This is a genomic window from Mucilaginibacter sp. CAU 1740, from assembly GCF_039839285.1.
Lineage (GTDB): Bacteria > Bacteroidota > Bacteroidia > Sphingobacteriales > Sphingobacteriaceae > Mucilaginibacter.
Genome location: NZ_JBDOQS010000006.1, coordinates 1 through 115,343, shown reverse-complemented (window position 1 = coordinate 115,343; position 115,343 = coordinate 1). Strand labels below are relative to the sequence as shown.

Here is a 115,343-nt window from a genome sequence, read left to right as displayed (position 1 = left end):
CAAATCCTAAAACAAAAATGCGTTGGCAAAGCCAACGCATTAAAAATATACTTTTCAAAAGTACCCTACTTAGGGGCATTTAAGCATTAAACAATCCATTCCTCTCCTGCTCCTGGTAATCTTGTACGGTTTCAATAGCGTTATCAATAACGTCGCTTAGCGCGGTAATGAATGTGCCGGGGCGGGCCAAGCTCATGGCATGTTTTATGGCGTCAACTTCTTTTGGTACTACCTCAACCTGTTTGTTCGTGTCAACCGAAGCGATACCTTCTTTCAATAGGCCGATAATATTTTCGGCAGTACGGCCGCGCAGGTGTTTTTCCTGGCGAAGGATGATATAATCAAACATCTCGGCCGAAAGCTTGCCCAGCTCGCGGATATCCTCATCGCGCCTGTCGCCTGTGCCGGCAATTATGCCTATTTTAAGCGGCGAATCGATATGCCTTAAAAATTCCTTGATGCCGGTATAGCCATCAGGATTGTGGGCAAAATCGATCATGAAACGGAAATCTTTAAACTCAAAGATATTCATACGGCCAGGGGTTTGCGATGCCGATGGGATGAATGTTTCGAGCGAGATCTTGATATCCTCGGTTTTAAATCCCCATAAAAAGGTAGCTAATGTTGCAGCCAGCACGTTCTCGATCATGAAAGGTACGGTACCACCAAAAGTAAGGGGGATCAGGATGGTACGCTGTACGCGGATCTTCCAGTCTCCTTTCTGTATGGTGATAAAGCCGTTTTCGCAAATGGCGGCGATGCCACCTTTTTTGCAATGCGCTTTAATTATCGGGTTATTTTCGTTACGGCTAAAGTAGGCGATGTTACATTCCGCCTTTTTGCCTATGCGTACGCAGTATTCATTATCAGCATTTAAAATACCCCAGCCATCTTTTTTCACCGAGTTGATCACTACGCTTTTAACACGCATCAAATCCTCAAGGGTATGGATATCTGCAAGGCCAAGGTGATCTTCCTGGATATTGGTAATAACGCCGATATCGCACTGGCCAAAACCTAAGCCTGAACGAAGCAATCCACCACGGGCAGTTTCTAATACGGCGAAATCAACAGTAGGGTCTTTTAAAATAAATTCGGAGCTTACCGGACCAGTGGTATCGCCCTTCAGCATCATGTTGTTTTGCACGTAAATACCATCTGATGTGGTAAAACCAACCCTATGGCCATTGTTTTTAACAATGTGGGCTATCAAACGTGTAGTAGTGGTTTTACCGTTGGTACCAGTAACGGCTATGATAGGAATACGGGCCGATTTACCGGCCGGGTAAAGCATATCTATCACATGCCCAGCTACGTTACGTGGTAAACCTTCGCTTGGGGCAATGTGCATCCTGAAGCCAGGTGCAGCGTTAACCTCTAATATCACGCCTCCGGTATCGGTAAGCGGTTCGGTAAGGTTTTCGGCCATAATATCGATACCGCAAATATCCAGACCGATAATTTTAGAGATCCGTTCGCAGATAAAAATATTTTGCGGGTGCACATGGTCGGTAACATCAACAGATGTACCGCCTGTACTAAGGTTGGCGGTCGATTTTACATAAACTACTTCATCTTTGGCAGGCACAGTTTCGAGGGTATAACCCTTTTTCTCTAACAGATCAAGCGTATCCCTATCTACCGAAATTTCGGTAAGCACATTCTCGTGGCCATAACCACGGCGTGGGTCGGTATTTTCAAGGTCGATGAGTTGTTGAATATTTAGTTGGCCATCGCCGGTAACGTGGGCCGGTTTGCGCAGGGCTGCGGCTACCATTTTATTATCAATTACCAACACCCTAAAATCGAAGCCGGTAACATAACGCTCTACAATTACGCGGCGAGATATACGCGCTGCATGCTCGTAAGCAGCAATTGCTTCTTCTTCAGTTTTTATATTGATAGAGATACCGCGGCCATGGTTCCCATCAAGTGGTTTAAACACCAAAGGGAAGCCTACTTTTTTAATAGCATCCGGCACAGCCGAAGCCGATGATATGGTAACGCCTTTAGCTACCGGGATAGCCTGCTCCTGTAGTAAACGTTTGGTTTCTTCCTTGTTACTGGCAATATCAACAGCGATGCTGCTGGTTTTCTCGGTCATGGTAGCGCGGAAACGTACCTGATTTTTACCGTAGCCTAATTGTACCAGCGATTGGTTATTGAGCCTGATCCATGGGATATCCCTCGAGATGGCTTCTTCAACTATCGATCCTGTACTTGGGCCCAAACGGGTATTCTCCCGTATCTCGCGCATTTGCTGGATATCAGCCTCAAGGTTATAATCCTCGCCGGCGATCAAAGCCTCGGCAATACGAACGGCCGATTCGGCTGCGAACACGCCAACCTTTTCTTCCAGGTAAGCGAACACCACATTATATACGCCTTTGGTTTTGGTTTCGCGGGTGCGGCCAAAACCGGTATCCATACCGGCCAGGGTTTGGATCTCCAGGGCTATGTGTTCAATTACGTGCCCCATCCATGTGCCTGCTATCACACGCTGAAAAAAACCTCCCGGTACTCCCGGCGAGCAGCGGTGGCTATAAAGCGAAGGCAATAATTTTTCAAGGCGCTCATAAAACCCGGGTATTTCATTGCTGGGGCGGTGTTCCATCTCCTGCAAGTCCAGGCGCATTTGAATTAATTTTTTGCGCCTGATGCTCCAGATGTTCGGTCCGCGTAGTACCTGTATATTTTCAATCTTCATGTGATGATGTATGCTGCTAATTTTTATGGGGAAATTTCCTTTAAAGCTATAAAAACATAACAGCCGAATAAAACTTTTGATGACGAAAAGCCATTATTTATTATTAAATCCTGTGTTTGTGCATGTTTTTTTCTTAATTTGTATTGGATGTATTAAGATATTGTAAAAAAACTATGATAGTTCCGAAAGGTAAGCTGATAATTATAGGTGGTGCGGTTGATATGGGGAGCAATGTAACCCTGCAGGAGCACATTTTACAGCCTGATTATATCAAATTTTTTGAACAAGGCATATTGCGCCGCATTATTAATGAATCGGCCAAACACGAAGGATCACAAATTGAAGTGATTACCACCGCTTCGCAAATTCCGGAGTTAGTTGGCGAGGAGTATATCAAAGCATTTGGGCAGTTGAATGTAACCAACGTAAATGTGCTACATATCCGTAATCGCGAAGACGCCGGTAATAAGGAATATTTAGATAGAGTACGCAAAGCCGATGTAGTAATGTTTAGCGGCGGCGACCAGCTCAGGCTCACTGCAATTTTCGGCGGTACCGAGTTTTTGCAGATCCTGAAACATCGTTATCAAAAAGAAAACTTTGTAATAGCCGGTACATCGGCAGGCGCGGCGGCGGCTTCAACTCATATGATCTACCGCGGGCAAAGCAACGCGGCTCTGGTTAAAGGAGAGGTACAAATTACAGCCGGTTTAGGTTTTATCGATTCTGTTATTGTTGATACGCACTTTGTACAACGCGGCCGCATAGGCAGGTTGATGTACGCGGTGGCTACTAACCCCGGTATTTTAGGGATTGGTTTGGGCGAGGATACTGGCTTGCTTATCACCGAAGGTTACATGATGGAAGCCATTGGCTCCGGATTGATCATTTTGGTTGATGGCCGTAGCATTGTTACCACCAATATATACGATGTGGAGTTAGGTTCGCCGGTATCAATCGAAAACCTAAAGGTGCACGTAATGTCGATATTTGATAAATACGACCTTGTACAGCACCGCCTCATTATTAAAAAGAATATGAAGGTTGAAGAAGGTACTTTTATTCATGTACCGGGCAGTAACCTTTTACAATAATTAATACTGCATAAAGTTCTTATAAAAATAGCCTGGCCTTATTTATGCAGGTACATCTACTTAAATTATAATTATGAAAATAATTATTCACGGCGGTTTTTTTAGCGAATCGCTCACCAACCAGGAAGTTAAGCTGGCCAAACAAGAGGCTTTGAGCGGCATAGTGCAGTTAGGTTACAAATACCTGCAAACCCATACTGCTGTAGAAACGGTAGTGTACACCGTGAGGCTGCTGGAAGATTGCGAACTTTTTAACGCCGGCACAGGCTCGCAAATTCAAAGCGACGGCAAAATTCGCCTTAGCGCAGCCTTGATGGATGGCAAAACCCAACGTTTTTCGGGTGTTATCAACATCGAAGATGTTAAAAACCCCATCTGCGTAGCTGAAAAACTGCAACAATATGATGATCGTGTGCTTAGCGGTAAAGGTGCATGCGATTTCGCTATAGAAAACGGCCATACCTATTATAATCCCGAAACCCCGCAACGCCGCCACGAATACGAACAAAAACTAAGCGACTCCATAAGGTTAGGCACCGTAGGTTGCGTAGCTTTAGATATTAGCGGCAACCTCGCAGCGGCAACCAGCACAGGTGGTAAAGGTTTTGAAATTCCAGGTCGTGTTAGCGATTCGGCTACTACGGCAGGTAATTATGCCAATGCTTTTGCCGGGATCTCGTGCACGGGTGTTGGTGAAGATATTGTGAGTGGATCTGTAGCTACAAAAATTGTTACCCGCGTAACAGATGGTACTCCATTAATGTTGGCTACCGAAAAAACGCTTGATGAAATGAAACCTTACGATGGCTTTGCAGGCATTATAGGTATTACTGCCGACGGGCAGATCTATCACTCGGATACGCATCCTTATATGGTTTGGGCATTGCACGATGGCGATGTAGAGGTTTTTAACTAAAACATAAATTTATTTTTTCCGTAGAAAGGTTAAAATTCAACCCCTGTAAAATAACCGTAGCATTTAGGCGTTTACGTTGATGTTACCACTTTATGGGTATTGTTTTCCCATTAACAAATAATTACATTTGTTAAGCTGATTAATTTAAAATTATACAGTTAAACCCAGGAAAAAGATTAGATGAGATATTTCCTACTAATTATTTTGTGCGCTGTTGGCCTGAATGCATCAGCACAGTGGTACAAATACAACCCTTTTAAAAAGCATACCCGTTACGCGCAGGTTGAAGCCCCGGTTAACCACTCGGTTAAACGCCTGCCTGTTATGGCTATTGCCAAGGTAAAGATCCCGCCAACCACTATTGAGCATACACCTTATGTACTGGCCATGATCGAGGCATCGGTTATGAAAACGGCACAGCATAATATGCGTTTCCATGTATATAACGCGGCAAGCTATAACTTTAGCGATCTGGCACAAATGTACATGAAACAAAACCGACTGGCCGAAGCTAAATGGTTCCTGCTGCAAAGCATCACCATATCGCGCCAGCAAAATGACGACAGGCACACCATTGCCAATCTGCTTGATCTGGCCTCGGTTAAAGCCGATTACGGAGACTATGAACAATCAAAAAAAGACCTTGCCGAAGCCCGTCAGCTGGCTGTTAGCAAAGGTTTGAGCTATGATCTGGGCCTGGTTGATAAAAAAACGCGCTATTTACAAGACACCAAGTTTAAACAACCACACGCAGCCCCCCGCTATCCCGAAACTGCCGATGCAGGTATAAAAACGGATAACAAATAATTTTTTTGTAACAAAAGCGTAAAATGGTGTTGCTTGCATACTATAAGTAAAACATAATCGTAATATTGTTATTAGTTATTAAGAGACAGCATTTTGACTGTCTCTTTTTTATTTTACATTAGCAAACTAAAAATAGGCACAAGTATTGATGTTTTACACCAACCCCGATTTAACCACTGTTAAAGATATGTTTAAGAAGCTATATTTATTATTGGTGCTTGCCACCGCCCTTGCATGTAAAGCATCGCCATCAAAGCCTGTTAAAGTAACAGGATCAAATGATCTGCAACCCGACGAGCAACAAAGTATTGTTTGTAAACAGGTTGCCTCGCTTATTGCCAACTACAACTATAAAAAGGTTGAGCTGAACGATTCTGTTTCGGCAATTATTTATGATCGTTATATCAAATCGTTAGATGAAAATCACAGCTATTTTTTAGCATCGGATATTAAAGATTTTGAAAAATATAAAACCGTACTGGATGATGATATTAAAGCTGGTAACCTTAACGATGCTTTTTATATTTTCAACGTTTTTCAAAAAAGATATATCGAGCACATAAAATATTCGATAGATCAGATCAACAAAAACTTCGACTTTAATAAAACCGAAACTTTTGTTTACGATCGTGATAAATTGCCATGGATAGCAACGCAAGGCGATATGGATGCCATGTGGACCCAGCGTGTAAAATACGACCTATTGAACCTTAAACTGGCCAAAGACGACATGGCCAAAAACAAGGAAACACTTAAAAAACGTTACGAAAACCTGTTGACCCAAACCAACAAGCTCTCTAACCAAGACGTTTTTCAGTACTTTATGGATGCCTTTACCGAGGCTATCGACCCGCACACCAACTACTTTAACCCATCAAACGCGGCTAATTTCAATATCGAAATGTCGCGCCAGGTTGAAGGTATAGGTGCTTCTTTACAGGTAGAGAACGAGTACGTAACCATTAAAACTATAGTACCGGGCGGCCCGGCTGATAAAAGCCACCAGATAAGTGTTGACGACCGCATTGTTGCCGTAGCACAAGGTAAAACCGGCGAGTTCCAAAATGTTGTAGGCTGGCGTGTAGATAATGCTATAGCTATTATCCGTGGTACTAAAGGCACAACTGTAAGGCTGGAAATTTTGCCTGCCGGTGTAAGCGCTTCAAGCAAACCGAAGATTGTTGAAATGGTTCGCGAAAAAATTATCCTGAAAGATCAATCGGCTAAAAAAGAGATCCGTACTTATAATAGCAACGGTAAAACCGTTAAAATTGGTGTGATCTCCATCCCGGCCTTCTATATCGATTTTAACGATTACAAAGCAGGCAACCCTAACTACAAGAGCACAACGCACGACGTTAAGGCCATTCTCGATTCGTTGAAAAAAGAAAACGTAGATGGTTTGGTGATCGACTTGCGTGAAAACGGTGGTGGTTCATTAATGGAAGCCATTGAGCTTACAGGTTTGTTCATTAAAACCGGCCCGGTAGTACAGGTACGTGACACTAAAGACCAGGTTGAGGTTGATAAGGACGAAGACCCTGCCGTTACTTATACAGGCCCGATGGCTGTTTTGGTTGACCGTTTCAGCGCTTCTGCTTCTGAAATTTTCTCTGGTGCGATCCAGGATTACGGTCGCGGTTTGATCTTAGGTACTCAAACTTACGGTAAAGGATCGGTGCAAAGCGCTATCGATCTGGATAGGGTGATAGGCTCATCATTGCGTAATAAAATTGCCAATGTTGTAGGTGGCGGCAAAAAAACTACGACCACCATGACCGGCAGCCAAAGCACTTACGGCCAGCTTAATCTAACTATCGCTAAGTTCTATCGTATCAGCGGTAATTCAACACAGCATAAAGGTGTAACACCGGATATTTCTTTCCCATCGGTTATTCCTTTGGATAAATATGGTGAGGATACCGAGCCATCGGCTATGCCATTTGATATCATCGCTAAATCCGACTTTACTAAAGTTGGCGATTTCAATCCGGTGTTGCCTCAGCTTAAAAAACTGCACGACCAGCGTATGGCCAGCAGTGACAGCTACAAGTATTTGTTAGAAGATATTGCTGAATTTAAAAAACGTGACGCTGATGATAGCATCTCGCTTAAAGAATCGGATCTGAAAAAACAACGCGACGAAGACGAGGAAAAAGCATTTCAACGTAACAACTTGCGTCGTGTAGCTTTAGGTTTACCAGCCCTTAAAAAAGGCCAAACTAAACCTAAAAACGAAGACCTGGATTTTGTAAAACGCGAAGCCGGTCAGATCATCACAGATTACATTAGCCTGGATAACAAGTTTACCAGCGTTGGTGGCCAGCCTGCTAATTAAGCGGCATCGATAAAATAATTTATAGCCCGGTGTGAAAACGCCGGGCTTTTTTGTTTTAGTTCCCTCCTTGGGGAGGGGCGCGAGGGGTTGTGTTGTGGCAGGGAGGGGTTTATGCGCCTTGCCAACGAATATGCAAGGTGACGAAACCCCTCCCTACACCCTCCCAAGGGAGGGAATCGCACAGGCCGCCGCTTTTTGTTTTATATTATCACTTAGCCCACGCTAATTCTACGGTTTTCTATCCCCAAAGTAAAAATCATCATCATTTATAAAACCCTATCAGCTAATACTGTAGCAATTCGTAAATTTATCCCCTCATACAAAAATTAATACTGCGTTGAAAAATAATATTCTGATTGTTGATGATGTGCATGCCATATTTATGGAAATGGCCGAAGCTAAAGGTTACACCTGCGATTACCGTCCGCTGATTAAGGTGGACGAAGCTATGCAGATCATAGGCGATTATGCCGGGTTGGTGATCCGTTCAAAATTCAGGGTTGATAAAGCTGTGCTTGATGCAGCTACCAATTTACAATTTATAGCCCGCGCCGGTGCCGGGATGGATAATATTGATGAAGCCTACGCGCTTGAAAAAGGCATTAACCTGATCAACGCGCCCGAAGGTAACTCGGACGCCGTGGGCGAACATGCTATTGGCCTGTTGCTATCACTGATGAATAATTTAAACCGTGGCGATGCCGAGATCCGCAATGGCGAATGGAAACGTGAAGCCAATCGTGGTTACGAATTGAAAGGCAAAACCATAGGTATTATTGGCTACGGCCACATGGGTAGCAGCTTTGCCCGCAAACTTTCGGGTTTCCAGGTAAATGTTATAGCTTACGATAAATATAAAACCGGCTTCAGCGATAAATATGCCCGCGAAGTGAGCATGGAAGAAATTGTGAAACATAGCGATGTGCTTAGCTTACATATCCCCCTAACCGCCGAAACCAACGGACTGGTTGATGATGAATACCTTTTCCACTTTAAAAAACCGATATTTTTCCTGAACACATCCCGCGGAAAAACCGCTAAAGTATCAGCGATATTAAACGCCATCCGCGAGGGCAAAATTTTAGGTGCCGGATTGGATGTGCTTGAAGTTGAAAAATTCCCATCGCTTTCCGAGCAAACTTGGTTTGATGAATTGAAACAAAGTGGTAAAGTGCTGTTAAGCCCGCACGTTGCCGGTTGGACTTTTGATTCGTATAGGAAAATTAGTGAGGTGATGGCTGAAAAGTTGGTTGATTTACAAGCTTAACATTGCTTTAAACAATTACTCCTCCGCGCGTCATTGCGAGTTACGAAGCAATCCCCAATATGAATAGAGGCCATACAAGTCGGCCCTGTAAAGTCGGGGATTGCTTCGTACCTCGCAATGACGTCTTTTTTGTACCTTGTCTAAAAGATAAAACCAGCCAATCAAAATCTTTCAACCCATTGTTAACAATCTTTTTTTGAATTGTAAGCCGATTGCCCCAACTTCGCAATCCGAATTTTGATTATGAGTATTCATTATAAAATAATTGCCGCGGAGCTTTCTGTGGCCGAGAAGCAGGTAACCGCCACGGTTGAGTTACTTGATGAAGGAGCAACGGTTCCGTTTATTTCCCGTTACCGTAAAGAGGTTACCGGCAGTTTGGACGAGGTACAGGTAACCACCATCCGCGATCGTGTACAACAACTGCGCGAGCTGGATAAACGCCGCGAGGCTATCCTGAAATCGCTTACTGATATGGGCAAGTTAACGCCCGAATTGGAAAAGCAGATCAACGAGGCCGAAACCATGGTTACGCTGGAAGATATCTATCTGCCATATCGCCCTAAGCGCAAAACCCGCGCTACAGCAGCCCGCGAAAAAGGCCTGCAACCGTTGGCCGATATTATCCTGGAACAACAAAATAAAGATCCAGAACTGATAGCTGCCGAATACATTAGCGATGAAAAAGGTGTAGCCAGCGTTGAAGAAGCTTTGGCCGGTGCAAGGGATATCATTGCCGAAACCATTGCCGAGAACGCAGAGGTGCGTACCCGCGTCCGTGAACTGTTTGTAGAAAAAGGAACATTTGCTTCGCGTGTGGTAGAGGGTAAAGAAGAAGCAGGTATTAAATATAAAGATTACTTTGAGTGGAGCGAGCCGGTTAAATCGGCACCTTCACACCGGGTGCTGGCTATGCGCCGCGGCGAAAAAGAGGAGATCTTATACCTCGATTTAAAACCTGAAGAAGATGACGCGCTTGAAATACTGGAAAGTAGCTTTGTAAAAGCGAACAATGCCGCTTCTGGGCAAGTGCGTTTAGCTATAACTGATGGTTACAAGCGTTTGCTAAAACCATCGATGGAAACAGAAGTACGTTTGCTTACCAAAAAGAAAGCCGATGAAGAGGCGATCCGGGTATTTGCCGAGAATGCACGTCAGCTTTTGCTAAGTGCGCCACTTGGGCAGAAAAGGGTAATGGCGCTCGATCCGGGTTTCCGTACCGGTTGTAAACTGGTTTGTCTGGATGAACAAGGTAAACTGTTGGAAAATACAGCCGTTTATCCGCATACCGGCGCAGGCCAGGCGCGTGAGGCCGAGAAAACTATTCAACACCTTTATCAAAAATATAATATCGAGGCTATTGCCATAGGCAATGGTACAGCAGGCCGCGAAACAGAAGTTTTTGTACGTAACCTGAATTTGCCGGGCGCTACCATTGTAATGGTGAACGAAAGCGGCGCATCTATCTATTCAGCATCAGAAGTGGCAAGGGAAGAGTTTCCTGATCATGACGTTACTGTGAGAGGTGCGGTATCAATCGGTCGCCGTTTGATGGATCCGTTGGCGGAATTGGTAAAGATCGACCCGAAATCAATTGGTGTAGGTCAGTACCAGCACGATGTTGATCAAAATAAACTGCAAACATCATTGGATGATACCGTGATCAGCGCAGTGAACGCGGTTGGTGTTGAGTTGAATACGGCATCTAAACAGATTTTGGCTTATGTATCGGGCCTCGGTCCGCAATTGGCACAGAATATTGTGGAATACCGTAATCAGAACGGTGCGTTTAAACGTAGGGACCAATTGAAAAAAGTTCCGCGTTTGGGTGATAAGGCATTTGAGCAGGCGGCAGGTTTCCTCCGCATCCACGATGCCGAAAATCCGTTGGATAGCAGCGCCGTACACCCGGAACGTTACGGCTTGCTGCAACAAATGGCTACCGATATGAAATGCTCGGTAAAAGATTTGATGAGCAACCCAACCCTCCGCAAAAGCATCCCGCTGCAAAAATACACTTCAGAAACTGTGGGGTTACCAACCCTTAACGATATCATGGCAGAGCTTGCCAAACCAGGCCGCGACCCACGTGAGCAGTTTGAAGCTTTCAGCTTTACCGATGGTGTAAATGCTATTGGCGATTTGAAAGTGGGCATGAAACTGCCGGGCATCGTTACCAATATTACAGCCTTTGGTGCCTTTGTTGATATCGGCGTTCACCAGGACGGCTTAGTGCACCTGAGCCAGATCACTAACCGTTATATTAAAGATCCTAACGAAGTGTTGAAGGTGCATCAAAAAGTAGAGGTGACAGTTACCGAAGTTGATGTGAACCGTAAGCGGATCGCTTTATCAATGAAAGAAAACGATAAGAACCCTTCGGATCAGCCCCGCCGTAATGACGATCGCAGGCCTCAAGGTGGTGGTAATAAACCAAACTTTAATAACAAGCGCCAGGAGCGTGAGCCGGAAACGGATATGGCTTTGAAACTGGCTGCTTTGAAAGGTAAGTTTAAGTTGTAAGCATAAGCAGTTGCTTGGCATAACATAATTTGTCATGTTGAGCGATAGCGAAGGATCTTCTTCGCCACGCAAAGCGGATTTGCAGGGCGAAGAAGATCCTTCGTACCTCAGGATGACAAATCGCTCGCGCCGTTGTTGGTGTTGTCACCAACAACATTAGTACCCTCGCCTTTTTTGCGAAGTACTATCGCAGTAATGCGTGGCGCAGAGTTGTTGGTGACAACACCAAAAACGGCAAAATCACTCTGTAGAGTATGCGATTGCTTCGTACCTCGCAATGACATGGTGGGTAAACGCCACCGCTTCCCACAACCATTATAAAAAAATAACGCCCCTATCCCGGTAAAACCAGGGTAGGGGCGTTTCAATAAGTGAGTAAAATTTTATTCCAGCGTTATCTGCCTCCTGATGCTTTCTTCGAGCGAAATGAAAGTTTCGGTGCGTTGAATGCCGCGTACACCCTGGATCTGCTCGTTCAAAACTTCGCGCAGGTGGGTGGTATCATGGCAAACAATTTTCGCGAAAATGCTCCATTCGCCGGTAGTGTAATGCAGCTCAACAATCTCTTTAATGGTTTTTAGTTGCTTTACAGCTTCATTGTACTGTGACCCTTTTTCAAGATAAATGCCGAGGAATGCGGTGATGTCATATCCTAACTTTTGTGGATCAACCTCAAGGCTGGCACCTTTTATTACACCCATCTCCTCCAACTTTTTCATTCGCACGTGTATGGTTCCGCCAGAAACAATCAACTCTTTAGCTATCTCGGTGTACGGAGTGGTAGCATTCTTCATCAATATTGATAAAATCTGGATGTCGAGATTATCAATTTCTAAATTTTGAGCTTTTCTGTGGGACATAAATTTGAATATCTATATTGAAATACAAGTTTAATTAAAATTCGATTAAAAATAAAATATTTTTATTGAAATATTTGCAAGAAACGGATAGTCCTATTAAATTTGTATCAAGCAAAAGGGAAATGCTTACTGTTCTTTAAAAGAAAAAACATTGTTGGGTGGTGAAATTTTTGGCAGACACACCTCCTTGTCCCGGTGGCGGAGATCATGGAAAACCCGTAAGGGCTAACCACTCTGTGAAGGTTCGAATCCTTCCCCAACAGCAAGTTTAAGTACGAAGTCAGAAGTCTTAAGTCAAAAGACTTATAACTCCAGACTAAATACTTAAGACTTACACACTGTAGGATGGTGAAATTTTTGGCAGACACACCTCCTTGTCGCGGTGGCGGAGAAATTGGGAAACTTTTAGCAATAGAAATAACCACTCCGTGAAGGTTCGACTCCTTCTCCTACAGCTCTTCTCATAATTTAGGTTTATAATTGGTTAGTAAAGGCCCCTGCCCATCAGGGGCTTTGCTGTTTTTATAGGTTTTTGTTTTTAGCTTATCTACTTTATCTTCCGCTATCCCCGATCATGAAATGTCATCCTAATGCCTGTTTTAAGCATTAATTGAGATTTTTTTAAACAAAGATTTTTTTCGACATGTTATAAAAGCATAACGCTGCCTGCGATGGCGGCTTTTAAAATACCTGATCCCCATGAAAATATTTGTTGCCAATTTACCGTACCATATTACCAACGAAGGCATCCGCCAGTTATTCGCCTTATTTGGCGTAGTGTTATCATCTAAAATTGTAATGGAAAACGGCAAAAGCAAAGGCTTTGGCTTTTTGGAAATGGCCGATCCGCAACGCGCCGAAATGGCTATTAAAGAATTGGATGGCGCACCAATAGACGACCGCAATATCGTAGTGCGCCCGGCCGATAGCCAGGAATCGGATACACAACCCGTACACAAGCGCCCACGCATCTCATTCCGGATCAGGTAACCAGAGCTAAACTTAGCTCCGGTTATAAAAGGTGGTCAACTTTTTAAGTTTTTTTATAGGTAGATCTTCCAGATCGGATGGGGTTAAACGCCATGCCCAGTTGCCATCTGTAGTAGATGGTTGGTTCATGCGGGCATCCCCATCCAAACCAAGCAAATCCTGAATGGGAACTATTGCGGTATTAGCCACCGATGCAAATGCCGTTTTTATAAATACCTCATTAATATTTTTGGCTTTTACTTTAACACCTGCATAACGTTCCAATTCTTTACGGGCTTTTTTACCGGCTTCATCATCAAACCAGCCACGTGTAGTGTTGTTATCATGTGTGCCGGTATAAGCTACATGGTTTGGTGTATAATTATGCGGCGTGTGGGTTGATACTGCTGCAGTGCCAAAAGCAAATTGCAATACCTTCATTCCCGGAAGTTCCCATTTATCGCGTAGCTGATAAACGGATTCGTCGATATCTCCCAGATCCTCGGCAATAAAAGGTAGCCGTCCAAGTTGTTTCTTCAATGCCCTGAACAGATCATCTCCCGGTGCTTTTTTCCATTGCCCGTTGATGGCAGTAGTTTCAATTGCCGGTACCGACCAATAGGAGGCAAATGCCCTAAAGTGGTCGAGCCTTACTATATCAAATAGCTCAATGTTTTTTTGGATGCGCTTAACCCACCAATCGTAACTTTGTTGTTTCAGCTTATCCCAATTAAAAACAGGCATGCCCCAAAGCTGCCCCTCAGCATTAAAATAATCTGGCGGAACACCGGCGACAGATTGCATCTCGCCGTTTTTATTGAGATCAAAAATTTCCGGGTTGGCCCAAACATCTACCGAATCGTAACCTACATAAAAAGGCAGGTCGCCAATAATATTTATGCCCAAATCATTGCAATGTTGTTTGAGTTTTTTCCATTGCCTTGCGAAGATGAATTGCTGCCATTTAACCTGTTCAATTTTCAGGTTGTTTTTCTGCGTGAGATCCTGCTGGGCTTTTTTATCGCGCATTTTGTATTTAGCCGACCACTGATGCCATGGTAAGCCTTTGTTTACTGATTTCAATACCGAATAGAGTGCAAAATCATTGAGCCAATCATCTTCTGTTTTACTAAAAGCAATGAACGGTTCTGTTAACCAGTTTGCACTACCGGCAACATAATTTTTCCATGCTTTATCAAGCAGGAGTTCTTTCACGCGGGCTGTAGCCGCCAGATCGGCCTTATCAGTACCTTCTTCTATATAAGGATCAAGATCGCCCTGATTTAACAAACCATCAACCACCAATAACTCCGGACTGATCAAGGAAATGTTTCCCCCCATAGCCGACCATGAGCTGTAAGGCGAAAACTGCGCTTTATCATTCACCGGGCTTAATGGCAATATCTGCCAGTATTTTTGCCCTGCCTCGTGCAATGCATCTGCGAAGTTTAAAGCCCCCGGCCCCATATCGCCAGCCCCGAATGGAGAAGGCAGTGAGGTAATGTGCACCAACACTCCCGCACCACGTTCATTTGGCTTGTCTTCAAATTTCAAAAAAGCAAAGAGGAACTGATCAAAAAGCCCCGAAGCCGCTAATCTACCGTTGGCTGTACCTGGTTTATTAAGCAGGATGTCTTGGTAATGTGTATCTAATCCATCAGGTAAAACTATCGCAGTATCGTCCCATTTAATGTTCAACTCCTCATCGCTAATACCAGCTAAACCCAACGGTATCGCTATGATATAGCAAGTGTTTTTATATTTCCGGGCGAAGGCAAGAAGGTTGGTTTTCAAACTTCCCTCAACTTGCAAAGGAATATATTCTCCCTCGGCAAATAATAAAGGATGTGTTTTGCGCTCATGTAGCAGCACGGTTAAAAGCCATTGTTTGATTTGCCCATTAAATTTATCCGCCCAAAGTTTAGAAACATCAGGTATTGCAGATAGCATTTCATTCCTGAGTTCATAATCAACAGCGCGACGGTTATCGGGGTCAACCATGCTCAAATCCCATAGTTCGCAGCCCTGGTAAATATCGGGCATGCCCGGCGTTGTTAATTTTAATAGCAGCTGCGATAGCGAATTAACCACACCAAACGTTGATGCCTTTTGATGGAAGGTTTTAAAGCTTTGCCAAAAATCGCCCCGGCGTTTTAATAGTTCTTTTACAAACTGCTTGGTGCCTTCTTCGTACTCCTCATTAGGCTCGGCCCAACCTGAATGTAGTTTGGCCTCACGCAAAGTTTTTTCGAGGTATTGCTCCATGCGTTCGGGATAATTGTCTTCGTCCTGACCGGGCATGGGGTAGGTGCCGAGGATCGTTTCGTAAATAAAATACTCGTCGTTAGCATCGGGCACATTATTCTGTTTCAGAGGTTGGTTAAGGCTTTGCCATTCGGTTACTTTTTGCAGCCACTCATCAGGGATATCGGTGATCACGTTTAACCGGGCGCGGGCATCTTCGCCGCGTTTGGTATCGTGGGTTGATGTGCCATTCATGGAAAGCGGCCAGTTTTTTTGCCGCTTTTTCATCGTTTTATGAAAAGTGTTTGCCGATAGCCCGAAAGTATCCGGCGTATCGCCAACCTCATTATGGGCAATAAAACGGTTGTAGGTGTACATCAGCGTATCCTCCACCCCTTTTGCCATCAACGGCCCGGTAAACTGCATACACCTCCTGAAAAAGCGGATCACCTTAGGGTTCTCTTTATCCTTCCATGCTTTTTTAAGCAAAGCTATCGCAGGCTTCAATTCGGGATTAATGCTGATAGCTTGTTTAAAAATCTCTTTTATCGGCGGATGATCTTGATAGTAACGATAAACCGGGCAGCAGATCAACAACTGTGCTATAGCCCGTTTAATTAAATCTTTCGGCACATCGGATCCTTTGGCAAACCCATATTCAATAAATAAGCTGGTAAGGTTTTCCAATTCACCGCCCATTTGCTTATGCAGGATGTAGGCTTTTTTTCGCCTGATCTGTTCCTGCACAGGGGTATTGTTGCCCGAAAGTTTTTGGTAGAAAGCGGTAAAAACAGGCTCGCTTTTACGGTTAGTAAGCAGGTTGTTCACTATCGCCAAAAAATCGTACCCTGTGTTGCCCTGTATGGGCCATGAGGGCATGGTCTCGCCGTGTTCCAGTATTTTTTCCACTATAATATAGGTGTCGTCGCCCACGAGGCGGCGCAGTTGGCGCAGATATTTTCCAGGATCGTATAGGCCGTCGATATGATCTATGCGCAAGCCTTGAAAAATCTCTTCCTGTATCAATGTTTTAATAAGCTGATGATACTGATCAAAAACCTCATTGTGCTGGATGTTGATACAGATCAAACTATTCACCGTAAAAAAACGCCTGAAGTTGATCTGCTGGTCGGTTTCCTTCCAACTGCAAAGCCGGTAATGTTGTTTGGCGGTTATTGATTTTAATAGCGCTTTATCTTTATTAACTGTAGCTAATGATTTATTTTTAGCCGGATATGATCCCGATTGAAGCGGCCAATGGCTCCCGCCGTAGCTAAAAAACAGTTTATCTTTTACCCGTACAATTGAAAGTTCGCCATTATCAATAACCGTATCCAAATCATCACCTAAAAAAGGCAACATGATGGGTCCTTTAAAAATCTTCGGATCATCAAGGCTTTGCTCAAAATAATGTTTGTATTTAGATTTCGGGCCATTTTCAAGCAGATCCATCAGCCATGTATTGTCCGGATGGTAGGCCAGGTGGTTGGGCACAATATCCTGGATCCAGTTTATGCCTTTGGCTTTCAGTTTCGCGCTGATCTTTTTTAGCTGCGCCAAGGTGCCTATTTCGGGGTTGATCTGTAGCGGATCGGTACCGTCATAACCGTGGGTACTACCGGGTACCGCTTTAAATATAGGCGAGGCGTAAACCGTGCGGATGCCCAGCTTAGCTAAATAAGGTATGATCTTTTCAAAATGTCGAAAAGTAAACTCTTTATGAAACTGGATGCGATATGTGCTTACCGGGTTAAACATTAGTGTTTTTATAGATGATGATAGATTGTGATCTGACAAGTCCGGAAGCAGCCGGGCCGGGACCGTTCCATTGTGTATCAGCAGAATTTAGCGCCACCTCCCATTGTTTATTTTCAGGGAGATTGACAGGCTGCTCCTCGTCCGAAAAATTCATGAGGCAACAAATAGATTGCGTGTCTGTCCACCGCTCCAGCAACAGGGTTTTATCGGCTTCGTTAACTGTGGTTTTTAAATTTTTCCGGTTGAGGGTGGCTAACGCGGGCAGTTGTTTCCGCAGGCTGATGAGTGCTTTGTAAAGAGCCAGCATTTGTTTATACCCGTCCTTTTCCAAAATTTCCCATTGCAATTTTGATTGCTCAAAAGTTTCTGTGGCTTGCGGGTCGGGAGCCTCGCCTTCGGCGTGGAAGGAGGCGAACTCGGCTTTGCGGCCTTTGCGTACGGCTTCAACCAATTCCGGTTCGGTATGGCTCACAAAATACAGGAATGGATTAGTTTCGGCCCATTCTTCGCCCATAAATAGCATCGGTATAAACGGACTAACCATTACCGCGCCTGCCATTAGCTTTTGCATTTCGAAACTGAAAAGCTGGCTGCTGCGTTCGCCAAGCATGCGGTTACCTACATGATCATGATTTTGCGAAAACACGATGAACTGGTTGCCCGGATTGTCATTGGCCTTAGCGCCAAAAGTTTTCAACCTTCCCGGCGAGTAAATGCCATCATACACATAAGCATCGTTATATGATTTGGCCAGCTGGACTATGCCCTCAAAATCAGAATAATAACCCTCTCGTTTCTCTCCGGCCGTTACACGCAGGGCATGGTGAAACTCATCTATCCATTGGGCATCCATACCATAACCTCTTTTTTGTATTGGGTCGATGTATAGCGGATCGTTCAGGTCAAACTCTATAATAAGGTGATGTTTCCTGCCTGTTTGGGCCATCAGCGCATCTACGTTTTCCTTTATTTCTTTCAGGATGTGTTTCGGGCTGAAATCTTTTATGGCATGCACGGCATCTAAGCGCAAGGCATCGATATGAAAATCCCTGAACCACATCAACACATTCTCAATAAAATAACGCCTAACCTCATCGCACCAGGCATCATCAAAATTTAGCGCATCTCCCCATGGGGTGTGGTATTTGCCGGTAAAGTAAGGGCCGTAGCTGCCAAAGTAATTTCCTTCCGGACCAAAGTGATTATAAACCACGTCCAATATCACAGCTATGCCCTGCTGGTGGCAGGCATCTACCAGTTTCGCTAATCCCTCGGCACCTCCATATGTATTTTGAACAGCATAGGTAAATACGCCATCATAACCCCAGTTTCTGCCGCCGGGGAATTGAGCAACCGGCATGATCTCGATAGCTGTTATACCCAGTTGTTTTAAGTGATCGAGTTTTTTGGTGATACCCTCAAATGTTCCGTCTGAACTAAATGTACCAGTGTGCAACTCATAAATGATATAATCATCCAAAGGTGGGTTTTGCCATTGGTTGTCCGTCCACTCAAAATCGCGGGTATCTATAGCCATCGACGAGCCATGCACCCCATCTGGTTGGGATAGGGATGCAGGGTCGGGCAATGGTTGTTTATCATCAAGCTTAAATTGATAGCGATGGCCGGGTTGCAGTTTGCCGGTAGTCAATGTCCAATAGCCAAAATCTGATCTGCTTAAATCAAGGCTGGCTTGATCATTTACAATAACCGCAGCTTTTTTTGCGTCAGGCGCCCATACCGCTATTTCGGCTTCGTTATCATTATTAAACCTAACCCCGGGCAATGGTTTATTATTCATGGGTTATAATAGGATGTTGCAGTAAAACCACCGAACGGCCTTGTACCGTTATTTTTTCATCGTTGTTCAGTACCTGCTCTTTGAAATTATCGTCGGCGGTATCCATGATCTTTTTCCAGTCGTCGCCATAGATCTTAGGAGGTAATACATACTCTAAAGGCTGATCGTGTGCGTTGAAGATGATATAGAAACTATCATCAATAACAGGTTCACCCTTTGGCCCCATATGGTGCAAGCCGCGGCCGTTCAGAAATACGCCTAATGATTTGGCAAAATCATGGTTCCAGTTCTCCTCGCTCATTTCATTGCCTTCGGGTAGAAACCAGGCAATATCCTCCAGGCCTTTGCCCATAATAGGCAAACCCTGAAACCATTTACGGCGGCGGAATATTGGATGCTTTTTACGGAGGGCTATCAACTTTTGGGTAAACGCTAACAGCTCCTTATCGGCCGTTTCCCAGTTAAGCCACGAGATCTCATTATCCTGGCAATAAGCGTTGTTATTACCGTTTTGTGTACGGCCAAACTCATCGCCCGCAACCAACATCGGTACACCCTGCGACAGGAACATGGTTGCCAGCAGGTTCCGTTTTTGCCTTGCACGGAGGGCGTTTATTGCCTCGTCTTCGGTAGGCCCCTCGGCTCCGCAATTCCATGAACGGTTGTGGCTTTCGCCGTCGTTATTATCCTCGCCGTTGGCATCGTTATGTTTGTCGTTGTAGGATACCAGGTCGTTCAGTGTAAAACCATCATGAGCGGTAATGAAGTTAACGCTGGCGGTTGGCTTGCGGTAATCATCCTGGTAAAGATCAGGGCTGCCGGTTAATCTCTGCGCGAATTCGCCAAGCATGCTGTCGGCACCTATCCAATAATCGCGGATCGAGTCGCGGTATTTGCCGTTCCACTCGGCCCATCCCGGTGGAAATTTACCTACCTGGTAACCGCCTTCGCCAACATCCCACGGCTCGGCAATGAGTTTAACCTGCGAGATCACCGGATCCTGGTGAATAATATCGAAAAAGGCGCTTAGGCGATTCACTTCGTGCAGTTCGCGGGCCAGGGTGGCGGCAAGGTCAAACCTGAAGCCATCTACGTGCATTTCCGTTATCCAGTAGCGCAGGCTATCCATAATAAAACGGAGTACGTTGGGCAGCATAGCATTCAGCGTGTTGCCGGTGCCGGTGTAATCCATGTAGTAGCGCTTGTTATCATCGGTTAGGCGATAGTAGGATGAATTATCGATGCCTTTAAAAGAAAGCGTTGGGCCAAGCTGATTGCCCTCAGCAGTGTGATTATAAACCACATCCAGTATTACCTCAATGCCTGCCTTGTGCAAGGCTTTCACCATTTCTTTAAACTCCTTCACCTGCTCGCCCAAAACACCCGAGCCAGAGTATTTCACATCTGGTGCGAAAAAGCCGATGGTGTTATAGCCCCAATAGTTGGTGAGCCCTTTATCAAGTAATCCTCTATCATTCACAAACTGGTGAACAGGCATTAGTTCTACCGCTGTGATGCCCAGATCTTTCAGGTATTTGATGGTTACGGGGTGCGCTAAAGCAGCGTACGTTCCCCTTATTTCTTCGGGGATCTCGGGATTTTGAATGGTGAACCCTTTAACATGTGTTTCGTAAATGATTGACTTATGATAGGGAATGCGCAACGGCTGATCATCTTCCCAATCAAACTGCGGATCGATCACTACAGATTTGGGGATGAACGGTGTGCTATCCAGTTCACTGAAACTTAGGTCGGTATTTTCATCTCCTATATTATAGGCAAAAAGTGCATCGTGCCAATCAATACGGCCTGCTATCGATTTTGCATATGGATCGATAAGTAGTTTATTGTTATTGAAACGATGTCCGTTTTCCGGCTCGAAAGGGCCGGATACTTTGTAGCCATATAGCAAACCGGGTTTTGCACCGGGGATATATACATGCCAGATCTGGTGGGTACGTTCGGCAATTTTAATTTTTTCGTATTCAACTTCGTCATCCTGGCCTTTAAAAAGGCAAAGCTCCACGCCTGTGGCGTAATCAGCAAAAAGGGCGAAGTTAACTCCTTCGCCATCCCAGGTGGCTCCGAGGGGGTAAGGTTTTCCGGGGTAAGTTTTTGTTGTCATAACAACATAATGAATATGCTGTTAAAATGTTTGGTCGCCGAGCGCACCAAAGGGCAGGAAAATCGGATTTTTTTTAACTATTGTGTGTAATTACTACACCATTGGCAATTTAAAAAAAGAGAGAGAATTAACAAGCCATGCGATATTTCCCTACGCCACGTTCGAAATATACTTTACCAAACTCCTTTTAGCCACCGGCAACAAAGTTTGCTCCAACGGAAATGTGATATCACTATGCACATAATAAACCGCCGGGTTAGGGATAAACTTATTCCGGTTGATCAAATGCAGCTTAATAGTTTCGGGGGTATTGGTGATGCTTTGCTCATAAGTATCCACAAAGTTTACGTTAATGCCACGGTACTTATCATCTTTGCCCTCAAAAATAGTGATCTGGTATTCGTAGATCCAGTTGGTACGTTCCTTACCATTTTTTAGGGAAAAATAGCCGTGATAAGGCAACAACGGCACGATGCCAACCGGGTCGATATTTAAACGGCTTTCTACAAAATCATAAATATCCTTACCTGTTTTAATAGCGGGGTCCATCTTACCCATGGCATAATTAATGATCTGCTCAATTTCCAGCATGCTTTGATCGTCAGTAACGATTTTTTGATACGTGAGTTTCACAGCCTCGATATCGGCCTGGGTGAGCCGTTGCGGAAAGGATTGTTGCAATAACGCTTTGTTCTTTTTAAAATCGATGAGGTTGTTATAGTGGAAAATCAGGTCGGCCAGGTTGGGGTATAGCCGCTTGTTGCCAAAGTGGCTGTTGATCTCCTGGAGGTAACTTAACAGGATGTATTTTTTGTATTCAAAGTCAATATGACCTTCAATAAACCAATTTGCACCTAATTGTCTCATTTTCCACCTCCTATTTGTTAGCTTAAATTAACCAAAAAACACCAACTTTGCAATATGCCTTATGGAACCCTTTATTTAATACCCGTACCGCTGGCCGATGAAGCGGCTGCCAAATCATTTACGCCCTACCTTGTTGATACCATTAACAGTATCAAAGAGTATATTGTAGAGAACGAAAAAACCGCTCGTCGCTTTTTAAAAGAGGCCGGTTTAAAAACCCCGCAAAGCGAATTGGTGATTCATGATTATGGTAAACACAACCGTGAAACCAGTAATGCCGAGTTTTTTAAAGGCCTGCAGGCTGGTAATGATGTTGGCCTGATGAGCGAAGCCGGTTGCCCCGGCGTTGCTGACCCGGGTGCCGATATTGTTGATAAAGCCCACCGCATGGGTATTAAAGTAGTACCACTGGTAGGCCCAAGTTCTATTTTGCTGGCGCTGATGGCTTCGGGCTTTAGTGGGCAGAGTTTTACTTTTCACGGTTATTTGCCTATTGATAAACTGCTCCGGGCTAAAAAGATCAAAGAGTTGGAAAGCCAGGCCATTAAGCTCGATCAAACGCAGATGTTTATTGAAACACCGTTCCGCAATAACCCGATGCTGGAGGAGATCCTGAAATCGGCTAATCCTAAAACAAAACTTTGTATAGCTACAGACTTAACCGCTGCAACCGAGTTTGTGCAAACCAAAACCATTGCCGACTGGCAAAAGAAGGTACCCGAACTGCACAAACGGCCAACTATATTTTTACTGTACCACGGCAATAAATGACCATTACCCAGCAGCATACCGATGTAGTAATTGTAGGCGCGGGACCATCAGGTTTAATGATGGCCGCCCAGCTTTTGCGCTACGGTGTGCAGCCGCTTATTATTGATAGCAGGCATGGGCCAACCAGTCATTCAAAAGCATTGGCGGTGCAGGCCCGCTCGCTGGAAATTTACCGGCAGATGGGGATAGTGGATAAAGTGTTAACCGAGGGCAAGCAAGCCGACGGTGCTAAATTTAATCAGGAAGGTAACGAAGTAGCCGAATTAACGCTGGCCAATGTTGGCGAAGGGCAAACGCCTTACCCCTTTATCCAGATGTACCCCCAAAGTAAAAACGAGCGTTTACTGCTTGATTTTTTAACCTTTAACTGCTGCCCGGTTTATTGGGATACATCTTTGGTATCGCTCCGCCAAAATAAAAACGAGGTTAACCTACAGTTGCAAAATGGAGGCGAACCTCAAAACATCACCTGCAAATGGCTTATTGGTGCCGATGGCGCGCATAGTACGGTACGCAAACAATTTGGCATACCATTTAATGGCGATACCTACCCGCACCAGTTTTATTTAGCTGATATTAAGATAGGGAATAAGTTAGGCAACTATGTTGATCTGTTCCTGTCAAAAAAAGGGTTTGCCGGATTTTTCCCGATGCCGGATGACCAGCACTACCGCGTAGTAGGTAACCTGCCAGAATCATTCGACCAAAAAGAAAACCTGCAAATTGATGATGTATTGCCGCACCTGGAAGCGGTGATGCACCAGCCCGTAATAGTTGATCAGGTTAATTGGTTCACCACTTACAAACTACACCACCGCAAAGCCGATAAATTCAGGGAGCAACGTTGTTTTTTAATTGGCGATGCGGCGCATATCCACTCGCCGGTTGGCGGGCAGGGCATGAATACCGGTTTGCAGGATGCCTATAACCTGGCCTGGAAAATGGCAGGTGTAGTTAACGGACAATATAATGATGCTATTTTAGAAAGCTACGCGGCCGAGCGGATGCCCGTAGCTAAAGAGCTGTTAGGTACTACAGACAGGCTTTTCAAGATCATCCTATCGCAAAACTGGTTCATCAACCTGTTAAAAAAATGGCTATTGCCAATTGCGCTGAAATGGGCCTGGTCAAAACCAAAGCTTCGTGATCTGTTTTTTAAACGGGTATCACAAACAGGCATTGGCTATCGCGATAGCCAAATTAACCTGCACCTCAGCCAATCCACCCAAATAAAAGCCGGCGACAGACTCCCCTATTTGAAAGTATTCGATGAGAAACGCCAGCAGGAAACCGACCTGCACGAGTGGTGCAGCAAACCGGGCTTTACGCTCATCTGCCTCGGCAAACTCAAAGAGTTGGATCTGTTCACCGTTGCCAAATGGATCACCCAGAATTACGGCGCTAACCTCAACTTTTTCTATTTGCCACCCTCAGCAAAAAACCAGCATATTTTCGATGCTTTTGATGTAAAGGAAAATCAAAAGAAAGCCCTCATCGTTCGCCCGGATATGCACATCGGCTTTTTGAATGATGTGGTTGATATTGATATGATGGATAACTATTTGCTGAATGTGGTGGGGTTCGTAAAGTCGGAAGTCTGAAGTTCAAAGTCGAAAGTTCGTAGCCTAAAATCAATTTTAAGTTCAATTGCGAGACTTAATACTTATAACTTTTGATTCAAGACTTAAAACTACCTCACCACCATCACCCACCCGCTCATCACCTTCCCATTCTTCAAATCAATCACATAATAATAAGTGCCCCCGGAGATAACTTGCCCGTTGCTGGTGCCATCCCAAGCCTTAGGATAGCCGGTGCTTTTATAAACCAATGTACCATAACGGTTAAATACCTGAGTGGTTGATGTTGGGTAGGTATCCAGCGCTTCGATGTTCCAGGTGTCGTTAGCACCATCGCCATTGGGTGTGAAAGTGTTGGGGACAGTTACTTTTTTGTAAACCCGCACAAAAACCTGGTCGATTGCTTCATCGCCGCAGCCCGAGTTGGATACTACGTGCAGGGTATAGGTAATATCTTCGGTTGGGGAAGCGGTGGGTCTTAGTTCGAGAGTACTGTTCAGGTTATCGCCGGGTGTCCAGTAATAACTTACATTGGTGCCTTTGGCGCTGCCGTTTAGAGTTGTTGTTTGGCCCTGGGTGATGTACCGATCCGGACCGGCATTGGCAACCGGCTGTTTGAGCACGTTCACTGTCACGTTTGCAGTTGATGTACAGGTACCATTACTTACAGTTACGGTATAAAGCGTAGTATCAGTAGGACTGGCAACCGGATTAGAGATATTTACATCCGACAAACCCTTTGCCGGCGACCATAAATAGGTTGAGCCGCCACTGGCATGCAGCGTAACCGAACTGCCCTCGCAAATAGGATCAACCGCATCGGCTACGGCCACTGGTTGAGCATTCACCACAACATCAACATGGGCAGTCACTTCGCAACCCGATGAGGCTTTTACTGTAACGTAATAAGTACCCGCGGCAGCTGTAGTAACATTATTGATTGTTGGGCTTTGCGATACCGATGTAAACCCATTCGGCCCAGTCCATTTATAGCTCACACCCGTTGACGCGCTAAGCGATAGCGTTGTTCCCGCACACACCGGCGTGCTTGCAGTAGCTGTTGATAATGGCGGCGACCCCACCGTTAATGTAAGCACGTTGGAAGCCGAACGGCAATAAGCCGAGTTAATATTACCCGATTGCCCGGTCACTACCCTATAATAATAAGTACCGGCCGTAGTTGGCGAAGTGATTTTATAGGTAGATGTGCTGGCGCTGGTTCCTGTTAAATCCGTCCAGGCACCGTTGCCGGTTTTGGTTTGCCACAACACACTATAACCACTGGGTATAGTGGTACTGAGCGTATAAGTTTGCGGCACATCCGCGCAAGCCGATTCGGTAATGGTTGAGCTGGCGCTGCTAAAGCTTGCTGATATATCAGGCCCGTATGGGCTAAAAGTAATATCATCGATAGCCAGGTCATTTGCCGGTGCGCCTCCGGCACTGTTGTTGGTCATTTTTATTACGATATCGCCGGCACCGGCAGGCACGGTGAAATTAAACGATTTTTGAATCCACTGATAGTTGCCACTGGTGCGGGGAATGGTACCGGAGGCGTAACTTTCAATAACGGTACCGTCCGGCTTTTCGATAGAGAAGGTGATATTTGGCGGACTAATATCATTACTCCGCAACAGGTTAACTATCCAGGCCGAAAACTGGTATTTAGTACCAGAGCAAAGTCCGCTAATGGTACGCTTATAAAAATAGTCGGTTTTGGATACGCTGGCGTTAACCACCATCATATAGCCACCAGTGTTATCGGTATGGTCTGTTGCCGACCACCAAACGTTGCCCGAACCGGCCGTAGTGTTTTCAATAGTATATGACCCATCCTGAGGGAAATCGGCATTGCTATAGGTATAACTTGTTGTTCCCGAATCGGCAGGTAAAGCACCCGAATGAGTTGAGCTGCCTGCGCCAAAAGTAATACTTACCACAGGATCACCAAGACTTTGCGCTTTTAAAACAAATGTTGATAATGTGAGTAGAAAGCTACCAAGTAGGGGGATCAGTGCTTTTGCGTTCAACGGTTTATACTTTTAAAAAAGCGCCTGCATGTACCACACATACAGACGCTACTATCGCAACTATTATGAAAAGGGGTATTAAAACAATCATCGGGGTTGATAATCGGTTTAATGATATAAAGATGCGTTTTGGCTTCTTGGCAGGCAATTATGTGTCGATAAACGGTGGGTTTGTATGGGTAAATGCGGGAAGAAAGGGGGATTGGGCGCCTACAAATAAAAAATGTCATTTCGATAGAGCAGCGGGGGAAAAACGCAGGGGCGAAAGAGAAATCTTCTGCGCCATACAAAGTCGGGATACAAGGTGTATAAGATTTCTCCTCACCGCTCCCGCACTAAGCCCTACCGGTTCGTTCGAAATGACAAATCGTAAATTAAAAAGTGGGCTACCGCTGCTTCCAGTTCCTCACAAAATCGAGGTAACTTTCACTAACGGGTAATTCAATTTCTGATAGCTGAACTTTACGGTTTTGGATAGAACGGATCTTGCCTACCGGCACAATGTAGCTGCGGTGGATACGCTGAAATTTGGTTGATGGCAATTTCTCCAATACCTTTTTCATAGGCATCAGCGTAAGGATGGTTTTATCGTTGGTGATGTGGATCTTGATGTAATCCTCCATACTTTCAATGTACTCGATGGTATTGAGGTCGATCTTCACCATGCGGTACTCCGAATACACATAAAGGCTTTCGTCGGTTTCTTCAACAGTGGGTTTATTTTTATAATTAAAGTAATCAACAGCTTTTTCCACAGCTTTGGTAAAGCGCTTAATATCTATCGGCTTTAAAATATAATCCAACGCTTCCAGCTCAAAACCCTCGTAAGCGAAGTTTTTATAGGCCGTGGTGAATATTACCATAGGCTTGTCTTTCAACGAGCGCACCAGATCGATCCCTGTAATATCGGGCATGTTGATATCCACAAAAAGCAGGTCGACCTGTACTGTTTTCAGATATTCGGCACCGGATATGGCATCCTCAAAAGTTTTAACCAATTGCAGGGAAGGAAAGCGGGACACGTACTCGCTGATCAATCGCAGGGCCAGCGGTTCATCGTCTATAGCTATGCATTTAAGCGCCATAATTTATGTTTGTAAGGTTAACTGAACGATATACTCGTTGTTTGGACTGCTGATATTTAGCATATGCCTGTCGGGATATAAATGCTCCAAACGTTGTTTCGTATTTTTTATGCCGATGCCGGTACGCTGGTACTCGCTGTTTTGTACAGCAAATACCCGGTTTTTGCAGTAAAACGAAATGTTAGTTGTGTTTACCTGGATGTTAATATCAATGGCCGATGATTCGTGTTTGCTTACGCCGTACTTGAACACGTTCTCCACAAAGGTCATCATTACAAGGGGTGCAATTCTCTTCACTCCTATCTCGCCTTCAACCTCAAAATTAACAGTGGTGTTTTTGCCAATTCGCAGGCGCTGCAATTCAATATAATCGCTTATGCAATCTATCTCGCTTTGTAGGGGCACAAAATCTTCGGTAACATCATCGGTAACGTAACGCATTATGTTTGATAGTTTCATAATACTATCGGCAGCGTTATCATCTTTAATAGCTGCCAGCGTATAAATATTATTGAGCGTATTGAACAGAAAATGCGGATTGATCTGCGCTTTTAAAAACGAGAGTTCGGCACTTGTTTTATCGGCCTCGGCACGGGCGGCGCGCTGCTCTGTTTCCTGCCATTGCTGTACGGTTATAATGGCTGTGCTCAATGCCATAATCATCAGGAATATGAACAGACTGGTACTATCCAATGGCTTAGTATGCTTAAAACCCGGGCGGAAAAATCGGGCAGCACTATCCGGCGGAAAAGGGGGTGGATTAAAACGGTCCGATTTAAAAAAGGTACTATCTCCAAATTTGGATTTGCCAAACTTCGCTTGTTCCATTTCAAGGCGGAAGTGACGCCATGGGCCATTATCTGTGCTTCGCATCAATTTTTCGAAAGGGCGAAGAAAGAACACGCAAATTAATAACACCAGTACTATGCCACTGTAAACCCAATAGCGTTTGGTAAGGAAAAACTTAGGGATAAACAGGTACGCGTTGGTGTAAAAAAGGATAATGTATGTTGAACAGAAAATCCAATAAGCAGGCTCCTTCAAAAAAGTAAGGATAGTGGTGTTTTGCCCCCGGCTATTTAAAAACACCAACGGAAAAGCCATGAACAACAGCCAGCCCGCAATATGTATAATAACCGAAAATGCTTTAAAACGCGACATTATGTAAAATAACGCATTATGTTACAGCAATAAAAGGGGGTATCGGTAATTTAAGGTTTTGTATGGACGAGTTTTAAGTCGGGAGTCAGAAGTTAGGAGTCGGAAGTCAAAAATAACATTCGCGACTTAAGACTTTCGACTAAGAACTTAAGACTTTAAATTACCCATGTATCGTCTCCCCTTTACCATAGTTCTGGATCACCATGGCTTCGTATTCTAAAAACTGCTTCCACCTTGCATCAACGTCAATTCCTTCGGCATATTTTTTTGCCAGGCGGATGAACATCGAATAGTGTGTGGCCTCGCTAATCATCAGTTCGTGATAAAATTCGGCCAGTTTTGTATCGTTAATATTTTCTGAAAGTACTTTAAAACGCTCGCAGCTACGGGCTTCTATCATGGCCGAAAACAGCAACCTGTCAATCAGCTGCGCCTCACGGCCTCCGCCTATAATAATAAACTTACGGAGCTCGTTCACGTAATTGTCCTTACGTTCCTTACCCAAAATATAGCCGCGCTCCAGTATAATATCGTGTACGCGTTTAAAGTGGTCCATTTCCTCCTGCACCAATAAAGCCATTTCCTGCACCAACTCGCTCAGGTTTGGGTTTTGAACAATGAGGGTAATGGCATTGCTGGCGGCTTTTTGTTCACAAAAAGCATGGTCGGTCAATATTTCTTCAATATTGCTTTCTACCACATTTTTAACCCAAAGAGGATCGGTAGGTAGTTGCAGTTTAAGGATGGTTTTCTCGCTCACATTGCAAAGATACTTTATGGAGGCGAAAGCTGAAAGGTTAAAGGCGAAAGGTATTTTTTGGAGCGGGTATTTAATAACAAAGGCCATCTTTTTGGGATGGCCTTTGTTTTATTGTTCTATTTTTTTGAGCTTGATATCAAATATCACCGTTGAGTTCGGTGGCACCTGGCTGGTGCCAGCTTGCCCGTAGGCATAACGTGATGGTGCAATAATTAAGATCTCCCCACCAGCAGCTATCAGCGGGATGCCGATTTGCCAGCTCTTCAATAGCTCGGATAATTTACCTTTATAATCAGGCTGGCCAAAAGTAACGCCGCTAAACAACTGCCCCGTATAATCGATAGTCACGGTAGCATTAGGGCCAGAATGCGTGCCCGAACCGGCAGCAATGATCTGGTAATAAACACCCGATGTATCTTTGGTAGCCGTAATTTCGGGATGGGCAGCCAGATAGTTTTTGATATTGCCGTCTTCATTTAAAACCACCTGTTGCGGATCGGCAGCTTTATCTTTAAAGCACGACGATAGCATTAGCAATGGAGCAAACAGCAATAACAAAAGGTTTCTTTTCATTTTTAGGGTTAATTGGCGGTGTCAGTAAAACTAAGCAGATCAATTGTAAATACCAAAACCGAATTTTTAGGGATGCCATTTTGCGCCACGTTACCGTATCCCTCCCTTGACGGAATTACCAGAATAATACGACCGCCAGTTTTGATATATGGTAAGCCCGATTTCCAACCTGCTATAAGTCCGCTAAGGGGTTTTGTAATAGTTCCTGAATCAAAAGAAGTACCATCAAGTAATTTTCCTGTGTAGGTTACTTTAACGGTTGATGTAATAGCTGGGTTTGCGCCTGTACCTTGTGTTACTATTTTGTAATAAACACCCGAGCCGTCGGCAGTGGCGTGATACGCGGCATCAGTACCGATGTAGGCTTTGATTGCGGCATCATCTGCAGCTGCCTGCTTTTCGGCATCAAACTTGTCTTTTGAACATGAAGTGAGGAGCACCAGCGGTGCGAAAACGAATAATAAGAATTTCTTCATTTAGTTAATAGTTATGTATGCTAATCAACCTGACGGTTAAAAGCAGGTAAACGCTACAAACAATGTATTGTTTTGATGATTTTATTTAAAATCTGTTAAATCGATAGTAAATACCAAAACCGAATTTGCAGGCACACGATCGGGGCCGCTGGCACCGTATGCCAGTGCCGATGGTACGATAAGCAATATCGTTCCACCCTGTTTTACCAGCGGAACTCCTATCTGCCAGCCTTTTATGAGGCTGTTTAACGCGGTTGAGTAGCCCTCGCCTTTATCAACAACCATATCATTTAACAGTGCCGCGCTGTAGTTTACAGTCACTATCGAGTTTTCGGTTGGATGCCCACCTTTGCCTTCAGATAAAATTTGGTAATAAATACCCGATGGATGTTTTTGTGCTTTAATCCGCGGATTGGCCTTAAGGTAAACGCGGATCAATGAATCGTCAATTCCGGCTTGCTTTTCATGGTTTAGCTTAGCGGCATTGTTGCATGCCGTTAAAGCGATAACAGCCATAGCTAATAATAAAAGATACTTTTTCATGATGGGTATCCAAATAAAAGCCCCCTTTAAAAATAAAGAGGGCTCAGTTTATTTTATGGTTTAAATTTAAACCGTTGTTTTAATTTTCAACTCGGTCATCTGTGCTTCGGCAATGGTTGACGGTGAATCGATCATCACATCGCGGCCCGAATTGTTTTTAGGGAAAGCGATCACATCACGGATAGAATCCAGACCGGCAAAGATTGATGCCAAACGATCGAAACCGAAAGCGATACCACCATGTGGAGGTGCGCCATACTCGAATGCATCCATCAGGAAGCCAAATTGTTTTTGTGCTTCCTCTGGCGAGAAACCAAGGTGCTTGAACATCAACGCCTGCAAAGCACGGTCATGGATCCGGATTGAACCACCACCAATTTCGGTACCGTTGATCACCAAATCATAAGCATTGGCGCGTACAGCTCCCGGTTCGGTATCTAACAGGGCAATATCTTCAGGTTTTGGAGAAGTGAATGGATGGTGCATGGCATGGTAACGGCTGCTTTCTTCATCCCACTCTAATAATGGGAAGTCAACCACCCAAAGTGGAGCGAAAGTATCTTTATCGCGCAGGCCTAAACGGTTACCCATTTCCAGGCGCAGCTCGTTCAGTTGTTTACGTACTTTATCTGTACCACCAGCCAAAATCAGCATCAAATCGCCTTTTTCGGCGTTGAATGCAGCTGCCCAGTTGGTTAGTTCATCTTCATTATAAAATTTATCTACCGATGATTTCAGCGTACCATCCTCGTTGTAACGGCAGTAGATCATGCCGGTTACATCAATTTGCGGGCGTTTTAACCACACGACAAGCTCATCAATTTGCTTGCGGGTATAGCTTGCGCAGCCTTTTGCATTGATACCAACTACCAATTCGGCATCATCAAAAATGCTGAAACCTTTACCTTTAACAATGTCATTCAGTTCAACAAACTCCATCCCGAAACGCAGATCAGGTTTGTCTGATCCGTATAAACGCGCCGCATCAGCGTACAGCATGCGCGGCAACTCACCCAGGTCAATACCTTTTACGGTTTTGAACAGGTGGCGGGTAAGGCCTTCAAAAATGTTCAGAATATCTTCCTGCTCAACAAATGATAGCTCGCAGTCAATCTGGGTAAACTCCGGCTGACGGTCAGCACGTAAGTCCTCATCCCTAAAACATTTAACGATCTGGAAGTAACGGTCGAAACCGCTCACCATCAGTAATTGTTTAAATGTTTGGGGCGATTGCGGCAGGGCGTAAAACTCGCCCGCGTTCATGCGGCTTGGCACCACAAAGTCGCGCGCGCCTTCGGGAGTTGATTTGATCAGTACCGGGGTTTCAACCTCGATAAAGTTCAGGGCATCTAAATATTTACGCACCTCCTGCGCCATTTTGTGGCGAAGAACCAGGTTGCTGCGGATAGGGTTACGACGTAGGTCGAGGTAACGGTATTTGGCACGAAGTTCTTCGCCACCATCGGTTTCATCCTCGATCAGGAACGGAGGCAATTTAGCCGCGTTCAATACATCTATCTCGGTAACAACAATCTCAATCTCGCCGGTAGGGATCTTAGTGTTTTTACTGGTACGCTCAATTACATTACCGGTTACCTTGATCACAAACTCACGACCAAGCTCGCGGCTTTTTTCGCGCAGCTGGGCATCAGTATCGGTGTTAAATATCAATTGGGTTAAACCATAACGGTCGCGCACGTCGATAAATGTAGTACCGCCCAAATCGCGCGATTTTTGTACCCAACCGCATAAAGTAACGGTTTGGCCTAAATGGCTGATATTTAATTCGCCGCAGGTATGAGTTCTAAGCATAACAATGTTTTATAAAAAAGTTTGCTAAAGTAAGTTTTTGATTTCGGATTTCGGATTTTCGATTTCGAATTTAGTAACATGTTAATTTAAAAGCCAATAGAGAGCGTAAAAAGCGCTTTTTTCATTGATGGATTAGAAATATTTCAATTGGACTATTTCGTGCAAAGATTCTGAAGTGCTAAGTTTTTTTGTGGTTGGGTGAAGAGGTTTAAGACGCGAATGCACCAAAAAAGAAAGACAAGCTTTGCGTCTTAGCGACTTTGCGAGCATAACAATCTTATACGTGTTTTAATAGCAAATTAATCAAAAACAGCATTATTTCTTATAAATCCCAAATCAAAACCTATATTTGCCCTCAATACAATTCTCAAGGGGTGCCTTGCTTTGGTTGCAAAACAAACTGCAGGTTGTTTTACCAAACTGAAAGACAGGCTGAGATCATACCCATATCACCAGGTTCGCTAAAAAGAACCGGGTGGTTGCACCTGATCCGGATAATGCCGGCGTAGGGATAAAGGTAAATAAGTTAAGTGTACTGTCGCTTTACCCTGGCGTACAGATGGTTTAACTCAATTTTGTTTTAACGCATTTTGAAAAATTTATTTGTGGCCGTAATGGCCCTGCTGTTGCCTGTTATGGCATCGGCCCAACTTTCCATTTCGGGAAAGGTTACCAACCAAGCCGGCGAAGCACTGCCCGGCGCTACCATCACTATTTTAAATCCGCAACAAAACACGGTTACCGATGCTGCCGGTAAGTACATTTTCAGCAATTTAAAAAACGGTAACTATACGCTAAGGGTTAGTTACATCGGTTATCAATCTTTAACCAAAACCACTGCTTTAGGTGCCGATCAAACACTCAACTTTACCTTAAGCCCCGGCGCTTTAACTACCGATGAGGTTACCATCACCGCCACCCGTGCAGGTAAAAACTCACCAACAGCCTTTACCAACCTCAGCAAAAAAGACCTGGAGAAAAACAACTTCGGCCAGGACCTGCCTTATTTGCTAAACCAAACACCATCGGTTGTGATCAGCTCTGATGGTGGTACAGGTATTGGCTATACAGGGATCCGCATCCGCGGATCTGACGCGTCGAGGATCAACGTTACGGTTAACGGTATCCCGCTAAATGATGCCGAAAGTCAGGGCGCGTTCTTTGTCGATCTGCCCGATTTTGCATCATCTATCAATAACCTTCAAATTCAGCGAGGTGTGGGTACTTCAACCAATGGCGCTGGTGCCTTTGGCGGTAGTATCAACGTGCAAACCGCTACGCGCAGGGATACGGCTTATACGCAATTGGATAACTCGGCAGGCTCATATGGTTCATTAAAAAATACTGTAAGTGCAGGTACAGGTTTGCTTGGCGGCAGGTTTAGTTTAGATGGCCGTTTGTCGAGGATCCGTTCTGATGGGTATATCGCCCGTGCATCATCACGCCTGAAATCATTTTTTGTGAGCGGCGCTTATTATGGCGATAACAGTACTTTAAGAGTAAACATATTTTCGGGGCACGAACGTACCTACCAGGCCTGGAATGGCGTTGCCGATTATGTAATTGGCGATGACACCCGCCCGGATAACCGCACCTATAACGAACTGGGCGATATGGGCAACAACGCCTATTACAAAGACCAGGTTGATGATTACCTGCAAAACCACTATCAATTACTATACGACAAAAAGTTTTCAGATAAACTATCCTTTAGCGGAGCCTTACATTACACCCATGGCGAAGGTTATTATGAAGAATACGTTAAAAGTGACAGCGTAAGCAATTATGGCTTAAGTCCGGTTATTTATGGCAAAGATACCCTATCAACCTCTAACATCGTACGTCGCCAATGGCTTAACAACAATTTTTATGGCGTTACTTATGCCTTAAAATATCAGCCAACCAATAAACTGAATTTTAATTTAGGCGGTGCATACAACGAATACAGGGGCGGGCACTATGGCAACATCATTTACAGCGAAAACAGTATTGGCGTAGGCCCTAACTATGAGTATTATAATAATGATGCTAAAAAGAAGGATTTTAACATTTTTGCCCGTGCGGAGTGGCACTTAGATAAATTTTTGCTTTATGCCGATATGCAGTACCGCCATATTAATTATACGTTTTATGGTATCGACCAATATCTGCAAGATGCGCAGCAAAAGGCACAGTTAAATTTCTTCAATCCCAAAGCCGGTGTTACCTATCAATTTAACGATCATAGCAATGTGTATGCTTCGTTCGCGGTAGGCAACCATGAGCCTAATCGCGACGACTATGTGCAGTCGCCGCCGCAAAACCGCCCTAAGGCCGAAAATCTAAAAGATTTTGAAGCGGGCTATCGCTTTAACTCATCTGTTTTCAGCGGAGAGTTGAACGCCTTTTATATGCTGTATAAAAACCAGCTGGTATTAACCGGCGCGTTGAATGATGTTGGCAGCGCCGTGCGCACCAACGTTAAGGATAGCTACCGCGCAGGTTTGGAGTTTAGCGGAAAGGTAAAGATCACCAGTCAGCTAAACTGGGGATTAACCGCTACCTGGAGCACCAACAAGATTAAGGACTATCACCAATTTTTCAAGAACGGTGACGAAAAACGAGTTGAAGAGGTGTTAGCTAAAACCGATATTGCTTATTCACCATCACTAACAGGCTCAAGTACCATCAGCTATAGCCCTATCAAAGGCGGCGAGATCGCTTTCCTGAGCAAATATGTTAGTAAGCAATACCTGGATAACACCATGAACCGTAACCCTGCAGGCTTTAACGTTACTCCCGAAAGCGCCGCTAACCCTTATGCTGCTAACCGCATGCTGAACAGCTTTTTTGTAAACGATGTAAGGTTGAGGTATAGCTTCAGCGTTCGTTCGGTTAAAAACATAACTGTTGGCTTGCAGGTTAATAATATCTTCAGCGAGAAGTATGAAAGCAATGGCGCTACCTATCCGGATATTGAAGGTGGAAGCATTGTTAACTATAACTACTACTTCCCGCAGGCACCACGCAACTTTATGGCCTCGTTAAGTTTAGGATTTTAATGAGCACTAATTTTTACGAATTGGATCGAATTTCACGAATTTAAATTTTGATATGCAACACTGGCTCGACCTGTTCTTAGAACAAATAAAGGAAACTACCTGGGTACAATGGCTTGCCGTTGCACTGGGTGTTACCGAAGTACTGTTGGCCCGCGTTAATAATATATTGCTGTACCCGGCAGGAATACTGGGTACCGCAATATCCATATTCCTGCTGATGGAAGTTCATCTGTATGCCGAATCGGTACTGAACGGCTACTACATTGTAATGAGCTTTTACGGCTGGATCTATTGGATAAAAAAACGTAATGAGCCTCCGGTAAAAATCAGCTACTCTACCAAAAATGAGTGGATCATCAGTTTAACCATAAGTATTGTAGGTTGGGTGGTATTTTACTTCCTCATCAAAAACCTGCCTGCTAAATATTTCACCCCATCAAATGTTCCGGGCTGGGATGCTTTGGTATCATCAACCGCCTGGGCAGGTATGTGGCTGCTGGCCCGCCGCAAAATGGAGAACTGGATCTTTCTGAATATTTCTAACTTTTTCAACGTACCGTTGATGTTTTACAAAAAGCTGCCTCTGTTTGCTATGCTGACTGTTTTCCTTTTCATTGTGGCGATATGGGGGTATTTTGAGTGGAAGAAACAGGTTGAGCGAGAGAGGTTAGTAGTTAGAGAAACGTAACAACAATCAGGAGGCACCTACGGATCCAAAAGCCTGTTTAACATTTTCTATAAACATGGTACTCCTACGGAGTTTAGAATTTTATAATATGCAAAACTCCGTAGGAGTACCATGTTTGTAGCAGTAAAACGTATCGGGGTCCTGGCTCCGTAGGTGCCTCCTTTCAATTAAGCGATGTTTTTACTATCAGGTGTTCAATTTTTAAAAGTGTAAACACCCTGCATTTTTTGAAAAATGAACACTACTAATAATCAACATTTTACAAAACCATCAAAATTTAATTTAGATCATTTTGAACAGGTGTGTATTGATAATCAATAGATTGCAATATGGGAGATCAAAACAATGAACACCCATTTTTCAAAAATTGAACACTGACAAAATACTGTCAGCATTACCAACAACCGAAGCGATGCAGAAAAGCTTTAAGCCTTCGGCTTTTCGCTTTCAGCTCAAATAATTTGTAACATATTTTCATAACTGATACCTATTGTATGTTAAGCAACCAATAACACAATTAAGGTGAATACCAACGAGAGCCATTTCATGCAGCTGATCAACCAGAACAAAGGGATCCTGTTCAAGATCTGCCGCATTTATATGGACAATCCGGCAGACCGCGATGACCTGCTGCAGGAAATGATACTTCAGCTTTGGCGGGGCTTCGGTTCGTTTAAGGGCGAAAGTAAATTCAGCTCGTGGATGTACCGCGTGGCGTTAAATACGGCCATTGTGTTTTTCAAAAAACAAAAACGCAGGCCCGACAGTGAGCAGATGCCCGAAGGCTTTGAACATCCCGATGAACCTGGCAATGCCAATGAAAAAGAAGAGCAACTGGCCCTGTTTTACCGGGCGGTACAGCAGCTCAACAAAGTTGAAAAGGCGTTAATTTTCCTCTACATGGAAAACCAGCCGTATGACGATATCGCTGCCAACCTGGGTATTTCGCCTGTAAATGTGCGTGTGAGGCTTAACCGTGTTAAAACAAAATTGAAAGAAATTGTAAATACATTAAGTTATGAACATTGACGATTTAAAAGATGCCTGGAACAGCGATGAGCCGCAAGGCATGCACCTTCCCGATAACACTCAAGTCTTAGGTAAAACCAATTCGGTGATTGATAAAGTGCGGAAAAACATGAAGTCCGAATTTATTGCCAGTATCCTCGCTTACCCGGTTTTGCTATGGTATCTGATAGCCCACCAACAATCATCGTTCTTTTTTAATATAGCGGTGATCCTCTTTTTTACCATATTTACGCTTAATACTTATTATTACATCCGCTTTTATGCTTTTTACAGATCGATAGCGAGGTACGATTTTAACATCCGCGAAAGCATCCGCAAAATAACCTACGAGCTGGAACTCAATTCCGAGATCTACAAAACCTATAACTTTTGCGTAACGCCGTTGGCCATACTACTTATAGGTGCGTTGTTTTGCAGTCGCGATTTTTCGAAGTACGTTTTGCAGGTACTTACTTCTGATGCTTTCCTGTCGCAGGGAGGATTATGGTGGATGATCTTCACATCCATCGCTACCATAGGGTTAACTTATGGTATCCATGAATATTATATCCGCTCGCTTTATGGTAAACATATTGATGAGCTTAAAATGATCATTAACGATCTGGGCGATGAAAGCTGAGACCGTTTTTAACTACACAAATGATGCATCCATCACAAAACTTAAAATCCGAATGGGTTGATACTATACGCAAAGTCGTCCCCGAAGCTGAAAAGGCAGGGAAGCTGCAGCCGTCTCAACTGGAACTCATTTACGAGCAAGGCTGGTTCAAATTCTTAGTGCCAAAGGCGTATTCGGGCTTACAACTTGATCTGCCACAAATGGTGCGGTTGGAAGAAAGCCTGGCCTGGGCCAACGGTAGCCTTGGTTGGGTAGTAACCCTTTGCGCAGGTGCTGCCTGGTTTGGTGGATTTTTAAATGCCGGATTTGCCGCGGAGATCATGACCAACCCGCAATTATGTTTTGCGGGAAGTGGAGCCTCAACAGGTACAGCAACCATTACCGGCGATGGCTACACTATTAATGGTACCTGGAAATATGCCAGCGGTGCGCATCACGCCACACATATCACCGCAAATTGCATCATCAAAAACGGCGATGAAACAGTATTGAACGATGCTGGTGAGCCATTGATATTGCCCTTCGTTTTCGACAGGAAAGATGTAACACTGTTCTCTGCCTGGAAATATGTAGGCATGATGGCAACGGGCAGCGATGCGTACGAAGTTAAAGACCTCTATGTAGATAAAAATCGTTGCTTCAAAATAGATCCGGAATACACCGTGGTAAACGAACCACTATATCGCTATCCCTTTTTACAACTGGCCGAAGCAACATTAGCCGCGAACCTATCCGGCCTTGCCGTGCATTTTCTTGACCTATGCGGACCAGCTTTTGAAGAGCGGATGAGCAACCCGAGATTAACCGATCCGCAGAAAAAATTCATTAAACAGTTATTAGCCGAGCAGACTGTTTTATTGAATGAGGTGCGGGCTGAGTTTTATAAGGCTGTGGATAATAGCTGGGCGAAATTTGAATCGACTGATGATAACGGATTGGATCAGGTGAGTGTAACGAGCCGCAAACTGGCCAAAGTATCCCGCGATAGTGTAGATAAGCTTTATACGTATTGCGGTTTATCGGCAGCTAATCCGGATACGGAAATCAACCAGGTTTGGAGGGATATGCATACGGCCGGGCAGCATTCGTTGCTTACGTTTTAGCGTCTCTAAAAATTAACTACCGCGGGTTTAGCGATAGCGTAACCCGTGGGAAAAACAGGTTAAGTCTCTGACTTAACCCCAATCGATCCATTTGCAACGGACTTAACGATAGCTTGACCAATGGCGAGTAGTTCATCCGATCTGGTGTTGCTTTTGGTTACTTAAGTCAGAGACTTAAGTAATTTTAAACCACGGGTTACGCTATCGCTAAACCCGCGGCAGATTAATCTGCCGCCCTTTGTAACAATCCCCATAGTTAACAAAAACATCATATTGCATCTTAATTGATTTGCTGATATTTGCCGGATCAAAAACTATTTTTCGCGATGAAGTTTAAACATCTGCTGTTCGTTTCCCTCTCCCTGGCTACCGTTTCGGTATCGGCACAAAAAAAGAAAACTGTAACACCTGCCGCCCCGGCATCAGCATCAGTACCACGCCCTAAACTGGTTGTTGGTTTGGTGGTTGATCAAATGCGCTGGGATTACCTGTACCGCTATTATGATCGTTACCAGGCTGGCGGTTTTAAACGGATGCTTAATGAAGGCTTTACTTGCGAAAACACCAATATCGATTATATCCCTACGGTAACGGCCGCGGGCCATACCTGTATCTACACTGGTTCGGTGCCATCTATTCACGGTATTGCGGGTAATGACTTTATTGTTCAGGCTACCGGAAAATCAATGTATTGTACTGATGATAGCACTGTTGTAGCTGTTGGCAGCACTTCAAAAGCGGGCCAGATGTCGCCGCGTAATTTGCTGGTTACTACTGTTACAGATGAGTTGAGGCTGGCTACCAACTTCCGTTCAAAAGTTATCGGTATAGCGTTGAAAGATCGTGGGGGCATCCTGCCTGCAGGCCATACCGCCAACGCGGCTTACTGGTTTGATGATGCCAGCGGCAACTGGATCACCAGTACTTATTACATGACCGGCCTGCCAGCCTGGATTACCAAATTCAACGATCAAAAGATCCCCGAAAAATATTTAAAACAGGATTGGAATACGCTTTACCCTGTTAACACTTACCTGCAAAGCGCTACCGATAACAGCCCTAAATATGAAGGTAAATTTGCAGGTACCGAAGCACCAACCATGCCGGTTAAAACTTCCGAACTTTATAAAGGCCGCATGGGCATGATCCGCTCTACCCCTTATGGTAACTCCATGACCTTAGATTTGGCCAAAGCTGCTGTTGAAGGCGAGCAATTAGGCAAAAACACAGTTACCGACTTTTTAGCTGTAAGTCTTTCATCAACAGATTATATCGGTCACCAGTTTGGCCCAAACTCTGTTGAAATTGAAGATACTTACCTGAGACTTGACCGCGACCTGGCTTCATTCTTCAACTACCTTGATGCTACTTTAGGCAAAGGCAACTACTCGGTATTTTTAAGTGCCGACCATGGTGCGGCCCATAATGCCAATTTCCTGAAAGATCATAACGTGCCTGCGGGTATCTGGGACGATGCCGCCACTCAAAAGGAAATGAATGCCCTGCTTAATGATAAATACAAGATAAATAACCTGGTTATCAGCATGGATAACTACCAGGTAAACCTCAATAATATCGCCATTAAAAAAGCGGGCATCAGCGAAGATGCTATCAAAGCCGATTGTATCCAATACCTGCAAAAAACACCAGCTGTTGAATATGCTGTTGACATGCAAAGGGTAAACCCGGTAACCATTCCCGAAGAGCTGCGTATCCGCATTATTAACGGCTATAATGCCGAGCATAGCGGTGTGATCCAGATTGTATTAAAACCGGGCTGGTATTCCGGCCATGGCGCAACAGGTACTACACATGGCACCTGGAGCCCTTATGATACGCACATTCCGTTGGTATTTATGGGATGGGGCATTAAGCACGGAAGCTTAACCCGCCAAACACACATGACGGATATTGCGCCTACTGTAGCATCACTGCTTCATATCCAGGCACCTGACGGAAACGTTGGTAAAACCATCAGCGAAGTTTTGAAGAACTAATTTCTATACTTTTCGTATAAAGTCCTGGGTTTAAGGTTGGCATACGCCTACTCCTAACCCGGGACTTTTTTATTTCAGGCTAAATACAATGAAAAAATATATCTCCAAATTTCATTACATCACACAGGATATGCCGGGCCGCAGCCATGTACAGCAGGTACAAATAGCTTGCAACGCGGGTGCCAACTGGGTGCAATATCACTGCATGACCAAGCCCGAAGATGAACTGATTGACGAGATAAACGAGATAGCCGAAATTTGCGACGACTGGGGCGCTACCCTCATCATAGCAAATCATTACGACCTGATTGACCGTGTTGACGCGCAGGGCGTACATATAGACGATATCGATGCCGACCTGCCAACCATCCGCAAAGTAATAGGCCCTGATAAAACCCTTGGCACATCCATTATCAACACCGGCGAGTTATTGAAGCTAAAGGATTTTAATGTGATCGATTATTTTACGCTCGGCACCTCTTTGGCCGGAGGGATCGATTATACCATCAGTGGTACCGATTATGCACGTTTAGGTGAGTTTTCGGCAGATACCCCGCTGATAGCTACTGGGAGCATCCAACCCAACGAGGTGGAACGTTTGCTGCAAACCGGGGTTGATGGCATAGCGGTATCATCAGTTATAAACCTTGCCGCCGATCCGGGCGAGAAGGTTAAGGAGTTTTATAGGATACTGTATTAGTAGCCAATACCCTATCGCCACTGCGAATAATAAAACCTGAGGCATCTGTAGGTAATATGACATTTTCCCATTTGTCATGCTGAGGTACGAAGCATCTTCTTCGCTCTGTATAGCGGCCATGCTTATCGAAGAAGATCCTTCGCTATCGCTCAGGATGACAACGTTTTTTTACTTGTAATGGGTAGGCGGATGTTTTCGCTAAGGAATCTTTTCAAATCCTACCGTCATAAAACATCCACGCGCCTCCTCTTATCAATAAAAACCTCATATTTATATTTTCATTCAATATTCATCTCGGCAATCTACATTAGCAATGTCATCACATCATATAGTTCGCGAAAAACAGGAGCCTGCTTTACTGGTTTTAAGTATAGATACTTTTGATGAGGAGATGCTGGGACAACTGCTGGAATGGAGCCCTACGGTTATTTGCACTGTAGATACTGCCGAGAAGCTGAATGTGCTGGGAATAAAGGTAGATTGGATAATAGGTGATGCCTCAACAGCCGATCTGCAATCAGATGTAAAACTGATGCCGGTTAGCGATGATAGTGTTACATCATCAGCTTTAAAATACCTGGTTCAAAATGGCTATCCATCAGTAAATGTAGTTGTTGACGATTTTGAATTAGGTGATTTCGAGTTATATGCCGACAAGATAAACCTGGTGGTGTTTAAAGGCAAACTGAAGATCTACCCGGTTAGTTCCGGTTTCAGCAAATGGAAACCCGCGAACGAGTTCATTGAATTACTATCCGAACCAGTAGGTTTAGAAACAAACGGACTTGAAGCCATTGGCGGCAACAGGTATAAAACCACCGGCGATGGTTTCTTTACCCTACAATTTGAACAAGCTTTTTTGTTTGTTGCTGAGGATATTGAGTAGCGAAACACGCAAACCATACGTACTGATAATATTGGTTCGCTTTTTGAATAAAAAATAATTAAAAACGCGTTAAACCGTTTAAACATTTAATAGTCTATATATTTATATCAGCAAAAATTACCAGCTGATCAGTTAAAAAATCTTTCATCATGAAAAGGACATATAAAAATCTGTTAACAATTGCTTTGGGGGGCTTGTTGAGCTTATCCTTAGCATTCAACGCTGATGCACAACGCGGTGGTGGATCTCGTGGCGGTGGTGGAGGCGGCGGCGGTGGCGGCTCGCGTCCATCCGGAGGTAGTAGTGGCGGAGGCGGCGGTTTTTCCCGTCCTTCTGGTGGTAGTTTTTCACGCCCTTCACAATCAGTTGGCGGCGGTCAGGCTATAGCACCTCCTTCACGTAGTTATGGTGCCAGTCCGCGTGGCAGCATTGGTAACTCTGTTAGCCCTTCATCGGGTCAATACGGTGGCCGTAGCAGCTATGGTATCAGGCCTAACCCTTCATCAGTTGCACCACAACGTAGTTATGGTAGCACAGGCCGTACAGTATATGGTGGTGTTGGCGCACGTAACGGTTATTCTTCTGTAGATAGGCGCTCTTATAATGGCGGTCGTGGTACTTTTTACCGTGGTAACAGTTCTGTTTACGGTGGCCGCAGGGTTTATCCTGGCACTTATGGTTACGGTGGTCATTATGGTGGCCGTGGCGGTTACTTTGGCAACCACTTTTATTACCCATACCGTAACTATTACTGGTCAAACTATTACCCACGTTTAGGTTTTAGCATTGGTTATTTACCTTATGGCTACTATCCTTTTTGGTGGGGCGATTATCAATACTACTATTCTGATGGCTTATACTACCGTCAGTACAATGACCAATACACCGTGGTTGAACCACCGGTAGGTGCCGAAATTAAAAACCTGCCTTCGGGTGCCGAGTCGATCACCATCAATGGCGAACAGTATTATGAGTTGAATGGTGTTTACTATCAGCCATATACTAAAGACGACGGAACTCAGGTTTATGTAATTGCCGGTAAAGACGGTCAGTTAAATACAGATCAGGGTGGCAATGGTGATTATGATCAGGGCCCACAAATTGGCGACATCGTTAAAGATTTGCCAGCCGATTGCAGGAAGATCAAAATAAACGGCGAAAAGCTGTTTGTATCTCCGGATGGTTTCTACTACCAGGAAACTCAGGATAACGGAAACAAAGTTTACAAAATTGTAGGCACCCCATCCGACGATCCTGAAGATAACAACGTTGGCGATAGCGATCAAAACCCTAACCAACAGTAATTAATAAAAATTCAAAATAAGTGCTAAGGCTGCTTCTGTAAAGAGGCAGCCTTTTTTATTTCTACACGGATTGATTAGCGCGGCGGTGAGGATTTAAACGAATTTCACGAATGAAAAGCGCAGAGGTTTATAACTAATTAATGAACGAATTTTAAATAACATGTATTCGAGTCCATTCGATCTAATTCGTGAAATTCGTGTTCAATCATTTTTATGCTATAAAAGTATTAGAACACAGCCACGTTAATGGTTAATTTTATTGCACCATGAAATACCATTTATACCTGCTATTCTTATTCATCAGCAGCATTGTATCAGCCCAAAGCAAACCGCTAAAACTATTTCCGGCAAGCGATCAGTTGATAAGATATATTGGCCGTTTTGAAATGACAAACCCAGATGCGCCACGCGTTTGGACGGCCGGGGCTTATATGGAGGTACGGTTTAAAGGCAAACAATGCGAGGTATTGGTTAATGATGAGGTGATGTACGGCAAAAGCCACAATTACCTTGAAGTTGTGGTAAACGATAAAAAGCCTTATCGCATTAAAACCACCGGCAAAACAAATATTATCACTATTCCGGATAGCCTGCTTAACGACGGTGCTAATACATTGCTAATCTGCAAAGACACCGAAACGCACATCGGATACATTGAGTTTGCAGGCATCCGCTGTGCGCAGCTGCTTCCCATTAAACATCAATCTAAACATAAAATTGAATACTATGGCGATTCCATAACCAGCGGCGCAGGGATGGACCTGTCAGAAATACCCTGCGACAAAGGCGAATGGTACGATCAGCATAACGCCTACATGACCTACGGCGCCCGAACCGCCCGCAACCTTGATGCCGACTGGCAACTTACCTCGGTAGCCGGAATTGGCCTGGTACATAGTTGCTGCGATATGAAAGTAGTGATGCCGCAGGTCTACGATAAACTCTATCTCCGTAACGATTCGCTAAACTGGGATTTTAAACGGTACCGGCCTGATGTGGTAACCATCTGCCTTGGACAAAATGATGGCGTTCAGGATTCAACTTTGTTTTGCAGCGCGTATGTTAAGTTTATCGATACCCTTCGATCTAAATATCCTGATGCGGATATCGTATGCCTTACTAGCCCGATGGCAGACGAGAAACTTACGCCGGTTTTGAAGCGATATCTTACTGCTATTACCACCTTTGAAAACAGCAAGGGAGATGGTAAGGTATCCAAATACTTTTTTTCGAGGAGATATTCGAATGGTTGCGGCACCCACCCCGATCTGGCCGAAGATGAGTTGATAGCTGATGAACTTACGGCTTATATTAAAAGGTTGAAGGGTTGGTAGATGGCTAATTCATCACTTCCGTGCAAAGTGGCTTAATCCCCGATCGTCATTGCGAGGTACGAAGCAATCGCACATGAAGCCGAGGGGCTATGCAAATCCCCCTGTACAGTTCGCGATTGCTTCGTACCTCGCAATGACAAGTTTAAAATAGGTGTCATGCTGAGCTTGTCGAAGCATGGTGAGCAGAGCCTCTGCGCGCGACTCTTCGACAAGCTCAGAGTGACAGGCCTGCCCGCAAATGTCATATCTCCTTCAGATGCCTCAGCTTTTACTTACTCGCAATGACGACTTTTATATTTTTTTAGCGGGCATACGCGCTCACTCGTCTGAACTCGATTTCATAATTCTCAATTCTGCTAATTTTTTTAGGATTTAGCGTTTTCTTTTCTGAATTTTACATTTATGAACAATCTGCCGCCATTAGCCGAACGCATGCGCCCCAAATCATTGGATGATTATGTAGGGCAAAAACATTTGGTGGGGCAGGGAGCGGTATTGCGTAAAGCCATCGAATCGGGAGCTTTGCCATCAATGATTTTCTGGGGGCCGCCAGGGGTGGGTAAAACTACTTTGGCTTATATCATTTCGCAGTCGCTGTTCAGGCCATTCTTTGCTTTGAGCGCTATTAACTCAGGCGTAAAAGATGTGCGGGAGGTAATTGAAAAAGCATCCCTCATAAAAGCACAAGGCGGCATATTGCCTATTTTGTTTATTGACGAGATCCACCGTTTCTCCAAATCACAACAGGATTCACTATTAGGTGCTGTTGAACGGGGTATTGTTACGCTGATAGGTGCTACTACCGAAAACCCCTCTTTCGAGGTGATCTCGGCTCTCCTTTCCCGTGCGCAGGTTTATATATTGCAGCCCTTGGCCGAGCAGGATCTCATCGATCTGCTAAATAAGGCGATGAAGGAAGATGAGGTATTGCAGCAGAAAACCATCACTATACAAGAATATGAAGCGCTGTTACGCCTATCAGGTGGAGATGCCCGCAAGCTCCTCAATATTTTCGAACTGCTGGTAAACGCATTTGATCAAAAAGAGGTGGTGCTTACCAACGAAATTGTGCTGGAACATGTTCAGCAAAACATGGCCCTGTATGATAAAACCGGCGAACAGCATTATGATATCATTTCGGCCTTTATCAAATCTATGCGTGGTTCTGATCCTAACGGGGCAGTTTACTGGCTGGCCAGGATGATAGTAGGTGGTGAGGATCCATTATTCATCGCCCGACGCATGCTGATCCTTGCTTCGGAAGATATTGGCAATGCCAATCCCAACGCTTTACTACTGGCGCAAAGCTGTTTCGAAGCCGTGAACAAGATCGGCATGCCCGAGTCGCAATTGATCCTATCGCAAACGGCAATTTATTTGGCCACATCGCCTAAAAGCAACTCGGCCACTACGGCCATTGGTGCTGCTATAGCTTTGGTAAGGCAAACCGGCGACCTGCCCGTGCCTTTGCACCTGCGCAATGCCCCAACCAAATTCATGAAAAACATTGGTTACGGTAAAGATTATAAATACGCCCATAGCTACGAAGGCAACTTTACCGACCTGGATTTTTTGCCCGATGCCCTGCGCGGAACAAAAATTTACGATCCCGGTAACAACGCGCGCGAAAACGAATCAAAAGAAAAGTTAAGAAAGCTTTGGGGCGACAGGTATAAATACTAATTTACGCCCACGCTACGGTGCATACTTAAACACAAGTATGCAGAAACCTTAACCAATATATCTATGATCTCTACCTTCATTTCGCATGAACTAAAAGCCTTTTGGCGATCAAAAAATACAGGTAAAAGTATTGCTATACGTGTAGTAATGGGTTTAATGATCCTTTACCTGTTTGGCTGTGTGCTTCTGGCTGGTTTGTTTTTGAATGATATTCTGGAGGGAGTTTTTAAACACGAGGATGTCACCGTATCTTTTTGTGGCATAATCCTCATTTACTTTTTGTTCGATTTATTGATGCGCCTTCAATTACAGGAATTACCAACCTTGAAGGTACAGCCTTATTTGCACCTGCCGGTAAAGCGCAACACCGTTGTTGGCTATCTCGCTTTCACGGCCATGCTATCATTTTTTAACCTATGGCCTATAGTGCTGTTTGTACCCTTTATTTTAAAGGTGATCATTGCCGATTCGGGCGCGATAACCGGCATAGCGTTTATTGTGGCTATAGTGGCGTTAATGCTTTTTAACAACTATTTTTCATTGTTTATTAAGCGCAAGGCTAACCTTAATGGCTGGATTTTTCTGGGGTTTGCCGCCGCTTTGATCCTTATCATAGCAGGCGATTTCCGGTTTCACTTCTATTCGGTCCGTAATATTTCATACCTGTATTTTGGGCACCTCATTACTAACCCGGTATTGGTGTTGGTGCCTGTGATACTGGCCGCGGTAATGTATTATATCAACTTCGCCTACCTAAAACAAAACCTGTACCTCGAAGAACTAAGTTCACGCAAGGCATCGGCCTATAAAAGCAGTACCGACTTCCCGCCGCTAAGCCGCTTTGGCCGTGTAGGCGACCTGGTAGCTAACGAGCTAAAGCTGATATTCCGTAACAAACGGCCACGGTCGGCCCTGGTAATGGGGTTGTTTTTTATGTTTTATGGATTGATATTTTATACCAATTCGCAGTACGGGCAAAACTGGTATATTTTTGTGGGGATGTTCATGACCGGTATTTTCATTATCAGTTACGGGCAATTCATGTACAGTTGGCAGGCGGCACATTTTGATGGTTTGCTGGTAACCAAAATCAATTTTGCCGATTTTTTAAAAGCTAAATATTTGTTGTTTACCATGGTATCAACAGTAGCTTTTATCCTTACTATACCCTACGCTTATTTTGGCTGGAGAATAGTGCTAGTCCATTTTGTAATGTACCTCTGGAACATAGGTATTAACACAACCATTGTGCTGTTTTTTGCCAACAGAAATGCCAAACGAATTGATTTGACTAAAGGTGCCTCCTTTAACTGGGAGGGCGTGGGCGCTACACAAATGCTGCTTTCGTTCCCGCTTATTATAACGCCTTATATTATTTACCTGCCCTTTTCGCTGTTTAAACATGCCGATATAGGTTTAGGTATCCTTGCCGCCATAGGCATCATATTTATTTTAACCCGCGATTTCTGGATCAAAAAGCTGGAAGCGGATTTTATGCAAAAACGATACACCATTGCCGAAGGCTTCAGAAACAAATAACATGATCGAAGTAAGAAACATCAAAAAAATTTACAACGGTGTTACTGTTGTAAACGTACCCTCGGTACAAATAAATAAAGGCGAAAGCGTTGGCCTGGTAGGTAACAACGGTGCGGGCAAAACCACGCTGTTTCGCATGGTGCTTGACCTGATCAGGGCCGAAAGCGGTGAGATCATCTCGAACGGTGAAGTAGTTGCCGGAAATGAAAAATGGAAGGATTACACCGCCGCCTACCTCGACGAAGGTTTCCTTATAGATTACCTCACCCCCGAAGAGTATTTTTACTTCATCGGCGGCTTGCATAATTACAATCGCGCCCATGTAGATGAAGTGCTGGCAGGCCTCACAGACTTTTTTAATGGCGAGATCATCAAAAAAGGCAAATATATCCGCGATCTATCCAAAGGTAACCAATGCAAAGTTGGTGTAGCAGCCTGCTTGCTACAAAACCCTCAACTGCTGATGCTGGATGAGCCTTTTGCAAACATAGACCCAAGCACCCAGTTCAGGCTCAAAAACCTGCTTAAAGATCTGAATAAAAATAAAGGCGTAACCACCATAGTATCAAGTCATGACCTTAACCACATAACTGATGTGTGCGACAGGATCTTGCTGATGGAAAAAGGGGTTATTATTAAGGATATTGCCACTAATTCATCGACTTTGAAGGAGTTGGAAGAGTATTTTGGGGTGATGGCTTCACCTGAAACGGGAAGTTAACTTTCAACACATGTCATTGCGAGACACGAAGCGATCGCATACTATACAGGGTGGATTTGCTTCCGTGCGATTGCTTCGTTCCTACCCATGACATAATTAAGAAGTGGGTCATGCTGAGCCTGTCGAAGCATGGTGGGTAGGCCTCTGCGCTCGACTCTTCGACAAGCTCAGAGTGACAGGCCTGCCCGCCAAATGTCATATACTCCTTCAGAGGCCTCAGCTTTTATTACTCGCAATGACATGTAGTTATTAACGGGGGTATTCTACTTATGGGGCAGTAGTAGTAGCCAATAGATCATCCGTCAGCTTTTCAAATTCGTGAGTGAATTCCGTGTAATGCTCACCTGTGCCAGGGCCGCTAAAGCCGGTGTGAATTTTTTGCACATCGCCGTTTTTATCAATGATGATAGTTGTAGGGAAACCAACCACCTTTGCCAACATCGGCAGGCTCTCGGCGGTTTGCTTTTTATCGCTGGTGTAGCCGGTTACCAGTAGCGGGTAGGTTACATTAAACCTGTCTTTTACCTGTTGCAGGGCTTTTTTTGATTTTTCAAAATCAGTAGTGCGCTCATAAGCGAGGCCAATTACTTCAACGCCTTTATTATGGTATTTTTTATAGTAGTTAACCATGTAGCCGGTTTCGTCCATGCAGTTTGGGCACCATGAACCTAATATCTGCACAATAACTACCTTGTTTTTAAAACGCGCGTCATCTAATGATACCGTTTTGCCCTCCAGATCTTTAAAGCTGAAGGCTATTTTCTTGTAACCGGGTTTTAATGAAGTGAGTGAATACGCATCGGGTAGTTTAGCGTTTTCATCTTTTACGGCTTTCCATCCTTCTATTGCCGAATAGCCGGCGTAAAACTTGCCATCAGTTATCGTTTTGTCATCATTAATGGTAGCAGTAAAAGTATAAGCGTGGCCGCCATCAAAGGTGGATAAGTAGAGTTTATTGCCACTAACCGATCCTTCTAAAAAACGATAATCACCTGTAGTGGTTAAGAATGTGCCTGTAAGCTTATTGCCGGTTTGCTTAAACTCGCCGACAGTAGTATCGGCACTTGCCCCTTCTCCAAACACTGCCGACCAGCGGCCGGTTATATTTGCAGCCGGCTTCTCAGCATCTTTAAAAAAGCGCCATGGGGTATTAGGGGTAGCATTAAATTCAATCAGCAGATCGTTATCGGCCAAATGCCTTACCCAATTGCCGCTTAGATTTTCACCATTAAGTTTTAGCTTAAATTCGGAGTTGAACAAGGGCATATGGATAAAAACAGAATCGCCTTTAGTAACTACATCGGTTACTTTAAAACGTTCGGTACTGTTGATAATGGCGAGTTGTTGTTTGCCACCGCTATTGGTTACATCAAAGTTGAAAGGAATTTCGGTGCCCGATTTGGTTTTGAGCGCGCCGCGCCACACACCCGTTTTGAGCTTGGTTTGGGCAAAGCTGGTTTGCAGCAATAGCAGGCCGCAAATACCAGCCGCGATATTTTTGAAAGTCATACTTAAATATATAGTCTACTAATTCTATATACTTTCAAAGGTATAAAAACAACACCGTTATTTCAACACCCCGCGCGAAATGACAATTCTTTGAATTTCAGATGTCCCCTCGTAAATCTGGGTTATTTTGGCATCGCGCATCAGGCGTTCAACGTGATATTCCTTCACATAGCCGTAGCCTCCGTGTATCTGCACGGCCTCGGTAGTGGTGCGCATGGCCACTTCCGAAGCATAAAGTTTGGCCATTGATGAAGCCTGCGCATAGGGCTTGCCACGATCTTTAAGCCAGGCCGCTTTGAGGCACATTAACCGGGCAGCCTCAATTTCGGTAGCCATATCGGCCAATTTAAATTGAATAGCCTGGTGATCGGCCAGCGATTTGCCGAAGGTTTTCCTTTCTTTAGCATATTGAACCGAAAGCTCATAAGCACCCGAAGCTATCCCCAAAGCCTGCGAAGCTATACCTATACGCCCGCCTTCCAGCAAACTCATGGCAAACTTAAACCCGAAACCATCTTCGCCAATGCGGTTTTCTTTAGGCACTTTAACATCGGTAAACATCAGCGAGTGGGTATCCGAACCGCGTACACCCATTTTATTTTCTTTAGCACCAACTGTAAAACCGGGCATTCCCTTCTCTACAATAAAAGCGTTGATACCATGGTGTTTCTTTTCGGCATCGGTTTGGGCCATTACTATATAGGTAGATGCTGTGCTGCCGTTGGTGATCCAGTTCTTAGTACCGTTAAGCAGGTAATGATCGCCCATATCGATAGCCGTGGTGCGTTGCGAGGTAGCATCTGATCCTGCTTCTGGCTCCGAAAGGCAAAAAGCGCCAATCTGCTGACCGCTGGCTAATGGTACAAGATATTTCTGCTTCTGCTCTTCGCAGCCGTATTTTTCCAGCCCGTAACACACCAATGAGTTATTTACCGATACCACCACCGACGTAGACGCATCAATTTTTGAAAGCTCCTCCATCACCAGCACGTATGATATGGCATCCAGGCCTGCACCGCCATATTGGGGCGATACCATCATGCCTAAAAAGCCAAGTTCGCCAAGCTTTTTAATTTGCTCGGCCGGGAATTTTTGAAGTTCGTCGCGTTCAATAACGCCGGGTTTTAATTCGGTTTGGGCAAAATCTCGCGCTGCCTGGCGTATAATTTTTTGCTCGTCGGTCAGTTCAAAATACATTGGTATAATTTTAACCTAAATATACAAATTACTATGCATGCATAGTAAAAAAGTAGAAACAAAAAAAGAGAGCCTTTTGCGAAGCTCCCTTTCCCCTAATTAATTTAAACTATTGATTAAACCCAAAACAAAGAACAAAAAATCTCAACTTGGGCGTCTGAGAATTCAATTTAATTTTTCACAGGTAGATGTTACTAAATTTCTTTTTTCACAGATGATACAGGGCGTTTACTCTTATACAAATCTGTTGCCATAATTATAAAATTGTGCAATTAATATTTCATGTTTAAACGTTAAATGTTCATTTTTATAAAACAATAATATCTGCACATAAAATATCAAAGCGTTATTTTACATTTATATCAGCTTGTAAAATATTATTTAAAACAAACAAAAGCCGTTATGTTACTAACTGATTTTGAGTTTCTTGATGAAACAGATAACGCTTTTAAGCGTAAAGTTGCCCTCCGGATAAAAAACCTGCGTAAGCAAAATAGGGTTACACAGGAAAAGTTTTTTGCCGAAACACGTATAAATATAGCCCGGCTCGAATCGGGTATTATCGATATCAGGCTGGAAACGCTGCGAAAAATTTGTTATTATTTTGATGTTTCTTTAACAGGTTTTTTCCAGGGAATATCATAAATTATCATATTTCGAAAAATTGACTGTCCTAAAATCTATTTTACCATACAGTGGTTGTATTTAAATTCATACACACTCCTAAAAAATGAACAAAAAAATATCTTCTTTATCCGTAACCGCCGCCGCGGTTACCTTACTACTCACGGCCTGCCAACAGGAAGACAAAACAAAACTTTACGAAGCCAATGATCCGGTGATCCATAATATGGACACTACCGTAAAACCCGGCGATGATTTTTTTAAATATGCAAACGGCGCATGGCTCAGTAAAAATCCTATCCCGGCCGCATATTCATCATGGGGTATTGGCAATGTAGTGCAGGAAGAGTTGCGCGACAGGATGAAAAAGATCAATGAAGACGCCCTTAAAGCCAATGCCACCAAAGGCAGCAATACTCAAAAAATCGGCGATTTTTATTTCAGCGGAATGGATACTGTTGAAATTGAAAAACAAGGTATCGCACCGTTAAAAGATGAATTGGATAAAATTGATCATATAACCGATGTTAAAACCCTCGTTGAAGAATTTGCGCACCTGGCGCGCATCGGTGTAGGCCAGCCTATTGGCGCTTATGTTGGCCAGGATGCAAAAAACAGCTCCAAAATGGTCATGAACCTTTATCAATCGGGTATCGGTCTGCCTAACCGCGACTATTATTTTAATAAAGACGGGCATAGCGTAACCATCCGTACTGATTATCAAAACAAACACCTTCCAACGGTATATAAACTGGCTGGTTTAACAGCAGACAAAGCCGATGCCGCCACCAAAAAAACCTACGCGCTCGAAACTTTTTTTGCCGATAGCAGCCGTAAACTGGAAGATCTGCGCGATCCGTATCATAATTATAACAAAATGCCACTTGCCGGCCTGAGCAAGCTGGTACCCGCTATTGATTGGAAATCCACTTTCGAGCAGATGGATTATAAAAATGTGGATACAGTAATTGTTGGTCAGCCAGAATATTACCGGGCCTTGAACAAGGCGTTGCAGACCTATTCGATAAACGACTGGAAAAATTACCTGCGCAAAAATCTGGTAACAGCTTTTAGCGAATACCTAAGCAAACCTTTTGATGAAGAGAACTTCCGTTTTTATGATAAAGTACTATCAGGCAGTACCGCGCAGCTTCCGCGTTGGAAACGTGTACTGGATACCGAAAACGGATTGATGGGTGAGGTTTTAGGGCAGATCTTTGTAAAAGAATACTTCCCCGAAAAAACAAAAGAGCGTTACGTAAAGCTGGTTGAAGAGATGCGCGCTACTTTTAAAGAGCACATTGAAAAACTGGATTGGATGAGTCCGGAAACAAAGGAGAAGGCATATTACAAATTATCTAAGGTTACCCCAAAAGTTGGTTACCCAGATAAATGGAAGGATTTCTCAACACTTGAGATAAACCGAGGCCCTTACGCGCTTAACGTTTTACGTGGTAACATATGGTGGCATAATTTTAACGCCGCAAAACTGGGCAAACCGGTTGACCATACCGAGTGGGGTATGACACCGCAAACCTATAACGCCTATTACGATCCATCAAATAATGAGATCGTACTACCTGCGGGAATTTTCTCGATACCAGGCTTTAAAGATGAAAATATTGACGATGCCATTATCTACGGCTACGCCGCGGCATCAACCATCGGTCACGAAATGACACATGGTTTTGATGATCAAGGCCGCCAGTTTGATGCCGAAGGCAACTTAAAAGCATGGTGGAAACCGCAAGATTCTGTGAAATTTGGCAAACGCGCGCAAATGCTTATCGATCAGTTTAATGGTTATAATGTTTACGGTTCGCACGTTAATGGCAAAGCAACTCAGGGCGAAAACATTGCCGATCTGGGCGGCATAGTGATAGGGTTAGATGCTTTTAAAAAAACACAGCAGTATAAAGACGGTAAAATCATTAACGGTTTAACGCCATTACAACGTTATTTTTTAGGTTATTCCTTAGGCTGGCTAACACAAGACAGGAAAGAGGCCCTGCTGAGCCAGATCCTTACTAACGAACACTCGCCTGCATTTTTGCGGGTTAATGCCCCCTTTAGTGATGTGCCGGAATTTTATGAGGCATTCCATATTAAAAAAGGTGATAAGATGTGGATAGATCCGGAAAAGCGGGTGAAGATCTGGTAAATGCCGTCTGAATCAGAATTTACAGAATTTGAAAATTAACAGAATAAAAAGAATTCTGAAAATCCTGAAATTCTGTAAATTCTGAATTCAGATGAATTTTGCGTTAGGGATTGCAGCGGATACCGGCCTTGTGGCTAAGGCCTGTAGGCGTATGAGCGGAAAGCCCGGCCGCAGGCAACGCCCATATCATCGCATATAATCCTGCCCATTCCATAAATCCCCCCAATCCCGGTTCAGAAAAAATCAACGTAATCAAACTGTCAACGGTCAAAATCGGTGTAATCAATCCTCAATCGGTGTAATCCAAACAACAAAAACACCATCCATGTTATCAAAAACATGTCAATTTCACCTTGTTAACATTTTTTTAATATAAAACATTTTCAATTGAGGTAAATTCTGTTTACGTTTGAATTTTTTCTTGATGTAGCTTCAAATAATTTTTTACCTCGAAGCACATGTTACGCGTAGACAGTTCCAAGCCATGCCAAATTATTTATGCTATTGCCAAGCATGACTACCTGTCGTATGTTATTGAACCTCATATAGTTCAACTTAACCCCAATGGCGAATTTTCGTTAACACACCAGCGCCTTTTCTCAAACACAGCCAAAGAGTTTTGTGAGTATTTGGATGATACCGATATCAAGCTCGTTAAGCTTTTGGAAGAGATGGAGCAGGGTAACGTGATAAAAAGGTACTATAAAAAACCTATCCGCCCGTTCGAATTTTTCTCGAAGATCTTTAACGAGCAGATGTTTGATATGATCCGCCCCAAGCTTGAAAAGCGTATTGCTGAAGCCTTGGGGTTGCTTTGCAACAAGCAGGTTTACCAAATGAGCAAGGAGGGCTACCCTGCCGAACGCAAATTGCAGCTGGCTACCGAAGCGGCTTCGGTACTGTTCCATTTCAGGCGTAATGAGGAAGAGATCAGGTATTTTCCTACCATAAAATACCAGGGCATGCGCATTGAGTTTATGTTTAAAAATGCCGAGATCATTTGTAACCACCCGGCCTGGATGCTGCTTGACGATACCTTGTATTATTTTGAAAAGGAAATAGAGGGTAAAAAACTACAGCCGTTTTTAAATAAACGCTTTATTGCTATCCCAAAATCATCAGAGCAATCGTACTTTGAAAAGTTTGTTGCCCCATTGATAGAAAAGCATAATGTTTACGCCGAAGGTTTTACCATCAATACCGAAAAGTATGATGCCCGCCCGGTGCTTAAACCTATTTATATTGAGGGCGGCACATCGCAGTTGCAGCTTTCTTTTAAATATGCAGGCTATATTTTCCCTTATGGCGATGGCAGGCATATTTCGGTAAGGATGGAAAAAACAGGCGATGATTACCTGTTTCACCGCATTAAGCGTTCCATTACCTGGGAGAAGGGCAAAATGCAGCAGCTGGAACAGTTGGGCCTGCAGATCACATCATCGTTATTTCAAAACCTGGAAGTTGCCGGGCATAGTGAAGATGATGACCGCTCGTTCTCTGTATTCGAATGGCTTAATCAACACCACGACCAGCTGATTGAACAAGGCTTTGAACTGGAACAGCCCGAAGGCCAAAAACGCTACGTATTTGGAAGCAGTAAAATTGAACTGGAAGTAAGCGAAAATAACGATTGGTTTGATATCAATGCCATGGTAACTTTTGGCCCGTATCGCATTCCTTTCATCCAGCTAAAAAATCATATCCTCAACCATAAAAAGGAGTTCATCCTGCCATCGGGCGAAATAGCGGTGATCCCTGAAAAATGGTTTTCACAATACGGCAACCTGTTACACTTTACCGAGGGGGGTAACGATCTGAAACTTCGCCGCCACCATATAGGGCTGGTTACAGACCTTGCAGAGGGCGAAATGGCCAGCGTTACCATGACTCGTAAACTGCAAAAACTTACCAATTTTGATGAGCTGGAGGATACCAATATGCCGGCCAACTTTGCAGGCAGCTTAAGGCCTTACCAAAAAGCGGGGTACAACTGGTTCCACTTTTTAAAGCAATATCATTTTGGCGGCTGCCTGGCCGATGATATGGGTTTGGGTAAAACGGTGCAAACCCTATCCCTTATCCAAAAACATAAAGAAGATACCGAAAGCGCAGGCGGCAAGGCTACTTCATTGGTAATTATGCCAACCTCGCTGATTTATAACTGGCTTAACGAGGCCCGCAAATTTGCGCCGCAATTAAGGCTGATGGTGCATACCGGCACCATGCGTTACCGCAGTGCTGAGGTATTTGCCAATTATGATGTAGTGATCACTACCTACGGCATCAGCAGGATCGATATTGAAATGTTCAAGGATTTCTTTTTTGATTATGTGATCCTGGATGAGAGCCAGAACATCAAAAATCCATCATCAAAATCCTATCAAGCGGTAAAGCAGCTTAAATCGCGCTTTAAACTGATATTGAGCGGCACCCCGGTAGAGAACTCTGTGAATGACCTGTGGACACAGATGAGTTTCATTAATCCGGGCTTATTAGGTTCGCAACAGTTTTTTCAGAACGAGTTTGTAACGCCTATAGAGAAGAAGAAGGACGAAGACAAAGCCCGCAAACTTCAAGCGTTGATAAAACCGTTTGTACTGCGCCGTACCAAGGAGCAGGTAGCTACCGAACTGCCGCCAAAAACAGAAAACCTTTTCTACTGCCAGATGACGGAAGAGCAGTCGTCGGTATATGAAAAAGTAAAATCGGAATACCGTAACGAGCTGCTGAAAAGCCTGGAAGATGGCACTTTTGCCAAAACGCAGATCCAGGTGTTGCAGGGCTTGATCAAATTACGCCAGATAGCCAATCACCCCGTAATGATAGATGGTGATTATGAAGGCGACAGCGGTAAGTTTGAAGACGTAGTACATACGTTGGGCAACGTGCTTGATGGTGGCCACAAAGTGCTGATATTTTCGCAGTTTGTTAAACAGCTTACCATTTACCGCGAGCATTTTGACCGTGAGGGAATCCCCTATGTTTACCTGGATGGCGCTACCCAAAACCGTGGTGATGTGGTGAAACGTTTTCAGGAGGATGAGAAAACCCGTGTATTCCTGATATCGATAAAGGCAGGTGGTGTAGGCCTCAACCTTACCGAAGCCGATTACGTGTTTATCCTCGACCCATGGTGGAACCCAGCCGTTGAACAACAAGCCATCGACCGTACGCACCGCATTGGCCAAACCAAAAATGTATTTATCTATAAATTCATCACCAAAGATTCGGTTGAAGAGAAGATCCTGGCGTTGCAGCAACGGAAGCTGAGCTTATCCCGAGCCTTGATCACTACCGAGGAGAGCTTTATTAAATCGCTTACTGCGGATGATATTAAGGAGATATTGGGGTAAAGCCCCACCCCAACCCTCCCCTAAAGGGAGAGGGCTTAAAAGAAACGGCGATGAGTTGCACTCATCGCCGTTTCTTATTTTACTTTTTGAAAGTCTCCCCTTTAGGGGAGATTTAGAGGGGTTACTTCAGCTTACTCAAAGCCGCTTTCACCCTCGGTATCAAAGCCTTGATCTCCTCTAACGGTGTAGCACCTACCGATGCCCTGAACCAGTTCACATCATCGCCGGTACCAAAGGCCGAGAACGGTACAAAAGCAGCACCTGCTTCTTTAATCAGGTAAAAATTAATATCTGCCGAATCTTTCAGCACTTTACCGTCAGGTGTGGTTTTACCGCTGTAATCAATTTTTAGGGTTAAATAGATCGCTCCCATCGGCTCAATCGAATCTAAATTCAGGCCGCTGGTTTTCATTTCCTGGAAACCTTCGTGCAGGGCTGTAAGGCTGGCCTGGATCTTCTCTTTCAAATCATCCAGATAAGCAGTTACATCACCCTCGTCGGTTAAAAACTTAGCCATAGCCATTTGCTCGGGTTTAGGCGACCAGGCCCCCATGTGGCCAACAATGGCTTTCATGTTTTCGATCACCAACTCCGGACCAAAACCCCAGCCTACACGTACACCGGTAGCAGCAAAACATTTCGAACCGCCATCAACAAAAATGGTGTAATCCTTCAATTCAGGGCGAAGGGTTACCGGATCGTAGTGTTTATGCTCGCCGAAAGTTAACTGCGAGTAGATCTGATCATATAGTAAGTACAAGGGTTTTTCGCCTGCTGCGCGGCTTTTGTTTTCGGCAATAACCAGGTCGCAAATTTCTTCGAGGTCTTTTTTGCTGAACATCGTACCTGTCGGGTTCAATGGCGAACACAAGGCCAGCAAAGCAGCTCCCTTTAAATGCGGACGGATATCATCGGCCGTAGGCATAAAGTTGTTTTCGGGAGTGGTTGGGATAATAACCGGTTCGGCGTTCAACAAATCGCTGTAGTGGTTATTGTTCCATGATGGTGCAGGGAAAACCACTTTTTCGCCCGGGTTTACAACCGCTAAAAATATAGAATAGATGAGCGGACGTGAACCGCCCGAGATCAGGATCTGGTTAGGTGCATATTCCAAACCTAAGCTTCTTTTCAGGAAACCGCTTACGCTTTGGCGCAGATCAAGCATACCATCGGCAGCCGGATAATTGGTTTGGTTATGGTTATAAGCATCAATGATCTTATCCTTTAAAGGGGTTGGGATAGGATAAATGTTTGAGTCGAAATCGCCAATGGTTAGGTTAGCGATATTCTGGCCCTGGCGTTTTAATTCGTTGATCTCGCCCGCGATCTTGATGATCTCCGAGCCGTGCAAATTTTGAGCTAATAAAGAAACACTCATGGGTTTATGTATTTATGAGCGGCAAAGATACGGGAAAAGGTGAAAGGATAAAGGATTTAAGCCATCGGATACTTATAGCGAGGAAATAAAAAATGCCGGAAAGTTTCATCTCTGGCATTTTGTAGTTGTGCTTAGGAATAGGTATTAGTTTCGGATATGTAGCTGCGCTTTCAACTGCTCATAATTATCTAAGTGAAGTGAGCTAAGTTTCACCCCTCCCGGAATAATTACATAGCGGAAGCTATGAGTAGTTGCAAGGCTGCCATATAAGTTATTATTGTTTTTAAAGCTGATCTGCACGTTACCAAGCGAATACAGGCTGGACCATGTATCAACCTCAGGTGTAGTGCCCGACAAATAATTGATAAGGATTGGCAGTGCACTCACCTGGTCTGTTGGCCATATGCTTGGAACATAACCGTTTAATTTGGCATACACCACAACCACACCCTGATCAATGATAGCTTGAGTTATTTTAGGTTCTGCAATATTGTAGGTTAACGTATTAAGGCCAAATACTACTGTTTTAGTATAAGTTGGGGGAGTAACCCAATCAGAATATATAACGTTTGCTGTGCCTGTAGCACCTTTCGGTCCGGTAGCGCCTACTGCCCCGGTAGCTCCGGTAGCACCTGCAGCGCCCGGAGCTCCGGTGGTGCCTTGTGCCCCGTTGGCTCCGGCGGGGCCAACGGCACCATCTTTACCGCATGAGCTTATAAGTAGTGTACCAGCTGTTAATAACAATAATAAATAGTTGATCTTTTTCATAGTGAAATAATTTTGTTTGTTAATGAGTGAGGTAATAAACATGTTAACTACACCGGTAATTATCCATGCCGATACCCTCATTGCAAAAATTCAAAAGCCGCCGGGAAAGTAATGCAGGTTATCTACGTGATAGCGTGCGTGCCATCACTGTTATTGAAACGCGTATAATTACCTACAACGAACGGTGATTTCACCATAGATTAAACTAATATTGTTTAAGCTTTCAGGGATAAGTTTGAAGAAAAAGAATAAAAAAAAATCAGTTTTCGCCTAAATAGAAAAAGGTCAAAAACTTTTCGTTTTTGACCTTTTTCTTCAACCGTGATTGTACAACGATTAGAGATATGCTTTTCTCAGCTTAATGATCCGCATCCAGTGCATCACTTTCATCACGGGATAAACCGGATCTATCTCGTACCATTTAGCACCGAAGTTTGGTTTATTAGGATGCTTGTGGTGATTGTTCTGGAACAATTCGCCAAGCATTAAAAAATCGAATGGAGTTGTATTTTTTGATTTGTCGCCGTTATCAAAATTCTGGTAACCATATTTATGGCCGCACCAGTTAACAATAGCGCCGTGGATTGGCCCCATTAAAAAGTGGATAGGGATCAACAGGTACATCCACCAGGCAGTTGCAAATTCTACATAAAATAAAATATACAATATGCCAAACGAAACACGCGATACTACCGACGAGCCAATAAAATCAACAAAACGCCATTCAGGGATATTGCCTTTAAAACGTTCTTCTGGCTCCTTAAGTCTTTTTACATGCAACCTGTAGCTTTTAGCCGTGTAAACCATCATCTGGAAAACATCCTTAAAAAAATGCGGCGAATGTGGATCCTTTTCAGTATCACTGTAAGCATGGTGCTCGCGGTGCATAATGGCATAAGCCCTTGGGTTTAAAAATGACGAACCCTGGCAAATGTAGGTAAGCAGGTAAAATACACCTTCATTAAACTTATTGGTAGTAAACATTTTATGAGATGCATACCTGTGTAAGAAGAACGTTTGGAAAAATAGCGACAGAAACCAGTGCGCTATGAAAAATATAATGATAACCATTGAATTATTAGCAGAAGCTTATTTATAATGTTTCCAAAGGTACGATTAATAGCCGGATATAGTTTTAATATCTCAACATTGATGTGGTAGCAATGAAAAATGCCGCTTCAGGTATTAAAACGGCATTTTTTAAATAAAGTTGTTTAACAGTAAATATTACTATAGCAGCTTGTGGTCGGTATTTGGAAGATTTTTCCATTCCCTCCTTGGGGAGGGGTGTGATGGATTGTGTAGTGGCAGGGAGGGGTTTTTACGCCCTGCTTAACGAGTAAGTATGGTAAAGAAACCCCTCCCTACACCCTCCCAGGGGAGGGAATCGCACTTTCCCCCGCTCTTTCTTATTTCTTCCGAACACTTATGGTGAAAACACCGACCATAAGCTATAGAATTATATCAATTCAAACTGCTTAGCCAGCAACCTGTACGATTCCAGCCTATCTTCAAAACTTTCGGTAATGGTAACCAGCATGATCTCATCTACCCCATAATCATTCGCCAACCAGGTGAGTTTAAGTTTCAACTCAGTTGGCGAGCCTGCTATTACCCGGTAACGATTGGCGCGGATGCGTTCTTCTTCGGCAGGGGTGTATTGAACATCTTTTACATCATCGTAACTTAAAGGAACTATAGCGCCACCTTTTTCAAACTGCAAAAAGCGATGGTTCATTACCGCTTCGTGCTGGCGAACTTTTTCGGGGTCTTCCGAACAGAAAACAAATATCGCAACGTTAGCTTGCGGTTGTTCCAGATCATCCGAGGGCTGAAACCTGTCGCGGTACATTTTAACGCTTTCGGGGCCGCCGTTGGGGTTAATAAAATGCGCGAATGAAAAACCCATACCAAAGTGCGCGGCAAACAAGCCACTTTGCCCACTCGAGCTGAGCAGCCACATATCAGGTACGGTTTGCACCTGCGGGATCGCGCGGATGCGGCCCTCGTAATCATCGTGAAAATAACTTTGCAGATCGGCCAGTTGCTCAACAAAATCCTGCTCCCTGAATTGGTTTGAGGGGTTTAACATCGATGCTGTGATCCTATCAGTACCCGGCGCGCGTCCCATACCCAGGTCAATTCTGCCCGGAAACAATGCTTCCAGCATCCTGAAGTTTTCGGCTACCTTAAGCGTGCTGTGGTTAGGCATCATGATGCCGCCCGCCCCCATGCGCATGTTTTTAGTTTCACCTGCAAGGTGTGCAAGCAGCACTTCGGGCGTTGAGCCCGCAATAATGCCCATGTTATGATGTTCTGAAACCCAAAAACGGGTATAGCCCAGCGTATCGGTAAGTTTTGCCAGTTGTATGGTTTCCTGTATGGCCTGAGCGGCAGTAGCGCCTTTACGTATCGGCGATTGGTCAAGCACGCTCAGTTTTATTTTATTTGTGCTCATATATTCAGTATCAACACAAATGTAAGGATAGGGTTGCAGGCCGCATTTGCGCCAAAGGTTTTATGGCATTATGATTACTATTATACCATGCCCGGTTAAAAACGGTGTGTTTTTAATATCTTCGTTTCCCCACAAATAGCATGGCGAATACAAGTACCCACATCAAACCCCATATTGTACAGGTAGATTATATCCGGGCGATAGCATCAATGGCGGTGGCTTTATTTCATTTAGGTGGAAAGGCATTGCTGGTGTTAAAATATGGCTGGCTGGGGGTACAAATGTTTTTCCTGCTATCGGGATTTATAATTTGCTGGGCCATCCCTCGAAATTACACATGGAACATGTTTGGCAAATTTACCGGAAAGCGAATTTTACGGATAGAGCCGCCGTATTTGATTTCGATTGTGGTGGCTTTAATTAGCCAGTATATCTGGAACGATGGGTACCAAATTGACTGGCAAAATGTGCTTACCCACCTCGCTTACATCAATAATTTTACCGGCAAACCGTATCTCAGTCCGGTGTATTGGACTTTAGGGATCGAGTTTCAGTTTTATATTTTTATCGGTATTTTCTTTCCGTTGATCACAAGGAGGTGGGGCATCTTGTTTTTACCGGTATTTTCCGCCGTACCGATCTTTGTAAACATTCCGGGTGCAACGTTATTGGGCTTTTTTCCCTTGTTCGCGTTAGGGACCCTTTACTATTTATATTTAACAGGAGTTAAACAACTACCGGAAATATTAATATTTAGCGCCTTGATAGCGGCGATAGGGGTTTACACCATGGGATGGATACCTGTTTTAACAGGACTATTCGCGCTTTCCTTATTGATCATGCCTTTACGGACTTACCCGGTTGTTTCTTTTTTCTCGAAGATCTCGTTCTCGTTATATCTTACCCACGATGTTATTGGAGGCGATGTGGTTGTGTATCTTGGCTCTATACTTCCAAAAACAATCCCTTTTAAAGCGCTGGAGTTTTTAACGGGTATTGTGGCGAGTGTATTGTTTGCCTGGGTATTTTACAGGTTGGTTGAGTTGCCTTGTTTGAGGTTATCGAAAAGGATAAGATATAAGCGTGATTAACAACCAATATTGTCGTGCTGAACTTGTTTCAGCATCCCATCTGCTAAGCAATCTTGCTAAGCAAATGGGCTACCTGTCCTATGGGATGCCGATCCGCTAACCAGCGGACGGCACGACGTTAAATGTTAATTCTTAATCTATAAAGTGATATAAAAACACCACCTCGCCGCTAAAGGCAGGTTTGCGCTGATCTTTTATTTCCATTTCGATAGCCATGGTAGCTTTGATCACTCCGCGCAGGTTTAACAATCCGGCAAGTTTTACTTTCAAACGTACTTCGCTGTTAACCAATGCTGGTTGTGCAAAACGCAGGTTTTCGATACCGTAGTTAATTTCCATTTTAAGGTTTTCGATCTTTACGATCTCTTTCCATAGGTATGGGATGAGCGACAACGTAAGGTAGCCATGCGCAATGGTAGCTTTGAACGGGCTTTCGGTTTTAACCCTTTCTTCATCAGTATGGATCCATTGATGATCTAAAGTGGCATCAGCAAATTTGTTGATCTGCTCCTGGTTGATGGTGTGCCATGATGAAGTGCCTAATTCCTCACCTATGTGTTGTTCAAACTCCTGGAAACTTTTAATAACTATCATATCTACTTTAATAACCGGCCGGATTATGCGGCCTTGAATTTTGAAGGCGCAAAGGTATCAATTTAATCGGTATCATTCACCTAATAAAGCTTTTAGGCTCTCGAGGGTGTCGGCCTCTTCCTTAGGTTTATCATGCCGCCAGCGCAATATCCTCGGGAAACGCAAGGCAATGCCCGATTTGTGCCGGGTTGATTTATTGATGCCTTCAAAACCTATTTCAAAAACCAATTCGGGCTTTACCGTACGTACCGGGCCAAATTTTTCGATGGTATTCCGTTTAATAAAATAATCAACCTTATTGATCTCGGCATCCGTAAGCCCCGAGTAGGCCTTGGCAAACGGCACCAGTTTATCACCATCCCAAACGGCAAAAGTGTAATCGGTATAAAGGTCGGCCCGGCGACCATGGCCTTTTTGGGCGTAGATCATTACAGCATCAACCGATAGCGGGTCTATCTTCCATTTCCACCAGTCACCCCTTCGGCGGCCTACCTGGTAGGTGGCACTTTTGCGTTTCAGCATAATGCCTTCGGCAATCATTTCGCGCGATTGTTCCCTTATCGTGCCTAATTCCTCCCAGGTATTAAATTGAATCAGTGCAGAGATCCGGAATATTTCGGGATATAATGTTGCTGCTTGTAATTGCTCCAATATTTCCCTACGCTCTGATTGTGTTTTATAGCGAATATCTTCACCGTTGAACTCCAGGCAATCGTAAGCTATAACCGCTACCGGGCTTTCCTCCAATATTTTCTTACTCAGGTTTTTTCTGCCAATGCGGGTTTGCAGCACATTGAAAGGCATGGGTAAACCATTTTGAAAACTGAGGATCTCTCCATCTATCACTGTACCATCTGGCAGGGCATTTAAAAATGGATGCAGTTCCGGGAATTTTTCGGTAGCCAGGTCTTCTCCCCTGCTCCAGATAAAAATTTCGCCGCCGCGTTTTATCATTTGCGCACGGATGCCGTCCCATTTCCATTCGGCCTGCCAGTCGGCGGCATCGCCTAAAGCTGTACCAACCTCAGCGGGTGTTTTTTGTTTCTCGGAGGTCTCCTGGATCGGGTATGCTAAAAAGAAAGGATATGGGCGGGAGATATTGGCAGCCTCATCCTGCTCTTCCATCAATTGCGCAAACGGATACGTGTCGGGCAACCAGCTGCCCATAATACGATGGGTAAGCACCGCGGCTTCCAATCCCGAAATATCAGCCAATGCCTTGATCACTAAATTTTGCGATACGCCAACCCTGAAGCTACCCGTAAGCAGTTTATTAAACACAAAACGTTCCTGTGTATCCAGCATGGCCCAGCTTTGCATCAACCATTCTTTTTTCTCTTCCTCGCTTTTATCGTATAATGTATTGATCTCAGCAATCCATTCGGTTAGGGTTTTATTGCTGCTCTGGCTGCTTTGGGGCATAAGCAAGGCCATGGTTTCGGCCAGATCGCCTACAACATGATAACTTTCTTCAAAAAGCCATGCAGGGATGTTGGATGCCTCGATAGCCCAGTTGCGCACCAATGTTGAATTGATTGGCCGCCGTGGCCGCCTGCCGGTAAACAGGGCCAGCATGTGCATTTTATCGGTATCGGGCACAGCGTTGAAATAATCCTTCAGTACCTTAACCTTTTCGTTGGTTTTATTGGTTTCATCAAGCGAGAGGAATAATTGGGCAAAGGCTTTCATAAAATATCTGCCCTCCCATCTTCACTTAAATCTTCACCGGCAAATGCCTCATTCGGCGTTTCCTTTGCCTCTTCATTCTCCTTTGGCGTGGGTTGGCCTGTTTCATCACCCTCCTCTTCACCTCCATACAAAGTATGCACCTCATGGGCATCAAAGCCGATCTCACTCAAATACCTCGAAAAAGTTGCGGTATAACCATGGGTAAGATAAACACTTTCGCAGCCGGTGGCATCAATGGCGCTCACGAGACCGTCCCAATCGGCATGGTCTGAAAGGACAAAGCCTCTGTCGGCGGCACGGCGGCGTTTGGCCCCACGAATGGCCATCCATCCCGAACAGTACCCAAAACTATAAGGCTGAAACTTACGCATCCATGGTGTACCTACCGATGATGGCGGGGCTATAATGATACCCTTGCGCACTTCCTCTTTAACACTTTCAGCAGTGATCCTTTCTGTCGGATTGAGTAGCACGCCATTACGGCGCAGGGCTTCATTGGTATTTTCAATAACACCATGGGTATAAACCTTACCGTTAAACAGATCGAGGTTTTGGAGAATGCGCTGCGCTTTACCCAACGAGTAACCCACCAGTACGGTAGCCAGCCCATTGTGCAGATTACTGCGCCACCAGTTGTTGATATCGTTAAACGTTTGCACCTGTGGTTTCCACTGATATACCGGCATGCCGAAAGTACATTCCGAAATAAAGTGGTGGCATTTAACCGGCTCAAATGGGGTGGAGATACCGTCATCTTCTACTTTATAATCGCCGGATACTACCCAAACTTCTCCTTTGTACTCTATCCTGATCTGTGCCGAGCCTATCACATGCCCGGCGGGATATAACGAGATACTTACGCCATTTTTAACCACGGTTTCGCCGTACTCTACCGTTTGCAGATTGATCTCGCCAAGGCGGTACAACAAAACCTCGCGCGACAGGTGATGTGCCAGGTAACGCTTATGGCCCCAATAAGCATGATCGGCATGGGCGTGGGTAATTACGGCATCGTCAACAGGTTTCCAAGGGTCGATGTAAAATTTGCCTTTGGCGCAGTAGATGCCCCTATCCGTAAATTCAAGCAATGGTTTATTGGCCATGGTATATAAACTGTTGATAGGCAAATTAGTTTGCCCCCCGGGTTGTCTTGCGCTGAGCTTGTCTGGCGGGTTTACTCACCCCGACTTCGCTGCGCTTGTCACCCCTCTCTATGCTGCGCATAAAGAGGGGATTTTTTGGGGCTTTTATTTTTTTCTCCCTACCCCTCTTTGCGGCTTGCCGTAGAGAGGGTGGTCGAGCGAAGCAACGACCGGGTGAGTAAATTATGCGGTTTGCCAAACCCTCCTTAAATATAAATATTCAATGTATTGTTATTATATTAACTCCTCCTAAATAACTGCCATGAAAGCAAGCCTTATTTTACTATTCTCTGCACTCTCTTTATCCGCGGCAGCGCAAAAAAACAATCTGCGCGCGCAGGTAAATACCAAGGCCGATGCCCTGCAAAGCCAGGTAGTTACCTGGCGGCGCGATTTTCATGAACACCCGGAATTGGGCAACCATGAGGTGCGCACATCGGGCATTATTGCCAAACATTTGCAATCCTTAGGGATTGAGGTGCAAACCGGGGTAGCCACCACCGGTGTTGTAGGCCTGTTGAAAGGCGGTCACCCGGGACCAGTGGTTGCCCTCCGTGCTGATATGGATGGCCTGCCGGTTATTGAGCGTGTGGATGTTCCCTTTGCATCTAAAGTAAAAACAACCTACAACGGGCAGGAAGTTGGGGTGATGCATGCCTGCGGGCACGATTCGCATATGGCTATCCTGATGGCCGTGGCGCAGGTACTGTCGTCTATGAAAGCCTATCTGCATGGCACGGTAAAATTCATTTTTCAACCTGCCGAAGAGGGTGTTGAACCCGGCCAAAAAGGCGGTGCCGAAGAAATGGTAAAGCAAGGTGTATTACAAAACCCAAAGGTTGATGCCATATTTGGTTTACATATTAACTCGCAAACCGAGGTTGGGAAGATCACTTATCGCCCGGGCGGCATTATGGCCGGGGTAAATGATATGCAGATCATTGTTAAAGGCCGATCGGCACATGGGGCTTACCCATGGTCGAGCGTTGACCCTATTGTGGTATCAGCTCAGATCATTAACAGCCTGCAAACCATTGTGAGCCGCAATATTAATATCACCGAAAATCCGGCTGTGGTTACTATTGGCGCCATTAAAGGTGGCAACCGTTCAAACATTATCCCCGAAACCGTGGAGATGCTTGGTACCCTCCGCGCGTTTACAGCGGCCGACGAGAAAACGCTGGTAGAAAAGGTAACAGCAATAGCCACCAAAACCGCCGAGGCGCAGGGCGCTACCGCTACCGTTAAAATACCGTACAGCAACCATTACCCTGTTACTTTTAACAATCCCGAACTTACCCAGCAAATGTTACCGAGCCTTCAACGTACCGCGGGTGCTGCAAATGTGGTACTTCGTCCCCCGGTAACCGGTGCCGAAGATTTTAGCTTTTACCAGGAAAAAGTACCGGGCTTATTCATATTTTTAGGCGGAATGCCCAAAGGTGGCGACCCGGTAAAAGCACCATCGCACCATACGCCCGATTTTTATATAGACGAAAGCGGTTTTACATTGGGAGTTAAAGCTTTGTGTAATTTAACCATCGATTATATGGATGCAAAAACAAATCATAAATGAAATATCTTTTTGCAGCGGCAATGCTGCTCAGCCTCGGTTGTGGGCAAAATACTAACAAAACTAATATACCCCAATCAACAACAGATACCAATAAAACATCGGTTACGGCCAATACCGATACCACTGTTGAGTACATAGATTGGCATAAAGTTAAATTAAACGGCAGTTTACCTATGCTATCCAGCTTTAAAACCTCGGGCAAAGAACTGGGCAAGCCGGATAGTATTGTTACCCCTAAATACGAAGATGTGAGCGTTTCGTTTTTTAATGGCAATACTTTTAAATACGTGTATTATAAAGGGCTTGAATTTGAAACCGAAAACGATAGCCTGGCATTCAGGATGGCTGATTTTAAAAAGAATCCCAACGTTTTCCTGACAACCGATAAGCTTAAACTAAGTTCGGCAACAACGCTTGATGAGTTTAAAAAATTGTTCCCGAGGTTGGCAGCCGAGCAAATGCATGGAACATCTATGGATCAATATGCCTCATATCGGCTTAATGTTGCCAAAGGCAATACTGATGATGCCTGGTTTGTTGAATTTGATATAGCTACGGGCAAGCTATTATCGGTTGAGTACTTTATACCTGATTGATAAGGGTGCAAGCGTTCGTGCTAAACAATAACAATCAAAAGTTATTTGTATATTGAACAGCCTTAAATAATGGCCCGGAACACGGATTAAACATGATCATGAAAAAGCATTTATTACCCCTGATATGCCTCTGCATGCTTATTGTTGGCTTAACTTCACAGCAAGCCACGGCTAAATCTTTTTTTCCGGCAGATACTGTTGCCAAGCTAAAACCCGAGGTTAAGCAGATCATCGAAAAGGTGATCAAAGCATCGGGTACTTTCAATATCAGCGAAGTATCTGATCTGTATGCGCCCAATGCTGTTGTGGCCGATGAGCAGCCACCTTTTTCGTGGAATGGCCAATTGGCAGGTGTTCAGTGGATCAACTCGGTTGAAAAAGCTGTGAAAGATTTTAAGATCAAAGATTTTAAGGTGGAGTTACAGCGCATCAAAACTTTTCAGCAAACCGAAGAGATCGTTTACCTGGTGGCCCCGGTTGAATATACCGGCACTGTAAACGGCGAGCATTTTGAGGAACAGGGCGCGTTTTCATTTGTACTGCGTGTGGTAAGCGGCAAATGGCTAATAAAAAGCCAGGCCTGGGTTCCGCGCAGCGGGATATAACTTCCATTTAAACTAAAAATACGGCTGTACCAACAGCAAAACCTATATGCCTGAATTTATCACATTTAAAAAATTTAATGATGCCGCGCTGGCCTGGGCGCTAACCGACCTGCTTGAAGAAAACGACATCGAATACCGAACTGAAGAAGGGGCATTTTCTTTCGATCCAACCTTTGGGGCCAGTAAAGAACTTGCTACCGAATATGTAGTAAAGATCAGTCCGGATGATTTTACCCGCGCTACAGAATTGTTGAAAGCCAGCGAAGCTAACGACATAGCCCATATTGACAAAGATTACTACCTCTATTCGTTTACAGATGTCGAACTGAAGGAGATATTGGAAAAGGCAGATGAATGGAGTACGTTTGATTACGAGCTTGCCCGAAAACTACTTGCCGAACGCGGTGTAGATGTAAGCGATGAAGCCATTGCCAACATTAATAAACAGCGTGAAATTGAATTAAAAAAGCCCGAAGCATCTCAAACCACCTGGATAGTAATTGGATATATCTGCGCGTTAGCAGGGGGAGTATTCGGCATGTTTATTGGCTGGCACCTTTCATCATACAAAAAAACACTCCCCAGTGGCGAACGGGTTTATGAATACCTGGAAAGCGACCGGAAACAAGGGAGGATCATATTATATATTTCGATAGCGACCACAACCCTCGCCATTATTTATAAAATATTTAACGCAACCACCTAAACCAATAAAAATGAACCGAAAACTTTTCCTGTTGCTGCTCGCTTTATTAGCCGGAGCACAATTTGCTTTTGCCCAGAAAAAAGATTTAAGAGAAATTGAAAGCAAAATAGAAAACGAAGGGAAAGCCCTTTATAGATCTGAGTGGGCCTCGTGGTATGGTAGCGATATTTTTATCGCAAAATGTAAAGACAAGCAGCCCTTATCTGGCGGCTTTATATCTTATGAAACACCCAACGGCCGTAATAACGTATTTTACACACGTGAGGAATCACCAAAGGTGCTTGCAACTATTTCATTTGGGGCCGATTTTAATAAAGACAATTACCAACTTGATACCACCAGCCGCGCTTTTACACCTGCCGAGCGCGAATTGTATGAATTAAAACATGCGGCACAGATACGAATGACTAAAGACACCACCTTTAAGGTTTATAAAAATTCAGCCCTTAATCCGGTTCCCCTTATTCATAACGGTGTTAAAAAAGTTTATGTATTAACTGGTCCGCAGGTTAACGGAGTGGTTTTATTTGGCAATGATTATTTATTGGATCTTGACAAAAACAACAACGTTACCAAAGTTAGTAAACTACATAAAAGTCTTATTCCTGCCTATTTTACCAACACTACCGGCGATAGCACAAAAAATCAAGCTGCTGCGATGCACTCGCACCTGCCCGAATACGATGAGTTCATGACAGTTACAGACATTTGCACCTTAATGCTGTACGAAAAATTCACTACATGGAACCAGTGTATGGTGATATCGAAAGATTACATATCGATATGGGACTGTAAAAAAGATTCGCTACTGATATTAACTACCGAAGCCTGGAAAAAAATAACGAACGATCACGAGCAGCGCACCAAAAAGGAATAAAGCCGCTTTTACTTATATAAGCTCTTACTCTCAATAAACTTCAGCACAGCATCCGGAACAAAGTACTGCACGTTCTTTTTTTCGGCGATGGACTTACGAATGAATGTTGCCGAAAGTTCCATTTGCGGTGTCATGGTGATGGTAACCGATGGATGATCGGCCAGTTCGGCGTTTTCATAACCAGGGCGTGGATATACGTAGATGCGGTAATCGCGCAAAATAAGCTTATAGTTTTTCCACTTATGCAAAGTACCCAGGTTATCAGACCCCATAATGAGGGCGAACTCATGCTCGGGATATTTTTCTTTTAGGTGAGCAAGGGTATCTATAGTGTATGATGGTTGCGGCAGTTTCAGTTCAACATCGCTTACGCTGATATTGCTGGCATTATCAGTAGCCAGGCGGGCCATCTCCAACCTATCGTAGGTGTTGATGAGGTCGCCATATTTTTTTAGCGGATTTTGGGGCGACACCACCAGCCACACTTTATCAAGCGTGGTATGGTTTGCCATGTAGTTAGCAATAATTAAATGCCCTATGTGTATAGGATTAAACGAACCAAACAATAAGCCTATCTTCATATCAGTTTGCAGTTGTCAGTCAGCAGTTTGCAGTTGGTTGGTGGCAACCTTTCGCAGGGTTAGTTATTGTCCGGCACCGAATTTTCCGGGATTATCGATCATATATTGAGTGATACGTCCTACTTCGTCAGAAAGTGAGTATAATTTATCGTAAACCTCTTTCGAAATATAATCACAGGCTAAAGAAAATTCGAGCCAACCTTGTGTTTCGCTGTTTTCCATATCAACATCAGTTAATTTACTTATGAAGTGATTTGGAAAACGACGCTTACGATAAGCTTCAATAGTGCAGATGTTTGCAGATCGCGAAGATCTTCGGATTTGATCTGTTAGCGAAAACGTTTCTTCCTTCGGAAATTTCTTGGTAACAAGATAAATCTCCATGGCAAGGCTAAAACTTTTTTTGTACAGCAATAAGTCTTTATAAGTTCCCATGAATTACTGCAAACTGCCAACAGAAAACTGCAAACTATTTTGCTATAAACGCGCTCACTAATTCCTCAGCTTCTTTGCAAGCCGTTTCAAGATCGTAATTTTTCAGGATAATATCAAACTGTGGCGCGTATTTAAGCTCTTTTTCGGCTTTTGCAAAGCGTTCCTTCAGTTTTTCTTCGCTATCCGTGCCGCGGCCGGTCAATCTTTCAATTAAAACCTCTAATGATGGCGGCTGAACAAAGATAGCCAGGGCCTGCTCTCCGTATTTGCGTTTAAGGTGCATACCACCCTCAACATCAATATCAAATATTACAGTTTTGCCTTTTGCCCAAATGCGTTCAATTTCGGTACGCAGTGTACCGTAAAAAGTACCGGTGTAAACCTCCTCAAACTCAACAAATTGCTTTTTTGCTATCCGGTGCAAAAACTCCTCTTTACTGATAAAATAATAATCTTCCTCATGCACTTCATCGCCGCGGCGCTCGCGCGTGGTGGCCGAAATGGAAAATTCGAGCGTAGGAACTTTTCCCAGCAAGTGGTGTACTATAGTGGTTTTACCAGCGCCCGATGGTGCCGAAAATATGATGAGTTTACCTTCTTTGGACATTCTTGTTAATGGTCATTGAGTCATTGCGTCATTAGATCATTGAACGTCTTTTAAAAAAATGACTCAATGACCTGATGACTAATGACCGATACTATAATACGTTTAAAAGTTGTTCTTTAATTTTTTCAAGCTCTTCTTTCATGCCTACCACCAGTTTCTGGATGTTGGCATCGTTAGCTTTTGAGCCGAGCGTGTTGATCTCACGACCGATCTCCTGCGAAATAAAGCCCAGCTTTTTGCCATTGGCATCAGCATTTTTAAGGGTTTCGATAAAATATTCGCAATGGGCTTTAAGCCTTACTTTCTCCTCGGTGATATCAAGCTTATCTATATAATAGATCAATTCCTGCTCTAAACGGTTTTGATCAATAGCCTCGCGACCGGCAGCTTCAGCCAAAAAGGTATTCAAACGCTCGCGGATCAGGGGTACGCGTTTCGGTTCTTCAACCTCAACAAGTTCCAGGTTTTTGGTAATGGTGCTGATACGCTGTTTCATATCCTGCTCTATCACATTACCCTCCTGTGTCCTGAAATCCTGGAAAGCGGCCATGGCCTGTTGCAGTGTTTTTTCAACAGCTTTCCACTCATCTTCAGATACGCTATCTTCTTCGTACTTAACAACCTCTGGCAAACCCAATGCTAATTGCAACAGGTTTCCGGTTGGTTCGCCAAGTTCTTCACTTACATTTTTAAGCTGGTTGTAGTAGTGTTTTAGCAGTTCATTGTCGATACCGGCGGCTTTTATAGTTTGGCCAACCTGCTCAACATTGATGGATAAGTTCACCTTACCGCGCTCAATAAGCTTGCTGCAATCGGTACGCAACTGAAACTCTTTTTCGGCGAAAACTTTCGGTAAACGAAGTGATAACTCTAAAAATTTGCTGTTCAGGGATTTAACCTCTACGGTATATTTTGTACTGCCGGTATCAAAACTGGCAATTCCATACCCTGTCATGGATTTTATCATGCGCAAAGATAGTGTTTTTAGAGATTAGTTAGTTGGAGGTTAGAGGTTAGGATAATTTCGGATTTCGGACGTTCGATTTCGGATTTGAGAAGCTTTAATTTTCTTACTGATTGTCCGCCAAAAACTAATCTCTAACCTCCAACCTCTAATCACCAGCGCGCAAACGCGCGCTTTAACACTTTTTCACAATTGGTATAAAATACTGTTCATATATTTACGTTCAATTATCACTGATGCATAATCGTTTTTACCTGCATATCATTGGCTTTTTATGCCTTTTTACCATCAGCGCTTCGGCACAGGAGTTTACCCTGAAGGGTATTATCTCTAAAAAAAGCTCGCCCGACCGTATTGGTCAGGTGTTGATAAAAGATCTCAATACCAAAGTATTGATGCTGAGCGATGATGTTGGCTGGTTTACCATTAAAACCCGCGTAGGCGATACCCTGCTTTTTACTAAAGAAGAATATACCCCACAAAAAGTAGTGGTGCTAAACAATAGCGATATGCCGGTGTATATGCAACCCATTATTAAATTGGATGAGGTTAAAATTGTAGGCCAAACCAAACGCCAGGAACTGAATGAGGTGATGAACGAATATAAAAAGCAAGGCAGTTACTACAGCGGTAAACCACCTGTATTGTCGATGCTTACAAACCCCTTACAGGGCATTTACGAGCTTTTTGGCACCACTCCAAGCCGGGCGCGCCGCTTTGCCCGCGATGCCAAAAGCGAGCTGGAGCAGGCTGAAGTTAACAAGCGCTATAACATCCCCTTTGTTAAACAATACACCGGGCTTGCTACCGATACCCTGGCACGCAAATTCATGAATTACTATACGCCAACTTACCAGGATATTAAGGGCTGGACACAATATGATCTGGTTAAGCAAACGCTGAAAGCTTACAATTACTATAAAAACAACAAGGATAAAGACAAACTTGAAAGCCTGAACAGCCCAACCTTTATTCAGACAGATACGACGATAAAACTTGGTGACGGGCCGGTAACGTTTAGGAAGCCGACGCAGTAGGGAACAAAATTATCACGTCATTGCGAGGTACGAAGCAATCGCACGTAAGCAGGTCCGCCCTGTAAAGTTCGCGATTGCTTCGTACCTCGCAATGACGGCTTTATAACCTTGCCTTACAAACTGACCAACCCCTTCTCCTTCAATTTATCCAAATAAAGATCGATCTCCGAATCGCCCATGCCGAAGATGGCTTCGCTTTGCCAGAAGGCTTTATAAATATCTATTTTGTTTTTAGCGCCGCCGTTATAAATATCAAGCAGCCTTTGTTCAATATAGCTTAAACCATCGGCATTAACCTGTAAGCGTTTAAGATGCGCTTTTAACGCCGGTTTTAGCAAAGGCACACCGCCCCAAAAGGAGTTTTCATTAAGCCATTTTTCCAGCCCGGCGGTATCATTGTTCACATACAATTTCCATGCATCGGCAGCAAGGCCAAGCTCCCATTCGTTCAGGCGTTCACGGGCATCGTATAATTCTTCAAACTGTTCGCCATTTAATTCGCCGAGGCCTTTTTTATTTTCAAACTGCACGCAATCGGCCAGGCAAATGAGATAAATAGCCGGGGCCGACATATCTGTTTTTAACGAGAGCATTTCCAACACACCTAACAAGTTTACCTGGCAATGCAGATCAAACTCAAACCAAAGGTTGATCTCTTTATACTGGCTGTTCAGTTTCCCCAGCTCATCTAATACTTTATGCTGATAATCATCGTCAGTCGCGTCGAATGATCTCTCTATCCAATCGCGGCGGGCACTCCAGAAACTACCCGAAAGAATATTTTCCTGCAACGGGCCTTCCGAAAACACTTCGCGCCAAACCATTACATCACCATCAAGGCCTGTTTGTTCAAAGCCATCTAAAGCGGCATCGCCATTTAAAATGTGTAGGATAGAGTTCATGAAGGCTAAGTTATGAAAATAATGCCCCCCTGGCCCCTGAAGGGGGAGTTTTTGATTTGCTGTGACAATAAGTAAAATTTATTGACCCTATAAACAAAAAAAGCCCCGCCGGGCGGCGGGGCTGTCACATAATTGACTATTTATAACTGGTTAAAAAATCCCTATTGATCACGAGCAGCCCATCGAATTGCCACAGTTCAGACATTTATAACAGGTGCCTGATCGTACTGTGGTATGCCCGCAAACATTGCAGCTTGGCGCATCGCTTTGTACGCCCATACTGACATCGAAAGATAGGCCTTTTCTTTGAATATTACCAACATTATCTAAAGATACCTGATTATTGGTAGATGATGGCTCATAAACATTACTTACGTCAGGATTAAAATCCTCATCACCCATTTGCGGATTGCCTAAAACACCGTTATTATCGGTAAGTACATGCACCAGGTCGGTACGGTTTTGATACTCGTAGCCCAGCATCCTGAAAATATAATCGATGATGGAGGTAGCGCTTTTAATATTAGGATGGCCGATCACCATACCGGCAGGTTCAAAACGGGTAAAGGTGAATTTCTCTACATATTCCTCCAACGGAACACCATACTGCAAGCCAACCGAAACAGCGATAGCAAAACAGTTCATCAACGAGCGGAACGTAGCTCCTTCTTTATGCATATCCACAAAGATCTCCCCCAGGGTTCCATCCTCATATTCGCCGGTGCGCACAAATACGTTTTGCCCGCCAATGTTAGCCTTCTGTGTAAAACCACGGCGTTTGTAGGGTAGCGCTTTCTTTTCAACCACGCGCGATAGCTGGCGCATAAAGGCAGTATCTTTCGATTTTTCCATAATAGCCATGGCTGCCTCAATTACCTGCTCAGGGGTAAGGTCGGCCAGTTTCACGTTGGCAGCTTCGCCTAATACCTCTTCAACGGTATCTAATTTATCGTCGGCTTCTTCTTTAACGTCGGATTTAGTTGAAAGCGGTTGCGATAACTTACAGCCATCGCGGTAAAGCGCGTTAGCTTTTAAGCCAAGTTTCCATGATAGCTCGTAGCAATCTTTAATTTCATCAACCTGCGCTTCGTTAGGTAAGTTGATAGTTTTTGAAATAGCACCCGAAAGGAAAGGCTGCGCGGCAGCCATCATTTTAATGTGGCCATGGGCGTGGATATAACGTTCGCCTTTGGCACCGCATTTATTGGCACAATCAAAAATTGGGTAATGTTCCTGTTTTAGATATGGCGCACCCTCAATGGTCATGGTACCGCAGATGTACTCGTTGGCCTCAGCAATTTGTTTTTTGTTAAAGCCGATAGCTTTTAACAGGTTAAAATCGGGCGCGTTGTATTGCTCCGCGGTTAATCCCAATCGTTTTAAACACTCCTCACCTAATGACCAAACATTGAATGCGAAACCGATCTCAAACGCTGATACCAAACCCCTTTCTACGTTTTCTATCTCATCATCTGTTAAACCTTTGGCTTTAAGGGTATCGATGTTGATATGCGGAGCACCTTTTAGGGTAGCTGCACCTTTGGCATAGTTAACTATGGATGTAACCTCATGTTCATGGTAACCCAAATTACTCAGGGCTTCGGGCACGGCCTGGTTAATGATCTTGAAATAACCACCACCTGATAATTTTTTAAATTTCACCAGCGCGAAATCGGGTTCAATACCGGTGGTGTCGCAATCCATTACTAAACCGATAGTTCCGGTTGGGGCAATAACGGTGGTTTGCGCGTTGCGGTAACCATATTTTTCGCCCATTTCCAGAGCCTTATCCCAGGCATTGCATGCAGCCGAAAGCAGGTAATCGGGGCAGATCTTCTGGTCAATACCCGGAGGGGCAATTTCTAACCCTTCGAAGTTCTCTGTCGAGTTATAGGCGGCATAGCGATGATTCCGCATTACACGCATCATGTGTTCTTTATTATCATTGTATCGGCTAAAGGCACCTAACTCACGGGCCATTTCGGCCGAGGTGGCGTAAGCCGTACCGGTCATGATAGCTGTAATGGCGCCGCCAATGGCACGGGCTTGATCACTATCATAAGCAATGCCGCTTACCATCAGCGCCGAGCCTAAGTTGGCGTAACCTAAACCAAGGGTGCGGTAATCATATGATAATTGTGCTACTTCTTTAGATGGAAATTGCGCCATCAATACCGAAATCTCCAGTACAATTGTCCACATGCGGCAGGCATGCTCAAAACCTTTAACATCAAACACGCGGGTTTGCGGGTTAAAGAAATGTGCAAGATTGATGGAGGCGAGGTTACAGGCCGTGTTATCCAAAAACATGTATTCCGAACATGGGTTTGATGCATTGATCCGTCCACCTTCGGGGCAGGTATGCCATTCGTTAATGGTGCTGTCAAACTGAACGCCCGGATCAGCACAGGCCCAGGCTGCAAAAGCTATATCGTCCCAAAGTTTTTGCGAGGAAATTGATTTCACAACTTTACCACTCATGCGGCTGGTCAGGTTCCATGCCGAGCCGGTTTTTAAAGCTGTAAAAAAACTATTAGGGATACGCACCGAGTTATTGGAGTTTTGGCCAGATACCGTGCGGTAAGCCTCGCCCTCATAATCCGACGAATAACCAGCAGCGATCAGCGCGGCAACTTTTTTCTCTTCCTCTACTTTCCAGTTTACAAAACCTTCTATTTCCGGGTGGTCGAGATCAAGGCAAACCATTTTGGCCGCACGGCGTGTTGTACCTCCCGATTTAATAGCCCCTGCTGCCCTATCACCTATTTTCAGGAACGACATCAGGCCTGATGAATAACCACCGCCTGATAATTTTTCGCTCTCTCCGCGGATCTTCGAAAAATTAGTACCCACGCCCGATCCGTATTTGAAGATCCGGGCTTCACGAACCCAAAGGTCCATAATGCCGCCTTCGTTCACGAGGTCGTCATCAACAGAAAGAATGAAACAGGCATGTGGTTGCGGGCGCTCGTAAGCCGAAGTTGATTTGCTTAACTGCTCAGTAATCGGATCTACATAGTAATGTCCCTGCGGTTTACCGGTAATGCCGTATGAGGTATGTAAACCGGTATTGAACCACTGCGGCGAGTTTGGTGCTGCCAGCTGCCCAACTATTGTGTAAACTATTTCATCATAAAATATCTCGGCATCTTTAGGGCTGGCAAAGTAGCCGTAGCGCATTCCCCAATCTTTCCAGCAATTGGCCATACGGTGCGCAACCTGTTTAACGCTCTTCTCCGAACCGATTGAACCATCGGCCTGCGGTACACCCGCCTTACGGAAATATTTTTGAGCGAGGATATCCGTAGCCACCTGCGACCATCCAGCCGGAACCTCAACATCATTCATTTCAAACACGGCATCGCCCGAGGGGTTACGGATCACCGACGATCGTTTTTCATATTTAAACAGGTCATAAACGCTGGTACCTTCTTTGCTGAAATAGCGTTCTGCTTTAAGTCCCTTTCCTTCGCTTGCGGAGGCTTTTTTGGTAATGTTTTTAGCCATAGCTTTCCTAAATTATGATAAAAGTTAACGAGTAGATGCAACACTAAAAAAGGTTCAGGGGTTTTAACTCAAAGCTATTAGTATGCTGATTAGCATACCAGTTGGAGTTTTCCACAGGGCTGGCAAAAACGACCTCTGCTTAAGTTAGGGGGATTTAATTTGACTGTTTTTGAGTGGATTATGGTGTTAATAACTCAAAAGTGGTGGATGCGATATTAGAGATTAGGGAATGTTTTTTAACATGACGGGGATTCCCTAAAAGCGTCGTGCCATCCGCTGGTTAGCGGATCGGCATCCCACAGGATAGGTAGCCGCTTTGCTTAGCATGGTTGCTTAGCGAGTGGGTTACTGAAACAAGTTCAGCATGACGGTTATTTTATAAAAAAATCCCGGCAACACAATGCTACCGGGATTAAAACACAGCTTTTCAAAGCTGCTTAAATATTATTTCAGCGTAATGCTGGTTTTACCCATAGTGCCGCCATCAGCATAAAGCATAATAGTATAGGTTCCTTTTTGGAATGGCAGGGTTGGGTTGATCCAGTCGATGGTGTATTGTGAGCCATCGTCTTTAAAATCAATTGATGTTTTGTAGGTGAACTGTAAGTCCTGACCGTCGGCGCTGAACGTGCCCGAATCTGGTGCAGTGATCAGGTTGCCTGTTGGGTCAATTACACGTACGTAGATATCGTGCAGGGCTTTGGTAGCTAAAGTGTTGCTTGCTACGGTAAAGTTGATCTTCAATTTTTTAGCCGGGCTTGCACGGGTAACGTCAACTTCTTTGCCGCTGCCTTTTATTTTATAGGCCACCACATCTGATGTGGCCAGCTTAAGTGCCTGCGCCACTTTTACCTTAGCACCAAGATCTTCGTTTTGTTTGGAGAGCGTATCCACCTTTTTAGATACCGTTGCGAGGTTGGTTTTCAACGTATCCCGTTCAGAAGTTAGCGACGTGTTTTGCTTTTTAAGCTCATCGATCTGCGCAGTGTAATTGGTTACAAAATAGCGGAGTTGTTTAACATCTTCCTGCACTTTGGCCAGCTCCTGCGCTGTAAGTTTCCCTTTAGCAAGTTTCGCCCTTAATACCTTAATGGTCGATTTTAATGAATCGTTTTTAGCGGTAAGCTCGGCCGTCATTTTGGTTTTGCCGGCAGTTACCTGCTCTACCTGCGATTCGAGGCTGTCGAGTTCGGTTTGTAACCTTGTTTGCTCATCATGCTGGTAAACTATCTTTTTATCGGAGTTGTTTTTTTGCAAATACAGGTACACGTCAGTTCCTAACAAAGCAAGTACAACCACGATCAAAAAATAAATAACGTTCGAGTTCTTTTTAGGTTGTTGCCCAGATTGGTTTTCCATAGCAATTAAATGTTTTAAGTTTTAGCATAGTAAGCCGTGTAATAACAACAGTTTTACTATAGTGTTTAAAAAATTCGGATCAAATCAACGGTTAATTGATATAATCCGCTTTCCTGTAGGTTTATACAGGCATTTTTATTTTTGGCGATCAAACATATTGAACGTTGAAACACTAAAAATATGATTTTAAATAAATTTTACTGCATTAATTGTGTAGGTGTAAAGCTAAATTAATTACAATATGTTTAAAACACAATAAAGCTTCGTTTTTTATACTTCATAATAAACCTGCTACGTTAGTAGTTTATATCTTTGCAACTTTTACGTTTAAATCTGTTTGATGCATATATCCCAACGCCTGATACTCCTGATAACGATCTTGTTTGCCAGCCTTGGCGCAACTGCTCAGCCTGCCGAGCTTGTACCCGCCCCGGTTGATGTTAAAATGCAACCCAAGCGCGAATTTAGGGGGGTATGGATAGCTACTGTAGTTAACATCGATTGGCCAACCAACTCTAAATCGCCATCGGATAAGCAAAAACAGGAATTATTGAATATCCTTAACTCGCACCAGGAAACAGGCATTAACGCCGTAATGCTGCAGGTTAGGCCCGCTGCCGATGCTTTTTATGCCAAAAGCCGCGAACCATGGTCTAAATATTTAACCGGGAAACAAGGTCAGGGACCAACACCTGCTTACGACCCTTTGGAGTTTGCCATCACCGAAGCCCACAAACGCGGCATGGAACTGCATGCCTGGTTTAACCCCTATCGTGCAACTTTTGATGGTAACTTTGCAGCTTTAAGTCCGCAACATATTACTAAAATAAAGCCGGAATGGTTTTTTACCTACGGCGGCATCAAAACTTTTAACCCCGGCCTACCCGAGGTGCGTGATTATATTGTACAGGTAATATTGGATGTTGTTGATAACTACGACATAGATGGCGTGCACATGGACGATTATTTTTACCCATACCCCATTGCCGGCCAAAAAATAAACGACGAAGAAACTTTTAAGCAATATGGCGAAGGCTATGATAATATTAAAGATTGGCGCCGCCACAACGTTGATCTGCTGATCCATATGATAGCCGATAGCGTTCACGCGCACGATCCTAATATCAAATTCGGTATCAGTCCGTTTGGTATTTGGGCCAATAAAGCACAAAATCCAGATGGTTCGGAAACCAATGGCGGCTCATCCTATTATGAAAACTATGCCGACACCCGCAAATGGGTGCAGGAAGGCTGGATAGATTATATCAATCCGCAATTGTACTGGCAGATAGGCAACCGGGCCGCCGATTTTCAAAAACTGCTAAGCTGGTGGGGCGATAATACCTATGGCAGGCATTTATATATAGGCCAGGCTGCATATCGCATTAATGAACGTAAAGTGCTGGCATTTAAAAACCCATCGCAATTGCCGCAGCAAATTCAATTGATCCGCGATAATCCGAGGGTACAGGGTAGCGTTTACTTTAGTTCAAGCTCGCTTACCAATAACCCGTTGGGCTTTACAGATTCGCTCCGTGATAATTATTATCAATACCCTGCCCTGCCGCCGGTAATGCTTTGGCGCGATTCGATACCGCCTAATACTCCACAACAGGTAACCGCAAAAGCTATCGGCAAATCAGTATCGTTAAAATGGCTTACCCCTACACAGGCAAAGGACGAAGAGCCGGTTTATGGCTATGTGATTTACCGTTTTGATGATGGTGAGAAGATAGATGTAGAGAACCCCAAAAACATCCTGAAGATAAAGTACGATGCTGCTTTAGGGTATGATGATAATACCGTAGTAAAAGGTAAGACTTACTTTTATGTGGTAACGGCCCTGGATAGGATGAAGAATGAGAGCGAGCGCTCGCCTACTATTGCGGTTACGGTGCCGTGATTTTTAATTTCGGAATTCGGATGTTCGATTTCGGATTTATTTTTTGGGATTACACCGATTGATTTTTGATTACACCGATTCTGACCGTTGGTGGGAAATGATGCGTTGATTTCGCTGATTTTGCCTGAACCCGAATTAAACGAATTTATGGAATATGAATTCGGATGTTCGATTTCGGATTTATTTGGGGGATTACACCGATTGATTTTGATTACACCGATTTTTGACCGTTGATGGGAAATGATGCGTTGATTTCGCTGATTTTTGCCTGAATTAAATGAATTATTTGAATTATGGAATATGACAAGCACTCTGCTCATTCCTCAAATTCAATAAATTCCGGTTCAGACAATAACATCCTGCCCATTCCCAATCCTGGTTCAGATTATATCCCCAACGCCTCGCAAGCTTTCTCAGCAGCCAGCTTCTCAGCATTCTTTTTGCTAAATTCCTTGCCTGATCCCATTACTTCGCCGTCAACATTGGCTGCTACGGTAAATAGTTTGGTACTTTCACCATCCTGGTTGGTTATCAGTTCGAAAGTTATATCACGGCCGTGGCGCTGGCACCATTCAATGAGTTTGCTCTTGAAATTGGTTTCCGTTTGCTCCAGCTTGTGGATATCAATATGGGGTTTAATAATGTGATTGATCAGGAAGTTTTTGGTAAAATCGTACCCTTTATCAAGGTAAACAGCACCAATAAGGGCTTCAAAGGCGTCGCCCAGTAATGATCCTTGCCTGCTTGAGTTAAGCATGCGGTTATCATATTCGATCAGTTTATCAAAACCAAGTTTTTTACCAAGCGCGTTAAGGTTTACGCGACTTACAATTTTTGACCGGAGTTCGGTCAAAAAGCCCTCATCTTCATAAGGGTAAAGTTTAAAAAGCACTTCGGCAACAACGCTGCCCAGCACGGCATCGCCCAGAAACTCTAAGCGCTCGTTACTGTTTTTCACCCCCTTCTTAATGTTTTGCGCTACCGATTTGTGGCGAAAGGCCATTCGGTATAAAGACAAATTGCCCGGCACGAAGCCGAGCAAATTCTTTAAGATTTTAACATACGTTCTGTTGGGTGATATATAAAGCTTGTAGAACCGACTGATAGGCATCAAACCACAATTAATCTTCGTACTTTTTAAATATTACAGAAGCATTGTGTCCGCCAAAACCAAATCCGTTGCTTTGCACTATATTAATATCGCGTTTTTGAGCGGTATTGAAAGTGAAATTGATCTTAGGATCAAAAGCGGGATCATCAGTAAAGTGATTAATGGTTGGAGGGATGATGCCGTTTTTCAACGCCAGTATCGATGCAATAGCTTCAACCGCACCAGCAGCACCTAAAAGGTGACCTGTCATTGATTTGGTTGAACTAATGTTAATACGGTAAATATCATCACCAAACACATCCTGTATTGCTTTTACTTCCTGCGGATCACCGATTGGGGTTGATGTGCCGTGAACGTTCACATAATCAATATCGGCAGGTGTTAAATTTGCATCTTCAAGGGCCGCGCGCATTACAAATGCAGCACCTAAACCATCAGGGTGAGGGGCTGTCATGTGGTAAGCATCGGCGCTCATGCCGCCACCCACCATTTCGGCGTATATTTTAGCGCCGCGGGCTTTAGCATGTTCAAGTTCTTCTAAAATGATAGTACCAGCACCTTCGCCAGCAACAAAACCATCCCTGTCCAGATCAAACGGACGCGATGCCGTTGCCGGATCATCGTTGCGGGTTGATAAAGCGTGCATAGCGTTAAAACCACCAATACCGGCTTCGTTGATGATAGCTTCAGAACCACCACTAATGAACATATTAGCTTTACCCAAACGGATATAGTTAAATGAATCAATCAATGAGTTATTTGATGAAGCACATGCCGAAACGGTAGTGAAGTTAGGGCCACGCAAACCATATTTAATAGAAATATGGCCGGGGGCTATGTCGGCAATCATTTTAGGGATAAAGAAGGGGTTAAAACGTGGAGAACCATCGCCTTTTGCGAAAGCCATCACCTCATCGAGGAAGGTTTTTAAACCGCCTATGCCCGAACCCCAGATAACGCCGATACGGCTGGTATCCAGTTTCGAAAAATCTAACCCGGCATCCTTTACGGCTTCCTCGGTTGAGAATAGCGCATATTGAACAAACGGATCCAATTTACGGGCGTCTTTACGTCCCAAAAAACCATCCGCGTCAAAGCCTTTCACTTCACACGCGAACTTAGTTTTGAACTTTTCGGTATCAAAACTTTTAATCAAGGCAGCGCCACTTACTCCATTGATCAGGCCGTTCCAGTAATCTGCAACGGAATTACCAATAGGAGTAAGTGCTCCAAGCCCGGTTACTACAACTCTTTTAAACTCCATTTAATCCAGTTAGGGAGTTCTTATTTAACGTTTTTTTCAAGGTAAGCAACAGCCTGGCCTACAGTACCAATAGTTTCAGCCTGATCGTCAGGAATAGCCACGTTAAATTCTTTTTCAAACTCCATGATTAATTCCACGGTGTCTAACGAGTCGGCACCAAGATCATTGGTGAAACTCGCTTCTGGTGTAACTTCACTTTCGTCAACACCCAGTTTTTCTACGATAATAGCTTTTACTCTTGAAGCGATATCAGACATAGTCTTTATAGTTTAATGATTAATAAAAATTCAGTGCAAAGAAAAATAAATTCTGCCAATAAACAAATCTAAAAACTTTTACAATATAAATCTCTAAACAAAATTTTATTGAAACGGTTTGTATTAGTAATTTTGACGGCGTAAAAGTAATGATTTTGAACAGGAAATTTTTAAAGTTTGAGATCGATTTTGATTTTGTGCTCATCGCGGTAACTACTTCACTTAAAGATTACCGTATTTGCTACCTTATCAACAAATACTTAAATTTTGATTTTGTTAAAGTTGATGACCTGGAAGTTGATATTTACCAGGGCAGCGAGCCTGTTTTATTCTCTTTATACCGCTACAGCTGGGAAACCACCGAAACAGATTTCTACTTTATAGGCAACAAAGGCTCAGACGGTTACCTGGTGCCCGAAATAAAAAGCGCCGACTACTTTTTAATGATCCGCAATTATATAGATGATAATGAGTTAGATACGATTGTATCAACCCTCAATAAGATCCCTGAAGTGGTTGCTGCTGTAAAGATTGACCCAAAAAAAATAAAATCACGGGAAAATCTGTTATTTTAGCGCCGAATTTAAAATACACGTTGATTTTACACTCATAAATACCCTCCAGTTTTTAACCCGAATAATATGGAACTATACTATAATCGTACAAAAATTGTTGCCACCATGGGGCCGGCATCAGCTAAAAAGGATGTTTTATTAGCGATGATCAAGGCCGGTGTTAACATTTGCCGTCTTAATTTTTCGCACGGTAAACCCCAAGATCATAAAGTAGTGATCGATCTTATCCGCGAAATTAACGAGCAATACAAAACCAACGTGGGCATCCTTGCCGATTTGCAAGGCCCAAAAATCCGTATCGGCCTTGTAAAAGACGGCGGCATTCACCTGGTAAACGGAACTCAAATCAAAATCACTACACATGAGTGTATTGGTAACGATGAGCAGATCTACATCACTTACCCAACCTTCCCTCAGGATGTACAGGCAAACGAAATCATTTTGCTTGATGATGGTAAGCTTCAATTAAAAGTTATTGAAACCAACCGTGCCGATACAGTTATCTGCGAGGTTGTACATGGTGGTATCTTAACATCACGTAAAGGTGTTAACCTGCCAAATACTAAAGTATCTATCCCAAGCTTAACCGAAGAGGATTTGATCAATCTTGAATTTGCCCTTCAACAGGATGTTGAATGGATAGGTTTATCATTTGTACGTACCGGCGAAGATATCATCGACCTTAAACGTATCATTGCCCGCCATGGCTCGGCAGCTAAAGTTATTGCCAAAGTTGAAAAACCAGAGGCTATTGAAAATATTGATGCCATTGTTGCCGCAACAGATGGTGTGATGGTTGCCCGTGGTGACCTGGGTGTTGAAATGCCACTTGAAGAAGTGCCATTGCTGCAAAAAATGATTGCCCGTAAATGTCGCGCTGCTTCAAAACCGGTAATTGTTGCTACCCAGATGCTGGAGTCAATGATCACTACCCCACGCCCAACCCGTGCGGAGGTGAATGACGTTGCCAACTCAGTACTTGATGGTGCCGACGCGGTGATGCTAAGCGGTGAAACATCTGTTGGTGAGTTCCCGGTTATTGTTATCGAAACTATGGCTAAAATTGTTCGTAACGTTGAAGAGCTTGGTTATCCGTTCAACGCGCCTAAAGAGGCTATCGTTAAAGATCCGGCATCTCCAAACTTCCTGAGCAATGCCCTTTGCGAATCGGCAGTACACATTGCTGAGCAAAGCAACGCGGCAGGTATCGTATCAATGACCACCACCGGCTACACTGCCTTCGAAATTTCGAGCCACAGGCCAAAAGCCAGCACTTATATCTTTACATCAAATAAACAGCTGTTAAACGCGCTTAGCCTTGTTTGGGGTGTAAGATCATTCTATTACGATCAGTTAGAAAGTACCGACCAAACTATTGCCGATGTTAACAACCTGCTAAAAGCCGAAGGTTTAATTAAAACCGGTGATGTAGTTGTTAATACTGCCGCTACGCCCATCACCAAAAAAGGCAAAACCAATACACTTAAATTAAGTGTTATTGAATAAGGTTTAATAAAGATCTTACTTTTAATGAAGAAGGCTCGCCGGGTAACTGGCGGGCTTTTTTGTTGGGGTATATTTTAGTTAATAACCAATAAAAACAACAAAGCCGGCCGCAAGGTAAGCGGGCCGGCAATGCACAATAAAAATCGGCTTGAGATAGGTTTAGGTTGAGGGGTTAGCCGATCTTATTGTTATCCTAATTAAAAAAAACATTGACTTTGTTAGTTATTGACACGTTTATAAAAACGATTTTGACATTTGGCGCAGTAATAGCGTTTTAAAGATAACCATGGCAAAAAGGTTTTCACAAAACCTCCTCGCTTTATCCTATCGCAAAATTTATTATTGCATTTGGGGCAGGCAGCTTCATCAGTTTTCCCTATAGTTGGGACACTATTGCTACGGCTGGATCGCTCCGTGGGTTTGTCGTCGTTATAAATAATGGTCATTTTCAGGGGGATTGTATGCTACAAAACTGCCTGAAAATAAATTAACAAAACTGCCATTTAGCTTAACATAACCGCCATTTAACCTAACAAAGCAGCCATTTTAGCCTAAAAAGAAAAAAATCAGATCGCTGAAGTAAGCGGGCTTAAGTTTTAAAGCAAGTCGTTTACGTCCCTGCCATACTGCTCTTTAAACAGTTTACTGAAGTACGATGGGGTATCAAAACCCGCCGCGTAGGATACCTCGGCAATGGTGCGGTACTTGCCGCTCTCGATAGCCTCGCGGGCAATTTGCAGGCGGATGGCACGGATATACTTATTGGGGGTAAGGCCGGTAATAGTTTTAATACGGCGAAATAGCTGGCGCTCGCTAATGTTTAATTCATAACCCAAACCGGCAAGATTAAGATCGGTTTTACCGGTGTGTTTACGTACTACGGCCTCTAACTCCGAAAGCCAGGCCATATCGGCCGGTGAAGGATTGATCTCCGGTTCCGGAGTTTCAGTTATTTCCACATCAATGGTATTCACCTCCTCTTCTTCAGCCTTATCAATTTTAGCACGACCAAGCGCGTTGCCTATCAGGTTTGCCACACGGGCAAGCAACTCAGTGCTTAAAAACGGCTTAGTGAGGTAATCGTCAACACCGGTATGCAGGGCTTTTAGCTTATGCCGCTGGTCTGCAAGGGCGGTAAGCATAATCACCGGGATGTTACAGTAAACCTGGCTTTGCTTTAAAATTTCGAGCAAGGTAAAGCCATCCATCTCGGGCATCATCACATCCGATACAACCAGGCTGGGGAGTGCCTGTAATTCATTGAATTTTTTTAACGCCTCCCGGCCATTATTGGCTATAACTATATTATAATGAGGTTTCAGTATCCCGGCAATATAGACAGCCATTTCATGATGATCTTCTACCAGCATTACCAATGGCGCGTTCTCATTTAATGGAATATCAATAATTGAAGGTGCTGGTACTTGCCAGGTATCCATGTTTTCGGCTTCCTGTGCCTGAGCAATAATAAGTGGAATACTTATTTTAAATATAGCGCCCTTCCCCCAATTGTTATCAACTATAATATGGCCACCCATCAGTTCGGTAAATTCACGGGCCAGGGCCAGACCTATACCTGTTCCGCCTTCAAGTGGTGTTTCTTCGGCTTTGCCCTGGTAGTAACGATCAAAAATATTGGGCATATCATCCGGGTGGATGCCTTTGCCGGTGTTGGCTACGCTAAGCTCAATCAAATTTGCTTTGGCAATGGCGGTAACCGTAATAATACCGGCGTAAGGGGTAAATTTTAGCGCGTTACCTATCAGGTTGTTAACTATCTTCTCAAACTTTTCCTGATCAAGCGATGCGAAAAGTGTAGGCTCTATCGAATTTAGTAAACGGTAATTGATCTCCTTATACTCTGCCGCCGAGGCAAATGCCTGGTAAAGTGTTTTGATAAACGACGAAAGAGCAACTGGCTTTAGCCTAAGCGCGATATTTCCCGATTCAAGCTTGCCCAGATCAAGCAGTTCGTTAACGATATTCAAAAGCTTTTTACTATTTCGCGATATGTTAAGCAACATATTGCGTTGTTCACCATCTTGGTTGTTAATGGCTAATAACTGATCGGCAGGCCCCATGATCAACGTTAAAGGCGTACGCAACTCATGACTAATGTTGGCAAAAAAGCGCGATTTCAGCGCATCCAGTTTTTCAAGCTGAAAATGCTGTTCGGCCAATAGCTGGGCCTCCCGCCGCTTTTTTATTGTAAACCAACGGTAAGCAACAATTGATGCAATTATTATGATAACTGCCAACGCTATCAAAAAATCGCGCTGCACTTCAACCAGCTTGGTTTGGTTATCTGCTATTAGCACACGTTTATCAGCACGGTACTTTTTATCCAGCTCATCGGCATCGCGTACTTTATCGAGGGCGTTAATGCTGTCGTTAAGTCGGCGGTATAAGTTGTTATACTTGAGGGCATTTTTATAATCACCCAAACCTTCGTAAGCATCGGTTAAATGGTTGTAGATGTTTTTTTGTATGGTGATATTGCTTTGCGCTTCGGGCTGGATAGCAACAGCCTGTTCACCATATTGAATAGCCTTTTTAAATTGATTATGATCAACATACATGGTCATCAACTCGTTAAGGTTATGTTTTTCGAGGGTTTTGAAATCGCCTTTGCGGGCTATTACTAACGATTGGTTCAGGATATCTTCGGCTTTAGCATCCTGGTCGGTCATGATATACAAACGTCCAAGGTTGCCCTGGTAACGGGCTACGCTGTAATCCGACAAATAATGCCTGTATTTTTGATCCAATACCTGCTCCATCAGTTCCGTAGCCCTTTTAAGATTAACCGGGGTAGACATGCTCCTTTCCGAAAGGATGTTTGATACATTGCTCAGTGCGAAAACATAAGCCGCGGTATCTTTCAAGGCATCGGCATCTTTAGCTGCCTGCTCGGCATAAGGCAAGGCTTGTTTAGGATTATCAATAGAACGATAGATATCGGCAATACATGCCCGGCAGTCAATACTTAAACCTTTCCATCCGCGGCTATCGCATTCCTTCAATATTTTAAAGGCGATGTTTAGCGCTTCTACAGTTTTGGCTTCACGGCTTAGCATGTAAGCCACCATAATGGGCGATTTTTCGTAGGTAAGCGAATCGACCGGGGTAGCCAATTTGGTAGCCTCACGACCAAATGTTAAAGCATCATGCTCGTTTCCTATCCCGTAGGCCTGGTATGATTGAGCCAGCAATACCCTTGCTTCAAAGGCGACATCGTTATTTTTCCGTGCCGAATCAATCAGTTTTTTGGCAAGCATAGCCGCCGAATCCTGGCTTTTCATCCCCCTTAGCTTTTTAAGCACAGGTTCTTTTACTGTTTTATTTGTTTTTTGCGCAAGGGCCGTAAAAAGGCAGCATATAAAAACACAGCACAAAATGATCCTTTTTAAAGGATAAGCGGGGGATAAAATAATAGGGGTCATTACTGTTGCCCAAATTACGATTTTGCGGATGCATAGAATTACTTAATTTGAAATAATTTTCCTATTAAATAATTCAGACATAACAACATACGGTTAATGAGAAAAATTAATGTTTTAATGCCGTCAAAAACAGAGGGGTTTTAAAGCAATAATTAAACAGCGCGTTTTTCCCGTTTATAAGATCCCTTTTAATCAGCATACCCTTGTACAGCTATAATTGATTACTTTAGCGTTTGCATCGATATAAAAATTGATAATGAAACACTACGGACTAATAGGCTTTCCGCTTTCGCACTCATTTTCGAAAAAATTTTTTACCGAAAAATTTGAGACCGAGGGTATTACCGATTGCCGCTATGATCTTTACCCGATTGAGCATATTAAAGACCTTCAAGACCTGCTCGACAAGCACCCCGATATTAAAGGCCTCAATGTTACCATCCCACATAAAATAAATGTACTCCAGTATTTGGATTGGATAGAGCATGATGCCCGCACCGCCGGTGCCGTTAACTGTATCCGGGTAACTGCCGAAAGTCCTATTGAAGCGGCTTTTTCGGGCGAGATAGGCGTAAAAGATCATGATTTTAGGCTGGAAGGTTACAATACCGATATTTATGGTTTTGAACAATCATTAAAACCACTCATTGGCGATGCTACCGACGATGCCCTGGTACTGGGCGATGGCGGCGCCGCAAAAGCTGTAAAATGCGTGCTGGAAAATTTAGGTATCAGTTATAAAGTAGTAACCCGTAAACCTACGCACCATGCCGATAACATCTTGTTTAAAGATCTGCAGCCGCATCATATTATGCAGCATAAGCTTATCATCAACACTACCCCATTAGGTACGCACCCTAACGTTGATGAATGCCCGCCTATACCTTACGATTATATTGGCGAAAACCATGTATTGTACGATCTGATCTACAACCCGGAAGAAACCCTCTTTTTAAAAGAAGGCCGCAACCGTGGTGCAATTACCAAAAATGGTTACGAAATGCTGGTGTTACAGGCCGAAAAATCATGGGAGATCTGGAACTCAAAAGAGAAGCATCCATGAAGTATATAGCATTATTAGTAACCGCATTATTGTTATTTGCTGCCTGCGGCGGAGGCAATCATGATTACGCGCCCAAGCCACGAGGCTTTTACCGTATTGAGTTCCCCAAAAAAGAATACCAGGAATATACCGCCGGTTGCCCTTATACTTTTACTTACCCTAAGTACGCCGTTATTGAACCGGATAAAAAAGCAGGCGCAAAACCCTGCTGGGTAAATATGCAATTTCCGCAGTTTAAGGCTACGCTGCACTTAAGTTATCAGCCCGTTACTTCAAAAAAGGAGTTTAATGAACTTGTAGAGGATGCCCGTACTTTTGCTTTTAAGCATACGGTAAAGGCTACATCAATTGATGAAGGCGTTATTCATTATGCCGATAAAAAGGTTTACGGTATATATTATACCATTGATGGTAATGCCGCTTCGTCGGCCCAGTTTTTCCTTACCGATAGTACCCGCAATTATATCCGTGGCGCGCTGTATTTTAACAGTGAACCACGTCTTGATTCTATCCAGCCGGTACTTAATTTTATTAAGCAGGATGTGGCGGTGATGATCAAGAGCTTTAAATGGCGATAAGATAATTTAAGCCAATAAAAACAGCTCTCCCTATCCATTGTTAGTTATATAGGTGCATTGCTAAAAGCCTGCGCCTACGATAACCATGAAACTCATCAAACTAAATAAAATAGGCAGCGACCTTAGGTTGCATACCGAAAATCTTGCCCATATAGGGTTCAGGAAAGTATTTGATAATATCGATCAGCTTAAAATAAAAAATGGAGTTGATAAGCTTGGCATTGATGGTTTTATTAACCAATGCGCGTGCTTAGCAGCCGGTTCGGGAGCTATGGCGGGGAGTGGTGGCATGTTTACCCTTGTTGCTGGTATCCCTTTTGATTTTATCAACCTGATCACCCAGCAATTCCGCGCTATTATGGGCATTATGTACTATTACCGTGGCACCTACGAAAACGGCTTTGAAGATTTCATGAGCCTTGTTGCCACCTCGGTAAGAGTTGAGGCTGGAGTGGCCATTACCAAAAGCATGATGGAAGGCATTGCCGAAAGGTTATTGATGATATTAGGCACCCGCACTGCCGAACGCCTGGTACCTGTAGTAGGCGCCGTTATTGGAGGCACAGCCAATTACCTGTTCATTAAACGCATGGCAGCAAGGGTAAAAGAGATGCAAAAAGAGTTTGTGATGATAGCGATTGAATAGCCCTTAGCAGGATAAGCTTGTGGATTATTGTACACAAATGTTTCAAAAAGAAAAATGTCATTTCGATAGAGCGGAGGTGCGAAAGAGCGTTGGGGCGAAAGAGAAATCCTGTACGCCACGCAAGGCCGTAATACAAAGTTGAGAAGCAGGGCGTACAAGATTTCTCCTCACTCACCCCGCGAATCCCTCCGCAGTTCGTCGAAATGACATTTTTTTGATTACTGTTACTCTACATCCCCGCAAGCATCCCCAAATCAAACTTAGGCTTCATGGCATAGCGCAACTGAATTAACCCGCTCGAAAACGGCTCGCTACCCAGCAGTATAAGGTTTACCCTTTCTTTAATATCGGTAAAAAGCTGTCGCCCGGCACCCAAAATAATGGGATGAACGGAGAGCAAAAGCTCTGAGATAAGATCATGTTCGATAAATGCAGAAACGAGGCTGGCACCACCGAATAACCAGATATTTTTTCCTTCCTGTTGCTTTATTAGTTCAACACGTTCTTTAAAATTAGCCAAGCGGATAATTTCAACATTATCACCTTGCGGCTCATTCAAAGTATCCGAAAATACATAGAGCTTTATCCCGGCAAACATGTTAGGATCGGTATTCATGATCAGCTCGTAGCTTTTCCGGCCGACAAATATGGCATCGCTGGCGTTGAAAAATTCGGTGAGGCCATAATCCTGGTCATTAAAGCACCAATCGTATTCGCCGTTGGGGCCTTCAATAAAGCCATCAAGGCTTACCGCAAGGTTTAATATTATTTTACGCATGGGTTAATCCTCAGGTTGGTCTTTGTGCGTTTCCTGCCATTGTTTACTGAAGGATTTATCTGCCACTTTCGGCATCTCCCGCAAATGTCCCCAGGTGCGTTTGAAGAAAGTTTTGAGCAGGAAGTTTTTCATGCCTCCGCCAAAAAAATCGGCCATGCTGCGTTTCAGCATTCCTTTTTTCCAGATATTCCAGCCCCAGCGTTCTTTGCTGGTCACCAGGTTTTCTTTAACCGCATCGCGACGGTTAAGGAGCAGCATTTTGTGGATATCGATCTTAACCGGGCAAACCTCGGTACATTTACCGCATAGGCTTGAGGCATAGCTGAGGTGTTTAAAATCCTCCATACCCTGGGTATGCGGTGTAATGATCGAACCTATCGGCCCGCTGTAGGTAGTGGCATAAGTATGCCCGCCGATGTTTTTATAGATAGGACAACCATTAAGACAAGCCCCACAGCGGATGCAGTATAAACCCTGACGCTGATCTTTTTGAGCAAGCAGGTTGGTACGGCCGTTATCCAGCAACACCACATACATTTCTTCCGGGCCATCGGTTTCATTTGGCCTTCGCGGGCCGCTTAGTATCGTATTATAAACGGTAAGATTTTGGCCGGTACCATGGGTAGAGAGCATTGGCCAAAACAGATCCAGATCGGCAATTGATGGGATGATCTTCTCAATACCAACTATGGCGATATGTATTTTAGGAAAGGTAGTACACAATCGTGCGTTGCCTTCGTTTTCGCTGATGGCGATACTACCTGTATCGGCCAGCAAAAAGTTAGCGCCTGTAATACCTACATCCGCCTGTACGTATTTTTCACGCAACAACTCACGGGCTTTTTGGGTTACCTGCTCGGGCGTGGCGTCTATAGGTGTACCAAATTTTTCGTGGAAAAGTTTGGCAATATCCTCTTTGCTGAGGTGCATAGCCGGGGTAACAATGTGATATGGCTTTTGGCCAAGCAACTGCACTATATACTCGCCCAGATCGGTTTCGAGCGATTCGATGTTGTTACTTTCCAGAAACTCATTTAAATGAACCTCTTCGGTAACCATCGATTTGGATTTTACCACAGTTTTGGCACCGGCTTTTTGGATGATGTTCAGGATCTCCTTTTGTGCTTCCTGCACATCGTTTGCCCAGATCACTTTGCCGCCCCGCTTTTGAAAATTGGCTTCAAACTCGGGCAGGAATTTATCCAGGTTTTCCATCACCTTCCACTTCAGCACATGCCCCTTCTTTTTGGCATTGTCCAAATTAATAACCCGCGACAAGCCACGGGCCACGGCCGTATTATAACGGTCGATATTAAAGTTGATAATGCGGCGGTGATCGGCATCAAAGGCTTTTTCCTCTGATTTTACCAGGAATTCTTCCGAGGTTGCTCCCATATATGCGAAAATAGGGTTTTGTTTTTTAAAAGTGAGCGGTTGATTGAGTTGATTAGGTGAGTGGTTGCATCTTTTTTATAACTACCGCTTTAACTGCCGCGGGTTTAGCGTAGCGTAACTCTCACTGCCGCGGGTTTCGCGCAGCGTAACCCGTGGTGTAAAATAGTTCGGGTCTCTGACCCGAGTGGAACTTAAGTTATAAACTTAAGTAACGGCTAACCACAGGTTACGCTGCGCTAAACCTGCGGTAGCTATCAGCTATCTTTTTAAACAACAAAAGGCGCACATTGTGCACCTTTTGTTGTTTAATTTTTGAGCGGGGCAACCATTTACCAAATCAACCCAATCAACCACTCACTAACAATTATTCTTTACCTGCATTTCCGTCAACAACCGGGCGTTTATCGCGGTTAGCTAATTCCCAACCTGTATAAAATACCAGTTGAGCGCGTTTAGCTAATAACGGGAAGTTAATTTTACTTACTTCATCACCTGGTTGATGGTAATCGGCATGTACACCGTTAAAGTAGAAGATGATCGGTACGCCGTGTTTAGCGAAATTGTAGTGATCGCTACGGTAGTAAAAACGGTTAGGATCGTTAGGATCATCGTACTTATAATCCAATTTCAGCTTGGTGTAAGTATTGTTGGCATCTTCACCTATCTGGTGCAACTCTTTGCTCAGCATGGCCGAACCGATAGGATATACATAGTTAGCCGAATCTGGCTTGCCAATGTACTCCTCACCTACACGACCGATCATATCAATGTTCAAATCAGTAATGGTATTAGCTAACGGGAATACCGGGTGCTCTGAATAATATTCAGAACCTAACAAACCTTTTTCCTCGCCAACGTTACCTAAAAACAGGATGCTGCGGCGTGGGCCGTGACCATCTTTTTTAGCCTTAGAGAAAGCGCGGGCAATTTCAAGGATCCCGGTAGTCCCAGAACCATCATCATCGGCACCGTTGTTTACTTTATCTTTTGCTTTTTCGTCCTGCACCAAACCAATGTGGTCATAGTGGGCCGAGATCACCAATACCTCGTCTTTCAGATCAGTACCTGGCATGTAGCCTAATACATCAACTGCTTTTACATCTTTTTTAACGCTGACGTAGTTAATAACCACGTTATCCTTTATGGCAGCAGCGGGAACAACCGCGCCAGCCGAAGCAGATTTCAAATCGGCATAGGTTTTACCGGTTGGTTTTACCAACTCATCGGCAATAGCAGTTGTAATATTAATTACCGGGGCATTGGTATTTACCGGCTTGCTGCTTTCTTCTTTAATGGTTAAACGCGGCGTAGTGATGCTTTTACCAAAACGGCCAAGCACAGTAGCAATACCCGGGTTAGCAGCCAATATGATGGCTGGATTTTTAGCTTGTAGTGCCTTAACAATTTTATTGCGGGCAGTGCTCATGCGGTAGCCGGTGTTCGGCGTGGTACCGGCAACAGGCTTATCTTCATTAATCCAAAGTACAATTTTGCCGGTAAGATCGGTAGTGCCAACTTCTTCCTCGGTTCCGTAGCCTACAAATACGATATCATTTACAGACGTATTTTTATCCGGGAAAGCTCCGCCGAAATAAAAATCACTACCAAACCCAAATGCTTTTCCGTTAACAGTAAAGGCAGAAACGTTTAAACCGTTTTCGGTAAGTGGAACATCAAAAAAGTATGATCCTTTAACAGGGCCTTGCAAGCCTAATTTTTTAAACTCTCCGGCTATGTAGTTAGCGGCCTTTTCAGCGCCGGGTTTGCCTGTTTCGCGTCCTTCAAAAGCGTCGGAAGCCAAGATGCTCAGGTGTTTTTTGGCATCCTCGGCAGTGATTAGTCCGGCGTATTTTACGGCCGTTGGGTTTTGCTGCGCACAAGCCGTAGTGGCCGATGCCAGCGCGAGGATCCATAATGGTAATTTATTCATTCTGTCAGTCAATAATTTTATTATAAGAGATATTAGGTTAAAGCTGAAAGGGTAAAGGTAAAAGGCAGCTACATTAATCGGAACGAAAACTACCTTTTACCTTTCGCCTTTATCCTTTCACCTAACTACAAGCAATTTTACCAACCCTGGTAGCGTGCCTGCCGCCTTCAAATTCGGTATTTAAAAATGTAGTTACTATGGCCTTTGCTTCTTCGGGGGTAACAAAGCGGGCCGGGATGCAAACTATGTTGGCATTGTTATGGCTGCGGGCCAGTACCGCGATCTCTTCTTTCCAGCAAATAGCAGCGCGGATACCCTGGTGTTTATTAGCTGTAATAGCTACGCCGTTGGCAGCACCGCAAATCAAGATCCCTAATTCGCATTCGCCGCTTTCAACAGCGTTGGCAACCGGGTGGGCGAAGTCAGGATAATCAACCGAATCGGCAGAATAAGTACCGAAGTCTTTTACCTCGGCATCTGATAATGCTTCTGTTAAAATTTGTTTGTAATCAACGCCCGCGTGATCCGAGCCTATGGCAATTTTTAATCCTTGCTTCATTTTTCAAAAGTATAACGTTTTACTACTTTTTAAAGGTAAATAAATTGTTATAAATGCCGAAAAAAGGCCATTATATGCTTATAAAATATGCAAATATCACCTTTGTAAAAGTGTCTTAAATTGCGGGGATAATAAAAGTAAAGATTAAGAGTTCGCTAATTCCTGCTCTTTTTTGATCTTGCGTTTTTCAACAAGGCCAGCTACTACTATACTTACTTCGTATAACACAAACAGCGGGATACTTACAACAGTCATTGTAAGCATATCCGGTGTAGGAGTAACCACAGCGGCAATGATCAGGATAACAACAATCGCATAACGACGGGTTTCTTTCATGAACTTAGGTGTCATGATACCCAGGTTCGCCAATATGTAAACCAAAATTGGCAACTGGAAAACCACACCGGTAGCAAGGGTAAGTGTGGCTACAGATGATATGTACGAATCAATATCGAACAAGTTCTGAATAGCCGTACTAACTGTATAGCTCGATAAGAAGTTGATTGACATTGGGGTGATCACGAAGTAACCAAACGTGATACCTAAAAAGAATAGGATACAGGCATAAAATACAAAGCCGGTGGCTGCTTTACGCTCAGCATCGTGTAAAGCTGGTTTAATAAAACGCCATATCTCCCAGATCAGATATGGGACACCAAGTGTAATGCCGATAATAAGTGAAGAGTTGATTTGCAACGTGAACTGACCGGCCATTTCGGTATTGATAAGCGTAACGTGTACATTATCAATACAAAAGCCATCACGATGAAGCGCGGCTCCCAATTTGCAAAGCATCCGGTAAGTCCAGAAGGTTGATCTGCTGGGCCCCATGATAATGGTGCTGAAGATCCAGTCGTAATAATAAAAAACAGCAGCGGTAAATACTACAATGGCTATCGAGGCGCGTATAAGGTGGCCTCTTAAAGCTTCGAGGTGGTCAAAAAAAGACATTTCTGCCTCTAACGTTTTTCCTTTTTCCTTTATCGCTTTAATTATCTTGTTCTCGCTCATTGTTATATATACCGCTGCATAAGCGTTATCGTGCTAAGTACGTTTTTTTATATGAAGATAGTTTGAATTTGATATATTATATTTCAAACGTTTCCATAAACTTGGTGGTAAAGTTACCAGCGCGGAAGTTAGGATCCTTCAATAATTTTAAATGGAATGGAATAGTGGTTTTGATACCCTCGATCACAAACTCGCTCAGGGCACGTTCCATGGTGCTTAAAGCCTCATCGCGGGTTTGGGCCACGCAAATAACTTTAGCAATCATCGAATCATAGTTTGGCGGGATAACGTAACCTGAATACACGTGGGTATCTATACGTACACCATGACCACCCGGTGAGTGGAAATTGGTGATCTTACCTGGTGAAGGACGGAAACCGTTAAACGGATCTTCGGCATTGATACGGCATTCAATGGCGTGCATTGTTGGCTCGTAGTTTTTGCCCGAGATAGGGATACCGGCAGCTACTTTAATTTGTTCTTTGATCAAATCGAAGTTGATAACCTCTTCGGTAACCGGGTGCTCTACCTGGATCCGGGTGTTCATCTCCATGAAGTAGAAGTTGCGGTCTTTATCAACCAAAAACTCTACTGTACCTGCTCCTTCGTATTTAACGGCTTTGGCACCTTTAATAGCTGCCTCACCCATTTTTTTACGAAGTTTTTCGGTCATGAAAGGTGAAGGGGCTTCTTCCACCAGTTTCTGGTGACGGCGTTGGATTGAGCAATCACGTTCAGAAAGGTGACATACTTTGCCAAACTGATCGCCTACTACCTGGATCTCGATGTGACGTGGGTCCTGAACATATTTTTCAAGATATAAGCCATCGTTACCAAAAGCAGCACCAGACTCGGCACGGGCCGAATCCCAGGCGTTCTCAAACTCTTCGTCTTTCCAAACAATACGCATACCACGGCCACCACCACCGGCAGTAGCTTTAAGTATAACCGGATAACCAATTTTGTTGGCGATAGCAATGCCCGATTTAACATCAGAAAGCAAACCTTCAGAACCGGGAACGATAGGTACACCGGCTTTTTTCATGGTATCCTTAGCCGAAGCTTTATCACCCATTTGGTTGATCTGATCGGCAGTGGCACCAATAAATTTGATACCGTATTCGGCACAGATAGCTGAAAACTTAGCGTTTTCAGATAAGAAACCGTAACCAGGATGGATAGCATCCGCGTTGGTTAATTCGGCAGCCGATATGATGTTAGGAATATTTAAGTATGAATCGCGGCTTGGCGGCGGACCGATACAAACAGCTTCATCAGCAAAACGCACATGAAGGCTATCACGATCGGCAGTTGAATATACAGCTACCGTTTTAATACCCATCTCTTTACAGGTACGGATAACACGAAGGGCGATCTCGCCACGGTTAGCTATTAGTATTTTTTTAAACATGGTTTTTCTTTAATGTGCAAATTACAGATGTGCAAATATGCAGATGAAAAAACGAATATGATAAACTCAATGAACGGGTCAAATTATAAATGTGCAGATGAATTTATTTATCATCTGCACATTTATGATCTGCACATCCGCACATCAATTAAGCTGGTTCTACTAAAAACAGTGGTTGATCGTACTCAACTGGTGAGGCGTTGTCAACAAGTACTTTTACTATACGGCCCGAAACTTCTGATTCGATCTCGTTGAATAATTTCATAGCCTCAATGATACATACCACGCTGCCTGGTTTTATCTCGTCGCCAACGTTTACAAACAGAGGCTTATCCGGACCGGCCGAACGGTAGAAAGTACCGATCATTGGTGATTTTACGGTGATGTATTTAGAAGTATCAGGAGCGGCCGGGGCTGCTGGCTCGGTTGGAGCTGGTGCAGGAGCGGCTGGCAACACAGGTGTAACCGGTTGGGTAACTGCTGGGATAGTTGCGTGTACTACCGTAGGCTGAACCTCGTTGGTTTTAATTGTGATCTTAAAATCTTTTTGCTCGATCGATACTTCGTTTACGCCCGATTTTGAAACAAAGCGAATAAGGTCCTGAATTTGTTTAATATCCATGTTGAAGGATTAATTGGTTTTGGACAGTTTTATACCTAAATTATAATCAAATGTGCAAATATGCAAATGTGCAGATGTGCAAATTATATGTTAATTAATGGATCGAATTATTAACGTGATCCGAATTATGTATTTCTCTATAAGCAGATAACATGTGCCTTTTACGGATGTTTTAATTTTTTGATATACAAAAATATGCATTTTATAATTTGCACATCCGCACATCTAAAATCTGCACATCGTTAATAAGCCCATTTCAAATATACCGAACCCCAGGTAAAGCCACCGCCAAAAGCTGCTAAAATAAGGTTATCACCTTTTTTAAACTTGCTTTCCCATTCCCACAAGCAAAGCGGGATGGTACCGTTGGTTGTATTGCCGTAACGTTCAATATTAATGATCACTTTTTCGGGACTGATGCCTGTGCGGTTTGCAGTAGCATCAATAATGCGCTTGTTGGCCTGGTGCGGTACCAGCCAGGCAATATCATCGCCTGTAAGGTGATTGCGCTCCATAACTTCGTGTGCAACATCGGCCATATTGGTTACCGCGAATTTAAACACCGCCTGACCTTCCTGGTAGGCAAAGTGTTCGCCGGCATCAACAGTAGCATGGCTTGCAGGTTTTAATGAACCACCGGCTTTAAGGTTTAAATATTGACCGCCCGCGCCATCGCTTTTCAGGATAGAGTCGATCAGGCCATTGCCTTCTTCGTTTGGTTCCAATAAAACGGCACCGCAGCCATCGCCAAAAATAATACAGGTAGCACGGTCTTTATAATTAACTATGGCCGACATTTTATCGCCGCCCACAACCAGTACCTTTTTATGCTTGCCGCTTTCAATAAACTGCGCACCCGATGTTAAGCCGTAAAGGAAGCCTGAGCAGGCCGCCTGTAAATCAAATCCCCACGCGTTTTTTGCGCCAATTTTGTTGGCTAAAACGTTGGCCGTAGCCGGGAATATCATGTCGGGGGTGGTAGTACAGAAGATGATAAGATCGATCTCATCGGCACCGATACCGCGCTTCCTTAAAAGCTCGGTAACAGCGGGGACCGCCATATCAGATGTAGCAAGGCCTTCGCCTTTTAATATGCGTCGCTCTTTGATACCGGTACGGCTGGTGATCCACTCGTCGTTTGTATCAACCAATGTTTCCAGTTCCTGGTTGGTTAACACATAGTCGGGAACGTAACCATGTACAGCGGTAATAGCGGCATGAACTTTACTCATCTTTAATAAAATTACTGGAATGCTTGTTTTATTTTATCAACAAGATTGCTCTCTACCATGTCCCTTGATAGCAGCACCATGTTTTTAATAGCCTCAGGGCTCGAGATGCCATGGCCAACCACAACAGGGGCATTAACACCCAATATCGGGCTGCCGCCATATTGCTCGTAATTAAACCTGTCAAAAAACTCGTCCTTCAGCTGTTTCTTCCTTGTAATAACATAAAACGATTCGGCCAGCTTTAATATTATATTGCCGGTAAAACCATCACATACATACACATCAGTCCCTTCGCTAAAAAGATCGCGTCCTTCAACATTACCAACAAAGTTAAACAACTTTGTTTCTTTCATTAAAGGGTAGGTAGCCTGGCAAAGTAAATTGCCTTTTTCTTCTTCTTCGCCAATGTTAATAAGGGCAACCCGCGGGTTACTGATATCATAAACAGATTGGGCAAACAAGCTGCCGAGTACACCGAACTGAACAAGCACATCGGGTTTGCAATCGGCATTGGCACCTACATCCAACAAAATACCCAAACCGCCTTTAAGTTTGGGTACAATAGTTGTCATGGCCGGGCGTGAAATACCCGGAATAGTTTTTACGCTGAACATGGCACCAACAAGCATGGCGCCGGTGTTACCAGCGGATGAGAAAGCCTGGATCTCGTTATTTTTTAACAGCTGGAAACCAACTGAAATGCTCGAATCAGGTTTCTGAACAATAGCTTTTGTAGGGTGCTCGCCCATACCAATAACTTCGGTTGTGTGAACAAACTCGAAGTGATCGGGGCTTACACCATTTTCCTGAAGAATACTTACTGTAACCTCCTTATCGCCAATAAGAACCAGCTTCTGGTTGGGCGATAAAGTTTTATAAGCTTCGATAGCTCCTAAAACAGCTGCTTTAGGGGCGTAATCACCGCCCATAATGTCCAAGCCAATCTTCATTTTCAGAAAATTAAACTTAGGCTACTGCTGCTTTCTCAATAAGTACTTTACCGTTGTAGTAAACGTTACCATCAACAGTATACGCGCGGTGAGGCAAGTGTATAGCGCCTGTAGTTTGACAAGTAGTTAAAGTTGGAGCTTCCGCTTTGTAATGAGTTCTGCGTTTATCTCTCCTCGATTTCGAAAATTTCCGCTTTGGATGTGGCATAATATCCTAAATTAATTATTTATTCATGTTTTTGAGCGCATCCCACCGTGGGTCTGTTTGCTCACTTTGTTCACCATTTGCCGATAAGCTATCTAACTTATCAAGCATTTCTTTATCGCAGGTTGAGGTATTACCCTCGCCGCATATGGATATAAACGGCACTGCAACATTAATGTATTCATATATCAACCCGGCAACGTCGATCTCGTGATCATTTTTGCCAAGTGTTATAATTTCTTCATCCTCATCAACCTCTTCATCACTAAACTTAGCTATCTGCTGTTCGGTGATGTCAAGCTGTATAGGCAATACTTTCAAACACCTGTCGCAGGTGGTTTCAACTGTACCATCTATCTTAAAGTTCAGGATCAGCATAGTTTCCTGCTTGTCCAGTTCAATTTCACAGTGCAGGGTTGCTTTCTTAACGAGCGAATATTCAAACTCGTCAAAAAAATCATCCTGTATGTCATACTCAAACAGGTGTTTTCCCAGTTTAAGCCCCGTAAAGGGAATCGAATATTTTTTAAGCGATTTCAATGAGCAACAATTAGCCCGCAAATGTATGGAAAAATACCATAACTGGAAAGTGTTTTTTCATTTTGCCTTTTTTGGGAGGTGAAAGGTAAAAGGCGAAAGGTAAAAGGTTGATAATTAAGGAGATTATTCGCCATGAATAATCTCCTTAATTATCAATAGATCAGTTTCCTGAAAGCTCTGGTTTCATTTTCGAGGCCAGTTGCAGCGCTTTATAGGCGTTTACTATACCGCCTGTTTTTGAGAGTGTTGTAAAATTCACCTTCTCGGTTTTGCTGCCGGGCTTCAAAACCATGGTGGTAGTAAGCGGCGTAGCCGAACCTAAAATGGCTTCTTTAAGCTGCTTGGCGCTCAGGTTTGGATAGTATTCAAGTATCAAAGCAGCTACACCTGCGGTAATTGGCGAGGCGAAGCTGGTACCATCTTCGGTATCCACTTCTGCATCGGTAGTGATAGATGTAACTTTTACGCCGGGCGCGAAAACATCAACGCTTTTTTTGCCATAGTTTGAAAAATCGCCTGCAAGGTTCTGCCCTAATTTAGGCCCCGAAGCTCCTACGCTGATCACGTTATCAGCATCTGTTGCCGAGCCATCTAAAAAAGTGTCATTCGGAAACTCTGGTTGCGTGTCCATATCCAGGTTATCATTACCTGCAGCCATCACCAGCAAAACATTTTTTGATGCCGCGTATTTAAAAGCTGCGTCAACCCATTCTTTGTGCGGAGATATTTTTTTGCCGAAGCTCATGTTAACCACCCTTGCACCGTTATCAACCGCGTAGCGGATGGCATTGGCTATATCTTTATCATATTCATCGCCGTTAGGTACAGCTTTGATGATCATCAGCTTAACATTATCGGCTACGCCATTAATACCGTAGTTATTGTTACGTACTGCGCCTATTAATCCGGCTACTCCGGTACCGTGGGCTGCATCTGCAAATTTCACCAGGTTGTTGCCGTAAGGCTTGCCATCCTGTACATCCGGATCATCGCCCACAATACGTTTGCGCGAGGTAAGATCAGGCGAGATATCATTGTTCAGTTTAGCCAGGTATTCACTCAGATCTTTAATGATCTTGGCATTGTTAGCGCCCACACCCTCCTGCGAGAAAACCGACTCCCAAACGTATTTGCTTTGGCTTAGGGTATCGTTAGCGGCTTTTACCCGTACCAGATCAGCTTTGGTAAATGTACCGTTGGCGGGTAAATTCAAGCTCCGTTTAATGTAACCACTGGTAACCATCAAAGCATTCATCACCGGCGAAAGCTGGCTAATCTCGGTGTTGGCTTTATTTACTGTAGAATCATAAACCGTTTTAACGCGCAGGTAATAGGCGTATTCCTTTTTATCGGTAGCGGTCGAATCTGTAGCAGAAGCGTATTTTCCTTTAAGCTTATTGTATTCGCGAACCTCCTCCGTAGTTTCGGTAAAATCGGCTCTGCCATCCGGGCCACCTAAAAAGTTCCAGCCGTGAATATCATCAATGTAACCGTTGTGGTCATCATCAATGCCATTTCCCGGAATCTCTTTGGTGTTTATCCAAAGTACCGGCTTAAGGTCTTGTTGTAAGGTATCGGCACCGCTGTCAATTGTTGCAATCACCACCGGCTTGCTTTTTTTTGTTTTCACAAACAGGTAAGCCTGTTTCAGGCTGATACCGTAGTAACCGGTTTCCTTTAAATCGAGCAGGTGCCAGGCCTTTGGCGGGGCTGGCTGGGCCGCGGCCATTTCTTGTGCCGAAGCTGGTAAGTTGAATAATAAAGCTGCTGATAAGGCTGTGCCGGTAATGTACTTGCAAAAATTGAACATTGAACTTGTTTTACGATTGAACAAAATAACGTGTCATTGCGAGATACGAAGCAATCCCCGATCTACAGAGCGGCCCTGCATAGTTTGGGATTGCTTCGTATCTCGCAATGACGTTTTTTATTAATCTGATTACTAATAACTTTATATCTAATTAAATAACTGCTTTTTACAACAGCTGATGATTTTTAAATATGGGCGTTGCCTTCGGCCGGGCTATCCGCTCATACGCCTACAGGCCTTAGCCACGAGGCCGGTATCCGCTCCTATCCCTAACGCAAACATACCCCTCATGTCATTGCGAGGTACGAAGCAATCGCATACTATACAGGGCGACCTTGCTTCCGTGCGATTGCTTCGTACCTCGCAATGACATGAGGGAGAGCGCTATCTTACAAATCAAACTTAATCCCCTGCGCCAATGGCAAGGTTTTAGAATAATTGATCGTATTGGTCTGCCTCCTCATATACACCTTCCAGGCATCTGATCCGGATTCCCTGCCTCCGCCGGTTTCTTTCTCGCCACCAAATGCACCACCAATCTCCGCGCCGGATGTACCGATGTTAACATTGGCAATACCGCAATCAGAACCCGCATAGGATAAAAATTGTTCTGCCTCGCGTAAATTATTGGTCATGATGGCTGATGATAAACCTTGCGGAACGCCGTTTTGCAGATCGATGGCCTCTTCAATAGTGCTGTATTTGATCAGGTAAAGTATCGGCGCAAAGGTTTCGTGTTGTACTATCTGGTAATGGTTTTCTACCTCGGCAATACATGGTTTTACATAGCAGCCCGATTCGTAACCGGCACCTTCCAGTTTGCCACCTTCTACCACAAAATTGCCGCCTTCGGCTTTACATTTTTCAATCGAGTTGAGGTATAAAGCTACGGCATCGGCATCGATCAGCGGACCCATGTGGTTATGCTCATCTAACGGGTTACCAATACGGATCTGTTTGTAAGCGTTAACCAATTTTTGTTTAAAGGTTTCGTAAACACTTTCGTGGATGATCAACCTGCGGGTGCTGGTGCAACGTTGCCCGGCTGTGCCCACTGCACCGAAAACAGCGCCAATTAATGACATATCCAAATCGGCATTTTCACTGATGATGATGGCATTATTGCCACCAAGCTCTAACAAACTTTTGCCCAGTCGCGCGCCTACAGCGGCACTCACTGCTTTGCCCATGCGGGTTGAACCGGTAGCAGAGATCAATGGTACACGGGTATCGGCAGCCATCAGCTCGCCTATATTGCGCTCGCCTATTACCAGGCATGATACGCCTTCTTCTATATTATTCTTTTTAAAAACTTCCTGCGCTATGTGCTGGCAGGCAATAGCGGTTAACGGTGTTTTTTCGGATGGTTTCCAGATACAAACATCGCCGCAAACCCAGGCCAGTAACGAATTCCAGCTCCAAACTGCCACAGGGAAGTTAAATGCCGAAATAATACCTACTATACCCAAGGGGTGATACTGCTCATACATGCGGTGCTCGGGCCTTTCGCTGTGCATGGTCAATCCATATAATTGGCGGCTCAAGCCTACCGCGAAATCGGCAATATCAATCATCTCTTGTACCTCACCGAGGCCTTCCTGCAGGCTTTTTCCCATCTCGTAAGATACGAGGGTACCTAAGTCTTGCTTGGCAGCGCGCAGGGCCTCGCCAATCTGGCGTACTATCTCACCGCGTTTGGGAGCGGGAGTTTTGCGCCAGGTTTTAAACGCCTTGGCGGCCTGCTCAACTACCTGGTTATAATCACTTTCGGTAGCTAATCGAACCGACGCTATCTTTTTGCCATCAACCGGCGATAGTATATCTTTTACAGTTGCACCGGCACTGCTGCTCCAGGTGCTGCCTGTACTAAAGGCCTCATTAATATCGTTTATATGTAAACGTTTTAGGATATCTGAAATATTAGGCTCCATAATTGTTACTTTTGTCAAAGGTAGAAATCTTTGAGCCAATTTTTCAGTATCCCCTATTTGTTGCCTGCTTTATCCATTGCTATTAATTATCAAGGCTTTGTAGTAAACAGGTGTTAACAATGTGTGAATGTTGAAAACTTAATTGCATTTGGGTTGGTTTGTTATTGTAATTTAAGACTCAATAAGTCTTTACAAGGCAATTTGTCAACCTAAAGCGGATGTTCTGCAAACAAAATTGAATGGAAGAAGAATTTGAATTTGGTTTTACCGAAGACCCAAAATTCTCGGTAGAACGGTATGAGGAAATGATCAGAAATCAGGACTTGTACTTTTTTGATGCCCAGGCGTTTGAGAACATTATCGACTACTACATCGAAAAAAATGATCCGGCCAAGGCATTACAGGTAGCAGAATACGCGCGAAATCAGCACCCTTTTGCGGCAATTTTCCTGATCAAACAGGCCCAACTGCTTGTGGTAAGTAACAAAGTTCCGGAGGCTTTCGCGGCCCTGGATAAAGCTGCTATGCTCGAAGCGTCCGACGCGGATATTTATATCATCCGTGGTAACCTGTACGAAAGCCTGGAGCGGTACGCCGAGGCGCTTGAAAATTACGAAAAGGCGCTCGACCTTGCCGAAGAAACCGACGAGATCCTGCTGCACATAGCCTACGTTTACCAAAACATGGGCGATTACGATACGGCCATCACTTACCTTAAGCTTTGCCTTAAGCAAAACATGGAAAACCAGGATGCCCTTTACGAGCTTGCTTTTTGCTACGACGTAATGGACAACCAGCAGGAAAGCGTTCAGTTTTATCAGCAATACATCGATAACGAACCATACAGCTATGCGGCCTGGTATAACTTAGGCAACGCTTTTACCAAGTTAAGCCTGTTTGAAAAAGCTATCGATGCTTACGACTATGCTATATTAATTAAAGACAGCTTCGCATCTGCCTACTTTAATAAAGGCAATGCGCTGGTTAACCTTGAAAAATATGCCGAAGCTATAGAAGTATATCGTCAAACTTTCGAGTACGAGCAACCCAATGCAGATACTTATTGCGCTATTGGCGAATGCTACGAAAAGCTGGAGCAGATGGATGACGCACGCGCCTTCTACAAAAAATCGGTTAAGATGGATCCGAAACTGGCTGATGCCTGGTTTGGAATTGGTGTAACACTTGATTTTGAGGAACGTTATTTCGAGGCCCTGCACTTTTACAAAAAAGCGCTTGATCTGGATATTGCCAACGCCGATTTCTGGTTCGCGATAGCTGATGCTGAATACAAACTTGGTCATTTGCCAGAGGCTGAAAAAGCTTACGAAAAAGTGGTTGAACTAAATCCGCTGGATATCGATGCGTGGCTTGACTATTCATCGATACTATACGAACAACAAAAGCTTAATGAAGCCACCGAGATCATTGCCGAAGCGATAAAAAACAACCCGGAAGCAGCAGAATTATACTACCGCATGGTAGCCTATCTGTTTGCTAAAGGCGAATTTAATGAGGCATTGAACAACCTGGAATCGGCCCTTACAGCCGATCCGGAAAAACATTATATCTTGTTTGATTACCTGCCGCAGTTACAAAATAACAAGGTGATCATTGATATCATTGCGAGATATACTCGTTAGGGTTAGGTTAGTGGTGAATGGTTAATTAGGTGAGTAGTTAACCTATCTGAAAGCATAAAAGAAAAAGGCGTAAATTTTGCGCCTTTTTCTTTTTATAATAACTACTACCGCGGGTTTAGCGCAGCGTAACCCGTGGGAATAATCGTTCGGGTCTCTGACCCGAGTGGGACTTAAGTTACAAACTTAAGTGATGGTGAACCACGGGTTACGCTGCGCTAAACCCGCGGTAACGAAAAGATAAGATACATGCCAACCACTCACCTAATCAACCACTCACCACCTAACAAAAACTTTACAGTCGACTTTAAAATCATTTAACATTTGAAATTTGCACATCTGCACATTTGTTGCGACATTTGCGCCGTTAGAACTTTTAGTTATAGGCTATAACCACCACAGTACGATGAACTACACTATTAATCATCTTCCCGAACGTACAGCTAAACCACGCGATAAAGGCATTACCATGGTTATGGATAAAGGCCTTAGCCTGCGCCAGGTTGAAGATTTCATTGAAGTTGGTGGATCGTACACCGATATTGTGAAGTTAGGCTGGGCTACATCATATGTAACCCCTAATCTGGATCAAAAATTACAGCTTTACCGCGAAGCCGGTATCCCGGTTTATTTTGGAGGTACTTTATTCGAGGCTTTTATTGTGCGTAACCAATTTGATGATTACCGTCGTTTGTTGGATAAATATAAACTGGAGCATTGCGAAGTATCTGACGGATCGATCACTATTGAGCATGATATTAAATGTAACTATATCAGTGAACTGGCCAAACAGGTAACAGTAATATCTGAAGTAGGCTCGAAAGATGTACAGAAGATCTTCGCTCCCTATAAATGGATCAAACTGATGAATGCCGAACTTGAGGCCGGCTCATGGAAAGTAATTGCTGAAGCCCGCGAAAGTGGTAACGTAGGTATCTACCGTGATTCGGGCGAAGTGCGCCAGGGATTAGTTGATGAGATCCTGACCCAAATCCCGGAAGAAGCCATCATTTGGGAAGCCCCGCAAAAAGCACAGCAAGTTTGGTTTATTAAATTGATAGGTGCCAATGTAAGTTTAGGCAACATAGCCCCGGCAGATATTATTCCTTTGGAAACTTTACGTCTGGGCATCCGCAGTGATACTTTCGATCACTTTTTAGAAATGTAATTGTTGACTGATCTTATATACAATTAACCAAGGTCTTCGGAGTTTTTCTGAAGACCTTTTTGTTTGGGCAGAGAACATGCTCAAGTACTTGCGCTTGTTTAAATGAATAAAACCGCCGTCATTTCGACGAACAGGGCGGGAATTGTGAGGGCGGGTGAGGAGAAATCTTGTACGCCTTGCAAATTCAACAAGCACAGCTGCCTTGTAGGGTGTACAAGATTTCTCTTTCGCCCCGATGCTCTATCAGCCTCCGCTCTATCGAAATGACATTTTTTAGAAGATATGACGGCTTCTAATGGTAATAAAAAAGGGTTGATCTTACTACAGACCAACCCTTTTCTTATAATAAATGTGTTTTCGCTTACTTCGCGCTAAAAATAACCGAAGTAACACCCGCAGTCATTGCAGCCTTGCTCGTCGGTTTATATACAAAGAATAGCTTATGCATTTTCCCATCCGTTACCGGTGTCAACACAATGTGCACAGCGCCGCCCTTAGCATCCTTAGCAGGCGCAGCCATGCTGCCTTTTCCGGCTACCGCGCCGGTTTCCGAATCAAGCCTTAACTCAAAATTGATAGGCGAGGTTGGAGGTGCCTGCCAAAAGTTGGTAAGGTTGATGGAACGCACGCCTGTTAAATCGATATTGTCAATTTCAAACCAGCCATCGCCACCAGGGTAGATCATCAGGTTAATACCATTGTATTTAAAGGCAGTGAAGCCGTTAAATTTCTCTGAACCTTTAAACTGATAAGTGCTGCTATTTAATGATACAATGTTGCTGCCGGTCATCTTTTTAATGTCGTTACCGCCATCATCAGTGTACTTAGCCGAGATCACCAATGCTGCTGATTGTTGTTTCTCTGGCGGAGCAGGTAAAATTGTACCAGATGCAGGTAAAGATGGTTTCTGATCGCTCTTATCCAACGACAGCACCCAGTTAATGATCTGATCAAGATCACCTTTTTTAATGCTTGGGTGTGCCGACATTGCCGTTTCGCCCCAAACACCTGCACCGCCTTTAATTACCTTTTGGCTAAGCTTAGCCGCGGCATTAGGGTCTTTTTTATATTTGGTTGCAACCTCTGTAAATGATGGGCCGATAGATTTACCATCTTCTTTATGGCAGCTTTTGCAATCCATGGTTAACATGATCGTTTTCCCACGGTTTTCAGGTTCGCCCTGTTCAAGCTGAGCTGCTGTTTGCGCCTTATCAAAGCCATCAATATAATCAAGCCCCACGTAAATCCGTTTCGGATCAACCGCCTTTGTATCCGGGCCATCAGTTACGTTAACAGAGTATTTAACGGGGAGACCTGGCAGGTAGAACGATTTATTCCCTCCGGATATATTGATGTTAACGGTAGGTTGCTCATTACCCGCGTAAACGGCTATAGGAGCGCTTTTGCTCGTTGCACCTTTATCATCTTTGGTCTCAACTGTAATTTTATAATCGCCTACTGTAGTATAAGTATAATCAAGCGTTGGCGTGGTAGTTTGCTTGGTTACGCCGTTACCCAAATTCCAGGTATAAGAAATATTATCTTTTTCAGGATCATGAGCATCAACCGAAAGTTTAACGGTAAATGGTAACACGCCCGATTTTTTATCAGCTTTAAATGACGAGATCTCTGGTGGACGATTACCCGATATATAATCAATCCTGAATAAGCCTGCATCCGGGTTATGGCTAAACCAGCCGCTGCCATATTCCAGGCCGTAAAGCCTTCCATCCGGGCCAACTTCCATATCTATCATCGAGTTCACCTTCAATTTAGGGAAGAATGGTTCCATTTTGTCAAAATCGCCATTGGGTTGCAGACTAACCGCTTTGATCCATCCGCGCATCCAATCGTAAGCTAAAAACTTACCATTATAGTAATCAGGCAGGCGGGTATCCGCAGGGAACATATCGGTATAATAAACCGGGCCGGCCATCGCGTTACGACCACCGGTGCCTACCTGAGGAAAATCGGCAGATGGCCCGTAAGGGTACCAGATAAATGCAGGATGAGCCGGAGGCAGATCAACCAAACCTGTATTATTGCGTGATTTGTTAACCGGGTGCTGAGGATCAAATGCAGGGCCTGATTTACCGGTTTCGTAATCATAAACATGGTAAGGCTTGTTGTTCCCTACAAAATATGGCCAGCCAAAGTTACCGGCCTCGCGGGCCTGGTTCACTTCATCATAACCCATTGGGCCACGAACATCCAAACTATCGTTATGTGCATCCGGGCCAACTTCACCCCAATACAAATAGCCGTTTTTCTGATCGACCGAGATCCTATAAGGGTTCCTATCACCCATTACATAAATTTCGGGACGCGTTTTTGGCGTTCCTTTTGGGAAAAGATTTCCTTCCGGGATCTCATAAGTGCCGTCATCCTTTAATTTTATACGCAGGATCTTGCCACGAAGATCATTAGTATTACCTGCCGAACGGCGGGCATCAAACTGCTGATGGCCTGGTCTGTCGTCCAAAGGTGCATAACCGCTGCTTACATACTTTTGTCCTTTTTCGTCGAATGGAGTTGAGTTATCACCAGCCGAGAAAAACAACATTTTATCCGGTCCCGGGCCAAATGCTATCGAGCCACCGGTATGGCAGCAGATCTCGCGTTGCGCTTTAACTTCTAAGATTACTTTCTCGGTCTTTTTATCAAGCGTATCGTTTTTAAAGGTAAACCTCGATAAACGGTTCACCGAACTATCGGCAGGGCTATAATAAATATAGACCCAGTTATTGTTAGCAAAGTCGGGGTCTTTAGCTAAGCCAAGCATACCTTCTTCGGCATTTACATTAGGCACGTGTGCTTTCCAGTACACGTCAAAAAAACCAACCTGTTTTACCTTTTGAGTATCGTGTTTGTAAAGCATGATCTCTCCGCGGCGTTGGATCACCATGATATCCAGGTTAGGAAGAACGGTCATTTCCGTAGGCTCAAAAAACTCGCCGGTTGAAAGTTGGGTCTTTTTAAAACGATCCTCTTCTGGCGGGTTTTGGGTTTTCGCCTTGCCGTAATCCAATTCTTTGTTATCGCCAATAGCATATTTAATACCAGCTAACAGCATTTTCAGGTAACCGGCTTCTTTATAACTTTCGTCGGTATGGCCCATAGCTGTGTAAAAAGCGCGACCGCCATCAAAATCATGGTACCAGGTTGCAGGGTGCAGCCCCATCCGTTTACCGCCTTTATAGCTATTTTCATCAAGGGTGATCAATACATGTACGTCTTCGGCCAGTGGCTTGCGGAAACTATAAAACTCGTCGGTACGTTTCCATACTTTGGGCAGATCTTTGGTAGCATCATTATTAGCATCTACTATGTTGTAGGTGCCGGGCTGTACGTTGGGATTTTTATCGTTAATACCAGGATGGTCGTAAAACCATGCACCAACTAAGCGACCATACCAGCCCCAGTCGTATTCGGTATCAGCCGCGGCATGCACCCCTACGAAGCCGCCACCGGCCTGTATATAACGTTCAAAGGCTGCTTCCTGACGATAATCAAGTACATCAGCAGTAGTGCTTAAAAATATCACTGTAGAGTATTGCTTCAGCGTATCATCATTAAACATAGCCGAGTTTTTTGTGGTATCAACATCAAAACCATTTTCGGCGCCAAGTTTTTTGATGGCCACAATACCGGCATCGATAGATGCATGGTGAAAGCCCATTGTTTTTGAAAAGATGAGCACCCGCGGCTTATTGGGGCGCGTTTTATTACAGGACATGTAAATGCAGCTTAAAGCCACAAGCACTACCAGGACGATTTTCTTCATATCGGCTTTTATATTGGTTTTGGGTTAATTGGTTTTAACGTTGTTGAATTTAGGATTTTATCAGCAATTTACTCAATCGATTGCAGTAAATTGTTGCCTATCAAATTTATAACTAAATATTTACGAAACAATACCCAATGTGTAAAAACGACACGATAATTTAAAATGAGGATTTTGGTAGATTGATTTGGGAAGAAGATTAGGTTGATCAATATAGAATGGAGAGTGGTTGAGACCTACGACTACCATTCACACATCATTGCGAGGTACGAAGCAATCGCACGGAAGCAGGGGGTTATACAAATCCGCCCTGTACCGTTCGCGATTGCTTCGTACCTCGCAATGACGGCGGGGAGAGATTAGCCTTAGCGCCTTAGCCACCCTTGCGAGCTTAACCTCGTGAACTATCCGCAAAAAAAACTTTGCGTCTTAGCGCCTTTGCGTGCTCAACCTATGCGCCACGCAAGGTAAGCCTGGCTTAGGAAAAGTATGTAAACGCAAAAAGCCTTAGTTGTTGACTAAGGCTTTGCATTTGTTACACCATTTAAGGCGATAAAGATCGGCACCGACCTACTCTCCCACGTTTTACCGCAGTACCATCGGC

General features: G+C 44.0%; 88 protein-coding genes, 1 tRNA gene and 1 riboswitch. Of the genes, 41 read left to right on the top strand and 48 right to left on the bottom strand.

Annotation, left to right across the window (positions count from 1 at the left end):
* Nucleotides 1-79 precede the first annotated feature (79 nt).
* Nucleotides 80-2,707 (bottom strand): cyanophycin synthetase, encoded by a 2,628-nt coding sequence (gene cphA, locus AAFN85_RS14660; protein ID WP_347528203.1) that lies wholly within the window; start codon nt 2,705-2,707, stop codon nt 80-82.
* 173 nt (nt 2,708-2,880) lie between these two features.
* Between cphA and AAFN85_RS14655 the strand changes: the two genes are divergently transcribed.
* The 6 genes from AAFN85_RS14655 to AAFN85_RS14630 all read left to right on the top strand — a co-directional run bounded on the left by AAFN85_RS14655 (nt 2,881) and on the right by AAFN85_RS14630 (nt 11,652).
* Nucleotides 2,881-3,801, top strand: a complete 921-nt coding sequence (locus tag AAFN85_RS14655) for a cyanophycinase (protein WP_347528201.1) — start codon at nt 2,881-2,883, stop codon at nt 3,799-3,801.
* A gap of 73 nt (nt 3,802-3,874) precedes the next feature.
* Entirely contained in the window at nt 3,875-4,717 is an 843-nt protein-coding gene (locus AAFN85_RS14650; RefSeq protein ID WP_347528200.1) for an isoaspartyl peptidase/L-asparaginase, read from the top strand.
* Between the two features lie 180 nt (nt 4,718-4,897).
* Nucleotides 4,898-5,524 (top strand): hypothetical protein, encoded by a 627-nt coding sequence (locus AAFN85_RS14645; protein WP_347528199.1) that lies wholly within the window; start codon nt 4,898-4,900, stop codon nt 5,522-5,524.
* A gap of 187 nt (nt 5,525-5,711) precedes the next feature.
* Nucleotides 5,712-7,862, top strand: coding sequence for a carboxy terminal-processing peptidase (locus AAFN85_RS14640; protein WP_347528197.1), 2,151 nt, complete (start codon nt 5,712-5,714; stop codon nt 7,860-7,862).
* Nucleotides 7,863-8,199: 337 nt separating this feature from the next.
* Complete coding sequence (locus AAFN85_RS14635; RefSeq protein WP_347528195.1) at nt 8,200-9,129, top strand: NAD(P)-dependent oxidoreductase; 930 nt, start codon at nt 8,200-8,202, stop codon at nt 9,127-9,129.
* A gap of 243 nt (nt 9,130-9,372) precedes the next feature.
* A complete protein-coding gene (locus tag AAFN85_RS14630) occupies nt 9,373-11,652 on the top strand; it encodes a Tex family protein (RefSeq protein ID WP_347528194.1) in 2,280 nt (759 codons plus the stop codon).
* A gap of 383 nt (nt 11,653-12,035) precedes the next feature.
* Here the strand turns inward: AAFN85_RS14630 and AAFN85_RS14625 are convergent, their stop codons facing one another.
* A complete protein-coding gene (locus tag AAFN85_RS14625) occupies nt 12,036-12,512 on the bottom strand; it encodes an Lrp/AsnC ligand binding domain-containing protein (protein WP_090532141.1) in 477 nt (158 codons plus the stop codon).
* 152 nt (nt 12,513-12,664) lie between these two features.
* Here AAFN85_RS14625 and AAFN85_RS14620 point away from each other — a divergent pair.
* Nucleotides 12,665-12,775 (top strand) — tRNA-Asp (locus tag AAFN85_RS14620).
* Nucleotides 12,776-13,211: 436 nt separating this feature from the next.
* Nucleotides 13,212-13,502, top strand: a complete 291-nt coding sequence (locus AAFN85_RS14615; protein ID WP_347528193.1) for an RNA-binding protein — start codon at nt 13,212-13,214, stop codon at nt 13,500-13,502.
* Nucleotides 13,503-13,514: 12 nt separating this feature from the next.
* On the opposite strand, the gene treY is transcribed toward AAFN85_RS14615, so the two are convergent.
* The 4 genes from treY to AAFN85_RS14595 form a co-directional block, all read right to left on the bottom strand.
* Nucleotides 13,515-17,483, bottom strand: coding sequence for a malto-oligosyltrehalose synthase (gene treY, locus AAFN85_RS14610; RefSeq protein WP_347528191.1), 3,969 nt, complete (start codon nt 17,481-17,483; stop codon nt 13,515-13,517).
* Nucleotides 17,476-19,284: a malto-oligosyltrehalose trehalohydrolase gene (gene treZ / locus AAFN85_RS14605; RefSeq protein WP_347528189.1), complete on the bottom strand. Its 1,809-nt coding sequence runs from the start codon at nt 19,282-19,284 to the stop codon at nt 17,476-17,478. Before treZ ends, treY begins: the two co-directional genes overlap by 8 nt.
* Nucleotides 19,277-21,409 (bottom strand): glycogen debranching protein GlgX, encoded by a 2,133-nt coding sequence (glgX, locus tag AAFN85_RS14600; RefSeq protein WP_347528188.1) that lies wholly within the window; start codon nt 21,407-21,409, stop codon nt 19,277-19,279. The genes treZ and glgX overlap by 8 nt, the downstream gene beginning before the upstream one ends.
* A gap of 150 nt (nt 21,410-21,559) precedes the next feature.
* The gene (locus AAFN85_RS14595) at nt 21,560-22,276 is read right to left on the bottom strand and encodes a hypothetical protein (RefSeq protein WP_347528186.1); all 717 of its coding nucleotides are present in this window, start codon (nt 22,274-22,276) and stop codon (nt 21,560-21,562) included.
* 54 nt (nt 22,277-22,330) lie between these two features.
* On the opposite strand from AAFN85_RS14595, the gene AAFN85_RS14590 reads away from it, so the two are divergent.
* Entirely contained in the window at nt 22,331-23,047 is a 717-nt protein-coding gene (locus AAFN85_RS14590; RefSeq protein WP_347528185.1) for an SAM-dependent methyltransferase, read from the top strand.
* Nucleotides 23,044-24,648, top strand: coding sequence for an FAD-dependent monooxygenase (locus tag AAFN85_RS14585; RefSeq protein WP_347528184.1), 1,605 nt, complete (start codon nt 23,044-23,046; stop codon nt 24,646-24,648). Before AAFN85_RS14590 ends, AAFN85_RS14585 begins: the two co-directional genes overlap by 4 nt.
* 89 nt (nt 24,649-24,737) lie before the next feature.
* Here AAFN85_RS14585 and AAFN85_RS14580 read toward each other — a convergent pair whose 3' ends face one another.
* The 8 genes from AAFN85_RS14580 to aspS all read right to left on the bottom strand — a co-directional run bounded on the left by AAFN85_RS14580 (nt 24,738) and on the right by aspS (nt 33,067).
* Nucleotides 24,738-26,657: a gliding motility-associated C-terminal domain-containing protein gene (locus AAFN85_RS14580; RefSeq protein ID WP_347528183.1), complete on the bottom strand. Its 1,920-nt coding sequence runs from the start codon at nt 26,655-26,657 to the stop codon at nt 24,738-24,740.
* A gap of 386 nt (nt 26,658-27,043) precedes the next feature.
* On the bottom strand, nt 27,044-27,742 hold the full coding sequence (locus AAFN85_RS14575) for a LytTR family DNA-binding domain-containing protein (protein ID WP_347528182.1): 699 nt from the start codon (nt 27,740-27,742) through the stop codon (nt 27,044-27,046).
* Nucleotides 27,743-27,745: 3 nt separating this feature from the next.
* Nucleotides 27,746-28,903 (bottom strand): sensor histidine kinase, encoded by a 1,158-nt coding sequence (locus AAFN85_RS14570; protein ID WP_347528180.1) that lies wholly within the window; start codon nt 28,901-28,903, stop codon nt 27,746-27,748.
* A 160-nt stretch (nt 28,904-29,063) separates the two neighbouring features.
* A complete protein-coding gene (locus tag AAFN85_RS14565; RefSeq protein WP_347528178.1) occupies nt 29,064-29,663 on the bottom strand; it encodes a tRNA-(ms[2]io[6]A)-hydroxylase in 600 nt (199 codons plus the stop codon).
* A gap of 108 nt (nt 29,664-29,771) precedes the next feature.
* Complete coding sequence (locus tag AAFN85_RS14560) at nt 29,772-30,236, bottom strand: FKBP-type peptidyl-prolyl cis-trans isomerase (protein WP_347528177.1); 465 nt, start codon at nt 30,234-30,236, stop codon at nt 29,772-29,774.
* 8 nt (nt 30,237-30,244) lie between these two features.
* Entirely contained in the window at nt 30,245-30,712 is a 468-nt protein-coding gene (locus tag AAFN85_RS14555) for an FKBP-type peptidyl-prolyl cis-trans isomerase (RefSeq protein WP_347528176.1), read from the bottom strand.
* Between the two features lie 81 nt (nt 30,713-30,793).
* On the bottom strand, nt 30,794-31,255 hold the full coding sequence (locus AAFN85_RS14550) for an FKBP-type peptidyl-prolyl cis-trans isomerase (protein WP_347528174.1): 462 nt from the start codon (nt 31,253-31,255) through the stop codon (nt 30,794-30,796).
* A 66-nt stretch (nt 31,256-31,321) separates the two neighbouring features.
* Entirely contained in the window at nt 31,322-33,067 is a 1,746-nt protein-coding gene (aspS, locus tag AAFN85_RS14545) for an aspartate--tRNA ligase (protein WP_347528173.1), read from the bottom strand.
* A gap of 405 nt (nt 33,068-33,472) precedes the next feature.
* Nucleotides 33,473-33,596, top strand: a riboswitch (TPP riboswitch).
* 61 nt (nt 33,597-33,657) lie between these two features.
* Between aspS and AAFN85_RS14540 the strand changes: the two genes are divergently transcribed.
* From AAFN85_RS14540 to AAFN85_RS14480, 13 genes are all read left to right on the top strand, one after another.
* Nucleotides 33,658-36,108: a TonB-dependent receptor gene (locus tag AAFN85_RS14540; protein WP_347528172.1), complete on the top strand. Its 2,451-nt coding sequence runs from the start codon at nt 33,658-33,660 to the stop codon at nt 36,106-36,108.
* Nucleotides 36,109-36,160: 52 nt separating this feature from the next.
* Complete coding sequence (gene pnuC / locus AAFN85_RS14535; protein WP_347528171.1) at nt 36,161-36,796, top strand: nicotinamide riboside transporter PnuC; 636 nt, start codon at nt 36,161-36,163, stop codon at nt 36,794-36,796.
* Nucleotides 36,797-37,318: 522 nt separating this feature from the next.
* Nucleotides 37,319-37,825, top strand: coding sequence for a sigma-70 family RNA polymerase sigma factor (locus AAFN85_RS14530; RefSeq protein WP_347528169.1), 507 nt, complete (start codon nt 37,319-37,321; stop codon nt 37,823-37,825).
* Complete coding sequence (locus AAFN85_RS14525) at nt 37,815-38,444, top strand: hypothetical protein (protein ID WP_347528168.1); 630 nt, start codon at nt 37,815-37,817, stop codon at nt 38,442-38,444. The genes AAFN85_RS14530 and AAFN85_RS14525 overlap by 11 nt, the downstream gene beginning before the upstream one ends.
* A 20-nt stretch (nt 38,445-38,464) precedes the next feature.
* Entirely contained in the window at nt 38,465-39,547 is a 1,083-nt protein-coding gene (locus AAFN85_RS14520; protein WP_347528167.1) for an acyl-CoA dehydrogenase, read from the top strand.
* A gap of 326 nt (nt 39,548-39,873) precedes the next feature.
* The gene (pafA, locus tag AAFN85_RS14515) at nt 39,874-41,544 is read left to right on the top strand and encodes an alkaline phosphatase PafA (protein WP_347528166.1); all 1,671 of its coding nucleotides are present in this window, start codon (nt 39,874-39,876) and stop codon (nt 41,542-41,544) included.
* Nucleotides 41,545-41,632: 88 nt separating this feature from the next.
* Nucleotides 41,633-42,244, top strand: coding sequence for a thiamine phosphate synthase (locus AAFN85_RS14510; protein ID WP_347528164.1), 612 nt, complete (start codon nt 41,633-41,635; stop codon nt 42,242-42,244).
* A 313-nt stretch (nt 42,245-42,557) separates the two neighbouring features.
* On the top strand, nt 42,558-43,130 hold the full coding sequence (locus AAFN85_RS14505) for a thiamine diphosphokinase (protein ID WP_347528162.1): 573 nt from the start codon (nt 42,558-42,560) through the stop codon (nt 43,128-43,130).
* A 149-nt stretch (nt 43,131-43,279) separates the two neighbouring features.
* Nucleotides 43,280-44,434, top strand: a complete 1,155-nt coding sequence (locus tag AAFN85_RS14500; protein WP_347528161.1) for a DUF6515 family protein — start codon at nt 43,280-43,282, stop codon at nt 44,432-44,434.
* Nucleotides 44,435-44,700: 266 nt separating this feature from the next.
* Nucleotides 44,701-45,768: an SGNH/GDSL hydrolase family protein gene (locus AAFN85_RS14495; RefSeq protein WP_347528160.1), complete on the top strand. Its 1,068-nt coding sequence runs from the start codon at nt 44,701-44,703 to the stop codon at nt 45,766-45,768.
* A 402-nt stretch (nt 45,769-46,170) separates the two neighbouring features.
* Nucleotides 46,171-47,451 (top strand): replication-associated recombination protein A, encoded by a 1,281-nt coding sequence (locus AAFN85_RS14490; RefSeq protein ID WP_347528159.1) that lies wholly within the window; start codon nt 46,171-46,173, stop codon nt 47,449-47,451.
* Between the two features lie 63 nt (nt 47,452-47,514).
* The gene (locus tag AAFN85_RS14485; RefSeq protein ID WP_347528157.1) at nt 47,515-48,990 is read left to right on the top strand and encodes a DUF5687 family protein; all 1,476 of its coding nucleotides are present in this window, start codon (nt 47,515-47,517) and stop codon (nt 48,988-48,990) included.
* A 1-nt stretch (nt 48,991) separates the two neighbouring features.
* A complete protein-coding gene (locus tag AAFN85_RS14480; protein ID WP_347528156.1) occupies nt 48,992-49,711 on the top strand; it encodes an ABC transporter ATP-binding protein in 720 nt (239 codons plus the stop codon).
* Nucleotides 49,712-49,978: 267 nt separating this feature from the next.
* Here the strand turns inward: AAFN85_RS14480 and AAFN85_RS14475 are convergent, their stop codons facing one another.
* Together AAFN85_RS14475 and AAFN85_RS14470 are read right to left on the bottom strand one after the other, a co-directional pair.
* Nucleotides 49,979-51,220 carry a TlpA disulfide reductase family protein gene (locus tag AAFN85_RS14475; protein ID WP_347528155.1) on the bottom strand — a complete coding sequence of 414 codons (1,242 nt, stop codon included), beginning with the start codon at nt 51,218-51,220 and terminating at the stop codon, nt 49,979-49,981.
* A 57-nt stretch (nt 51,221-51,277) separates the two neighbouring features.
* On the bottom strand, nt 51,278-52,417 hold the full coding sequence (locus AAFN85_RS14470) for an acyl-CoA dehydrogenase (protein WP_347528153.1): 1,140 nt from the start codon (nt 52,415-52,417) through the stop codon (nt 51,278-51,280).
* 402 nt (nt 52,418-52,819) lie between these two features.
* On the opposite strand from AAFN85_RS14470, the gene AAFN85_RS14465 reads away from it, so the two are divergent.
* The 3 genes from AAFN85_RS14465 to AAFN85_RS14455 all read left to right on the top strand — a co-directional run bounded on the left by AAFN85_RS14465 (nt 52,820) and on the right by AAFN85_RS14455 (nt 58,555).
* A complete protein-coding gene (locus AAFN85_RS14465; RefSeq protein WP_347528151.1) occupies nt 52,820-53,062 on the top strand; it encodes a helix-turn-helix transcriptional regulator in 243 nt (80 codons plus the stop codon).
* Nucleotides 53,063-53,147: 85 nt separating this feature from the next.
* Complete coding sequence (locus AAFN85_RS14460) at nt 53,148-55,202, top strand: M13 family metallopeptidase (protein WP_347528150.1); 2,055 nt, start codon at nt 53,148-53,150, stop codon at nt 55,200-55,202.
* A gap of 458 nt (nt 55,203-55,660) precedes the next feature.
* A complete protein-coding gene (locus tag AAFN85_RS14455; RefSeq protein WP_347528149.1) occupies nt 55,661-58,555 on the top strand; it encodes a DEAD/DEAH box helicase in 2,895 nt (964 codons plus the stop codon).
* 121 nt (nt 58,556-58,676) lie between these two features.
* Here AAFN85_RS14455 and AAFN85_RS14450 read toward each other — a convergent pair whose 3' ends face one another.
* From AAFN85_RS14450 to AAFN85_RS14435, 4 genes are all read right to left on the bottom strand, one after another.
* Nucleotides 58,677-59,933, bottom strand: coding sequence for an aminotransferase class I/II-fold pyridoxal phosphate-dependent enzyme (locus AAFN85_RS14450; RefSeq protein ID WP_347528147.1), 1,257 nt, complete (start codon nt 59,931-59,933; stop codon nt 58,677-58,679).
* A 144-nt stretch (nt 59,934-60,077) separates the two neighbouring features.
* The gene (locus AAFN85_RS14445; protein WP_347528145.1) at nt 60,078-60,701 is read right to left on the bottom strand and encodes a hypothetical protein; all 624 of its coding nucleotides are present in this window, start codon (nt 60,699-60,701) and stop codon (nt 60,078-60,080) included.
* Nucleotides 60,702-61,037: 336 nt separating this feature from the next.
* Nucleotides 61,038-61,772, bottom strand: a complete 735-nt coding sequence (locus tag AAFN85_RS14440; protein WP_347528143.1) for an acyl-CoA desaturase — start codon at nt 61,770-61,772, stop codon at nt 61,038-61,040.
* Between the two features lie 388 nt (nt 61,773-62,160).
* On the bottom strand, nt 62,161-63,159 hold the full coding sequence (locus tag AAFN85_RS14435; protein ID WP_347528141.1) for an LLM class flavin-dependent oxidoreductase: 999 nt from the start codon (nt 63,157-63,159) through the stop codon (nt 62,161-62,163).
* A 140-nt stretch (nt 63,160-63,299) separates the two neighbouring features.
* Here AAFN85_RS14435 and AAFN85_RS14430 point away from each other — a divergent pair, with 140 nt between their 5' ends.
* The gene (locus tag AAFN85_RS14430; protein WP_347528139.1) at nt 63,300-64,250 is read left to right on the top strand and encodes an acyltransferase; all 951 of its coding nucleotides are present in this window, start codon (nt 63,300-63,302) and stop codon (nt 64,248-64,250) included.
* A 132-nt stretch (nt 64,251-64,382) separates the two neighbouring features.
* Here the strand turns inward: AAFN85_RS14430 and AAFN85_RS14425 are convergent, their stop codons facing one another.
* The 3 genes from AAFN85_RS14425 to AAFN85_RS14415 form a co-directional block, all read right to left on the bottom strand.
* Nucleotides 64,383-64,844 (bottom strand): MaoC family dehydratase, encoded by a 462-nt coding sequence (locus tag AAFN85_RS14425; RefSeq protein WP_347528137.1) that lies wholly within the window; start codon nt 64,842-64,844, stop codon nt 64,383-64,385.
* 72 nt (nt 64,845-64,916) lie between these two features.
* Nucleotides 64,917-66,533 (bottom strand): ATP-dependent DNA ligase, encoded by a 1,617-nt coding sequence (locus AAFN85_RS14420; RefSeq protein ID WP_347528135.1) that lies wholly within the window; start codon nt 66,531-66,533, stop codon nt 64,917-64,919.
* Complete coding sequence (locus AAFN85_RS14415) at nt 66,530-67,636, bottom strand: ligase-associated DNA damage response exonuclease (protein ID WP_347528133.1); 1,107 nt, start codon at nt 67,634-67,636, stop codon at nt 66,530-66,532. The genes AAFN85_RS14420 and AAFN85_RS14415 overlap by 4 nt, the downstream gene beginning before the upstream one ends.
* A gap of 301 nt (nt 67,637-67,937) precedes the next feature.
* Between AAFN85_RS14415 and AAFN85_RS14410 the strand changes: the two genes are divergently transcribed.
* The 5 genes from AAFN85_RS14410 (at nt 67,938) to AAFN85_RS14390 (ending at nt 72,035) form a co-directional block, all read left to right on the top strand.
* Entirely contained in the window at nt 67,938-69,251 is a 1,314-nt protein-coding gene (locus tag AAFN85_RS14410; RefSeq protein WP_347528132.1) for an amidohydrolase, read from the top strand.
* Nucleotides 69,248-69,847: a hypothetical protein gene (locus AAFN85_RS14405; RefSeq protein WP_347528131.1), complete on the top strand. Its 600-nt coding sequence runs from the start codon at nt 69,248-69,250 to the stop codon at nt 69,845-69,847. The genes AAFN85_RS14410 and AAFN85_RS14405 overlap by 4 nt, the downstream gene beginning before the upstream one ends.
* Nucleotides 69,848-69,945: 98 nt before the next feature.
* The gene (locus AAFN85_RS14400; protein ID WP_347528130.1) at nt 69,946-70,452 is read left to right on the top strand and encodes a nuclear transport factor 2 family protein; all 507 of its coding nucleotides are present in this window, start codon (nt 69,946-69,948) and stop codon (nt 70,450-70,452) included.
* 46 nt (nt 70,453-70,498) lie between these two features.
* Nucleotides 70,499-71,158, top strand: coding sequence for a hypothetical protein (locus AAFN85_RS14395; protein WP_347528129.1), 660 nt, complete (start codon nt 70,499-70,501; stop codon nt 71,156-71,158).
* A 10-nt stretch (nt 71,159-71,168) separates the two neighbouring features.
* Nucleotides 71,169-72,035, top strand: a complete 867-nt coding sequence (locus AAFN85_RS14390; RefSeq protein ID WP_347528127.1) for a hypothetical protein — start codon at nt 71,169-71,171, stop codon at nt 72,033-72,035.
* Nucleotides 72,036-72,043: 8 nt separating this feature from the next.
* Here the strand turns inward: AAFN85_RS14390 and nadD are convergent, their stop codons facing one another.
* From nadD to AAFN85_RS14370, 4 genes are all read right to left on the bottom strand, one after another.
* Entirely contained in the window at nt 72,044-72,616 is a 573-nt protein-coding gene (nadD, locus tag AAFN85_RS14385; RefSeq protein ID WP_347528126.1) for a nicotinate (nicotinamide) nucleotide adenylyltransferase, read from the bottom strand.
* 63 nt (nt 72,617-72,679) lie between these two features.
* Nucleotides 72,680-73,051: a four helix bundle protein gene (locus AAFN85_RS14380; RefSeq protein WP_347528125.1), complete on the bottom strand. Its 372-nt coding sequence runs from the start codon at nt 73,049-73,051 to the stop codon at nt 72,680-72,682.
* A gap of 34 nt (nt 73,052-73,085) precedes the next feature.
* Nucleotides 73,086-73,658, bottom strand: coding sequence for a guanylate kinase (gene gmk, locus AAFN85_RS14375; RefSeq protein WP_347528124.1), 573 nt, complete (start codon nt 73,656-73,658; stop codon nt 73,086-73,088).
* 91 nt (nt 73,659-73,749) lie between these two features.
* Complete coding sequence (locus AAFN85_RS14370) at nt 73,750-74,625, bottom strand: YicC/YloC family endoribonuclease (RefSeq protein ID WP_347528123.1); 876 nt, start codon at nt 74,623-74,625, stop codon at nt 73,750-73,752.
* A 233-nt stretch (nt 74,626-74,858) separates the two neighbouring features.
* Here AAFN85_RS14370 and AAFN85_RS14365 point away from each other — a divergent pair, with 233 nt between their 5' ends.
* A complete protein-coding gene (locus tag AAFN85_RS14365; RefSeq protein WP_347528122.1) occupies nt 74,859-75,659 on the top strand; it encodes a hypothetical protein in 801 nt (266 codons plus the stop codon).
* Between the two features lie 113 nt (nt 75,660-75,772).
* Here the strand turns inward: AAFN85_RS14365 and AAFN85_RS14360 are convergent, their stop codons facing one another.
* The 3 genes from AAFN85_RS14360 to AAFN85_RS14350 all read right to left on the bottom strand — a co-directional run bounded on the left by AAFN85_RS14360 (nt 75,773) and on the right by AAFN85_RS14350 (nt 81,427).
* Entirely contained in the window at nt 75,773-76,561 is a 789-nt protein-coding gene (locus tag AAFN85_RS14360) for a DUF1835 domain-containing protein (RefSeq protein ID WP_347528121.1), read from the bottom strand.
* Nucleotides 76,562-76,729: 168 nt separating this feature from the next.
* Complete coding sequence (locus AAFN85_RS14355; RefSeq protein ID WP_347528120.1) at nt 76,730-80,068, bottom strand: vitamin B12-dependent ribonucleotide reductase; 3,339 nt, start codon at nt 80,066-80,068, stop codon at nt 76,730-76,732.
* A gap of 444 nt (nt 80,069-80,512) precedes the next feature.
* Nucleotides 80,513-81,427 (bottom strand): hypothetical protein, encoded by a 915-nt coding sequence (locus tag AAFN85_RS14350; RefSeq protein WP_347528119.1) that lies wholly within the window; start codon nt 81,425-81,427, stop codon nt 80,513-80,515.
* 340 nt (nt 81,428-81,767) lie between these two features.
* Between AAFN85_RS14350 and AAFN85_RS14345 the strand changes: the two genes are divergently transcribed.
* Nucleotides 81,768-83,330, top strand: a complete 1,563-nt coding sequence (locus tag AAFN85_RS14345) for a family 10 glycosylhydrolase (protein WP_347528118.1) — start codon at nt 81,768-81,770, stop codon at nt 83,328-83,330.
* Nucleotides 83,331-83,715: 385 nt separating this feature from the next.
* Here the strand turns inward: AAFN85_RS14345 and rnc are convergent, their stop codons facing one another.
* Genes rnc through AAFN85_RS14330 form a run of 3 tightly spaced genes read right to left on the bottom strand, consistent with a single transcriptional unit; the run spans nt 83,716 to nt 85,962 of the window.
* Entirely contained in the window at nt 83,716-84,441 is a 726-nt protein-coding gene (gene rnc / locus AAFN85_RS14340) for a ribonuclease III (protein WP_347528117.1), read from the bottom strand.
* 10 nt (nt 84,442-84,451) lie between these two features.
* Nucleotides 84,452-85,705: a beta-ketoacyl-ACP synthase II gene (gene fabF / locus AAFN85_RS14335; RefSeq protein WP_347528116.1), complete on the bottom strand. Its 1,254-nt coding sequence runs from the start codon at nt 85,703-85,705 to the stop codon at nt 84,452-84,454.
* Between the two features lie 20 nt (nt 85,706-85,725).
* Entirely contained in the window at nt 85,726-85,962 is a 237-nt protein-coding gene (locus tag AAFN85_RS14330; protein WP_031266521.1) for an acyl carrier protein, read from the bottom strand.
* 155 nt (nt 85,963-86,117) lie between these two features.
* Between AAFN85_RS14330 and AAFN85_RS14325 the strand changes: the two genes are divergently transcribed.
* Both AAFN85_RS14325 and pyk read left to right on the top strand, forming a co-directional pair.
* Nucleotides 86,118-86,537, top strand: coding sequence for an IPExxxVDY family protein (locus tag AAFN85_RS14325; protein ID WP_347528113.1), 420 nt, complete (start codon nt 86,118-86,120; stop codon nt 86,535-86,537).
* A 66-nt stretch (nt 86,538-86,603) separates the two neighbouring features.
* Nucleotides 86,604-88,043: a pyruvate kinase gene (gene pyk / locus AAFN85_RS14320; RefSeq protein ID WP_347528111.1), complete on the top strand. Its 1,440-nt coding sequence runs from the start codon at nt 86,604-86,606 to the stop codon at nt 88,041-88,043.
* 596 nt (nt 88,044-88,639) lie between these two features.
* On the opposite strand, the gene AAFN85_RS14315 is transcribed toward pyk, so the two are convergent.
* Nucleotides 88,640-91,345: an ATP-binding protein gene (locus AAFN85_RS14315; protein WP_347528109.1), complete on the bottom strand. Its 2,706-nt coding sequence runs from the start codon at nt 91,343-91,345 to the stop codon at nt 88,640-88,642.
* Nucleotides 91,346-91,742: 397 nt separating this feature from the next.
* Here AAFN85_RS14315 and AAFN85_RS14310 point away from each other — a divergent pair, with 397 nt between their 5' ends.
* The 3 genes from AAFN85_RS14310 (at nt 91,743) to AAFN85_RS14300 (ending at nt 93,773) form a co-directional block, all read left to right on the top strand.
* On the top strand, nt 91,743-92,549 hold the full coding sequence (locus AAFN85_RS14310; RefSeq protein ID WP_347528108.1) for a shikimate dehydrogenase: 807 nt from the start codon (nt 91,743-91,745) through the stop codon (nt 92,547-92,549).
* A complete protein-coding gene (gldD, locus tag AAFN85_RS14305; RefSeq protein ID WP_347528107.1) occupies nt 92,546-93,127 on the top strand; it encodes a gliding motility lipoprotein GldD in 582 nt (193 codons plus the stop codon). Before AAFN85_RS14310 ends, gldD begins: the two co-directional genes overlap by 4 nt.
* An 85-nt stretch (nt 93,128-93,212) precedes the next feature.
* The gene (locus AAFN85_RS14300; protein ID WP_347528106.1) at nt 93,213-93,773 is read left to right on the top strand and encodes a hypothetical protein; all 561 of its coding nucleotides are present in this window, start codon (nt 93,213-93,215) and stop codon (nt 93,771-93,773) included.
* A gap of 229 nt (nt 93,774-94,002) precedes the next feature.
* Here the strand turns inward: AAFN85_RS14300 and AAFN85_RS14295 are convergent, their stop codons facing one another.
* The 13 genes from AAFN85_RS14295 to AAFN85_RS14235 all read right to left on the bottom strand — a co-directional run bounded on the left by AAFN85_RS14295 (nt 94,003) and on the right by AAFN85_RS14235 (nt 108,147).
* The gene (locus AAFN85_RS14295; RefSeq protein ID WP_347528105.1) at nt 94,003-94,551 is read right to left on the bottom strand and encodes a dihydrofolate reductase family protein; all 549 of its coding nucleotides are present in this window, start codon (nt 94,549-94,551) and stop codon (nt 94,003-94,005) included.
* Nucleotides 94,552-94,554: 3 nt separating this feature from the next.
* A complete protein-coding gene (locus AAFN85_RS14290; protein ID WP_347528103.1) occupies nt 94,555-95,946 on the bottom strand; it encodes a LutB/LldF family L-lactate oxidation iron-sulfur protein in 1,392 nt (463 codons plus the stop codon).
* Nucleotides 95,947-96,310: 364 nt separating this feature from the next.
* Nucleotides 96,311-97,876 carry a M28 family peptidase gene (locus AAFN85_RS14285; RefSeq protein WP_347528102.1) on the bottom strand — a complete coding sequence of 522 codons (1,566 nt, stop codon included), beginning with the start codon at nt 97,874-97,876 and terminating at the stop codon, nt 96,311-96,313.
* 121 nt (nt 97,877-97,997) lie between these two features.
* Nucleotides 97,998-98,435, bottom strand: a complete 438-nt coding sequence (gene rpiB, locus AAFN85_RS14280) for a ribose 5-phosphate isomerase B (protein WP_347528101.1) — start codon at nt 98,433-98,435, stop codon at nt 97,998-98,000.
* Between the two features lie 144 nt (nt 98,436-98,579).
* Nucleotides 98,580-99,446, bottom strand: coding sequence for a twin-arginine translocase subunit TatC (tatC, locus tag AAFN85_RS14275; RefSeq protein ID WP_347528100.1), 867 nt, complete (start codon nt 99,444-99,446; stop codon nt 98,580-98,582).
* Nucleotides 99,447-99,522: 76 nt separating this feature from the next.
* Nucleotides 99,523-100,857 (bottom strand): acetyl-CoA carboxylase biotin carboxylase subunit, encoded by a 1,335-nt coding sequence (gene accC, locus AAFN85_RS14270; protein WP_347528098.1) that lies wholly within the window; start codon nt 100,855-100,857, stop codon nt 99,523-99,525.
* A 148-nt stretch (nt 100,858-101,005) separates the two neighbouring features.
* On the bottom strand, nt 101,006-101,479 hold the full coding sequence (gene accB / locus AAFN85_RS14265) for an acetyl-CoA carboxylase biotin carboxyl carrier protein (protein ID WP_347528097.1): 474 nt from the start codon (nt 101,477-101,479) through the stop codon (nt 101,006-101,008).
* A gap of 242 nt (nt 101,480-101,721) precedes the next feature.
* Complete coding sequence (locus AAFN85_RS14260) at nt 101,722-102,711, bottom strand: beta-ketoacyl-ACP synthase III (RefSeq protein ID WP_347528096.1); 990 nt, start codon at nt 102,709-102,711, stop codon at nt 101,722-101,724.
* Nucleotides 102,712-102,722: 11 nt separating this feature from the next.
* Nucleotides 102,723-103,661 carry a phosphate acyltransferase PlsX gene (gene plsX, locus AAFN85_RS14255; protein WP_347528095.1) on the bottom strand — a complete coding sequence of 313 codons (939 nt, stop codon included), beginning with the start codon at nt 103,659-103,661 and terminating at the stop codon, nt 102,723-102,725.
* 16 nt (nt 103,662-103,677) lie between these two features.
* Entirely contained in the window at nt 103,678-103,869 is a 192-nt protein-coding gene (gene rpmF / locus AAFN85_RS14250) for a 50S ribosomal protein L32 (protein WP_347528094.1), read from the bottom strand.
* Between the two features lie 15 nt (nt 103,870-103,884).
* Complete coding sequence (locus tag AAFN85_RS14245) at nt 103,885-104,406, bottom strand: DUF177 domain-containing protein (RefSeq protein WP_347528093.1); 522 nt, start codon at nt 104,404-104,406, stop codon at nt 103,885-103,887.
* Between the two features lie 160 nt (nt 104,407-104,566).
* Nucleotides 104,567-106,216: a S8 family serine peptidase gene (locus AAFN85_RS14240; RefSeq protein ID WP_347528091.1), complete on the bottom strand. Its 1,650-nt coding sequence runs from the start codon at nt 106,214-106,216 to the stop codon at nt 104,567-104,569.
* A gap of 389 nt (nt 106,217-106,605) precedes the next feature.
* Nucleotides 106,606-108,147, bottom strand: coding sequence for an aldehyde dehydrogenase family protein (locus AAFN85_RS14235; protein ID WP_347528090.1), 1,542 nt, complete (start codon nt 108,145-108,147; stop codon nt 106,606-106,608).
* A gap of 239 nt (nt 108,148-108,386) precedes the next feature.
* Between AAFN85_RS14235 and AAFN85_RS14230 the strand changes: the two genes are divergently transcribed.
* Both AAFN85_RS14230 and AAFN85_RS14225 read left to right on the top strand, forming a co-directional pair.
* Nucleotides 108,387-109,790 carry a tetratricopeptide repeat protein gene (locus tag AAFN85_RS14230; protein WP_347528089.1) on the top strand — a complete coding sequence of 468 codons (1,404 nt, stop codon included), beginning with the start codon at nt 108,387-108,389 and terminating at the stop codon, nt 109,788-109,790.
* Between the two features lie 403 nt (nt 109,791-110,193).
* Nucleotides 110,194-110,955 carry a phosphosulfolactate synthase gene (locus tag AAFN85_RS14225; RefSeq protein WP_347528088.1) on the top strand — a complete coding sequence of 254 codons (762 nt, stop codon included), beginning with the start codon at nt 110,194-110,196 and terminating at the stop codon, nt 110,953-110,955.
* A gap of 361 nt (nt 110,956-111,316) precedes the next feature.
* On the opposite strand, the gene AAFN85_RS14220 is transcribed toward AAFN85_RS14225, so the two are convergent.
* Nucleotides 111,317-114,739 carry a ThuA domain-containing protein gene (locus AAFN85_RS14220; RefSeq protein ID WP_347528087.1) on the bottom strand — a complete coding sequence of 1,141 codons (3,423 nt, stop codon included), beginning with the start codon at nt 114,737-114,739 and terminating at the stop codon, nt 111,317-111,319.
* Nucleotides 114,740-115,343: the final 604 nt, after the last annotated feature.

Coding starts and splice junctions, on each gene's coding strand:
- AAFN85_RS14295 (WP_347528105.1), bottom strand. CDS start 94,551: ATGCGTAAAATAATATTAAACCTTGCGGTAAGCCTTGATGGCTTTATT.
- AAFN85_RS14460 (WP_347528150.1), top strand. CDS start 53,148: ATGAACAAAAAAATATCTTCTTTATCCGTAACCGCCGCCGCGGTTACC.
- AAFN85_RS14235 (WP_347528090.1), bottom strand. CDS start 108,147: ATGGAGCCTAATATTTCAGATATCCTAAAACGTTTACATATAAACGAT.
- AAFN85_RS14475 (WP_347528155.1), bottom strand. CDS start 51,220: ATGACTTTCAAAAATATCGCGGCTGGTATTTGCGGCCTGCTATTGCTG.
- AAFN85_RS14350 (WP_347528119.1), bottom strand. CDS start 81,427: ATGGAAAACCAATCTGGGCAACAACCTAAAAAGAACTCGAACGTTATT.
- AAFN85_RS14425 (WP_347528137.1), bottom strand. CDS start 64,844: ATGATAGTTATTAAAAGTTTCCAGGAGTTTGAACAACACATAGGTGAG.
- AAFN85_RS14450 (WP_347528147.1), bottom strand. CDS start 59,933: ATGAGTGTTTCTTTATTAGCTCAAAATTTGCACGGCTCGGAGATCATC.
- cphA (WP_347528203.1), bottom strand. CDS start 2,707: ATGAAGATTGAAAATATACAGGTACTACGCGGACCGAACATCTGGAGC.
- AAFN85_RS14240 (WP_347528091.1), bottom strand. CDS start 106,216: ATGTTCAATTTTTGCAAGTACATTACCGGCACAGCCTTATCAGCAGCT.
- pnuC (WP_347528171.1), top strand. CDS start 36,161: ATGCAACACTGGCTCGACCTGTTCTTAGAACAAATAAAGGAAACTACC.
- AAFN85_RS14390 (WP_347528127.1), top strand. CDS start 71,169: ATGAACCGAAAACTTTTCCTGTTGCTGCTCGCTTTATTAGCCGGAGCA.
- AAFN85_RS14495 (WP_347528160.1), top strand. CDS start 44,701: ATGAAATACCATTTATACCTGCTATTCTTATTCATCAGCAGCATTGTA.
- AAFN85_RS14445 (WP_347528145.1), bottom strand. CDS start 60,701: ATGAAAAAGATCAACTATTTATTATTGTTATTAACAGCTGGTACACTA.
- AAFN85_RS14345 (WP_347528118.1), top strand. CDS start 81,768: ATGCATATATCCCAACGCCTGATACTCCTGATAACGATCTTGTTTGCC.
- AAFN85_RS14285 (WP_347528102.1), bottom strand. CDS start 97,876: ATGAATAAATTACCATTATGGATCCTCGCGCTGGCATCGGCCACTACG.
- treY (WP_347528191.1), bottom strand. CDS start 17,483: ATGTTTAACCCGGTAAGCACATATCGCATCCAGTTTCATAAAGAGTTT.
- rnc (WP_347528117.1), bottom strand. CDS start 84,441: ATGCCTATCAGTCGGTTCTACAAGCTTTATATATCACCCAACAGAACG.
- rpmF (WP_347528094.1), bottom strand. CDS start 103,869: ATGCCACATCCAAAGCGGAAATTTTCGAAATCGAGGAGAGATAAACGC.
- AAFN85_RS14650 (WP_347528200.1), top strand. CDS start 3,875: ATGAAAATAATTATTCACGGCGGTTTTTTTAGCGAATCGCTCACCAAC.
- AAFN85_RS14400 (WP_347528130.1), top strand. CDS start 69,946: ATGAAAAAGCATTTATTACCCCTGATATGCCTCTGCATGCTTATTGTT.
- AAFN85_RS14585 (WP_347528184.1), top strand. CDS start 23,044: ATGACCATTACCCAGCAGCATACCGATGTAGTAATTGTAGGCGCGGGA.
- AAFN85_RS14595 (WP_347528186.1), bottom strand. CDS start 22,276: ATGAGACAATTAGGTGCAAATTGGTTTATTGAAGGTCATATTGACTTT.
- AAFN85_RS14505 (WP_347528162.1), top strand. CDS start 42,558: ATGTCATCACATCATATAGTTCGCGAAAAACAGGAGCCTGCTTTACTG.
- accC (WP_347528098.1), bottom strand. CDS start 100,857: ATGTTTAAAAAAATACTAATAGCTAACCGTGGCGAGATCGCCCTTCGT.
- AAFN85_RS14260 (WP_347528096.1), bottom strand. CDS start 102,711: ATGAGTAAAGTTCATGCCGCTATTACCGCTGTACATGGTTACGTTCCC.
- AAFN85_RS14370 (WP_347528123.1), bottom strand. CDS start 74,625: ATGATAAAATCCATGACAGGGTATGGAATTGCCAGTTTTGATACCGGC.
- AAFN85_RS14550 (WP_347528174.1), bottom strand. CDS start 31,255: ATGAAAAAGTATCTTTTATTATTAGCTATGGCTGTTATCGCTTTAACG.
- pafA (WP_347528166.1), top strand. CDS start 39,874: ATGAAGTTTAAACATCTGCTGTTCGTTTCCCTCTCCCTGGCTACCGTT.
- AAFN85_RS14655 (WP_347528201.1), top strand. CDS start 2,881: ATGATAGTTCCGAAAGGTAAGCTGATAATTATAGGTGGTGCGGTTGAT.
- AAFN85_RS14555 (WP_347528176.1), bottom strand. CDS start 30,712: ATGAAGAAATTCTTATTATTCGTTTTCGCACCGCTGGTGCTCCTCACT.
- AAFN85_RS14435 (WP_347528141.1), bottom strand. CDS start 63,159: ATGAGCACAAATAAAATAAAACTGAGCGTGCTTGACCAATCGCCGATA.
- AAFN85_RS14355 (WP_347528120.1), bottom strand. CDS start 80,068: ATGGCTAAAAACATTACCAAAAAAGCCTCCGCAAGCGAAGGAAAGGGA.
- AAFN85_RS14525 (WP_347528168.1), top strand. CDS start 37,815: ATGAACATTGACGATTTAAAAGATGCCTGGAACAGCGATGAGCCGCAA.
- treZ (WP_347528189.1), bottom strand. CDS start 19,284: ATGAATAATAAACCATTGCCCGGGGTTAGGTTTAATAATGATAACGAA.
- AAFN85_RS14440 (WP_347528143.1), bottom strand. CDS start 61,772: ATGGTTATCATTATATTTTTCATAGCGCACTGGTTTCTGTCGCTATTT.
- AAFN85_RS14575 (WP_347528182.1), bottom strand. CDS start 27,742: ATGGCGCTTAAATGCATAGCTATAGACGATGAACCGCTGGCCCTGCGA.
- glgX (WP_347528188.1), bottom strand. CDS start 21,409: ATGACAACAAAAACTTACCCCGGAAAACCTTACCCCCTCGGAGCCACC.
- rpiB (WP_347528101.1), bottom strand. CDS start 98,435: ATGAAGCAAGGATTAAAAATTGCCATAGGCTCGGATCACGCGGGCGTT.
- pyk (WP_347528111.1), top strand. CDS start 86,604: ATGGAACTATACTATAATCGTACAAAAATTGTTGCCACCATGGGGCCG.
- AAFN85_RS14360 (WP_347528121.1), bottom strand. CDS start 76,561: ATGAACTCTATCCTACACATTTTAAATGGCGATGCCGCTTTAGATGGC.
- AAFN85_RS14500 (WP_347528161.1), top strand. CDS start 43,280: ATGAAAAGGACATATAAAAATCTGTTAACAATTGCTTTGGGGGGCTTG.
- AAFN85_RS14560 (WP_347528177.1), bottom strand. CDS start 30,236: ATGAAAAGAAACCTTTTGTTATTGCTGTTTGCTCCATTGCTAATGCTA.
- AAFN85_RS14625 (WP_090532141.1), bottom strand. CDS start 12,512: ATGTCCCACAGAAAAGCTCAAAATTTAGAAATTGATAATCTCGACATC.
- AAFN85_RS14365 (WP_347528122.1), top strand. CDS start 74,859: ATGCATAATCGTTTTTACCTGCATATCATTGGCTTTTTATGCCTTTTT.
- AAFN85_RS14480 (WP_347528156.1), top strand. CDS start 48,992: ATGATCGAAGTAAGAAACATCAAAAAAATTTACAACGGTGTTACTGTT.
- AAFN85_RS14330 (WP_031266521.1), bottom strand. CDS start 85,962: ATGTCTGATATCGCTTCAAGAGTAAAAGCTATTATCGTAGAAAAACTG.
- fabF (WP_347528116.1), bottom strand. CDS start 85,705: ATGGAGTTTAAAAGAGTTGTAGTAACCGGGCTTGGAGCACTTACTCCT.
- AAFN85_RS14420 (WP_347528135.1), bottom strand. CDS start 66,533: ATGAAAGCCTTTGCCCAATTATTCCTCTCGCTTGATGAAACCAATAAA.
- AAFN85_RS14430 (WP_347528139.1), top strand. CDS start 63,300: ATGGCGAATACAAGTACCCACATCAAACCCCATATTGTACAGGTAGAT.
- AAFN85_RS14225 (WP_347528088.1), top strand. CDS start 110,194: ATGAACTACACTATTAATCATCTTCCCGAACGTACAGCTAAACCACGC.
- AAFN85_RS14590 (WP_347528185.1), top strand. CDS start 22,331: ATGCCTTATGGAACCCTTTATTTAATACCCGTACCGCTGGCCGATGAA.
- AAFN85_RS14220 (WP_347528087.1), bottom strand. CDS start 114,739: ATGAAGAAAATCGTCCTGGTAGTGCTTGTGGCTTTAAGCTGCATTTAC.
- AAFN85_RS14310 (WP_347528108.1), top strand. CDS start 91,743: ATGAAACACTACGGACTAATAGGCTTTCCGCTTTCGCACTCATTTTCG.
- AAFN85_RS14300 (WP_347528106.1), top strand. CDS start 93,213: ATGAAACTCATCAAACTAAATAAAATAGGCAGCGACCTTAGGTTGCAT.
- AAFN85_RS14485 (WP_347528157.1), top strand. CDS start 47,515: ATGATCTCTACCTTCATTTCGCATGAACTAAAAGCCTTTTGGCGATCA.
- nadD (WP_347528126.1), bottom strand. CDS start 72,616: ATGAAGATAGGCTTATTGTTTGGTTCGTTTAATCCTATACACATAGGG.
- AAFN85_RS14230 (WP_347528089.1), top strand. CDS start 108,387: ATGGAAGAAGAATTTGAATTTGGTTTTACCGAAGACCCAAAATTCTCG.
- AAFN85_RS14380 (WP_347528125.1), bottom strand. CDS start 73,051: ATGGGAACTTATAAAGACTTATTGCTGTACAAAAAAAGTTTTAGCCTT.
- AAFN85_RS14410 (WP_347528132.1), top strand. CDS start 67,938: ATGAAAGCAAGCCTTATTTTACTATTCTCTGCACTCTCTTTATCCGCG.
- AAFN85_RS14395 (WP_347528129.1), top strand. CDS start 70,499: ATGCCTGAATTTATCACATTTAAAAAATTTAATGATGCCGCGCTGGCC.
- AAFN85_RS14415 (WP_347528133.1), bottom strand. CDS start 67,636: ATGGCCAATAAACCATTGCTTGAATTTACGGATAGGGGCATCTACTGC.
- AAFN85_RS14290 (WP_347528103.1), bottom strand. CDS start 95,946: ATGGGAGCAACCTCGGAAGAATTCCTGGTAAAATCAGAGGAAAAAGCC.
- gldD (WP_347528107.1), top strand. CDS start 92,546: ATGAAGTATATAGCATTATTAGTAACCGCATTATTGTTATTTGCTGCC.
- accB (WP_347528097.1), bottom strand. CDS start 101,479: ATGGATATTAAACAAATTCAGGACCTTATTCGCTTTGTTTCAAAATCG.
- AAFN85_RS14645 (WP_347528199.1), top strand. CDS start 4,898: ATGAGATATTTCCTACTAATTATTTTGTGCGCTGTTGGCCTGAATGCA.
- AAFN85_RS14510 (WP_347528164.1), top strand. CDS start 41,633: ATGAAAAAATATATCTCCAAATTTCATTACATCACACAGGATATGCCG.
- AAFN85_RS14455 (WP_347528149.1), top strand. CDS start 55,661: ATGTTACGCGTAGACAGTTCCAAGCCATGCCAAATTATTTATGCTATT.
- AAFN85_RS14405 (WP_347528131.1), top strand. CDS start 69,248: ATGAAATATCTTTTTGCAGCGGCAATGCTGCTCAGCCTCGGTTGTGGG.
- tatC (WP_347528100.1), bottom strand. CDS start 99,446: ATGAGCGAGAACAAGATAATTAAAGCGATAAAGGAAAAAGGAAAAACG.
- AAFN85_RS14470 (WP_347528153.1), bottom strand. CDS start 52,417: ATGTATTTTGAACTGACCGACGAGCAAAAAATTATACGCCAGGCAGCG.
- plsX (WP_347528095.1), bottom strand. CDS start 103,661: ATGAAGATTGGCTTGGACATTATGGGCGGTGATTACGCCCCTAAAGCA.
- AAFN85_RS14315 (WP_347528109.1), bottom strand. CDS start 91,345: ATGAAAAGCCAGGATTCGGCGGCTATGCTTGCCAAAAAACTGATTGAT.
- AAFN85_RS14630 (WP_347528194.1), top strand. CDS start 9,373: ATGAGTATTCATTATAAAATAATTGCCGCGGAGCTTTCTGTGGCCGAG.
- AAFN85_RS14520 (WP_347528167.1), top strand. CDS start 38,465: ATGATGCATCCATCACAAAACTTAAAATCCGAATGGGTTGATACTATA.
- AAFN85_RS14465 (WP_347528151.1), top strand. CDS start 52,820: ATGTTACTAACTGATTTTGAGTTTCTTGATGAAACAGATAACGCTTTT.
- AAFN85_RS14640 (WP_347528197.1), top strand. CDS start 5,712: ATGTTTAAGAAGCTATATTTATTATTGGTGCTTGCCACCGCCCTTGCA.
- AAFN85_RS14615 (WP_347528193.1), top strand. CDS start 13,212: ATGAAAATATTTGTTGCCAATTTACCGTACCATATTACCAACGAAGGC.
- aspS (WP_347528173.1), bottom strand. CDS start 33,067: ATGCTTAGAACTCATACCTGCGGCGAATTAAATATCAGCCATTTAGGC.
- AAFN85_RS14490 (WP_347528159.1), top strand. CDS start 46,171: ATGAACAATCTGCCGCCATTAGCCGAACGCATGCGCCCCAAATCATTG.
- gmk (WP_347528124.1), bottom strand. CDS start 73,658: ATGTCCAAAGAAGGTAAACTCATCATATTTTCGGCACCATCGGGCGCT.
- AAFN85_RS14570 (WP_347528180.1), bottom strand. CDS start 28,903: ATGTCGCGTTTTAAAGCATTTTCGGTTATTATACATATTGCGGGCTGG.